Annotated in this window: 79 protein-coding genes, 3 tRNA genes and 1 pseudogene; 23 read left to right on the forward strand and 60 right to left on the reverse strand. The window is 38.2% G+C overall.

The annotated features are described in order from the left end of the window. Positions 1 to 321: 321 nt before the first annotated feature. The gene (locus tag NPX98_RS00005; protein ID WP_329957888.1) at positions 322 to 2,616 is read left to right on the forward strand and encodes an autotransporter outer membrane beta-barrel domain-containing protein; all 2,295 of its coding nucleotides are present in this window, start codon (positions 322 to 324) and stop codon (positions 2,614 to 2,616) included. A 131-nt stretch (positions 2,617 to 2,747) separates the two neighbouring features. Here NPX98_RS00005 and NPX98_RS00010 read toward each other — a convergent pair whose 3' ends face one another. Beyond that, positions 2,748 to 3,149 (reverse strand): flagellar protein FlgN, encoded by a 402-nt coding sequence (locus NPX98_RS00010; protein ID WP_269021897.1) that lies wholly within the window; start codon positions 3,147 to 3,149, stop codon positions 2,748 to 2,750. Positions 3,150 to 5,283: 2,134 nt separating this feature from the next. Here NPX98_RS00010 and NPX98_RS00015 point away from each other — a divergent pair. Further along, complete coding sequence (locus tag NPX98_RS00015; RefSeq protein WP_269021898.1) at positions 5,284 to 5,613, forward strand: TIGR01244 family sulfur transferase; 330 nt, start codon at positions 5,284 to 5,286, stop codon at positions 5,611 to 5,613. 239 nt (positions 5,614 to 5,852) lie between these two features. Here NPX98_RS00015 and NPX98_RS00020 read toward each other — a convergent pair whose 3' ends face one another. Then, positions 5,853 to 6,863 (reverse strand): bifunctional riboflavin kinase/FAD synthetase, encoded by a 1,011-nt coding sequence (locus NPX98_RS00020; protein WP_269021899.1) that lies wholly within the window; start codon positions 6,861 to 6,863, stop codon positions 5,853 to 5,855. Beyond that, positions 6,863 to 7,708 carry a TIGR01459 family HAD-type hydrolase gene (locus NPX98_RS00025; protein WP_269021900.1) on the reverse strand — a complete coding sequence of 282 codons (846 nt, stop codon included), beginning with the start codon at positions 7,706 to 7,708 and terminating at the stop codon, positions 6,863 to 6,865. Before NPX98_RS00025 ends, NPX98_RS00020 begins: the two co-directional genes overlap by 1 nt. A 732-nt stretch (positions 7,709 to 8,440) precedes the next feature. Between NPX98_RS00025 and NPX98_RS00030 the strand changes: the two genes are divergently transcribed. The 5 genes from NPX98_RS00030 (at position 8,441) to NPX98_RS00050 (ending at position 13,007) form a co-directional block, all read left to right on the forward strand. After that, entirely contained in the window at positions 8,441 to 8,632 is a 192-nt protein-coding gene (locus tag NPX98_RS00030; protein ID WP_269021901.1) for a hypothetical protein, read from the forward strand. A gap of 484 nt (positions 8,633 to 9,116) precedes the next feature. Then, complete coding sequence (murJ, locus tag NPX98_RS00035; RefSeq protein ID WP_269021902.1) at positions 9,117 to 10,679, forward strand: murein biosynthesis integral membrane protein MurJ; 1,563 nt, start codon at positions 9,117 to 9,119, stop codon at positions 10,677 to 10,679. 82 nt (positions 10,680 to 10,761) lie between these two features. Beyond that, positions 10,762 to 11,832 carry a tryptophan--tRNA ligase gene (gene trpS, locus NPX98_RS00040; protein WP_269021903.1) on the forward strand — a complete coding sequence of 357 codons (1,071 nt, stop codon included), beginning with the start codon at positions 10,762 to 10,764 and terminating at the stop codon, positions 11,830 to 11,832. Between the two features lie 42 nt (positions 11,833 to 11,874). Further along, positions 11,875 to 12,366, forward strand: a complete 492-nt coding sequence (locus NPX98_RS00045) for a universal stress protein (RefSeq protein ID WP_269021904.1) — start codon at positions 11,875 to 11,877, stop codon at positions 12,364 to 12,366. A 53-nt stretch (positions 12,367 to 12,419) separates the two neighbouring features. Beyond that, positions 12,420 to 13,007, forward strand: a complete 588-nt coding sequence (locus NPX98_RS00050; RefSeq protein WP_269021905.1) for a NifU family protein — start codon at positions 12,420 to 12,422, stop codon at positions 13,005 to 13,007. Positions 13,008 to 13,956: 949 nt separating this feature from the next. Here the strand turns inward: NPX98_RS00050 and NPX98_RS00055 are convergent. The 3 genes from NPX98_RS00055 to groES form a co-directional block, all read right to left on the reverse strand. Further along, on the reverse strand, positions 13,957 to 14,295 hold the full coding sequence (locus NPX98_RS00055) for a zinc ribbon domain-containing protein YjdM (protein ID WP_269021906.1): 339 nt from the start codon (positions 14,293 to 14,295) through the stop codon (positions 13,957 to 13,959). Positions 14,296 to 14,531: 236 nt separating this feature from the next. Next, complete coding sequence (gene groL / locus NPX98_RS00060; RefSeq protein WP_269021907.1) at positions 14,532 to 16,184, reverse strand: chaperonin GroEL; 1,653 nt, start codon at positions 16,182 to 16,184, stop codon at positions 14,532 to 14,534. A 56-nt stretch (positions 16,185 to 16,240) separates the two neighbouring features. Further along, positions 16,241 to 16,537, reverse strand: coding sequence for a co-chaperone GroES (gene groES / locus NPX98_RS00065; protein WP_269021908.1), 297 nt, complete (start codon positions 16,535 to 16,537; stop codon positions 16,241 to 16,243). 211 nt (positions 16,538 to 16,748) lie between these two features. Here groES and fumC point away from each other — a divergent pair, with 211 nt between their 5' ends. After that, positions 16,749 to 18,137 carry a class II fumarate hydratase gene (gene fumC, locus NPX98_RS00070; protein ID WP_269021909.1) on the forward strand — a complete coding sequence of 463 codons (1,389 nt, stop codon included), beginning with the start codon at positions 16,749 to 16,751 and terminating at the stop codon, positions 18,135 to 18,137. Positions 18,138 to 18,171: 34 nt separating this feature from the next. Here the strand turns inward: fumC and NPX98_RS00075 are convergent, their stop codons facing one another. Continuing rightward, positions 18,172 to 19,800: an alpha-D-glucose phosphate-specific phosphoglucomutase gene (locus tag NPX98_RS00075; RefSeq protein ID WP_269021910.1), complete on the reverse strand. Its 1,629-nt coding sequence runs from the start codon at positions 19,798 to 19,800 to the stop codon at positions 18,172 to 18,174. Between the two features lie 173 nt (positions 19,801 to 19,973). On the opposite strand from NPX98_RS00075, the gene NPX98_RS00080 reads away from it, so the two are divergent. Then, entirely contained in the window at positions 19,974 to 20,498 is a 525-nt protein-coding gene (locus NPX98_RS00080; RefSeq protein ID WP_269021911.1) for a peroxiredoxin, read from the forward strand. A gap of 118 nt (positions 20,499 to 20,616) precedes the next feature. Here NPX98_RS00080 and hisS read toward each other — a convergent pair whose 3' ends face one another. The 4 genes from hisS to NPX98_RS00100 form a co-directional block, all read right to left on the reverse strand. Next, on the reverse strand, positions 20,617 to 22,113 hold the full coding sequence (gene hisS, locus NPX98_RS00085; RefSeq protein WP_269021912.1) for a histidine--tRNA ligase: 1,497 nt from the start codon (positions 22,111 to 22,113) through the stop codon (positions 20,617 to 20,619). 785 nt (positions 22,114 to 22,898) lie between these two features. Next, the gene (locus NPX98_RS00090) at positions 22,899 to 24,863 is read right to left on the reverse strand and encodes a DUF1561 family protein (RefSeq protein WP_269021914.1); all 1,965 of its coding nucleotides are present in this window, start codon (positions 24,861 to 24,863) and stop codon (positions 22,899 to 22,901) included. A gap of 915 nt (positions 24,864 to 25,778) precedes the next feature. Further along, positions 25,779 to 27,152: a glutamate--cysteine ligase gene (locus tag NPX98_RS00095; RefSeq protein WP_269021915.1), complete on the reverse strand. Its 1,374-nt coding sequence runs from the start codon at positions 27,150 to 27,152 to the stop codon at positions 25,779 to 25,781. 70 nt (positions 27,153 to 27,222) lie between these two features. Then, positions 27,223 to 27,966, reverse strand: coding sequence for a 16S rRNA (uracil(1498)-N(3))-methyltransferase (locus NPX98_RS00100; protein ID WP_269021916.1), 744 nt, complete (start codon positions 27,964 to 27,966; stop codon positions 27,223 to 27,225). Between the two features lie 235 nt (positions 27,967 to 28,201). Here NPX98_RS00100 and NPX98_RS00105 point away from each other — a divergent pair, with 235 nt between their 5' ends. Further along, entirely contained in the window at positions 28,202 to 28,345 is a 144-nt protein-coding gene (locus tag NPX98_RS00105; RefSeq protein ID WP_269021917.1) for a hypothetical protein, read from the forward strand. Positions 28,346 to 28,426: 81 nt separating this feature from the next. On the opposite strand, the gene NPX98_RS00110 is transcribed toward NPX98_RS00105, so the two are convergent. Then, entirely contained in the window at positions 28,427 to 30,307 is a 1,881-nt protein-coding gene (locus NPX98_RS00110; protein ID WP_269021918.1) for an AsmA family protein, read from the reverse strand. A 321-nt stretch (positions 30,308 to 30,628) separates the two neighbouring features. On the opposite strand from NPX98_RS00110, the gene folD reads away from it, so the two are divergent. Beyond that, positions 30,629 to 31,528 (forward strand): bifunctional methylenetetrahydrofolate dehydrogenase/methenyltetrahydrofolate cyclohydrolase FolD, encoded by a 900-nt coding sequence (gene folD, locus NPX98_RS00115; RefSeq protein ID WP_269021920.1) that lies wholly within the window; start codon positions 30,629 to 30,631, stop codon positions 31,526 to 31,528. A 285-nt stretch (positions 31,529 to 31,813) separates the two neighbouring features. On the opposite strand, the gene NPX98_RS00120 is transcribed toward folD, so the two are convergent. From NPX98_RS00120 to NPX98_RS00135, 4 genes are all read right to left on the reverse strand, one after another. Beyond that, the gene (locus NPX98_RS00120) at positions 31,814 to 33,097 is read right to left on the reverse strand and encodes an NAD(P)/FAD-dependent oxidoreductase (protein ID WP_269021921.1); all 1,284 of its coding nucleotides are present in this window, start codon (positions 33,095 to 33,097) and stop codon (positions 31,814 to 31,816) included. Between the two features lie 11 nt (positions 33,098 to 33,108). Further along, positions 33,109 to 34,536 (reverse strand): glutamine synthetase family protein, encoded by a 1,428-nt coding sequence (locus NPX98_RS00125; RefSeq protein ID WP_269021922.1) that lies wholly within the window; start codon positions 34,534 to 34,536, stop codon positions 33,109 to 33,111. A gap of 174 nt (positions 34,537 to 34,710) precedes the next feature. Continuing rightward, positions 34,711 to 34,787 (reverse strand) — tRNA-His (locus NPX98_RS00130). A 143-nt stretch (positions 34,788 to 34,930) separates the two neighbouring features. Next, positions 34,931 to 36,019, reverse strand: coding sequence for a quinone-dependent dihydroorotate dehydrogenase (locus NPX98_RS00135; protein WP_269021923.1), 1,089 nt, complete (start codon positions 36,017 to 36,019; stop codon positions 34,931 to 34,933). Between the two features lie 326 nt (positions 36,020 to 36,345). Here NPX98_RS00135 and mscL point away from each other — a divergent pair, with 326 nt between their 5' ends. Continuing rightward, positions 36,346 to 36,756, forward strand: a complete 411-nt coding sequence (mscL, locus tag NPX98_RS00140) for a large conductance mechanosensitive channel protein MscL (protein WP_269021924.1) — start codon at positions 36,346 to 36,348, stop codon at positions 36,754 to 36,756. Between the two features lie 12 nt (positions 36,757 to 36,768). Here the strand turns inward: mscL and NPX98_RS00145 are convergent, their stop codons facing one another. Further along, positions 36,769 to 39,033 (reverse strand): sensor histidine kinase, encoded by a 2,265-nt coding sequence (locus NPX98_RS00145; protein WP_269021925.1) that lies wholly within the window; start codon positions 39,031 to 39,033, stop codon positions 36,769 to 36,771. A gap of 177 nt (positions 39,034 to 39,210) precedes the next feature. Then, positions 39,211 to 41,760 carry a DNA translocase FtsK gene (locus NPX98_RS00150; RefSeq protein ID WP_269021926.1) on the reverse strand — a complete coding sequence of 850 codons (2,550 nt, stop codon included), beginning with the start codon at positions 41,758 to 41,760 and terminating at the stop codon, positions 39,211 to 39,213. 496 nt (positions 41,761 to 42,256) lie between these two features. Here NPX98_RS00150 and NPX98_RS00155 point away from each other — a divergent pair, with 496 nt between their 5' ends. The 3 genes from NPX98_RS00155 (at position 42,257) to rpoH (ending at position 45,838) form a co-directional block, all read left to right on the forward strand. Then, positions 42,257 to 43,687: an aldehyde dehydrogenase family protein gene (locus NPX98_RS00155; RefSeq protein WP_269022408.1), complete on the forward strand. Its 1,431-nt coding sequence runs from the start codon at positions 42,257 to 42,259 to the stop codon at positions 43,685 to 43,687. 26 nt (positions 43,688 to 43,713) lie between these two features. Next, on the forward strand, positions 43,714 to 44,715 hold the full coding sequence (locus NPX98_RS00160) for an RluA family pseudouridine synthase (RefSeq protein WP_269021927.1): 1,002 nt from the start codon (positions 43,714 to 43,716) through the stop codon (positions 44,713 to 44,715). A 196-nt stretch (positions 44,716 to 44,911) separates the two neighbouring features. Further along, on the forward strand, positions 44,912 to 45,838 hold the full coding sequence (gene rpoH / locus NPX98_RS00165) for an RNA polymerase sigma factor RpoH (RefSeq protein WP_269021928.1): 927 nt from the start codon (positions 44,912 to 44,914) through the stop codon (positions 45,836 to 45,838). Positions 45,839 to 45,955: 117 nt separating this feature from the next. Here the strand turns inward: rpoH and NPX98_RS00170 are convergent, their stop codons facing one another. From NPX98_RS00170 to NPX98_RS00180, 3 genes are all read right to left on the reverse strand, one after another. Continuing rightward, complete coding sequence (locus tag NPX98_RS00170; RefSeq protein WP_269021929.1) at positions 45,956 to 47,392, reverse strand: hypothetical protein; 1,437 nt, start codon at positions 47,390 to 47,392, stop codon at positions 45,956 to 45,958. A 206-nt stretch (positions 47,393 to 47,598) separates the two neighbouring features. Then, on the reverse strand, positions 47,599 to 48,888 hold the full coding sequence (locus NPX98_RS00175; RefSeq protein WP_269021930.1) for an adenylosuccinate synthase: 1,290 nt from the start codon (positions 48,886 to 48,888) through the stop codon (positions 47,599 to 47,601). Between the two features lie 468 nt (positions 48,889 to 49,356). Continuing rightward, complete coding sequence (locus NPX98_RS00180; RefSeq protein WP_269021931.1) at positions 49,357 to 50,520, reverse strand: phosphoserine transaminase; 1,164 nt, start codon at positions 50,518 to 50,520, stop codon at positions 49,357 to 49,359. A 406-nt stretch (positions 50,521 to 50,926) separates the two neighbouring features. On the opposite strand from NPX98_RS00180, the gene NPX98_RS00185 reads away from it, so the two are divergent. From NPX98_RS00185 to NPX98_RS00195, 3 genes are all read left to right on the forward strand, one after another. After that, positions 50,927 to 51,002 (forward strand) — tRNA-Phe (locus tag NPX98_RS00185). 1,498 nt (positions 51,003 to 52,500) lie between these two features. Then, positions 52,501 to 52,782, forward strand: coding sequence for a type II toxin-antitoxin system RelE/ParE family toxin (locus NPX98_RS00190; protein WP_269021932.1), 282 nt, complete (start codon positions 52,501 to 52,503; stop codon positions 52,780 to 52,782). 20 nt (positions 52,783 to 52,802) lie between these two features. Continuing rightward, positions 52,803 to 53,099 (forward strand): HigA family addiction module antitoxin, encoded by a 297-nt coding sequence (locus tag NPX98_RS00195; protein ID WP_269021933.1) that lies wholly within the window; start codon positions 52,803 to 52,805, stop codon positions 53,097 to 53,099. Positions 53,100 to 53,537: 438 nt separating this feature from the next. Here NPX98_RS00195 and NPX98_RS00200 read toward each other — a convergent pair whose 3' ends face one another. The 6 genes from NPX98_RS00200 to NPX98_RS00225 all read right to left on the reverse strand — a co-directional run bounded on the left by NPX98_RS00200 (position 53,538) and on the right by NPX98_RS00225 (position 64,046). Continuing rightward, positions 53,538 to 58,508: a DEAD/DEAH box helicase gene (locus NPX98_RS00200; RefSeq protein ID WP_269021934.1), complete on the reverse strand. Its 4,971-nt coding sequence runs from the start codon at positions 58,506 to 58,508 to the stop codon at positions 53,538 to 53,540. 515 nt (positions 58,509 to 59,023) lie between these two features. Beyond that, entirely contained in the window at positions 59,024 to 60,562 is a 1,539-nt protein-coding gene (locus tag NPX98_RS00205) for a YfjI family protein (protein ID WP_269021935.1), read from the reverse strand. After that, positions 60,559 to 61,470, reverse strand: a complete 912-nt coding sequence (locus NPX98_RS00210; protein ID WP_269022409.1) for a DUF7146 domain-containing protein — start codon at positions 61,468 to 61,470, stop codon at positions 60,559 to 60,561. The genes NPX98_RS00205 and NPX98_RS00210 overlap by 4 nt, the downstream gene beginning before the upstream one ends. Before the next feature lie 97 nt (positions 61,471 to 61,567). Continuing rightward, on the reverse strand, positions 61,568 to 61,771 hold the full coding sequence (locus NPX98_RS00215; protein ID WP_269021936.1) for a helix-turn-helix transcriptional regulator: 204 nt from the start codon (positions 61,769 to 61,771) through the stop codon (positions 61,568 to 61,570). A gap of 273 nt (positions 61,772 to 62,044) precedes the next feature. Further along, complete coding sequence (locus NPX98_RS00220) at positions 62,045 to 62,851, reverse strand: hypothetical protein (protein WP_269021937.1); 807 nt, start codon at positions 62,849 to 62,851, stop codon at positions 62,045 to 62,047. Continuing rightward, positions 62,841 to 64,046 (reverse strand): tyrosine-type recombinase/integrase, encoded by a 1,206-nt coding sequence (locus tag NPX98_RS00225; RefSeq protein ID WP_269021938.1) that lies wholly within the window; start codon positions 64,044 to 64,046, stop codon positions 62,841 to 62,843. Before NPX98_RS00225 ends, NPX98_RS00220 begins: the two co-directional genes overlap by 11 nt. A 483-nt stretch (positions 64,047 to 64,529) precedes the next feature. On the opposite strand from NPX98_RS00225, the gene NPX98_RS00230 reads away from it, so the two are divergent. After that, entirely contained in the window at positions 64,530 to 66,491 is a 1,962-nt protein-coding gene (locus tag NPX98_RS00230) for a DUF1561 family protein (protein WP_269021939.1), read from the forward strand. A 768-nt stretch (positions 66,492 to 67,259) separates the two neighbouring features. Here NPX98_RS00230 and NPX98_RS00235 read toward each other — a convergent pair. From NPX98_RS00235 to NPX98_RS00260, 5 genes are all read right to left on the reverse strand, one after another. Then, entirely contained in the window at positions 67,260 to 67,814 is a 555-nt protein-coding gene (locus NPX98_RS00235) for a biotin transporter BioY (protein WP_269021940.1), read from the reverse strand. 4 nt (positions 67,815 to 67,818) lie between these two features. Continuing rightward, a complete protein-coding gene (locus NPX98_RS00240; protein WP_269021941.1) occupies positions 67,819 to 68,466 on the reverse strand; it encodes an energy-coupling factor transporter transmembrane component T family protein in 648 nt (215 codons plus the stop codon). After that, on the reverse strand, positions 68,463 to 69,143 hold the full coding sequence (locus NPX98_RS00245) for an energy-coupling factor ABC transporter ATP-binding protein (RefSeq protein ID WP_269021943.1): 681 nt from the start codon (positions 69,141 to 69,143) through the stop codon (positions 68,463 to 68,465). The genes NPX98_RS00240 and NPX98_RS00245 overlap by 4 nt, the downstream gene beginning before the upstream one ends. Positions 69,144 to 69,185: 42 nt before the next feature. Further along, complete coding sequence (locus NPX98_RS00250) at positions 69,186 to 70,613, reverse strand: amino acid permease (RefSeq protein ID WP_269021944.1); 1,428 nt, start codon at positions 70,611 to 70,613, stop codon at positions 69,186 to 69,188. Positions 70,614 to 71,605: 992 nt separating this feature from the next. Next, positions 71,606 to 71,806 (reverse strand): SlyX family protein, encoded by a 201-nt coding sequence (locus NPX98_RS00260; RefSeq protein ID WP_269021946.1) that lies wholly within the window; start codon positions 71,804 to 71,806, stop codon positions 71,606 to 71,608. Positions 71,807 to 72,268: 462 nt separating this feature from the next. On the opposite strand from NPX98_RS00260, the gene NPX98_RS00265 reads away from it, so the two are divergent. Beyond that, positions 72,269 to 72,344: transfer RNA gene (locus NPX98_RS00265), tRNA-Thr, on the forward strand. Between the two features lie 793 nt (positions 72,345 to 73,137). Here NPX98_RS00265 and NPX98_RS00270 read toward each other — a convergent pair. The 6 genes and pseudogenes from NPX98_RS00270 to NPX98_RS00295 form a co-directional block, all read right to left on the reverse strand. Beyond that, positions 73,138 to 76,452 carry a DUF499 domain-containing protein gene (locus tag NPX98_RS00270; RefSeq protein WP_269021947.1) on the reverse strand — a complete coding sequence of 1,105 codons (3,315 nt, stop codon included), beginning with the start codon at positions 76,450 to 76,452 and terminating at the stop codon, positions 73,138 to 73,140. 12 nt (positions 76,453 to 76,464) lie between these two features. Continuing rightward, positions 76,465 to 79,242 (reverse strand): DUF1156 domain-containing protein, encoded by a 2,778-nt coding sequence (locus NPX98_RS00275; protein WP_269021948.1) that lies wholly within the window; start codon positions 79,240 to 79,242, stop codon positions 76,465 to 76,467. A gap of 1,622 nt (positions 79,243 to 80,864) precedes the next feature. Beyond that, on the reverse strand, positions 80,865 to 81,500 hold the full coding sequence (locus NPX98_RS00280; protein ID WP_269021949.1) for a hypothetical protein: 636 nt from the start codon (positions 81,498 to 81,500) through the stop codon (positions 80,865 to 80,867). A 53-nt stretch (positions 81,501 to 81,553) separates the two neighbouring features. Continuing rightward, a pseudogene (locus NPX98_RS00285) lies at positions 81,554 to 82,510 on the reverse strand (tyrosine-type recombinase/integrase); the annotation flags it as partial. A 1,269-nt stretch (positions 82,511 to 83,779) separates the two neighbouring features. Next, positions 83,780 to 84,937: an FMN-dependent L-lactate dehydrogenase LldD gene (gene lldD, locus NPX98_RS00290; protein WP_269021950.1), complete on the reverse strand. Its 1,158-nt coding sequence runs from the start codon at positions 84,935 to 84,937 to the stop codon at positions 83,780 to 83,782. 1,003 nt (positions 84,938 to 85,940) lie between these two features. Further along, positions 85,941 to 87,029 (reverse strand): 2'-deoxycytidine 5'-triphosphate deaminase, encoded by a 1,089-nt coding sequence (locus NPX98_RS00295; protein WP_269021951.1) that lies wholly within the window; start codon positions 87,027 to 87,029, stop codon positions 85,941 to 85,943. Positions 87,030 to 87,351: 322 nt separating this feature from the next. On the opposite strand from NPX98_RS00295, the gene mutL reads away from it, so the two are divergent. Both mutL and NPX98_RS00305 read left to right on the forward strand, forming a co-directional pair. Further along, positions 87,352 to 89,193: a DNA mismatch repair endonuclease MutL gene (gene mutL, locus NPX98_RS00300; RefSeq protein WP_269021952.1), complete on the forward strand. Its 1,842-nt coding sequence runs from the start codon at positions 87,352 to 87,354 to the stop codon at positions 89,191 to 89,193. Positions 89,194 to 89,300: 107 nt separating this feature from the next. Next, positions 89,301 to 89,540 (forward strand): DUF2093 domain-containing protein, encoded by a 240-nt coding sequence (locus NPX98_RS00305; protein WP_269021953.1) that lies wholly within the window; start codon positions 89,301 to 89,303, stop codon positions 89,538 to 89,540. Between the two features lie 277 nt (positions 89,541 to 89,817). Here the strand turns inward: NPX98_RS00305 and NPX98_RS00310 are convergent, their stop codons facing one another. The 5 genes from NPX98_RS00310 to NPX98_RS00330 all read right to left on the reverse strand — a co-directional run bounded on the left by NPX98_RS00310 (position 89,818) and on the right by NPX98_RS00330 (position 94,752). Next, entirely contained in the window at positions 89,818 to 90,063 is a 246-nt protein-coding gene (locus NPX98_RS00310; RefSeq protein ID WP_269021954.1) for a DUF4170 domain-containing protein, read from the reverse strand. Positions 90,064 to 90,108: 45 nt separating this feature from the next. Further along, the gene (locus NPX98_RS00315) at positions 90,109 to 90,912 is read right to left on the reverse strand and encodes a 3'(2'),5'-bisphosphate nucleotidase CysQ (protein ID WP_269021955.1); all 804 of its coding nucleotides are present in this window, start codon (positions 90,910 to 90,912) and stop codon (positions 90,109 to 90,111) included. After that, on the reverse strand, positions 90,899 to 92,230 hold the full coding sequence (locus NPX98_RS00320; protein ID WP_269021956.1) for a TldD/PmbA family protein: 1,332 nt from the start codon (positions 92,228 to 92,230) through the stop codon (positions 90,899 to 90,901). The genes NPX98_RS00315 and NPX98_RS00320 overlap by 14 nt, the downstream gene beginning before the upstream one ends. A gap of 478 nt (positions 92,231 to 92,708) precedes the next feature. Continuing rightward, on the reverse strand, positions 92,709 to 93,266 hold the full coding sequence (gene rsmD / locus NPX98_RS00325; protein WP_269021957.1) for a 16S rRNA (guanine(966)-N(2))-methyltransferase RsmD: 558 nt from the start codon (positions 93,264 to 93,266) through the stop codon (positions 92,709 to 92,711). Beyond that, on the reverse strand, positions 93,247 to 94,752 hold the full coding sequence (locus tag NPX98_RS00330; RefSeq protein ID WP_269021959.1) for a pseudouridine synthase: 1,506 nt from the start codon (positions 94,750 to 94,752) through the stop codon (positions 93,247 to 93,249). Before NPX98_RS00330 ends, rsmD begins: the two co-directional genes overlap by 20 nt. 274 nt (positions 94,753 to 95,026) lie before the next feature. Between NPX98_RS00330 and NPX98_RS00335 the strand changes: the two genes are divergently transcribed. After that, the gene (locus NPX98_RS00335; RefSeq protein ID WP_269021960.1) at positions 95,027 to 95,479 is read left to right on the forward strand and encodes a nucleoside deaminase; all 453 of its coding nucleotides are present in this window, start codon (positions 95,027 to 95,029) and stop codon (positions 95,477 to 95,479) included. Positions 95,480 to 96,100: 621 nt separating this feature from the next. Here the strand turns inward: NPX98_RS00335 and ileS are convergent. From ileS to NPX98_RS00420, 17 genes are all read right to left on the reverse strand, one after another. Next, positions 96,101 to 99,022, reverse strand: a complete 2,922-nt coding sequence (ileS, locus tag NPX98_RS00340) for an isoleucine--tRNA ligase (protein WP_269021961.1) — start codon at positions 99,020 to 99,022, stop codon at positions 96,101 to 96,103. Positions 99,023 to 99,264: 242 nt separating this feature from the next. Continuing rightward, on the reverse strand, positions 99,265 to 100,110 hold the full coding sequence (locus NPX98_RS00345; RefSeq protein WP_269021962.1) for an outer membrane protein: 846 nt from the start codon (positions 100,108 to 100,110) through the stop codon (positions 99,265 to 99,267). A gap of 160 nt (positions 100,111 to 100,270) precedes the next feature. After that, entirely contained in the window at positions 100,271 to 101,191 is a 921-nt protein-coding gene (locus tag NPX98_RS00350) for an outer membrane protein (protein ID WP_269021963.1), read from the reverse strand. A gap of 153 nt (positions 101,192 to 101,344) precedes the next feature. Continuing rightward, positions 101,345 to 102,112: an outer membrane protein gene (locus NPX98_RS00355; protein WP_269021964.1), complete on the reverse strand. Its 768-nt coding sequence runs from the start codon at positions 102,110 to 102,112 to the stop codon at positions 101,345 to 101,347. A gap of 141 nt (positions 102,113 to 102,253) precedes the next feature. Continuing rightward, positions 102,254 to 103,081, reverse strand: coding sequence for an outer membrane protein (locus NPX98_RS00360; protein WP_269021966.1), 828 nt, complete (start codon positions 103,079 to 103,081; stop codon positions 102,254 to 102,256). Between the two features lie 154 nt (positions 103,082 to 103,235). Continuing rightward, positions 103,236 to 104,069, reverse strand: a complete 834-nt coding sequence (locus tag NPX98_RS00365) for an outer membrane protein (RefSeq protein WP_269021968.1) — start codon at positions 104,067 to 104,069, stop codon at positions 103,236 to 103,238. Between the two features lie 143 nt (positions 104,070 to 104,212). Further along, positions 104,213 to 105,040, reverse strand: coding sequence for an outer membrane protein (locus NPX98_RS00370; protein ID WP_269021969.1), 828 nt, complete (start codon positions 105,038 to 105,040; stop codon positions 104,213 to 104,215). Between the two features lie 154 nt (positions 105,041 to 105,194). Beyond that, on the reverse strand, positions 105,195 to 106,022 hold the full coding sequence (locus tag NPX98_RS00375; RefSeq protein WP_269021970.1) for an outer membrane protein: 828 nt from the start codon (positions 106,020 to 106,022) through the stop codon (positions 105,195 to 105,197). 154 nt (positions 106,023 to 106,176) lie between these two features. Further along, positions 106,177 to 107,004: an outer membrane protein gene (locus NPX98_RS00380; RefSeq protein ID WP_269021970.1), complete on the reverse strand. Its 828-nt coding sequence runs from the start codon at positions 107,002 to 107,004 to the stop codon at positions 106,177 to 106,179. A gap of 154 nt (positions 107,005 to 107,158) precedes the next feature. Next, a complete protein-coding gene (locus tag NPX98_RS00385) occupies positions 107,159 to 107,986 on the reverse strand; it encodes an outer membrane protein (RefSeq protein ID WP_269021971.1) in 828 nt (275 codons plus the stop codon). Positions 107,987 to 108,140: 154 nt separating this feature from the next. Beyond that, on the reverse strand, positions 108,141 to 108,965 hold the full coding sequence (locus NPX98_RS00390) for an outer membrane protein (protein ID WP_269021973.1): 825 nt from the start codon (positions 108,963 to 108,965) through the stop codon (positions 108,141 to 108,143). A 156-nt stretch (positions 108,966 to 109,121) separates the two neighbouring features. Then, positions 109,122 to 109,850, reverse strand: coding sequence for an outer membrane protein (locus NPX98_RS00395; protein ID WP_269021975.1), 729 nt, complete (start codon positions 109,848 to 109,850; stop codon positions 109,122 to 109,124). A 184-nt stretch (positions 109,851 to 110,034) separates the two neighbouring features. Then, positions 110,035 to 110,724: an outer membrane protein gene (locus NPX98_RS00400; protein ID WP_269021976.1), complete on the reverse strand. Its 690-nt coding sequence runs from the start codon at positions 110,722 to 110,724 to the stop codon at positions 110,035 to 110,037. A 165-nt stretch (positions 110,725 to 110,889) separates the two neighbouring features. Further along, on the reverse strand, positions 110,890 to 111,807 hold the full coding sequence (locus NPX98_RS00405) for an outer membrane protein (RefSeq protein ID WP_269021978.1): 918 nt from the start codon (positions 111,805 to 111,807) through the stop codon (positions 110,890 to 110,892). A 169-nt stretch (positions 111,808 to 111,976) separates the two neighbouring features. Continuing rightward, positions 111,977 to 113,005: an outer membrane protein gene (locus tag NPX98_RS00410; RefSeq protein WP_269021979.1), complete on the reverse strand. Its 1,029-nt coding sequence runs from the start codon at positions 113,003 to 113,005 to the stop codon at positions 111,977 to 111,979. Between the two features lie 152 nt (positions 113,006 to 113,157). Next, a complete protein-coding gene (locus tag NPX98_RS00415) occupies positions 113,158 to 114,153 on the reverse strand; it encodes an outer membrane protein (protein WP_269021980.1) in 996 nt (331 codons plus the stop codon). Positions 114,154 to 114,316: 163 nt separating this feature from the next. After that, positions 114,317 to 115,162, reverse strand: coding sequence for an outer membrane protein (locus tag NPX98_RS00420; protein WP_269021981.1), 846 nt, complete (start codon positions 115,160 to 115,162; stop codon positions 114,317 to 114,319). Between the last annotated feature and the right edge of the window lie 181 nt (positions 115,163 to 115,343).

Consider the following 115,343-nt stretch of genomic DNA (forward strand, 5'->3'; position numbering starts at 1 on the left):
GCTTCAATCGAAGAAGCGCTCTGTACTAATGCACACCTATCTCAACAAATCATACTTTAACGGTGGCAGTAACTATCGACACAAATTTTAAAATCTAGTGTGTCGAAAAGCAAATTCTCAAATATAAAGTGTAACATTTCACTTTAATACATTATGTTGTATAATTTAAAAATATAAACAAAAAATACATCGTATTTTATATTTACATAAAACACACAATAAATTAAATCATTTTTGGTAATTTTATGGGGAGATGGGGACAATACTAGAGGTGTATTTATGTATAAAAAAAAAATTTTATTATATACAGTTAGTGGAACTTTGTTTTTTTCTTGTCTCAACTTAGCTTATGCACAAAAAGGTTCTATTGCACAACCGAATATTACAGTTAAGGATAGCAATCCTGTAACCATGCATAATGTTAATATTCGAGGTAAAATGAGTGCAGTAAGTGCAGAAGGTCAAAACTCAATGATTACGATTGAGGGAGGGTCAATAGTTGCAAAACTTCTTGCGCTTAATGCTGAGAGAGGTGGGCATATTAATGCTAAAGGAATTATTGCAACAACAACAAGTACTGGCCTGCAAACCGCAAACGGCACAATCAATCTTAAAGACTCAACGATAATTATGAAAGGGGACTATTACACTCGTGGTATTATTCTTCAAAACCTAAATAGGAGTATCGCTGCACCATCTCACCAAGCAGAATCTGATGCTAATGTGGTGACATTGACTAATACAAAAATTCTCGTTGAGGAAGGCATCGGTATTTATGGACCTCTTGGAAAAGACACTATCAATCTCGTAAATTCGGAAATTCGTTCCGATCTTTTGTTAACAAGGGCAACTGATTTTATCATACCCGGTGTTACCATGTCTAAGGGAACTCTGACACTAACAGCAGACAATTCTCTCTTAGAAGGTGGTGCAAGAATCGTACAAGATAACGAAACGATTTTAAATTTGAATAATGATACAAAATGGTTCTTAAAGATCAGTAAAAATGAGCTGGATAGCGATCTAATAAAGTCTCTCGACTATATGCCGATTGATATTAAAAAAAGAGCACACTCTGAAGTTTCTGTTCTTAATATCCACAATAGCAGTATTATTTTTGATGAACCAACACAAAACCATTATCAAACATTACGTGTAAAATCAAGGCAATCCCAAAAAACTGAAACAATGAACACCGCAACGGTTTATACTGCAACAGGTAATGCGAAACTATATGTAAATTCTGAATGGAGTACAGGGATTCCAATAAGTGAGCAGAAAACCGACCGCCTTATAGTCGATGGTGATGTCTCTGGAATAACGACGGTCTATATAAAAACTCCTAATACAAACAAAGAAAGTAAAAAAATCGCTGCCAATTTGACAAAAAGTGATGCTACTGTTCCTGTGAATGAGCGGGGAATTTCAATCATTCAAGTTGCAGGTCAAGCAGATAAAAATTCTTTCAAATTAGAAAATGGCTATATGACAATGGAGGGATTACCCTACAAATATACGCTCAATGCCTATGCACCAGGTAAAACCAGTACTGATCAAAGCTTGTTTAACAATGGTAGAAACAGCAGTAACGGCAATAATTTTTGGGACTTCCGCTTGCAACAAGCCTATCTCGATCCCGATGCAAAGGTAAAAGCTATTGTACCACAAATGGCTAACTATTTGGTCATGCCTAATGCTTTATTTTCTGCAGGCATCTCCGATGTCAGCAACCAAATCGCTCTCTTGGCAAATATACGGCTAGCGCCGTTAGACATAAGTGACGATAATAATAAGGGCATTTTTGCATCCTCCTATGGCGATAGATTAACCTTATCTTCCAAACGTGGTGCTCTTCAATACGGTTATGATACTGATGTTCGCTATGTTGCGGCACAAGCAGGTGCTGTAATATCTACTCTAGAAAATCAAGATATCACAACACACTTTGGTATCTTAGGTAGCTATGGACAGCTATCTTTTACCCCAAAGGATATGGAAAGTGCTTATAAAAGTACGTTAGATAAATGGTTATTTACGGCTTCGGGCGGCATAAATCATCACAATGGTTTGTATGCAGATACCCTTCTTTCCTATGGTTTTCTGAACGGAAATATCGCTAGTACCCTCAGCGGAAATACCGCGAAATTTGAGAATGCAAAGACCGTAAATGCGTCTATTACGGTTGGCCATAAATTGATAACTAGTATTAAAGGCTTGGTATTTGAACCTCAGGCACAGGTTATTTATCAACGTCTAATGTTTGATACTATTTCAGATGCAAGCGACTTTGAGATTGATATGAACAATCCTCGTCAATGGTTGGTTCGTCTCGGTGGCCGTTTAACCCAGACTATTATTCAAGGAGCAGAAGATAACACTGTTTCCATCTATGGAAAATGTAATGTTACCAAAACTTTTAGCAATTCTGGTACGATACAAGCTGGTGACATATTCCATCTTGAGCCTATGGGATCTTCCATTGAAGGAGGATTGGGTATCAACGCGCACATATCTCAAAAGACCCTGCTCAACGGTAACGTTAGCTATCAACACAATCTTCAAAAGGCTGGTATATCAGGAATCAACGTCTCAAGCGGTGTACGTTATCGTTTCTAAACAAAATTAATATGCGCTAAAAAAAGGGAACACATTGTGTTGCCTTTTTTTCATTTGCTAAAAACAGAACCATCACAATTATTTTTCATATATCATTTTTATGATGCCAACATAAAAACTAAACTGTAATTTTAATCTGCTTCTTTAGTGCGGGTAGTAATCTGCAAAACTTGTGAAAGATCTTTAACAGCATCCAAATGAATGTGAAGCAATTCGCTGTTACGGTGCAATTTTGTCTGTAAATCAGATAACAAGCTTTCTACCTCATGTTCAATATCGTGATCCATATAGCGTTTCATGTCGCTCATGGATTTATTAAGATCACGTAAGCCGCGTGTTTTACACAAATTGATCTCTTCATAATCTGGAATGCCACGGCTCTCTAGCATATTGCTTTCATAGTCAACCACTTCTGCCAACCCCTTAACAGCAGCTATAAACTTTGTCATTGCCCAATCACGACCAATGAGATTATTATCAGAAATCTTTGTATTCGATATGACATTTTCATCATCACATTGTGCTGTAGACATTTTTATTCCCCTTTTACAGTATCATTTATTTTATCTTAAATAAAATGGCCGAGCCGACCTTTATTCTATACTGATACACCAGACTCGGTTTATTTTTATAGATCAAATCGTATTCGCAATAGAACAACGATCTCTGACAATTAACACCTGCTATGGTTTCTAACAAATCGTGTAAAACAGTTTCTTTGTCATATACTCAAATCAACATCTGTGCGATACTAACATCACTGGACATTACAAATATTTAGCTATCATAAATTTCCAAATTTTCTCTGCTTGACACTTACTAAAAACTAATAGGATATCTCCTTGCAAATATCTTTTAAACAAAATTGCAGCGTGAAAAACTCAGACTCTCAAAAAACGTTGACTTTATTGCCCTCCACAATCTTTTGCATAAAGTATACCGAATGTATTTTCAGTGCTACAGAACCAACTTGCGTCAATTAGGGAAACAATCCACCTTGCGCATAGAGAATCTGTAATATATTATAGTATTTTGCACTGAACACAATTTGTCAAGAGAAGAACAGTATTGAGATGAATGTGTCATATATGCAACACTCTTAACAATCAAACAAATACCCTGATTGCTTTATTGACAATATAATCTTTTAGCATTCGCAAAATTGTTATTCTGTTGACTTCGTTCTTTATGCTTAATTCTATAACACTTTAAAACAGCTGAAAACTTAATGCATTATCTGTCTTTACACCACAATTTTCATATGAAAATCATTCTTAATTTCAGCTTTACTCTACAAACACTGTATCCAAAAACAGTATACTAATAATCAGAGCCTGACCCATTTTTCATCACGAAAGCAATCGTATGGCTTTTTCTTTCCACAATGTTGACAATAATTATAATGGCAAAAACAAACCATAACCAAATTTCCATCCATCACAAATTGCAAAAATGAACACCCTGTAACTTAATATTCTTAATAACTATAAGCCAAAATCACACAGATAATCAGCAAAACTGTCAGAAAATCTGAAACAGCATATGGTTGCTGGATTACACAACATAAAACGCATAAATCTCTCAATACAAAAAATAATTTAAAGCTTGCTGAATATATTATATCAGCATATATTACAGCCTGTAATGTTATGTGATTTATAGCATTTTATATCATAATAAAATGGGATTCTTATGACAGATATGGTGAAAACTGCTGTACTTTATTCAACATTGATTGTTAGCATCAATGTTGCTATTGTTCTAGCGATCATGGTAGAAATACACTAAAGCATCAAGGATTGTTTTTTAGCAATCCACTCAATCTTGCAAAAATTGCGTAAGGAATAAATTGCTTGAATGCGTTAGTGTGTACAGAAAAATTTGTTAATGGGGTTTGTCTTTACTTTTTTATCTGTTGTTTCTTAGCCTATAAATGCAAACTCTATTGTTATAACCAACATTTCAAACAGAGCTATTTTTGAACCGCATTGCTAAGAACAAAAGCTTATCACAAATATAATATCTTTATAAAAAAGGGTATTTTTTATCATAAAGAACCAACCATTTTAGCCCAAGAATTATGGAACTAAACAACCGTATTTCATACGTACGATAATATTTGTTATCGAATGATAAAAAATAGCAGAATGTGAACAGGCGTAACGACCTTGAAGAGTAATTACGATGCCTTTATATTTTGCACTGTTGGTTATAACCTCTAGACAAGAACAAGCTTTTGCACCTTCCTTAACACCGTACATAACGTTATTTCATGGATTTAAGACGACACCCACGAACGAACCACATATATGCTAACGACTTTGATAAGAAGCCTACCTACACACTGTATGCAAAGAATATTGAATATAATTTTTTTAAAACAAACACTATTTCTATTGTTTCAAGATACTCACAAACAAATTTAACCCTCCCATAAAATGCCATCCCATCATAATTATATAGATAACACCATCATAACCACATAAAAAGAACCATTATAAAGTAGAATAATTCGAACATTTTTTACAATGCATTTCGCTTTTTACACCCTTGTTATCATTAAGAACAGATGGTACATCTTTGTTAAATTTGCACTCAGAAAAACTTCTCTTTATAAGACCTTTCAAGAGAGCACCTATGATGATGCACTAATCAGGACAAGCAAGAATGAATTTGCAACAAATTGGACAGGATATTTTCATCAGTGCCCAAATCAACATCGAAGACATCCAAACACTGGCAAAAACCGGTTTTAAGACGATTATTTGCAACAGACCTGACCGAGAAGACCCTCATCAACTTGATTTTCCTATCATTAAAACAGTAGCACAAAAATATGGAATGAAAGCCTATCACATTCCTATTATTTCCTCGGTTATAGAACCATCAGATATTAGAGCCATGCAAACAATTTTAAAAACGGCACCTTTACCAATTCTTGCCTATTGCCGTTCTGGTACACGTTCAATGCATCTTTATCGCTTAGCACATATTTAATCTTTCGTCTTAACCAATCAGAAAGGAGAAAGCATTAAACTCCTTTGCTGCAACAAAAGCTGTATGGCTATACACGCAAGCAAAGGCGCAAACAATGGTTAAATCAGATCTCCAAACATTTGATTCCCCCACACACAGACGTAAGCTCCATATCTTTCATGATGTTTTAGAGTATATTTTTATAATAATGATCAGTTTAAGCGCGACTTTTTCTGCTCTTTTGTCATTTTTGGATCGTATCAAGATGTATTTTTAAAAGTTAACAGACTATCGAGAAACGACAGCGGTTGTGTTGTTGTCAAAATTTTTCTTGTGGCTTCTTCATCACATCGCATTTGTCTGATTAAAGATTCCAATCCATCAAATTTTTCTTGTCCCCGCAAAAACTGTAAAAAAGAAACCGTGCAGCTTTCGCCGTAGAGATCATCATTAAAATCAAACACATACGTCTCCAGAAGCGGCGCACCATTCACAACAACCGTTGGACGACAACCAAAACTTGCAACCCCATCATGCAAGGAACCATTAGCACGACGTAACCTTACCGCATAAACGCCATGCGCCAAACCTGTTTGATAAGGTAACACCTGATTAGCAGTAGGAAAACCCAAAAGGCGCCCCAGCTTTTCACCATGTATAATATCTGATCGCACCCGGTAATGATACCCCAATAAATGGGCAGCTTTTTCTACTTGTCCTTGCGATAAAAGCTGACGAATAAAGCTAGAGGAAATCGTTAGATCCTGTAAAACTTGTGCAGATTGTGGAATACACAAAGAAGGAATTTGTATCACTTCAAAACCATATTCTTTCCCCCTTTGACAAAGAAAATGTGCGTTTCCACTTTTTTGATAACCAAAGTGAAAATTGCTTCCCGTCACCACAGTTGAAACATCAAATGCTTGTTTTAAAATCACATTGATAAATTCATCAGCGGAGAGAGAAGCGAATAATGCATCGAAAGGTTGTTCAACCACACCATTAAAACCAAGAATTTCAAAGATTTCAGCCTTGCCAGAAGCATCTGTCAAACGATCAACGGGAGTTGAAGGTTGAAAAAAACTTCTCGGATGTGGTTCAAATGTTAAAACAAGAGCGGGCTTATTTTTTATGCGCGCACAATCAAGCGCTTTTTGCAAAACTATCTGATGACCACGATGCACACCATCAAAATTGCCAATAGCCAACACTGCGCCCCGCCAAGCTGAAGGAAGCACATCATAACCTTGAAGACGCAAAAATCCAGACATTATTGAAGCGCCCACATTATCGCCTGTGGCTTACAACCATAACGATCGAATAAAGAATACAACGCTTCTTTATCCATCACACCATTTTGCATATAGTCATGACGATGAATACCACCGGCAATATAAAGCACATCAATCCCAAAATGGACTGCACCTTTGACATCGGTCAACAGACCATCCCCTATAGCTAGAATTTGATTTTTCTCTATTGTCCCGCGAATGTTTTGCAATTTTTCAAAAGCGCACTCATAAATAGGCGCGTGAGGCTTACCAGCAATGCGCACCTCACCTCCCAACTGTTGATAAAGACGCGCTAATGCACCAGCACACCAAAATTCTTGATCTCCACAATGAACAACGATATCAGGATTGGCACAAATAAAAGGCAAATTCCGCGATCGTATACGATGGAACATGCTTTCATAAGCCTGCGGCGTTGCATCAAAATCTTCAAGAAATCCACTACAAACAACAGCTGAAGCTTCCCATTCTTCAACCAATTCACATGCTAATCCTTTAAACAATCCCACATCATGTTGTGGACCAATGAAAAAAATTTTACGCGGAGCAGTATGAATAAGATCACGCGTCACATCACCAGAAGTAACAATTGCATCATAATACTCAGCATCAATGTTCAAACTTTGCAATTGAGCGACAACATCTTCATAAGGCCGTGGAGAATTGGTAATCAAAATGACACTTTTTCCCATTTGTCTCATTTTTTTTAACACTTTCAATGCCATATTAAAGACACGTACACCATCGTGCACAACGCCCCAAACATCGCAAAACACAGCATCATAACAAGCCATAATAGTATCGATATGGATAAGTTCTTTCACATTACACCTATTTCTGTGTTGATTATTGATTGAACTCTCTTCTTGTTTCAAACTCCTTATCGTAAGATAGCCTATCTGTCATCTGCTTTCTTAAAGCGATACTTTCTACCCTACAACTTATTGGGTCTCTGTATAAAATTTTGATTCTTATTTTCTAACTGCGTCCCATCAACACACACATTTTGAAACCTATACTAAAACCATCGAATGTTTCTCTCTATTCGTTAATTTGAAAGTACTAGGTTCGGACGATAAGGTTACTCTCTCACCGTAAGACGATGCGAAGATTAAAGATAATCTGGTACACCTAAAACATAAGTCATCGACAGAATAAAAAGCAAATGACCAGAAAAATATCCTCTAGCTGTCTCATCAACAACAGAAAAAGTTATTCAAAATACATGAAACCGAGCCGACACCGTTTTTAGCTCAATTTCTTGCAATGTTAAGATCCACTATATTCCAAATATTGCCCCTATAAAAAGACAAAATTAACCAAATAAATATTTGAAAAATAATGATTTTATAATCAAATCATGATATAATAACGAACATAACTATTATTTTTAAGGGAGGATGGTAAATTGATGAACTGAACTATATACATCACTATATGATAGCAATCGCTATAACCACTTTTACTTTTTTGGGTGTCTTAGTCTTAATTCTGCAAATGGACAAGACGCACCCATAGATATTCAACTAAAAGACGCCAATGATCATTCAACTGATGTGACAATCGTCTTTTCTATTCAATCTCCGAATATTCATATGACTTTAGTTGATTACGGTCTTTATAGTGGAAAATGGAAATGGAAAGCGCCTCCTATTATTAAACCTAACCAGGCAGGAAAAATGGGGATAAAACCCACTTCCCAGCTTTCAGGAACCGGCGGATGGGTTAAGTATCAGAGTAAAAGATGATGGAACTCTTTTAACATTTCAATGGAACAATCATTCAGATTCTGAAAATAATAGTCACTCTGCGACGTCATCCCTCAAAGATTATTCCTTTAAAATAACCGCTCTGGATTGAATAATTATATATCCATTACCTAGATTGTCGAAAGAAAAACTCCAATCAAGAACCACCTACTATATTCAGATATCAACCGAGATATTTTTCCTTCACCATAGAAACAACCTTTGAGTTCTCTGAAAACCAAATCATCCGCATGAAATAAAATGACATGCGCTACGTTACTTATTCCTGACAAACAATAAAAAGGGCAAAACATACTCTTTACTTAACAAACCCTCACTCAAAAGCAGAGCTGCTCTTTATTGACAGAAGCGCAAACACCATCGTAAAATATTTCGTAAATATTATATATTAATACACTGCGAACATAGCCATGATCTAAAATGGTTTTTGCTTACTTCTGCATTACAAACTCGATATATCTTTATGAGTCTAATTAAAAAATTTACAACTGTTGCTTCTGGAACCTTAACGAGTCGCATTTTTGGCTTTGTGCGTGAAATGCTGATGGCTGCTGCCCTTGGCACAGGTTCTGTTTCCGATGCCTTTAACGCTGCTTTTCGTTTTCCCAACACATTTCGCCGTTTTTTTGCTGAAGGTGCCTTTAATGCAGCTTTTGTGCCCCTTTTTTCAAAAAAAATTACTGAGGATGGAACAGAAAATGCATGCAAATTTGCAGAAGAGGTTTTTGGCGTTCTGTTTTCACTGCTTTTACTCTTAACTATTGCTATGGAATTGAGTATGCCTTTTTTAGTACGAACCCTGATTGCACCGGGATTTGTAGAAGATGCAACAAAATTTAATGCCACGATTCGTTTTACCGCAATCATGTTTCCCTATTTAACATGTATGTCCTTAGCAGCAATGATGGGAGGAATGCTTAACGCATTGCAACGCTATTTTGTTGCAGCTATTGCTCCTGTTTTTTTAAATATTATCCTGATTGGCGTACTTGCCTATGCTTGGATTTATCAACTTGATGCTTGGCATATAGGATTAAATCTTTCCTGGGGCGTCATGGCTGCAGGTCTGCTTCAGCTCATCTTAATTGCAATCGCTTTACGTCAAAGTGGAATGAAAATTTCCTTACGTTTTCCTCATTTCAGCCCCGATATCCGCCGACTTTTAATTTTAGCATTCCCAGCGGCTATTACAGGAGGAATTACGCAAATTAATTTATTAATTAATACCAATATTGCCTCCAGCCAATCTGGAGCTGTATCCTCTCTGGTTTACGCCGATCGTCTTTATCAATTGCCGCTAGGAGTTGTGGGAATCGCCGTTGCTACCGTTCTTTTGCCAGAATTAACAAAGACTCTACGTAATAAAAAACACAAAGAAGCCTCTGACTTACAAAACCGTGCTATTGAGCTGACCTTATTTTTAACCTTACCTGCATCAGTCGCTTTTTTACTTATCTCCAATCCCATTGTCAGTCTGCTTTTTGAGCGCGGCCAATTTACAAGCGAATCAACACACAGTGTTGCACAATTGCTTGGACTTTATGGTTTAGGTCTTCCAGCTTTTGTTTTAATAAAGGTCTTTATTCCCAGTTTTTTTGCTCGTGAAGATACTAAAACACCTATGATTTTTGCAGGCATTTGCGTTTTGATCAATATCAGCTTATCTTTAACATTATTCCCCATTTTATCAGCACGTGGTATTGTCATTGCCGAAATTACCTCGGGATGGATTAACACGTTGTTGCTTTATAGCGTCCTGATCAAACGCGGATATTGGAAATATGATACACAACTAATAAAACGGATTGCTCGCCTGATATTTGCCACTCTCTTGATGGCTGTGATCTTATATTACGCACTTGGCTTTTTGTCTTTTCCTTTATCCTCACAAGCGCCGTTTTTCTTGCGTGCTGGCACTCTAGCAGGAATAATGATAATCATCATGTCGGTTTATTTTATCGTATGTTTTTTGCTTGGCACCAGCTCTTTTTCTATTTTGCGCAAAAATTTGAAACAGCATCTATAATCTTTTATTCTTGCTTTCAAAAGTACGCTTTGCAACAAAATGTAAGTAAATGACATCATTGAGAATTAAGAAAGGCTACCCTATGGATTCTATAAGACCTCTTGTCTTTTCCGGCGTGCAACCAAGTGGTAATCTGCATCTTGGTAATTATCTTGGAGCCATCAAGCATTGGGTTGATCTGCAAAGATCCTATCATTGCCTCTACTGTGTTGTCGATATGCACGCACTAACAGTTAACCCTGATCCACGTACATTAATAGAATCTACTCGTGCAGTTACAGCAGCCTTTCTAGCAGCAGGAATTGATCCTCAAAAACAAATTATTTTCAATCAGTCACAGGTCTTTCAACATGCCGAATTGGCGTGGATCTTGAATTGCATTGCTCGTATTGGCTGGCTCCAGCGTATGACACAATTTAAAGATAAAGCAGGAAAAAACCGCGAGCAAGCATCACTTGGACTATTCGCCTATCCAAGCCTTATGGCGGCCGATATTCTAGTCTATCGAGCCACACATGTTCCCGTAGGCGAAGATCAAAAACAACATATTGAACTGACGCGTGATATTGCGCAAAAATTCAACAATGACTATGCTGATCGTATTGCAGAATTAAATTTTGGTATATCCACTCAGATGGGATTACAAAGCGAGCAAGGCTTTTTTCCAATACCTGAAGCCATCATTGGCGACACAGCTACGCGCGTTATGTCCCTACGTGATGGTACAAAAAAAATGTCAAAATCAGATCCTTCAGATTTTTCGCGTATTAATCTGGTTGATGACGCTGATCTTATTGCACAAAAAATACGTAAAGCCAAAACAGATTCTGCCCCTCTTCCTGACACACTCACTGCTTTAGAAGGGCGTCCAGAAGTCGATAATTTACTTAATATTTACGCTGCATTGGCAAAAATAAACAAAGAAAAAGCTCTTTTAGAATTTTCAGGCCAACAATTTTCGTTTTTTAAGTCAGCCCTTGCCGACCTTGTCGTCCATAAACTTGCACCAATAACGCAAGAATTACGTCGTCTCCATAAAGACAATGCTTATATTGATTCTGTTTTGCGCGATGGCGCAGAACGTGCTAGTATATTGGCAGAAAACAATATGAAACAAATTCGTAAAATCGTTGGATTTTTGCACAATACGTAAAAGAAAAAAGCTTTAACTTTAAAAAAGTAGAACTAAAACCTCATGGTCTCTAAACGAAAAAATTGTGAAACAGATCACAGACGAAAAATTTTGGTCATTATTGATAACACACAGGAATGCCGGCGTGCGGTTTCTTTTGCTGCGCAACATGCTAAAAATACCAATAGAACATTGATGTTACTTTCTGTCATTGACAGTTCAGAATTTCAGCATTTTCTAGGCGTAAATGAAATTATGCGGACTGAAGCAACACAAAATGCCTCCATGATTTTGCAACAAATAGCTGACGAGATGCGCACCACCAAAACCCTCGAAGTAGAAGGAATTGTGCGTGAAGGCAAAAAAATTGATGAAATTCTCAAACTGATTGACGAAGATCGAGATATCGCTATCATTGTTTTAGCTGCTAGTGGAAGTACAGAAGGACCAGGGCCACTTGTCCAATCAATTGCTAATCGGGGCGGAACTTTTTCTATTCCCGTCACCATCATTCCTAGTGGTCTTGCGGATGAAGACATTGAAACCGTTGCTTAATATACTTTTTCATCAATTATCCTCCTAAACCCTGAACAATAAAAGGATACAGTATGTTTATTCAAACTGAAATCACGCCCAACCCTGCAACACTCAAATTTCTACCAGGCCGCGTAATCCTTACCGAAGGCGTATTGGAGTTTCGGGACAGTGAAAAAGCCGCTATAAATTCACCTTTAGCTGCTAAGCTATTTAAAATTCCAAATGTTAGCGGTGTTTTTTTGGGATATGATTTCATTACCGTGACAAAAAATGACGGTGAATGGCAACATCTCAAACCAGCCATTTTAGGCACAATTATGGAACATTTTCTTTCCGATGATCCAGTTGTGACCACAAGTGCAAATACACAAATGCGAACGCATACACTTAATGAAGAATTTTATGATGAAAAAGATGCTGATATTGTTGCAACAATCAAAGATTTGCTAGAAACGCGGGTTCGCCCAGCAGTTGCTAATGATGGTGGAGATATTACTTTCTGTGGTTTTGAAAATGGCACTGTTTACCTCAATATGCGAGGTTCTTGCGCTGGATGCCCATCATCAACGGCTACACTTAAACATGGTATTGAAAATCTGCTACGGCATTTCATTCCAGAAGTTTTGAGTGTTGAAGCCATGCCGCAACAGATCAAATGAAACATTGAAACTGCTCTAACAAATACAAATCAAAAATCTATCTATATTCAATACCAGAAACGGGCACCCAAAATATGCATAATACGGAAGCATTCGAAACAAATAACTGGAGGAAACTATCGTATAATAGATAGTTCACGGACATCCGACTTCATTTTTTTTTGTACTAACAAAGCATATATGATAATTGCACCTTAGCTCCATAAATTATACATCTGAGAAAGTGTTCACATTCTTGGGTATTTTTGCGACCGCGCGTTATATGCGTATGATGTTATTATTTACGATAATAGTTGCTCTGCATCTGCACAATACTAATTTTTTAAGGTTCATAATTCTTATAAAGCATTCTCAGAAGTGCCCCAAATTTCGGAATAGGTGTATACCATTCTGGAAAGTTAAAATATACTGAGAAAAATCAGTGTATCTGTCCGAACGCGTATACAAAAACCAACAAAAGACTTTCACTTGCCTATTAAGTAAATAAACACTTAATAATATTATCCAATAAACCACACAGAAAAACCGTAGAATGGGTGGATAACATCAAATAAAATTTTTCTGCTCTCAAACAAAAAAGGAGAGAGAAACAATTTTCACACCTAGACAAGAAAAAATCACAAAGAAATCGTTCAAATCACAAGAACGTTCTCATCAAAAAAATCTGTTTTTTCTAACATACTGATGAATAATCCTTATGATCTAAGATAAAACCATTTAAAAAACCGATGAGAGACAATAAATCTTAAAACACAAAACAATATCCATGCAACACCTTAAAAAGTAATACCGTAACAGCATATGAAATCAAAGATATTCTTATATTGATCAGAATTACTCAAACCAAACCATTTTATCACGCTGTTTAGTCATACCTAAAGATAACTTAAGAAAGCTTTCGCTGGAGAAATCTCCTAAACCAAATGAGCAAAGTCTGATCAAACGGAAATCAATCACATTTTTTCACAAATTCCGACTTTAAGGCTATTTGACCAATACCGGGCATTTTGCAGTCAATATTATGATCGCTATCTACCAAACGGATATTTTTAACCTTCGTACCACTCTTTAAAACAAATGCGGATCCTTTTACTTTAAGATCTTTAATAACCATAATACTATTACCATTTTCCAAACGACGACCATTGGCATCATAGATAGAATCTAAAATGGAGATATCCTCATTCTTTTGTGGCCATTCATGCGCACACTCAGGACAAATAAAATTGTTACCTTCTTCATACGTATAAAAACCACCACACTGAGGACATTTTGGCAACTGGTTCATATATTCCATCTTTTATTCAAGAAATAATAATTCATCACAAATATAGAACACATAATAAGAATGACTCATTATCCATTGCTAAGATAAAACATCCCTATGTGTAAAATAAATACTCATTAATAAAATAAAATATCTGTTAGAATATTTTTCAATATATTGAGAATATAAAAAAACGGGCGACTGGGCCCGTTTCCTTGTTCATGTTTGCATCAAAGTTCATGTTTGCATCAAAGGGCTTAGAAATCCATTCCGCCCATTCCGCCCATTCCACCCATTCCGCCGCCGGCCATCGGAGGCATCGGAGTATCTTTTTTCGGAACCTCAGCAACCATTGCTTCTGTTGTGATGAGAAGACTAGCAATTGATGCAGCATTCTGCAAAGCAGAGCGTACAACCTTTACTGGATCAACAATTCCTAAAGCGATCAAATCACCAAACTGACCTGTTGCAGTGTTGTAACCAAAGGTATCTGAATTATTTTCAAGCACTTTTCCAACAATAATTGCAGCTTCCTCGCCTGCATTGGTAGCAATTTGGCGTGCTGGTGCCTGCAAAGCACGACGAACAATGTTAATACCAGCTTCTTGATCAGGATTGCTGCCCTTAACAGTCAGCATACTTGCAGCACGCAAAAGTGCAGTTCCACCACCAGCAACAATGCCCTCTTCCACAGCTGCACGCGTTGCATTCAAGGCATCATCAACACGGTCTTTCTTTTCTTTCACTTCAACTTCGGTTGCACCACCAACACGAATTACGGCAACACCACCAGCGAGTTTAGCAAGTCTTTCTTGCAATTTTTCGCGATCATAGTCAGAAGTTGTTTCTTCGATTTGTACTTTAATTTGGTTTACACGAGCATCAATTTCAGCCTTTTGCCCAGCACCATCAATGATCGTCGTGTTTTCTTTCGTAATGTTCACTTTCTTTGCACGCCCCAGCATATCCAAAGTAACATTTTCAAGTTTAATGCCAACATCTTCAGAAATCACCTGACCTGATGTCAAAATCGCAATGTCTTCTAACATAGCTTTACGGCGATCACCAAATCCCGGAGCTTTAACAGCAGCAATTTTCAAACCACCACGCAACTTATTAACCACGAGCGTTGCCAAAGCTTCACCTTCCACATCCTCAGCGATGATAAGAAGTGGCTTTCCAGATTGAACAACTGCTTCAAGTACAGGAAGCAAAGATTGTAAATTAGACAATTTCTTTTCATGAATAAGGATGTAAGGATCATCAAGATCAGCCACCATTTTGTCCGCATTTGTGACAAAATAAGGTGAAAGATATCCACGATCGAACTGCATACCTTCAACAACTTCCAACTCAGTTTCAGCAGTTTTAGCTTCTTCTACAGTGATAACCCCTTCATTACCAACTTTTTCCATGGCATCAGCAATCATTTTGCCGATTTCCGCAGCACCATTAGCAGAAATAGTACCTACTTGTGCAATTTCCGCTGAAGTCTGGATCTTTTTTGCTTTTTTGAAAAGATTTTGAACCACTTCTTCAACAGCAAAATCAATCCCACGTTTAAGATCCATTGGGTTCATACCAGCAGCAACAGCTTTTACGCCTTCCTGTACAATAGCTTGTCCCAAGACAGTTGCTGTCGTTGTTCCATCACCAGCAATATCATTGGTTTTTGAAGCAACTTCGCGCAACATCTGCGCGCCCATATTCTCGAGCTTATCTTCTAGTTCAATTTCTTTTGCTACTGACACACCATCTTTTGTAATGCGAGGAGCACCAAATGATTTATCAATCACCACATTGCGACCTTTAGGGCCGAGCGTTACCTTAACAGCGTTAGCAAGGATATCAACGCCGCGCAACAAGCGTTCACGCGCTTCACGGCCAAATTTGACTTCTTTAGCAGCCATTTAATTTCTCCTTGGAGTTGTCCCAAATAGTACAAAATGAAATATGAGAATCTGGATTATCCCAAAATTCCCATAATATCAGATTCTTTCATGATTAAGAGGTCTTCACCATTAATCTTAACTTCGGTTCCAGACCATTTTCCAAACAAGATGCGATCTCCTGTTTTAACTTCTAGTGGTACACGATTCCCATTATCATCAAGAGCACCATTGCCAACAGCAATGACTTCACCTTCTTGAGGTTTTTCTTTTGCTGTATCGGGGATGATAATCCCACCAGCCGTCTTATTTTCAGATTCAACCCGACGAACAACGACACGATCGTGAAGTGGGCGGAATTGTATGTTAGCCATGTTCTAAATCCTTAAAACTTAATATAACGGAATTAATCTTAAGTTCTTGCTAGCACTCACATTGGAAGAATGCTAACATATTTCGGAATATAAAAACGCCACTCTACAATGTCAAGAATTCTATTATAAAAATTAATTTCCGTATGCTTTGCAATTGTGTCGCTTTCTTTTATTCTAACAGTATTTACATAAACATACAAAGGATTTTACCATGGTTGAAACCCGTCAAGAAAGCGATAGTTTTGGAACCATTTCAGTACGTCAAGATCGTTATTGGGGAGCTCAAACTGAACGTTCCTTACATAATTTTGATATTGGCACAGAAAAGCAACCTCTTGCCTTAATCTATGCTTTAAGTCTCATCAAAAAAGCGGCAGCTCTTGTGAATATGGGAAAAGGTAAACTTCCGCAAAACATAGGGAAAGCGATCATCACTGCTGCCGATGAAGTATTAGCCGGCGCATTTGACACACATTTTCCACTCTCTGTTTGGCAAACAGGTTCTGGTACACAAAGCAATATGAATGTCAACGAGGTCATTGCCAATCGTGCCAGTGTACTTTTAGGGGGAACACTTGGCAATAAAGAACCGGTTCATCCCAACGACCACGTGAATATGAGTCAATCGTCAAACGATTCCTTTCCCACAGCGATTCACATTGCCACAACTCTGCAAACACGCCAACATTTGTTGCCAATCCTGAATACTCTTATCACCGCTCTACAAGAAAAAGAGAAAGAATTTGCAAATATCATCAAAATTGGACGCACACACACCCAAGACGCAACTCCCCTCACTCTGGGACAAGAATTTTCAGGCTACCGAGCCGCACTAGAAGCCAACTACAAACGAATTGAAATGGCTCTTGCCGATGTTCAAATGCTTGCCCAAGGTGGTACAGCCGTTGGAACAGGTCTCAATGCGCCACAAGGCTTTGACACTGCATTTGCCGAAACAATTAGCTCACTCACAGGAGAAACATTCAAAACTGCTAATAATAAATTTGAAGCCCTCGCGCACCATGGAGCTCTTGCACATTTCCATGGAAGCCTAAATGCACTGGCAGCCGATCTCTTCAAAATTGCAAATGACATTCGTTTTCTAGGATCAGGGCCGCGTTCAGGCTTAGGCGAACTAAGCCTACCAGAAAATGAGCCAGGTTCTTCCATCATGCCAGGGAAAGTAAACCCCACGCAATGTGAAGCATTAACCATGGTTGCGTGCCAAGTATTTGGCAACCACACTAGTGTAACTTTTGCTGCTAGCCAAGGTCATTTTGAACTCAACACTTATAAACCACTGATCGGTTATAATGTTTTGCAATCTCTTACTCTCTTGGGTGATGCTATGCGCTCTTTTGACACACATTGCATCAAGGGATTACATGCCAATCAAAACCATATTCAGGAACTTATGGAACGCTCTCTCATGTTGGTAACCGCTCTTACACCAGAAATTGGTTATGAGAAAGCAGCTGAAATTGCCAAAAGAGCCCATAAAAATGGCACAACTTTACGTGCTGAAGCTTTGAAAGCTGGTATTTCTGAAACTGATTATGATCGCCTAGTTGATCCTCAAAAAATGATTCACCCACAATAAACGATGTTTATGGCATAGTCTTATAGCATAATGTCTATGTCATAATATCGGGCCATTCACGACCTAAGTGTTTTTTTATGTTCAATAACTTAAAGGTCGCTCGTTGCAGAGGCTGGAGAGCTTTTTGCGTATCTTGGTTGTGTTTACGCGGATCATCTTCATATTGCTCAAGATAGAGCCGTATGGTTGCTCCTACCGTTCCCGTTCCAGATAAACGTACCACCAGCCGTGCACCATTATCAAAAAAAATGCGCACCCCGTGCCGCGTGCTGATGCTGTTATCAATTGGATCATGATAGACAAAATCATCTGCACTTTCGACCGTCAATCCAGCGATTTTCGTTCCTGCCTGCGGCAATTGTGCATATAATTGTTCCATCATCGCAGAAGCTTTTTGAGCATCAACCTTTTCATAGTCGTAGCGTGAATAATAAAAGCGTCCATAATTGTGCCAATGCTGTTGAGCAATTTGCGCCACAGTTTTCCGTGTTATGGCTAAAAGGTTTAACCAAAACAACACTGCCCACAAACCATCTTTTTCACGCACATGGTTAGATCCCGTTCCAAAACTTTCCTCACCACAAAAGGTCACCTTCCCAGCATCCAAAAGCGTACCAAAAAATTTCCATCCTGTTGGGGTTTCAAAAAAATTCAATCCCTCTTTTTCAGCAACCCGATCAGCAGCACGCCCAGTCGGCATAGAACGGGCAATTCCTACAATTCCCTGACGATAGCCTTTTATCAAATGCGCATTAGCAGTCATAATAGCAAGTGAATCGGAAGGCGTAATAAATTGTTTGCGGCCGATAATGAGATTACGATCACCGTCTCCGTCAGAAGCGGCTCCAAGATCAGGCCCTTGATCAGACATTAACAAGCAATAAAGCTCTTTTGCATGAACCAAATTCGGGTCTGGATGACATCCTCCAAAATCCGGTAAAGGAAGAGCATTAACCACCGTTCCCTGAGGAAAACCTAAGCATTTTTCAAAAATTTCTTGCGCATAAGGACCTGTCACTGCATGCATCGCGTCAAATTGCAAGGTTAAACCTTCTGCAACTGCTTGAGCAATACAATCAAAATCAAAAATCTCTTGCATCAAAGCAACATAATCCGCCACAGGATCGATAATTTCCACCTGCATAGATTCTATAAAGGTTTTTCCTTCTTTTTCTAAATCGATATCTGGAGCCTCAACAATTTTATAAGAAGAAAGACGTTGTGATGTTGCAAAGATAGCATCACACAAAGCATTGGGAGCAGGACCACCATTGGAAATATTATATTTTATACCACAATCACCATTTGGACCACCAGGATTGTGGCTCGCTGATAAAATAATACCGCCATGCGCATGATATTTACGAATAAGATGCGAGACAGCAGGCGTGGATAAAAGGCCACTTCTCCCGACTTTAACGCAACCGACCCCATTACCTGCCGCTATTTTCAAAACAATTTGAATAAGTGTGCGATTAAAATAGCGTCCATCACCACCAAGAATCAACATTCCTCCTTCAAGAGATTCAATGTTATTAAAAATAGATTGAATAAAATTTTCAACATAATGGGGCTGTTGAAAAATCGACACCCTTTTACGCAAACCAGAAGTGCCAGGCTTTTGGTCATCAAAAGCCGTTGTTAAAACCGTGGTGATAGTCATGATGATGCCTTCATATCATTTCACTCGATCTTAGAACAAGCAACTGCAAAATCGATGATTAAATTCTGCTTGACGATAGCATAAAATACTTGCAAACTTATTTACAATTAAAGTGTATACTGACATAAAAAAACTGTAAAAAAAAATGCCCAAAGAAAAACAGGAGCATAATTATGATTGAAAGAAAAGTTCCAGACGTGACATTCCGTACGCGTGTGCGTGATGAGTCAGTAGGTGGAAGTAATCCTTACCGATGGCAAGATGTCAACAGTGATGCTTATTTTAAAGGAAAACGCGTTATTCTTTTTTCTCTTCCTGGAGCATTTACACCTACGTGCTCAACTTTCCAGCTCCCTGACTTTGAAAAACTCTTTGATGAATTTAAACAAATTGGCATTGATGATATTTATTGCATTTCCGTCAATGATGCTTTTGTCATGAATGCTTGGGGGAAACAGCAAAACATTAAAAATGTGAAATTGATTCCCGATGGTTCAGGGGAATTTACACGCAAAATGGGAATGTTGGTTACCAAAGACAATGTTGGCTTTGGGATGCGGTCATGGCGTTATGCTGCTGTTATTAATGATGGTGTCATTGAAAAATGGTTTGAAGAAGAAGGTTTTTCAGATAATTGCGCTCAAGACCCTTATGGTGTATCATCACCGCAAAATATTTTAAAAGCACTTAAAGGCTAATATTTAAACAAAAAAGCTTTTTCAAACGGCACGAACCTTTTTGCAAAAAGAGTTTTGTGCCGTTTGTATTTTATAGATTTCTTTATGGAAAAATGCACAGCTAAAACTCATCACAGTGCTAAAACTTCTGGGTTTTGTATATTGCCAAAATATCGCGTACTGTTTCAACCAATTGATTTTCATCAACGGTTATTTGTGCTGGACGACTTTCGCGCCATGTTTGGTTATCTTTAATCTCATGTGCTAAACGTGCACCTTCAATCAAATCTTTGATCTGAATTTTTCCTTCTTGGCGTTCTTGTGATCCTTGAATCACTACACAAGGTGCATGGCGCCGATCCGCATATTTCATTTGCGCTTTAATCCCCGATGCTCCCAAATATAATTCAGAACGAATGCCTGCATTGCGTAGCTGCATTACCATTTTTTGATAACGCGAAACAGACTCTGGCTCTTTATCCATCATTAACACCACAACCGGCCCACTCGTTTCCCTCACGGGCAGCTTTCCAAGATTTTGTAAAGCCGATATCAAACGCGATATGCCAATTGAAAAACCGGTTGCAGGAACACTTTCACCACGAAAGCGTGCGACCAGTCCATCATAGCGTCCCCCTCCGCCTACAGAGCCAAAGACGACTTTTTGTCCGTCATCGTTAAAAACATTAAAAAGTAATGCAGCCTCAAAAACAGGCCCCGTATAATAATCTAAGCCTCGCACGACCGATGGATCAATTTTGATACGATTCTGATAACCATTTTCAGAAAAAATTGTCTGCATATCCTCAAGTTCATGAATACCTTCAAGCCCCTGATTATTATGGCCAACTACTTTTTTGAGATTATCAAAAGTCTCTTCCGCTGTTTCCGCTCTTACAGCAGTTAACGCAAGGATAGAGTCAATATCTTTATCATTCAGCTCCGCTCCTTTAGTAAAATCACCACTTTCATCTAAACGCCCTGCTCCTAGAAGTAAGCGCACACCTTCCAGCCCAAATTTATCAAGCTTATCAATGGCTCTCAGAACAGTTAAACGTTTTGCAGCTTGTTCTCCTTCACCCAAACCAATGAGTTCCAAAACTCCATCTAGAATTTTCCGATTATTCAAGCGAATGACATAATCATGACGCTGAATCCCCAATTTTTCCAAACTATCCGCTGCCATCATACAGATTTCTGCATCAGCAACCACTGTTGGTGCTCCAACAATATCAGCGTCAAACTGCGTAAACTGTCGAAACCGCCCCGGCCCAGGCTTTTCATTGCGGAAAACAAAGCCAAGACGATAACTACGATAAGGCTTTGGCAAATTTTCAAAATTTTCCGTAAAATAACGGGCAAGAGGCGCTGTGAGATCATAGCGCAAAGACATCCATTGCTCGTCATCATCCTGTAAAGAAAAAACACCCGCATTAGGACGATCTGAATCGGGAAGAAACTTACCAAGCACATCTGTATATTCAAAAATTGGTGTTTCAAGTGCTTCAAAACCGTAAAGCTCATAGACTTCACGAATTTGAGCAATCATTGTTTCAATTCCATATAACTGTTCGCTTGTGCGATCCATAAATCCACGCGGCAAACGGGCTTTAATTTTGTTTTGTTTTGTCGCCATTGCTTTTCTCTAGCAGTAATATCTATCCAAAAATTATCGAATTACTCTTATAGAGAAACAAGTATCTTATAGAAACAAACACCGCAATGACTTTATGAACTGTGTTTACACAACAAGCATCTATTTTTGCCTTACGGAAACATTTGTCTCCACGTTTTCTTCTACACATAAATACTCAGTATTCACTATATATATAATTCCAAAGCTTGATCATATACTAAATTTTATCCATAAAAACCTAAAGAGATTATCAGAAACCCTATACAAAGATCCTATCAGACAAGCATACCCCATACGAAGGAATACATATTTCCCTGCACATATCTTCGAGTGTTTCCTATCGGCTTTATAGGCTCCAAAAAATGAAATAAGTACACGGACAGTGCTCTACAAACCTCTTAATACTGCAAAGCTACATAGTGATTGATCTACACACAACCCATCGAATAACGTGTAAAAAAATTGCAACAGTTAATGCACATAATTTGCAAAAAGATTTGTAAAAATATCCAGAAACAAAACATAAGAGAAAGATTAAAAACAAACGGGTTCTTTCTTAGTCACATGTTTCACCGTTTCTCATGGTGCTCTCATAGAAAAATACCGATAAATCGCAAAAAGCAGCCTGTTCGCAATCTTATATAAGATGAGAACAAGCTGCTTTCTTTATCCAATGAATAAAGAATTCATGTAAATACCGAGCTATAAACCCTGATATCGCGTAACAGAAAAACAACTCATTTTAAATGCCTAGACGTTTAAAGGACACAGGTATTTTAATTTCCTCAAAGTGCACATCTCCCACTGGCACATTGATTCACCGTTGCACTCCTTGGAAACTGTCCACTTCCTCTTCTATCATCCCCTTCTCCAGTACAGTTGTTTTGAGAGATAACAACACTCAAAGGCTCTTGTGCTACACCAATCAGCTGCACTGTTGCAAAAGAAACAACGGTTCCATTTCCTCTTTGAGCAAGCCGTAATAAGACAAGATCAGGATCTGTTGTTTCTGAAACATCGTTAACGAATTGAGAAAAATTCATTCTTGTATTTGTCGGAATAACCTTAAGACCAGCTGAAGTCCGTAAAATTGGCAGTGCATGTCTACCCGTTTCTCCACCTGGAAACGTATAAGCAACAAAACCAATCCACATTGTTCCAGGTTCTGCCGCTAAAAGCTGTTGGATAGCACTGCGAATATCATTGCGATTCGTTGCTAAGTTTGATGCTCTCCACTCAAAACGTGGTAAAAGAGTCTGTGCTGTTGTAGTCACTAATCTGAAAGCAATATCATTATTCGTTTCTCCTGGATGCAAAGGAGTACCTTGATGTCGAGGAAGATCACTCAAGAAATTATACACTGAAGGGTATCTGTGAATTAATGACCGCATTGGATCCCTATTAGGTGCTGTATCAAAGAAATAACCTCCACTGGTAAGAGGATTTCTTGAATGATATTCTTGAAGCTCCGCGATCATCTGCAAAGATTGTAACATGCAAGGACCACACGCACCTGCTGCAAATGTAGTATCTGCTGTAGAAGTAGCAATATCATAAAGCCGTTTGCGCCATGCTTCGTTCAATTTGAAAGTAGAAGGCAAAGATCTCTTCAATCGTTTTGTAGACTGAACGACAGTCTTCTTATGGCCAGGAGCGGGGCAATAAGCAAGAGAATCCCCTAAATTCCCACGCACATAACCATTCCACCGCTGAATATCATAAGACAAAACAAATTCTGATGTTGGAGAGTGGGTTGTATCCCCTTTCAAATAACTAGATTTAGCCGTATAAGGGAACCCCCAATTGGAACCATAGCGGGTCACTCTTAAAAAATTACCCTGATGGTCCAAAATTGGCCCGTCGCGTCCATTCAAAATAGAAATATCCCAATAGCCGATGTCTTTTTGAGGTGAAACAATGTCTTTACAAAATCTCCAATCGACCCAATTCCAATCATTTGAAGAGGATTGCTGGGAAATCATGCAAGAAAGTACTCCAGAGGAAGGAAAATATCTAGCAATGTGTCCATTTTCTGGATTGTAGTAAAGATCATAGACATTTGTTTGAGAACCATTGTCCGAAACATAATACATGTCGAAACCAGAGCTACTTGCTAATTTCCAACCTAAAGACGTTTTGAGACTAATATTACCAGGAGCAGCAATCGTTTTGGTCCAAGTATCCATCGTGGAACTGAGGGTATGATTGTAGTAATCTCCTTCGGTTTTTGAAATATAAGCATACCACTTATAATCCTTCACGCGGAATTTCTCATCAGCCGTATAAAAAGCATTGTTTTTAATGATCCAACGCTGATTTGCATCATTGATGACGCACGGCCTCAATAAAATATAATCCCAATTCTCTGTTGCTTTTCCGTCAATCCCCGTAACAGAACTAGGAGCAGTCATACATAACCAAACATCTTCAATCTTCCAAGCGACCCTCTGAAAAACATCATATCTGGCAAACTGAGCGCTAGAAGAAGAGCAATTGTCAATGTAAACATAGCTTTCACCATCCACAAACGCGGGAGCATAGCAATACTCATATCCGGTATGAACCTTAACACGTATAGACTTATCAATGGGCTTATCAGGAAGCTTTTGAGAAACAGTCTTGCTACGAAACCTAAGATAAATATCATCATTTACAGGTCCCTTCTCAACAACAGAATGGGCAAAAAGAGCATTCACCTGTAATAAAAAGGCACAAAAAAATAAAAACAATTTCAAACTATGTTTTTTCATAAAATTATAATCACTCTGAATTAAAAGATGAAATTTCCTTGTGCATTGACAGCACAAACACAGCTTAGCGCCTAGTCTCAATTTAAGGCTTCTTTAAGGCAAAAGAGGTCTAATCTATCCAAATAAAAATACAAAATTATGACAAACATATTCAAAATAAAAATTAGTCATTTTGTTATTATCAAAAATAAACCAAGATTACATGTATCAACGCGGCTATATCTGCTGGTTTAGCGTAATATATGCACATATCACCAATTGGTTTAATAAACTTACGTGCTATATTGAAAATATAATAAGCCTTCAAAATTGTTTCTTACAAAGAACACAAAATTGACAAAATAGAACATATTCACATATTATTATATTTTATAAATCTGCATCAAGCAAACAGTAATATAACCAAAAACTTTGTAGCTATTGTGACTATTAAGCACGAATACTCATTCTGTTGGTGTCATTTGCATATCAATAACTCTAACTTCATAAAATGTCATATTCATCAAATACATAGATTTTTTAAAAATCATTGGAATACATTGATGTATAAAAACGTAATAGAACTCAAAAAAGCTCTTCTCCCCAAAACTGTAACTTTAAAAAGAAACTTCAAATTATTGATCAAATAAAATGCCTTGCTCTAATGAAGAATGTCAAAATAGTCAAAGCCTGAGATAGCTATTCAATCTAAAAATACCAAGATTGACTCATTCAGAAAATAGCACAATAACCTCTTATATAAATGAAATTTCTAATGTGAGCAGCACTAATTTAAGAATGGATTCGTACTGTAAAAACATAAAAATATAGAAACATATTCTCTGATTGCATTCAACTGATTTACAAATCTCTGTAAATCAAATGCTTACTACCATATCGCAAATCCCTTCTCTTCTAAGTAAGGGTATTTTTTGCTTAAAAAGCATACTCTAAAAACGCGGGCTCCACAGATCCACCCCAAATAGAATGGTAATTGGATACCAATATTTCTGCATCTGTTTGACCCACTGCAATTACTGCTTCCAAAGGATCAAGAAAATGCGTTTCATCACAACCATCAGCATCATACTGCTTACGATTTTTTAAACCCTTACGTGAAATAGCAACAGCCTGACGTGCTAATTCTAAAATGATAGTCTGACGAAAAGGTGCTTTTAGCCCCTCTTTAGGGACACGTTCACGCATATCCAAAACTTCTTCAAAACACCAATCTTTTGTCAAAGCCTCCGCCTCATTCAATGCTTCACTATCATAAAGGAGGCCAACCCAAAAAGCAGATAACGCACAGATATGCCGACAAGAACCACCATCAGCACCTCTCATTTCCAAAAAACGCTTTAAGCGTACTTCGGGAAACAAAGTCGACAAATGATTAATCCAATCTCCTAAAGTTGGCGTCGCATCTGCAATCTGCCCTTTTAGCGCTCCATTCATAAATTGACGAAAAGTCACATGTGTACAATCATGATAATGCCCTTCACGCACAACGAAATACATCGGAACATCTAGTGCCCATTCAACGTAATCCGAAAAACCAAATCGCTCAGAAAATACAAAAGGGAGTATCCCTGTCCTCTGATTATCAGTATCCCGCCAAATGTTAGAACGCCACGACAAAAAACCATTTGGATACCCTTCCGTAAAAGGAGAGCGGGCGAAGAGTGCTGTCGCTATAGACTGCAACTTCATGGATACCTGCATTTTTCGCCGCATATCACTTTCAGATGAAAAATCAAGATTAACTTGGATAGTTGCTGTCCGATACATCATATTCAGACCATCATAGCCAACTTGCGGCATATAATTCGTCATAATCCGATAACGCGACTTGGGCATTCGCGGCGTTTCAGCTAAAGTCCATTTTGGGCTAGCACCAATGCCTAGAAAACCAATCCCCAATGGCTCTGAAATTTTTTTAAGGAGAGTCAAATGCTCCATGACCTCACAATACGTATGGCCTATTGTTTTCAACGGAGCACCAGATAATTCAAACTGCCCTCCAGGTTCCAAAGAGATTGCACCTTGACCAACTGATCCTACAAGCCCAATAATATTTCCTTCATCTATAATAGCCTTCCATCCTAGAGCTTCTTGCATCCCTTCTAAAAGCGCACGAATACCTTTTTCCCCTTCATATGGAACAGGACGGAGACCATTTACATAAAATGGAAATTTCTCATGTTCTGTACCGATACGCCAATCGTTTTCTACTTTACAGCCCCCTTGAAAATAGCTAACCAAAGAATCTAAGTTGTGAATTTTACGTTCATCAGTCAAATCAAGCGCCATAACTTATTGTATCCTATCATTATAATTCCATTACTTTAAATGAAACGTTTTGAATGATATTACAAGATTCTTAATTAATTGACTTGTTTTCTATCGTAGCATTAATAAGAGCCAATGCAGCAACGGCTGCAGTATCAGCGCGTAAAATACGTGAACCTAACGACATAGAAATAACAAAAGGGTGCTTCTTTAAAAATATACGTTCTTCTTCACTAAACCCACCTTCGGGCCCAATAAGAACGCCAAGCGGGGTCGTTCCGTGCTTTTTCAAAAGAGAAAGCGAATTATATGTTTCGTGTGACTCATCACAAAAAAACAAAGAGCATGTTTCATCCCAATGCGCTAAAAGCGTTTTTAATGATATAGCAACTTTACATTCCGGCAAAGATAAAATTCCGCATTGTTCAGCAGCCTCAATGATATTAGCCTCTACGCGCGCTACATTGATACGCGTAACTTGAGTATGATGCGTTATCACAGGCTGCAAAACAGATATTCCCATTTCTACAGCCTTTTGTATCATGTAATCTAAACGCGCATGTTTGAGTGGAGCAAAACAATAAATAAGACCTGAAGAGCCTGTTTGCAATCTTTCCTGTTGAATAATCTGCATAACCACAATTTTTTTCTGAATGCTAATAAGCTTGGCAAGCCACTCACCGTCTTGCCCATTAAAAAGCAAAATTTCAGCTCCCTCCTTCATACGCAAAACATGTACGAGATAAGAAACTTGTGAACCCTCTAACACTATTTCTTCATTTAATGCGAGTGGTTGTCGAATGAACAACCTTTGAAGTTTATAATTTGCGCGCATAAAAAATCGTGCCAAAGCCAACTGCAATCGTCAAGAAAACAAGGAGAAAAGCACAATCAAAATAAAAAATCAAACGCATAGAGCAAAATATATTGAAAAAATAATAGAATTTTTCGCCTTTATTAAATAAATAATGGAACAAATAAAATGTTAAATGATTCTTCTTTCATGAAAATTTATAACAAAATACATTCATCATTGCCCCTAATGGCTTACCTTGTAATTGGAGAAAAATATGTCTGCAAAAAAAGCTACAGCTATTACTATTTCTACAGTTTTAACCTTTATTCTGATCACTGTAGGAATTGGCTCAGTTGGAGCAGATGAAAATGTGACAATCTCCGAAGATGGCTACGGCATCTCTTCTCAGTTTCAGTAGACACATACCTATATGTCCTGATAATTTTATACCAAAATAATATTCTAGTTATTTTCTAAAATGACTGTGGGTCATGAGGGTTCAATTGTTATTAGGATTTATCTTAACCAAAAAATTTCCGAAAGTCTGCCCTGTGGGATTAAGTGCAAAAACAAAGGGATACGCAAGACTATTAGCAAGACACTGAACATCTTTGCATAAAGTCTCTGAGCGATTGTTTTTTTGCAATCGAGCCTGTAATGTCAATTCATCTAGCTTATTTGTAGCATTAGAAGCTGCAATTCTTTTCTGAAGAGATAAATTCCAATCCGCCGTATGCATTAATAATTCTGTTACCGTCATCATACCATCTGAAAAACTTGCTTTAATATTCAAACGATCAAAGGACGTTGAAAGCAGATTGTCGTGTGTCAAAAGAAACTGCTCATTTTCTAAAAGTTTATGCTGCAAATCATCTAAATCATATCCCAATAATCGTCCAGAAGCCATATCCAATGTTAATTGACCCTGCATCTGCACAAGGCTTTTTGACCAACCATGCGCAAGCATTTGCATCGTCACAATCAAATTGGTTTTAGCCTGCACGAATGGAGACAATCCTAAAGCTCTTGAGACAGCCTGAGCATCAACAGAAATACCCGAAACACGACCTTCAACGCGTATTTTTTTACCATCTGGCACAATTTGAATATTGCTCTGTACAGATCCACCAAAAACATGAGCATTTCCAAGATCAAAAATACCTTGTCCATTTCTAATCTGTATTGCAGCTGCTAAATTAGTAAGAGTAATGTCCTCTACTGTTGCTTGCGGTGCTGAAAGTCGCACATCTAACCCTATGCGATCGAAAAATGTCATATCAAAAAATTTATTCTCTTCTTCAACTGAAGAGAATATCGTTTTCAATATATTAATGTCCAGATTATCAAAGCCCAAAGATCCGCTTATAACAGGCACATAGTTTTGAATATCGAGCTCTAACGCTCCACGCGCACTTGCTGCGCCCATTGAAAATACAACATTATTCAATTGGATACGCGTTGGCTGCGCTAAAAAACGCGATTCCCACACAATAGGTATTTTTAATCTATGATCCCAAAGCTGATGCTTACCAATCCAAGCCAATGTCTGATCTAAGCCCGGAGAACGCATTGATATCTTTCCATCAAAAATATAATATTCAGATAATCTCGCTTTCCCTGTAAACGTTATACCTCCACGCAAAGAATTAAAACTCGCTCTAAGCTGGCTTTCCCCTCCCGCCAAAAGCAATAAAGCCTGATCAGCATTAATCAATAATTCCGTCAACTCTCCATGCCAACGAGCACTTGCATGAAACCGCGCAGACTGTGTCGATTCAGGCCAGTCTATAGCAGCATTTAATCCTGTTATTTTTTCCGACACACCAGAAAGATTATTACGATATACAAGCGAACCATTTTCAATCACAATACGCCCAAAAGGTTGGTTTAAAAGACGCGTTACATCTGGATGATCAGGATTGCGCTCAACAATTTCACGAGCATTACGTATCGCTAAACCTAATGTCCCTTGAGACCGTGAAAGCGTATCAAAAAAACCAGTCACTGTTTTAACAGGCTTTTCCATAACAAATTGTGGACGTACAATTCGCGTCTCTGAAAAAGAAACACGCCCCCAAAGGAGATCAACAAGAGAAAGATCAACTTCTATCGATTCAGCATCCATCAAAGGTATAACATCATCAATGTCGGGAGTTAAAGTAACACCTGAAAGAAATGCTTTCGGATAGGGGAAAAGATTCAACCGTGGAGGATTACGCAATTGCACATTATGACCAGTCCATGCACTCAAATCCTGCGCTAAACGGATACGAATTGCATCTGTTGATACGACATAAGGCAACACAAGAACAGCAGCTCCAAATAACAAAATGACTGCAATAAAAATTCCGATTAAAAATTTTATTATCCCAACGTACACAATTTTCCTCTATACTTTCATTTCTATCATAAATATACATCAGATAATAATGACAACTAAAAAAGATCTTTATAATTCTAAAATCCGTTATATCTATTTAATAGGCCAATTATTCTCCTTCTTATTCAAACTTTGTTGGAACAGCAACGTTACTGCTTCTTCAGAAGATATTATTTTAAATATTTTTACAAAGTTAAAAAATACACAAAAATCATTCATCTATCTTTCTCGCTATAAATTAAATATTGCTATAAAACTTTATGTTTATTATCAGAAAGTGCTTTACAGAATACCAAATACTCCTATCGAAAGGATCACCTTATGAACAATATTATTGACGGAAAAAAACTTGCTGAAGACATTCTTGTTAAAGTGAAGAATGAAACACAAAAACTCCGCAATAAATACGAAATACAGCCTGGTATCGCTGTTATTATTGTTGGAGATGATCCTGCAAGCCAAATATATGTCACATCAAAAAGTAAAAAAGCTGAAGAATGCGGTTTTTTTTCAGTTAAGCATATGGTTTCCAAAGAAATACAAGAAGAAAAGCTTCTTCAGCTCATCGAAACACTCAATGCTGATCCTAAAATCCATGGTATTTTAGTACAGCTTCCCCTACCTGCCCATATTAATACAAACAAGGTCACACAAGCCATTGCCGTTCAGAAAGATATTGATGGTTTTCACTATATCAATATAGGAAAACTTGCAGCTGGTGTATTTGAAGATACAACCATTCCCTGCACACCAGCAGGTGCTATGATGATGATTGAACAACTATGCGGACGAGATTTGTCTGGTCTTGATGCTGTAATCGTTGGGCGCTCAAACATTGTCGGAAAGCCTATGGCAGCCCTTTTAACAGCAGCCAATGCTACTGTGACCATCGCTCACAGTCGAACCCGTGACCTTGATGAAGTATGCCGCAGTGCTGATATTTTAGTGGCTGCTGTTGGCCGTCCACAATTGATAAAAAAAGAATGGGTCAAAGACGGTGCTATTGTCATTGATGTTGGCATTAATCGAATTGAAGCGCCAGAAAAAGGCAAAAACAAAACACGTATTGTCGGTGATGTCGATTTCGAAGAAATAAAAACGAAAGCTTCAGCTATCACTCCTGTTCCGGGTGGAGTTGGTCCTATGACTATTGCTATGCTCATGGTTAATACACTTAAAGCTACTACTCGAGCCCATAATTTATCCCTACCACAAATCTAACAATTTTAGAAATCTCGCTGCTTCGCAAATAATGCAAAGCCTCCGTGAAGGTTTCAATGACAGATGTTGGTGCTTGCACTTTTGCCTTACGTAATCTCAACGATAAAAAGAAAAAATAAATTTATGTTTCCTTCAATCCCTATTGCCATAAAAATAAGATACTGGAATAACTTTACAGATCATGAACTTATTTATTTTTCCACTCTACTAATAAAGAAACCTTCACTATTCATGTAAACAGATCCCAACAGAACATTAATTCTCTTTGTTTTGCATAATAATCAATTAAAAACGATCCATAAGAGAAAACCAATTCATTGCTAAAAATACAAGCGGAAAACGCAAAATTTTTCCACCTGGAAAGGATGAAATCTTTAAATCTTGAAAATATTTAAAACGCTCATGCTTCCCAGATAGCCACTCAGCATATAATTTTCCCATAAAGGGAGCAAGCGTAACTCCATGCCCAGAATATCCACCACAATAAGTGATCCCCGGTTTAAGTTGGCGCACATAGGGCATACGCTCAACTGTAATTGCCACCGTAGCTCCCCAATAATGAGTCAAATTTATAGACTGCAACTGTGGATAAACTTCAATAATCTGTCGACCTATACGTGCACCTAAATTAACCGGATGTTGATTATCATAACTTTCTACCCCACCAAATAATAGGCAATTATCAATACTCTTCCGAAAATATCGAACCATAAAACGGGAATCATCCACCGCTTCCCCCCTCGGAAGAATAGAGCTATGCTTTGGTAATGGTTCAGTTGCTCCAATATAAGAGCGAATAGAAACAATATTTTTTTCAACAAAATGCTGCAATCCCAAATTATATGCATTGGTTGCCAATAAAATATTCTCCGCTGTAATGTTCCCTCGTTTTGTCGTCACTATGCATTTTCCATTATTCTGCTCTACCGCTGTTGCCTGCGTCTTCTCATAAAGTTTAGCACCAGCCTTTTTTGCTTTTTGAGCCAACCAAATAATCAGTTTTAAAGGATTGATATGACCAGTATCTGCATCATAGATACCCCCCTGATAAAAAGAGGATCCTAGCCGTTCATCAACTTCAGCCTTATCCATAGAAGTAAGACCATGATAACCATAACGCTGCAATGTCTCGACATGCTGTTGGTAAGCCCTTATCTCACGTTTTTTATGTGTAACGGATAGCTGGCCTACCATAAAGTCAATATTACAATCGGGCATAGCACACCAAGATAAAATATCTCTTTTGGCCTCTTCAGCTAAATCAAACAGCGCTTTGCTTCGTTCAAAACCGTATTTTTTCTCCAGCGTTTCCACCCATTGTCTTTGACCTGTTCCCAATTGTCCACCATTCCGCCCAGAAGCACCATCACCAAAACGGGATGCTTCACATAAGACAACGCTCATTCCCTCCTTAGCTAAATGATAAGCAGCTGAAAGCCCTGTAAAACCACCTCCAATAATCGCAACATCACACTGTATGTGTTCGCTAATAACCGGATAAGATGGACGTTCTTCTAAAGCATCTTCATACCAAGAAGTTCCTGGAGAAATCGGATTATAATCAATCATAGTAATAAGACTTAAACATTAAGCAAGAGATATTCACGCTCCCATGGACTAATAACTTCCATAAAAGTTTCAAATTCCTGTCGTTTAATAGCAGCATAAGTGCTTACAAACGCATCCCCTAAAATAGCACGCAATGTTTGATCTTGTTCAAACAAGTTGACAGCCTCAATCAACCCACGTGGTAATTCAATGTTATCAGCATTTACAGTTTTTGCCGCCGGCTCATCTGGTTCAATCTTTTGCTGCAAACCGACGAGACCACAAGCCAAAGAAGCAGCAAGTGCTAAATAAGGATTAGCATCTGATGAAGGAAGCCTATTCTCAACACGCCGTCCCTGCGGAACAGAACGTGGCACACGAAAAGCTGTGGTACGATTATCATATCCCCATCGCAAATTAACCGGAGCCGATCCACCGGGCATGAGACGCCGATAAGAATTAACATAAGGAGCAAGCATAACAAGTACTCCAGCCATATGCCTTTGCAATCCACCAATAAAGTAGCGAAAATATATACTTTCCCTACCATCCTGCTCCGTAAAAATATTAGTACCAGTTTTTTGATCTATAACGGATTGGTGAATATGCATAGCAGATCCTGGCTGTCCCTGGATAGGCTTTGCCATAAAAGTTGCATACATATTATGTTTAAGTGCCGCTTCACGAATAGTTCTCTTAAACATAAAAACTTGATCCGCTAATTTCATAGGATGGCCATGACGTAAATTAATTTCAAACTGACCTGCCCCTTCCTCATGAATAAGGGTATCAATTTCCAACCCTTGTTCTTCAGAAAAATGATAAATATCATCAATTAGCTCATCAAATTCATTAACCCCAGCTATGGAATACCCCTGTCCGCCACCAATCGAGCGCCCAGAACGACCAACTGGAGGCTCTAAAGGATAATCAGGATCAGGATTTTTTTGCACCAAATAAAACTCAATTTCTGGTGCGACGACCGGTTTCAAACCCATTTGAGTATAAGAATCAATCACTTTTCGCAAAACATTGCGCGGTGTATAATCAACCGCTTGTCCATTTTGATATACAAGATCGCAAATCACTTGTGCTGTAGGAGCATCTTCCCATGGCACAATGCTCAATGTAGAAAGATCAGGCTCAAGACGCCAATCACCATCCGTTTTGGGATATTCGAAACCATTGCCATCTTCAGGATAATCTCCTGAAATGGTTGCCATAAAAACTGCTGAAGGCAAGGCCAATGATGTATCTGATATAAATTTTTTAGAAAGCATCATTTTACCACGAGCGACCCCCGCCTGATCTGGCGTGATACACTCAATATCCTCCACATTTCGGAATGCAAGCCATTGTGAAACTTGCTCCCAATTGTTAACACCACATAGATTTGTTAAAAAATCGGGAACAGAATTACAATCCTTGCTTTTCATTTTCTCATTATCTCTTACAGCCATAACATATTACCCTTAACAATCCATCAAGTCTGTCTTGTTATGGCATCATTTCATACATAAACGCCGCGCAAAACTTCATTCCCTTGATTGTTTAAGTATGCCATAAACTTTATCAAGATAAAACACGCCGCCCGCTCTTTTGAAGCTGCTTATATATCAAAGTTAACGAGAAAATGGTACGGTTGGTGGGATTTGAACCTACGACCTCTGGTGCCACAAACCAGCGCTCTAACCAGCTGAGCTACAACCGCATAAATAAATAGCAAACATATCACAACCATTTGCTATGGAGATCAATACCTACTTTCTTCTTGTGTCAAATACGTAAGATCAGAAGAGTTTGCAAGCCCCTTTGAAAAAATCCTGCTGTTTTTATTAAAAAATAACAGTTTTATCACACGGGAAGCGTACGTTTTGCCCAATTATCAACACTCTGATCACGATAAGCTTGTATGGAATCGGCACCATCTTTTAGCATAATCTGTAAAATGTCTTTCATAATGGTTACAGCAAGATCAGGCCCTTCATAAACCATTCCACTATATAATTGGATTAAGTCTGCCCCAGCCTTAATTTTTTCCAAAGCTGTCTGTGCATCCCGTACACCACCAACACCAATAATTGCAATATTCTTGCCTAATTTTTGGCGCATTTTTGCAAGTACGATGGTAGAACGCTCAAACAGTGGACGCCCTGAAAGCCCCCCCTGCTCACCAATTAAGGCACTATTCCGAAGACCTTGACGCGAAAGAGTGGTATTGGAAACAATCAAACCCTCAAAATCAGAAAGTTTTATTTCTTCAGCAATATCGTCTAATTCTTTCTCTGTTAAATCCGGAGCAATTTTCAAAAAAATCGGAATAGAGAACCCGTACTGTTTCTTTTGTTCACCACGCACTTGTGAAATCGCATTAATCAAAAGACGCAAACTAGCCCGCGCCTGTAAATCTCGTAAACCCGGTGTATTAGGTGAAGAAATATTTACTGTAAAATAATCAGCAACATTATAAAAACGAGCAATACCAGCAGTATAATCGTCAATCTTTTCAACTGTATCTTTATTAGCACCAATATTGATCCCAACAATCCCAGCAAAGTTATATGCGTTAAGCCTGTCGTAAACAATTTGATGACCATCATTATTGAAGCCCATTCTATTTATAATTGCTTCATCTTCTATCAAACGAAAAAGTCGTGGTTTTGGATTTCCGACCTGCGGTCTTGGCGTAACTGTACCGATTTCAGTGAAACCAAATCCTAAACGTAAAACAGCATCGACAACCTCTGCATTTTTATCAAAACCTGCAGCCAGACCGACAAAATTTTCAAACTCAAGACCTGCAACAGTTACCCTCAAACGCGTATCAACAATCTTCTGACAACTGTTTAATCCACTTTTTAACCCAGCAATTGCTAAACGATGCGCACGCTCTGGATCCAACATAAATAAAGCAGAACGACCAATACAACGAAAGAAACTCATCAATCTTTCTCCACACAATAAAAACTATCTTTTACATTTCATTTAAATGCTTTAGCATCACAAATCGCTATAAAGGAAACAGCATCCAAATGAAGGATAAATCACCACTGCAAAAAAGCTAAATTAATCTAAACTTTATCAAATGCTGTAGTATTAAGCCAGACAAAGCATTCTGTTAGCGCTCTTAACATATCCTATAGGGAAATATTGTTGATGTCTGCCATAACAATATAATCCTTCAGAAAAATAAAGACCTCTCTTTCCTTTTTCATCAAAAGCGATAGTTTTAAAATATCGTATCTTGTATACATAGACAGGGAGACGTCATGCTTAAAGAATTCAAAGAATTTGCCTTAAAAGGCAATATGGTTGATCTAGCCATCGGTGTGATTATAGGAAGCGCTTTTGGCGGTTTGGTCAATTCACTTGTTAATGATATTTTTATGCCAATCATTGGCTTTATCACAGGTGGTATTGACTTTTCTAATATGTTTATTCAGCTCGCTGGCGAAAAACAAGCAACATTAAGCGCGGCAAAAGAAGCGGGAGCGACTATTAGCTATGGAAACTTTATAACACTGCTCATCAATTTTCTCATTATCGCTTGGATCCTTTTTCTATTTGTCAAAGGTATGAATAAAATGCGTCAACAACAAAAAGCAGAAACATCCAAAGCCATGTCTCTTGAAGAACAACTTCTAACAGAAATTAGAGATCTATTGATTCAAAAAAAATAGATTTATCTCACTTCATTCACGGAACACAGGAAAAAACATTTCCACAGTTGTTCCGAGATTGGGTTTTGAAAATAAGAAAAATTGACCACCATTCTCTTCTATCACTGTCTTACACAGTGGTAATCCTAGGTCAGTTTCAACAAATACGCCGTCACCACACCAACCATCTTTGTGCTCTATCTGATCATAAGGTTGCAGAGCCTTTACAACTTCTTTATCATTCATTCCTATACCATTATCGCTAATTGAAATTTTTACACGCTCTTTTCCCCCATCAGAAACATGAATCACAATCTGCCCCCCTGAAGGTGTAAAACGGATAGCATTAGAAAGAAGATTCCATATAATCTGCCGAAATATTTGTTGCGATATACGAATAAATGGTACATGCACCGGTGCAACAATACGCATAATAATACCATTACAATTCGCTTGCGTTTCAAGAAACGCTATAGTAGCACGCAAATAAGATGTCACATCAAATGCTTGAACTCTCAAGGACGTATCATTTCGATTCTTTGTATTACAATGATTTTCCTTCGAACTCGCTAGTAATTGATTGATCAGTGATAAAATATATTGTCCTAAGGAAACAATATCGCATAAATATTTACGATAACACTTATTTTCTATTAAACCAAAACGGCCATCTTTCATAATTTCCGCAAACCCAATGAGAGCATTCAAAGGTGTCTGCATTTCATGCACGACTTCAATCATTTGATTGTCTTCTGCTTTGTGAGCTGGAGGTAGTGTCATATCTGTCATATTACGCAGTATAACAGCATAATAATCTTGTTTTGTTAAAGGTACAATCATCATAGAAACCGTTATATTCTCATGATTTTTTGTCACCAAATCAGCCATCTCTCCCCAATTTAAAACCTGATTTGTTCTCTTTGCACGCATTAACTCAAAATATTTTTCAACCAAAGCTCGACTTTGCAAGGTAAATAATGATGTTAATGGCTGCGCCAATAATTCATCTATTTTACAATCAATTAATGCCAGAATAGTATCACTAGCTGATTGAATAAAACCCTGTTCGTCAAGCCACAAAATACCATCCATTACCGTATCTAATAACGATAAAACCACTTCTGGTTCTTCCATTAGCACCTGTGCTATCATATTTTCAGGCAATGTCTGTTCACGTGGCAACTGCACGGCCAATTCATCAGCAAAATTCTCCTTCCCAACAGGCAAAAACAATTCGCCACGCAATCGTTGTGCAATTTCTTGAAAAGCTAAACGCTCTATCTCTGAGAGATTTGATGGCACTGTATGCAGCTTCTTATCTTTTCCATTTGATATTTTTTCTTGCAGTTTCAAAATACCAAAACCCCGAAATCCCTTGAGCCGATTCTTGGTATCAAAAACTGGTAAAGCAGATAATTCAACATCAAGCCGTTCCAAACAATCATCAACAGGCCATTGAACTTTCTGTTCGCTCCAAGGGGTCGCTGCTTTAATAAAGTCACCTAATTCCCGATATCGTTCATCACTAAATTGATGAGCAAGTCTATGAAAATCAGCTCCTAAAATACGAGAAGATATAGGTCCAACAGTTTCCGTCAATTCTTTTGAAACCTCGCAAAACCGACCATCTGCATCCATTTTCCAAATAAACCGCCGCGGCAAAAGACTTGGTGTAAAGCTAAAAGGCTTTTGGCTGCTATCCGAATCATCTGCATCTAATTGTGCACATAAAACCAGAAAACTTGCCGGTCTTACTCTCAAACGGATAACACCAACATGTACGTTGATACCTGCTATAGGTAGAACTGTTTTCACAGAAATTTCATCATTAATTGTTTGTAATAGAATTTTAAGCGTTGCATCAACAAAACAAAAATGGGAAGAAGCTTCCTGCACAATTGCATGTTCATCAATGATAGCAACAGACCATGTTGCATCATCTAAACCAGCGATAAGAGAGACATCTTCTTTTCGCAAAGCTTCAAGCAAAAATGCTTGACCTATACCCGAAATATCAACAGAGATTACAGAGAATTCCGCATAATCCTTCACACCTCTCAATACGACAGAGCTTGCACATTGAGCACTATGCAATATTCGATGACGCACCACTTGGTTTAAAAAAGGCGGTTGTGTAACCACATCCGCAACAGAAGAAAAGCCAAAAAAATACGCTGCAGCACCATTAGACCAAAGAATATTTCCACCATCAAACGAAATCACAAAAGCCTTTTGCCCACGGATAAAGGCTTGTCTAATTTCTGTACATTCTAGATAATCTAAAAATGCCAAAGCCATTTCCCCAACCTCTCTCTTGAATGTTCACCTATATTGACACAATTAACGTATAGAATAGCATTCCTGCTCTGTCGCTCTCCCTATTAAACCTTTTTAATAATTTACGGTAAAAAAAAATAAGAGCGAAACAATGCCGCTCTTGTTAAATAAAAACTGGAATTTTTAAAACTGTTGTTTTTATACGCTTTTTAGATCACCTTGATTATTGCATCCACTGAGCAAAATTTCACGTTTTCCCACATGATTAGCAGCCCCGACAATGCCTTCTTCTTCCATCCGCTCAACAAGGGAAGCTGCCTTATTATAACCGATTGCAAGCCTGCGTTGTATATAAGATGTTGAACATTTTTTATCACGAACTACAAGCTTAACAGCTTGCACATAAAGCTCTTCACTATCCCCATTAGAGCTTCCTGCCGCAACAATTTCAGCAACTGCATCAGAATCCGCTGTTCCGTCATTATCGTCTTCACTATCTGTAACCGTTGCTAAATATTCAGGTTTTCCTTGTATTTTAAGATGTTCAACCACAGCTTCCACTTCTTGATCAGAAACAAAAGGTCCATGAACACGCACAATGCGTCCACCGCCAACCATATGCAACATATCCCCCTGACCTAAAAGCGTTTCAGCACCTTGTTCTCCCAAGATTGTACGACTATCAATTTTCGATGTTACCTGAAAAGAAATTCGCGTCGGGAAATTCGCCTTAATCGTGCCTGTGATCACATCAACAGAAGGGCGTTGCGTTGCCATGATCAGATGAATACCCGCAGCACGTGCCATTTGTGCTAAGCGCTGAATAGCACTCTCTATTTCTTTACCAGCGACCATCATGAGATCAGCCATTTCATCAACAATGACAACAATATAAGGTAGCTGCGTCAGGTCCATTGCTTCTTCATGATAAAGCATTTCTCCACTTTCTTTATCAAAACCGGACTGTACAGTGCACATAATTGTTTCACCTTTTTCCCTTGCAAGCGCGACCCGTGCATTAAAACCGTCAATATTACGCACACCTAATTTAGCCATTTTGCGGTAACGATCTTCCATTTCGCGCACGGCCCATTTTAAAGCTGTCACAGCTTTCTTTGGATCCGTCACAACAGGTGTCAACAGATGTGGAATGCCATCATAAATGGAAAGCTCTAACATTTTAGGATCAACCATAATCAAACGACACTGTTCTGGCGTCATTCGATAAAGAATTGATAAGATCATTGTATTGATAGCAACAGACTTTCCAGATCCTGTTGTTCCTGAAACCAACAGATGAGGCATTTTTGCCAATTCTGCAATGACAGCTTCACCATTAATCCCCTTCCCCAAAGCTAAGGCTAGTTTAAATTGACTGTCACGAAAAGTTCTCGATTGGATTAACTCACGTAAATAAACAGTTTCACGAACTGCATTTGGCAATTCAATCCCAATAACATTACGTCCAGGAATCACAGCAACACGCGCAGAAATCGCAGACATAGAACGAGCAATATCATCAGAAAGACCAATAACTCGTGATGATTTCACCCCAGCAGCAGGCTCAAATTCATACATTGTCACCACTGGACCTGGGCGAACATGAATAATTTCACCCTTAATTCCAAAATCTTCTAGAACGCTTTCTAAAAGCCCTGCACTGCGCTCTAATGTTTCCTGCGAAATAATGGTATCATCATGAAAGACAGGCTCCTGTAAAAGATTAACTGGAGGGAATTCATAAGTATCATAGGCAACAGATCGAAAACTTGGCATAGAAACAAAATCACTGCTACGGAATGGCGTATTAACAGCTTTCTGTGTATTTTCTTTTGTTTTTATCACTGGAAGATCAGCAACATTGTTATCATTGACCACAATACCCTTCATATCGCTTTCTTCCTGAACTGAAACTTCAATGACAGGGAACTTTTGGGCTTGTTCAACTTTTTTCTTACTTTCAAAAACAGCATGAGTGCTATGCACCTGCATTTCTCTAATATTTTTGCTTTCTGTAGAGTTCAAATTAGAAATTTCCTCAGAACTCTTATTGGAATCTTCTGAAACAGCTGAATCACAGAACTGAGGTAAACGACATTCAAGCACACGGTAACAGGCAATAATTTCTTCATCAAAAACAGAGAAATTTTCCGAAGCAACTTCATTATTTGTGACATCAATATTTGTGCTATCCATTACTGTTTTTTCTTTTTGTGACATCCCTATACTGATTTGTTCCAAGATAAAAGGCGCGCATTCAAAAAATGCATTATCAGACAGATAAACAACAGGTTTTACTTTTTGCACGACACTTTCTACTGGTAAGATATGCTTCCCTGTATTTTTTTCGATCGGCGTGCTAACAACCTGTTGAATAGATTTTCCAATAACTGTTGAACAATACAGCGACTCTTTATTTGCAATGGATTGAGAGTTTATCTCATCTGTCAATTGGGATTTCATTGCCTCCTTAGTCGTTTTTGTAATGCCTGTGTATTTTTGCTTTTCTTGCAAAGCTTTAAACCGTTTTGCAAAAATTGGATCTGTTTCTATGCGACGGCGTAAAATTTCAACTTCTGGCGTCCGCGTGAAACGCACATTTTGCCCAAGTGTAAATGCTTGTTTCCATACATCCGGATAAGAAAATATATCCGAAATGCTTGAAGATGATTTTTTTTCTGATGCACCTTCTGCATTCTTATCAGCAACACAAGATGTAGAAATAGATTTTGTTTTCAAATTACGCATGATACCCAACAAAATTATAGCAATGAGACCGATTACTTTGTTTAAGAGAATGCGTAGATATTATAGTATGAAGGTTAATAACTTTTTGCTAACGATTAATTTTTAACAAAAAAAATCCTCCCTCTAAACTCTGTTTATAAACAATTCAAATGAATCAAATACTTTCGGTATCCTCATTCCATAGGAAAGCTTTAATCCTGATATCCAGCTTGATTTTTAACAAGAGCTCATTAATCAACTAGGCCTTTTATATATATCCAATCTCTTCGCTCCTCTTAACATTGTTCTCACTCCGCGTTTGCTGCAAAAATTACAAATTATTGTCTTTCCTCCAATTTGGTATAAATTTCACCATTTCCAAATTCTCCATTATACTTCGTAATAAAATCAGTTGCCCCTGTACCCCATTAAAACCTGTACCCCATTTTAAAAAGGGGTATTGTTACAAAAGCACCTCGTAGGATACAATTTAGAAGCAGCAAAAGAGGAAATAGAGATGTTAAATAAGAGAAAATTTTATATCAACGGTCTATGGGATGACCCAAATACTACGAATGACTTTCACATCCTTGATCCCTCAACAGAAGAAGCCTGTGCTGTTATTAGCCTTGGCAGTACTAAAGATGCAGATAAAGCTATCGCCGCTGCTAAAAGAGCTTTTCAACATTGGAAAACAGTCACACCGAGTAAACGTCTTACTTTTGTTGAAAAAATTTTTGAGATCTATGAAAAACGCTCTGAAGATATGGCCAAAGCCATCTCAATGGAAATGGGTGCACCTATTGATATGGCGCGTAACGCTCAAACCACCGCCGGTAGCCACCACATTCGCAATTTTATCAGCACTTTCAAAGACTTTCTTTTTCAAAAAGCTTTAATAGAGGGAAATGACCAAGCCATCCTTCAATACGACCCTATTGGTGTCGTCGGATTGATTACTCCTTGGAACTGGCCCATGAACCAAATAACCTTGAAAGTTATTCCTGCATTATTGGCCGGCTGCACTATGGTTTTAAAACCCTCTGAAATTGCTCCTCTTTCTGCCATGCTCTTTGCTGAAATTTTAGATGAAGCTGCTCTACCTGCCGGCGTTTTTAATTTAATTAACGGTGATGGCTCCAATATAGGTTCTTATCTATCCGCACACCCAGATTTGGAAATGATTAGCTTTACTGGCTCAACCAGAGCAGGAAAAGCTATTTCTAAAAACGCCAGCGATACATTAAAACGTGTCTGCTTGGAACTTGGAGGCAAAGGAGCCAATATCATCTTTGCTGATGCCGATGCAAATGCTATTCAACGTGGCGTGCACCACTGTTTTTATAATAGTGGGCAAAGTTGTAATGCACCAACACGTATGCTTGTAGAACATTCAATCTATGACAAAGCCATCATAACAGCAAAACAGATTGCCGAAAAAACAGTAGTGGGACCGAACCATCAAGCAGGAGATCACATTGGTCCCGTTGTATCAAAACAACAATATGATAAAATTCAAGACCTTATCCAATCTGGAATTGATGAAGGAGCATCCCTTATCGCAGGCGGAACTGGTTTGCCCATGGGGATGACACGTGGTTATTATGTACGTCCAACTGTTTTTGCTGATGTTAAACCTGATATGCGTATTTTTCGAGAAGAAATCTTTGGTCCTGTTCTTTCAATGATTCCCTTTAAAACAGAAGAAGAAGCTATAGCGTTAGCGAATGACACCGACTATGGCCTCACCAACTATATACAATCACTAGACCGAAACAAATGTCGGCGTGTTGCTATGCAATTACGGTCTGGCATGGTAGAAGTTAACGGACATGATTTACCTGATAGTAGTTATTTTGGAGGGGTCAAATTTTCTGGTCGTGCCCGTGAAGGCGGACGATGGGGAATTGAAGAATTTTTGGATACTAAAGCAATTTCATATTGGTAAAAGAAGCTCAAAAATAGGATTGCGCAGTGATAGAACAAATAACGGATGAATGCGCTCTTGGACAGCGAATCGATCAATGGCTTGCCAAACAATACCAACATGAGCTATCGCGTTCACGTTTACAGACCTTGATCCGTGAAGGAAATCTTAAAGTTGATGGCCAAGTCATTACGGAACCAAAAACAAAATTGAAACCCAATCAACGGATTGAATTAACAATACCTGCTCTCAATGATGCACAACCTAAAGGTGAAGCCATTGCACTCAATATCCTATTTGAAGATGACTATATTATTGTTATCAATAAATCAGCTGGTCTTGTTGTTCATCCTGGTAATGGGAATTGGACCGGGACATTAGTTAATGCTCTTATTTATCATTGTGGCGATAGTTTATCTGGTATCGGTGGTATTAAGCGCCCAGGCATTGTTCACCGTCTAGACAAGAATACAAGCGGAGTTATGGTTATTGCCAAAAATGATCTTGCTCATAAAAGCCTCAGCGCTCAGTTTGCTGATCACGGACGGACGAATGCGTTAGATCGGTGTTATCACGCCTTGATTTGGGGTGCTCCTAGTCGCAATATTGCAACAATCGACGCACCTCTTGGACGCTCTCCCTATGACCGAACAAAACGAGCTGTCGTCCATCAACAAAATGCTGATGCTCGTTACGCCATTACACACTTTTCTGTTCTTGAAAAATATGGAACCTGTGCAGACGGAACATCTTGTGCTAGTCTTCTGGAGTGCCATTTAGAAACCGGACGCACGCACCAAATTCGTGTTCATATGGCTTACATTGGACATCCGCTTATAGGCGATACGGTCTATGGAAACGCTTTCAAAACAAAACCAAACGCACTTAATCCTACAATTAAGGCTGCAATTGACCAATGCAACCGACAAGCACTTCACGCAACCAAACTCACCTTTGAGCATCCCGTTACAGGTGAAATCATGCCTTTCTCTTCACCACTTCCCCAAGATATGACAACACTCATCAATCATCTGAAAAAACTTCCTTGAAACTTTTAATGATCTTGTGATTTTATAATAAAATATCCATTTTTATTTTATGATACAAAATCTACTTTTGAACACAATTGAAAATTATGATAACATTGGATGAGATAAAAGATATTCATGTAGAAAGAGATATCTATATAATATCTACAAATGGAATTCGCCTTATACGGGAGTTCATTCAAAAGGAGGGTGCTATATGGCCCATATAAATTTACCATCTATGGTTTTTGATGACGGTGGTCTTAATCGTTATTTAGAAGAAATTCGCCGTTTTCCAATGCTAAGGCCAAAAGAAGAGTACATGTTGGCTAAGCGTTATCATCAGCATAATGATTTAAAAGCCGCGCATAAATTGGTAACAAGTCATCTACGTCTTGTCGCTAAAATTGCGATGGGATATCGGGGATACGGTTTACCCATTGGAGAAGTCATTTCAGAAGGGAATATTGGCCTCATGCAAGCTGTTAAGCGCTTCGAACCAGAGCGCGGATTTCGGCTGGCGACCTATGCGATGTGGTGGATTAAAGCATCGATCCAAGAGTATGTTTTACGATCTTGGAGTTTGGTGAAAATAGGAACAACTGCTAATCAAAAGCGTTTGTTCTTCAATCTTCGTAAATTAAAAAGTAAGCTTCAAACGTTTGATAATAATGATCTAAAGGCAGAGCAAGTTAAAGAAATTGCAACCCAGTTAAATGTCACAGAAGATGAAGTGGTATCGATGAACCATCGACTGAGTGGTGATACTTCGCTCAGCGCACCTCTTTGCACAAATGAAGGGCAAAGTCGTGAATGGCAAGATTGGTTAATCGATGATTCAAGCAGCCAAGAACAAGTTTTGATTGAGCAAGATGAACTCGAAAATCGTCGTTCTATGTTAATGCATGCCATGGATAATCTTAATGAACGTGAAAAACGTATATTTAAAGCACGCCGTTTAAGCGACAATCCGTTAACGTTAGAAGAGCTTTCAAACGAGTTCAATATTAGTCGGGAGCGTGTGAGACAGATTGAAATGCGTGCATTTGAAAAAGTGCAACATTTCATAAAAGCTTCTATTTTATCCCAACAACAAACTCAAAACCAACTATGTTCGCGTATTTCTGAAGTTAGCTTAGGTTAAGCTTTTATATAAGTCCATAGAGTGCCTTCTACAGTCCATTAAGATCAGCTCTTAACGGACTGGAGGGGTGATTAATGCAAATTGACGGTTTCTTCACGCATATTAGCGTTTTTTTTACTAATAAAGAACTGCTTGTTTATCTGTTTGTGCCTGCCATTGTCCAATGACCTCATTAAAAATGGCCTGCCCTCTTGGTCCTTTTGCAAAGGTTAATTCATTCACACGGCCATTTTTATCAGTCATTACTAAACGTATCCAATCCAATTTGCGCATTAATTGTAAATTTCGATCAAGGAATGGATGATTACCACTCAGTGCAAAAAGAAAAAAATTATCATCAATCTTAGCTGCAACAGTCCTTGTTAAAGCATGTCCAATTGATTGTTCACTCGCCTTAAAGGTTAATGTCTTAATATTGCTTATCGATTGACCTGAAAATTTATCAGAAAGAATAAAAATAAGATCTATAATGTAAGCAGCAGGAAGAGACACGTCAGTATTACGTTGCAAAGTTAACCGTAAAGACAATCCCTCATCTGGAATCGTTATATCACCCCGTACAACTAATTCTTCTAACCCACCTTTAGCAGAAGACTCTCTTACGAGCGACCATTGTACATTACCCGTTGCAACTTTTTCTGTGTCATAATCCGTGCGCATTTTGTAAAGAATAGCTTCCCCCAACCGCTCAACTGGTTTCACGTTGTTTATGGCAACACCATTTGACACCTCCTCCTCTTTCGGCACTTTCACTTCTTCAGATGGACCGACATCAATTTCACTCCCATCCTCCAATAAGCGTTTTGTCAACTTTCGGTTAGCCACAACTGCTTTTGGTACCGCGCCAACAACTTGAACTTCTTCTCCTTGCTGCTGATTATTGTTTAATACAGATATATATTCCCCAACAAAAAAAATGCCACTGAAAAACAGAATACAACTGACAAAAACCGCAAAACCTATCATAATACGTTTTTGCATGGATGGTCGAGGAGCACGCTGTACTGTCTGAGAAAAAATACGTGCAACAATATGAGAACCATCCGTTTGCAAAGCAGAAGCTAAAGCCTCGCTCTCAGATTTATTTTTTTGAATAGCCTGATGTGCATCAGCACCACTAGAAACATCCATATTGACAGGCTCAGCATTTGGCACTCTTGAGTATATAGAAGACTTGTTAACGATCTCATTGTCTATCAAACTTGTACCAGACGATTCCTGCTCTTTTTCTCTAACTAAAACTGAAACACCGTTATCTTGTGACAATGTAAAGCTCTGTTTATTTTCATCACCATTTTCTACGCATGATTGCTTCCACCCTACCAATGAAAAAAGCCGCCCCTTTTCAACAATCTCATACTCTTCTTCAACAGTTATAATAGCACGTTTTAAAGCCTGTCTTTGAGCATTTGCCACCGCTTTTGAAATTTCGGCTTCTACTAATTTATGTTCTAGTGTTTCAACGGCACGTTCATAGATCTGTTCTCGTGATTGTGACGTAGAATTATTTTTCGCATTAATTGCTTTTTTTAATATTTTAACGAAATCTACCATATTTTATTATAGTCTTTCTCAAACGTACGAGAAAAATTTTTTAACATATAGAGAGCTTTAAGCACTCTTAATCTATTATTTGATCTCCCTAAATTATCATAACAATTTAGTTATTTTATACTTTTCTTGTTATAGAGTTCTGAAATTTACTTTTGACTAATAACCAGAGAAAATATACTCTAGAGACTAAAATCTAAGAATAACGATTAATCTGCAAAGGGATCTGTAATAAGGATTGTATCTTCACGCTCAGGGCTGGTTGACAATAAAGCGACTGGCACACCAATGAATTTTTCAATATAGCGCACATATCGGACAGCTTGTTCCGGTAATTCTTCCCAGTTGCGTATATGTGCAGTTGTTTCCTTCCATCCATCTAAGGTCTCATAAATTGGCTTCACACGAGCCTGTGCTTTCCCAGAAGCCGGCAAATAATCAATTTTTTTACCATCAAGTTCATAGCCAATACAAATTTTAATTTTATCCAAACCATCGAGAACATCAAGCTTTGTCAGTGCAATTCCATGAACCCCACAAATAACAGTCATCTGCCGAACTAAAACAGCATCAAACCAACCGCATCGACGTTTACGACCTGTCACAACGCCAAATTCTTTTCCATTCGTTCCTAAAAATTCTCCAATATCATTGATCTGCTCTGTTGGAAATGGCCCTTCTCCCACACGTGTTGTATAAGCCTTTGCAATACCCAAAACATAGTGAATTGAACCAAGCCCCATACCCGAACCCGTCAAAGCCTGCCCCGACACTGTATTGGATGATGTCACATAAGGATAAGTTCCAAAATCATTATCTAGCAATGCACCTTGCGCACCTTCAAAAAGAATGCGTTTTCCCTTCCGATAGCCCTCATCTAAAAGACGCCAAGTACAATCCATAAAAGGAAGAATCTCATCCGCTACTTGCATCAACTCATCATAAATCTTTTGTGGTGTAACTTCTACTGCTCCCATACCACGACGCAAAGAATTATGGTGCTCTAAAAGCCGTTCTACCTTAGTCATAAGTGTATCAGCTTCTGCTAAATCCATCATACGAATAGAACGGCGGCCTACCTTATCTTCATAAGCAGGGCCAATACCGCGCTGAGTTGTGCCGATTGTTAAACTCGAAATGCTATTCTCCCGAGCAGCATCAAGATCACGATGTACAGAAAGAATCAAAGATGCATTTTCAGCAACACGCAAAATTTCTGGTGTAATCTCTACCCCCTGAGAGCGCAATTTTTTTAATTCCGCAACAAAATGATGGGGATCGACCACAACACCATTACCGATAATTGATAACTTCCCACGCACCAGACCAGATGGCAGAAGCGATAATTTATAACCAATCCCGTCAATAACCAATGTGTGACCTGCATTGTGACCACCTTGATATCTAACCACAATATCTGCCCGCTCAGACAGCCAATCTACGATTTTACCTTTACCTTCATCACCCCATTGTGTACCGACAACTATCACATTGGCCATAATTTTCTCCGTTGTATTTGGTAAAATAATATCAGCATTCACAAATAAGCGGTTCTTTATAGCGAAACCTTATAAAGAGTGCGACTCTTCATTTCAACTTTTTTCCAATCTTCATAATTATTCAGCACTAATTACCTATAATCAAAACAAACAACGCTCAGATAAAAACGCATTTTCATTATAAGTTTGCAGTTTTTTTGTTAAATATAATAAACAAAGATCCTATACCTCTCATGCAATGCTGCCTGAATATACTTCAAATGCCCAAGAGCAATATCTATGTGCTGAATCAATGAAAAATCTATATAGACTCTCATGATTTTAACCCATTGCACACCACAATCTTTTAAAATCGCTATAGAGGTTTAAAATGATTGATCTGATGGAATTATACAAGATGCTATATGAGTTCTTTCATCTTATTTTCTGAGCAAAATATAGCATTATAAACACAAACAAAAAGATTATTTACAAATTCGCTTTTTCAATCTGAAAGGCCCATTCAAGCCATTCCGTTAACAATTCAAGATCAGAAGCTTCAATCGTTGCACCTGTCCAAATTCGAAACCCTGGAGGAGCATCTCGATACGAACCAATATCATAAGCAACACCTGTGTTATCGAGACGATCCACAATGGCTTGCACAAAAAGCGCCTGCATTTTAACATCCAAAACCGTAATAATCGGATCTACAATCATCAAACAAACAGACGTATTAGAACGTATTTGAGGTATTTTTGCTAAATGCTCTATCCAAGGCGTTCTACGAACAAAAGCATCAAGTACAGCAAAGTTTTTATCAGCTCGCGCTATTAATGCTTGTAAACCACCCAGAGATTTTGCCCACTGTAATGCATCAATATAATCTTCAACACACAGGAGGGAAGGAGTATTAATCGTCTCTCCTTTGAAAATATTTTCGTTTAATTTTCCATCTTTTGTCATGCGGAAAATTTTAGGTAAAGGCCAAGCAGGACTATAATTCTCAAGCCTCTCAACAGCACGAGGACTCAAAATTAACATACCATGCGCCGCTTCCCCCCCCAATACTTTTTGCCAAGAAAATGTAACAACATCTAATTTTGTAAAATCAAGATTTTGCGCAAAAATTGCTGATGTAGCGTCACAAATTGTCAATCCCTCGCGCTTATCTGGAATAAAATACGCATTAGGGACACGCACGCCAGAAGTTGTTCCATTCCATGTAAAAACGACATCACGATCAAAGTTAAGTTGTGTCAAATCAGGTAATTCACCATAAGGTGCTTCTAATCGATGGACATCAGAAAGTTTTAATTGCTTGACGACATCAGTGATCCAACCTGAACCAAAGCTTTCCCATGCTACCATATCGATACCCCGTTCACCCAATAAAGACCATAGAGCCATCTCAACAGCCCCTGTATCCGAAGCAGGAACGATACCAATACGATAATCAGAAGGGACCTCAAGAACATCACGGGTTAAATCAATTGCTTCAGCTAGTTTTGATTTTCCGATTCTAGCACGATGCGAACGCCCAACTAGTGCATTTTTAAGAACGTCAATAGTCCAACCAGGTCTCTTGCTACAAGGACCTGAAGAAAAGTTAGGATTATTCGGGCGGCAGCTTGGTTTCTTTGGCATCATCATTATTCTATCCTCTCAGATAGTTTGCTTTCCTTAAAGAAAACAGCTTACATAAAAAGCTATACCTACACCTAAATACCTATGCTAACCCCAAAAATGTTTTCTATTTATTTCTTAAAATGATAATAGATTGAGTTTTTGTAAACAAAATTTCAATCAATCACACCCTAAATTCGATTTTTAAAAATTAAGAGCTCACCTATTCTCACCATACAAAAATAATATTCTGTTCACAATGCACTAAGTGTATCACACAATTCTTATTCAATTCATTTCACAAGAAAATTATTATAAAGTTCCGAATATTAAAAGATACCTTTATAAAAAATTGATTATTTTTACTTTGATAACTAGACAGAAAGAATTTTAATGTTATAACCGCAAACGTTTCATATTTTTATTGGAACGTGCCCAGATAGCTCAGTAGGTAGAGCAGCGGACTGAAAATCCGCGTGTCCGTGGTTCGAATCCGCGTCTGGGCACCACTTTATTTTAAAAAATCAAATAAAATCAGTGAATTATATATTTTAATCATTTTTCAATCCACTCACCAGTCCACCTTTTGTCGTGTGATTGAATTGGCTGTGTATCACCTAAAAAGCCGTGGATTATAAAAGATATCCCACCATTTACGTTGAATGAATAGCCCTATTTTATTTATCTGCTCTATAGACTTTATTATAAATGATTCATTCTGCTCTTGGCTTCAAATCCTTAACTTAAAAAACTGCTTGCAGATTTACCTTCTTATTTTGCAAATCTGCCTTCTTATAAACCCCAAGAAAAAATCTCATCTCCACTATTTTACGCGCTTTCAAAACACTCAAAACCCTTATTATGAGATCTGCTGAGACTTTTGAAAGTTTTGAAGGTTCTCAGTTAGGCTGTTTTCATAATTTTTATGAGAAAAATTCTGTATTAGACGATCAGCAAAACAAATACATGCAATACATTGTACAGAACACAATCATTATTATGGAAAGCACAATCAAAAAAATCTCATTCTAGCTTTTGTTTCTAAATCATAAAAACCTAATTTTGAAAGCTACTGAGATTTTTGAAGGTTTTGAGAGTTCTCATTTCAGCCTATTTGACAATTTTTTAGTGAACGTCTCTATCATATCGTTAACATACGCGAAAAAATAAAACAGAAAATCACACTACTTTACCATTCAATAAAACAAATTTTTATGAGGTTAATTCTGTTCTAAATATCCAGAAATTTATATCGCTCAATAATACTATTAGAGCTTTCTTTGAAACACTCTCTGGCTCAAATATCTTATCTGCTCGTGAATGACGGTTTGTATAGGAACTACAGATTATAACTTTCTATGTATTAGCTTTGGTTGAAAGCTTTACGTTGATCATCATGAGATTTTCCCTCATAAGCTACCATATTATGTAAGCTATCACTATATTATAATAAGTGATATAATCTCAGAGAATATGCTCATATAAAAACGTTGCAATTGTCTTTGTAGCAAGACTTTTTTAAAAAATTTTTATATATTTTATGCAAAATTTTTACGTTTTTACTAAAATTTCTATTGCATTCCCTTTATAAGAAAATACCGAAAAACTATAAGCTTTAGGCTGTAAAAAGACATATCAGAAAGAAGTTTTCCACTCTCTATACATATTAGCAATAAAAGACAAATATACCCATCTTTTCAACGGCTCTATAAGCAAGGTTTGCGCACCACATAGATTATAAAAAGCATTGAATTTATAGGTATAATTGGCGTGGTTGCTTTTCATTAAAACCAATTCTTACCCTAAACGTGCTAACCCTTTAATGATGATCTTTGACGTGGATATCGTCTTTTCAATCTCATCGAGATTGTGTGCAATTATAACTTAATAATTCATAATTTCATGAAGATGATGAGTAGTTTGTTGTTGAACATTTTGTGATATCTATCCTTCCCTTTAAGAGAGTATCGTGTTACGATACGTAAAACAGTGAATAAAGGTCGTTAAGTGATCAAATCCTTTGCTGATAAGCGATGTAAAGATCTTTTGGAAGGTAATCCACCCAAAGGCTTTCCCATGAACTTGGTGCGGACAGCCCAAAGAAAATTATTTATACTAGATAAAGCGGTTGATCTCAAAGATTTACGCAGTCTTCCTGGTAATCGTTTAGAAGCATTGAAAGGTGATCGCCAAGGCCAATATTCTATCCGCATTAATGACCAATTTCGTATTTGTTTTGAATGGCGTTCTAATAATGCCTATAAAGTTGAAATTGTAGATTACCATTGATCTGTGTATAGGAGCTTGCGATGAAAAATTATAGTGCAATTCATCCGGGAGAGATTTTACGAGAAGAATATTTAAAAGAATATGCACTCTCTGCTTATGCGCTTGCCAAAGCGTTAAATGTTCCACGTACGCGCATAGAACGTATTGTCGCTGAAAATAGTCCTATAACCCCTGATACAGCTCTAAGATTGGCTTATTTTTTTGATACGACAGCTGAATTTTGGCTTAACATGCAAGCTGCTTATGATGTTAATGTATTACAAGCGGAAAAAGCAGAAGAATTCGCAAAAATAAACAAATTTAAGCACACAGCTTAAAAAACATCTGATACAGAAATTTTTGTTATCACTTTTAACGAATTGCATTGTGATGTTCATCAAGATGCTGTGTTAAAAGAATATTATCTTATTCGTAAATAGTGTAAGAATTCATTATGATAGAGCGCAACAGAAAAGAAAGCGGGTAAATAAATTCATCCGAATATCCGCTCATATACTTTGTTTGTTATGCTTTATCCTCCATATAGTTGCCCAATATCAGCAAGCGCAAAGCTGTTGATATGCAGAAACCGACTTTCTCATTTTGACCATTCAGATCGTTTAACAGTGATGTTACCCCCCCCCCGAATCGACTGGTCAATTGCTTAAAGTGCATTACAACCATTTCGATAGAAAATGTATAGACTGTTATTCTACAATAAATGTTTTTGATAATGCACTTGAATATTGGCTATTCCTTTGATTCACTGCACTTTCTTAGATGTCTAACTTTGGAAGGTTACGCACGATTTTCATTGTCTCCAAGCTGACAGTGATAACACGTTGGAACAATTTCAACGGATAGGCTGGATCACCAACAGTCTCGATAGCGTAGCGGTTGGCATCACTCACAATGCCACTTGCTTTATCTGTCTTAACACATTGGCGCTCCATCACCCATTCAAGGGCAGGTTTGCCTCCAACGACATAATCATATGCCTCTATTGGAATATTTTGCATCGTAATATTGTGGTTATAGATAACAACGGTTTTATCTTTCTCTTTGCCACCACCGAATTTCATTTTTTCAACACGAAAGAATTTTTCAGGGTCGGAAATGTTAGAAAGACGCAGATCGCCCTGTTTGTAGGTAACTGGGTAAGGCTCAACATTTTCATAGTCAGCGTGTAGATCACCAAGTTTTCGACCAGCCTCTACAAATGCCCAAAAATCTGAGACTTTCTTAACTGCCGGAATGCGAGGGAGCTGTTTAGACAGATTATTCGCATAGCGATCACGATAATCCTCAGAATGCAATAAACCATAAACATAGTAAAATAGATCATCCTTTGTGATGGTTTCACCGGGATAGATGGCCTTGAAATGAGCAAGCCCTTCATCAGTAATTGCATCACGACGCGGTCGTTCCCCCGTGGTTTCTTTCTTTACAAGAAAATCCGTTTGGCCGTTATCCCCTCCGGTTGCTAAAGCTTTATCGTAAAGATAACGCGGAAAACATTGGCCTGTATCAATAGTATGGAAATTTGGCAAAACTGTACTCATCAATACAGAGAAGCTAGCATTTGCTCCTACACCTGAAACGCAAATCACTCTATTTTCTGCCATCGTATCTTGCATCGGAAAAATACGTGGCATCTGGTAAACCATCTCATTAAAAGTGCGATTGTAATAAAGCCACTGACGCGTAAAAGGACGATAAAGGCTTTGAGTCAGGCAATCCTCAGAAAATGTAAAAGACTTTCTTTTTGCCAACTCTTGTTTAATATGACGAGACCAGCTAATTTTACGCTCATCTGTATTAATAAACTTGCTCACCATTTCTTTTTGCATTTTTCGGTCAGAATTTGGGTATACAGCATTAAAGCGTTCCAGTTCACTATTATAAAAATCAATCATGTTTTCCATATTGTTTGATAGATTTTTACGACTTGGATTATATGCCCAAGCATCCCGACTGGTCACAACACCAGCTGAAAAATTCTCAAATAGCTTTATGCCAATACCCTTCTTATCTCCTATAGCAAGAAAAGTATCAAAACTGTTATCTCGTTGATTGATCCAATCACCATGTTCATCCGGTGTAATTGATTGCCAACCTTTTTCACGCGTAATACCATCAATACTACCCAAACAAGTAACAGCAGAAAGCTTAGTATCTGTGGTTAAGTTATCCCCGATATCATGATAATAGATTTTGCAAGGTTTGAGCATTTTCGGATTCTTGATAAACAACGTTATGGCAATACCTGTTTTACTGCCAATACCAAAAACATTACCACCTTCTTGAGCATCTTTATTTTTCATATTTTTATTAATATCACCCCGCAAATTGAATGCATATATACTCGAAAATTCTGCAACAAGGCTTTTTCTAAAACCATCCATTGTATTCTTGTCAATATAGCCAGAACCCGAAACAAAACCGACAACGCCAGCATTGCCAATACGATCACTTGCCCATCGAATTGCTCGGATATAATTGTCATATAGCCCTTTCACAAGTGTTGCTGTGGATTGGGCTGCATAAGTCTCCCGAATACGACCATCTAATTTAGGATAGCGGATATTACCCGCATTATCGTTTTCGCTCTTCTGTCCTACAGAATAAGGTGGATTGCCAATGATAACGCGAATATCAAGCTCTTTCTGACGTGATCGACGCGTGCTGTTATCCTCCATCAAAGGACTGATAAGATCTTTTTCCTGCTCATATAGCTGAAACGTATCGGTCAGACAAATGCCTTCGAATGGAATATAATCACCGCCCATGATGTTATGATACACCGCTTCGATATTGATTGCAGCAATATAATATGCCAATAAAACAATCTCATTGGCGTGGATCTCATGTCGGAATTTATGCTCCATTTCCTCTGGTGTAATTAAGCCGGATTGCAGTAAGCGTGTTATAAATGTGCCGGTTCCCGTGAATGGATCTATGATATGGACGCCTTTGGATCCAAGTGTTTGCCCAAACTCTTTTTGAAGAACTTCATTCACTGAATGAATAATAAAATCTACAATCTCAACTGGAGTATAAACGATACCCAATTTTTGGGTCGTTAGTGGAAAAGCATTACGGAAAAACTTATCATAAAGCTCAACAATGAGATTCTGTTTTGCTTTTAATTCAGTAATGCCTGATGCACGTGCTTTTACACTCTCATAGAATTTTTTGAGGTCTTTGGATTCCTTTTCTAGATTGTCTTTTTGTAGAACATCCAACACACGTTGCATAGCGCGAGAAACAGGATTATCACGGGTAAAATGATGCCCTTCAAACAACACCTCGAAGACTGGACGTGTGATGATGTGCTGTGCCAACATTTCGATAGCATCATCCTCGGTGATACTATCGTTCAGATCGCTCTTCAGCGCCTTATGAAATTCATTAAACACACGGCGAGATTCTGTATCAGGATCAGAAAGAATTCCCCTTAACCGAGTTATGTGATTTTTAGCAATTTCAGCAATATTGGTTGCCCAATCCTCCCAATAATGCCGAGTACCGCATTTCTTGACAAGCTGTGCCCTGATAGCACAAGAAACATCATCTATAGAAAAGGCAAGCTCGCCCTGCAATCCGCCTGGGACAACAAAATCATGTGCAGATATTATACTACGTTCCGGTGTGCCAATACCTGATCTTTCGGGTTGTGACCGAACAGGCAGATTTTCTACAACAGCCGTCGTCGCTTTCAACTCAGCGGCGCTATGGGAAACGCCAATAATCTCAATCTTATTGCTAACATCCTGTCCAAGTTCTATCTTATTAATGGTTGCATCAAGACTATCATCATGTGAGCGTAAAGCGTTAAGAACTTGCCATATAACACGATATTTCTCATTTTGATTCAAAGCTTTTTCTGGTGAAACACCCACAGGGAAACCTATAGGCAAGATGACATAGCCCATCTTTTTCCCCTCAGCACGCCGCATAACACGCCCTACGGCCTGGATAACATCAATCGGGCTTTTGCGCGGATGCAAAAACAGGATAGCATCGAGTGCAGGAACATCCACTCCTTCAGATAAACAGCGCGCATTTGTTAAGACACGGCAATTATCCTCTCCTACATCTTCTTTTAGCCAATCAAGCAATTCACTACGGGACTTCGCATTGAATGTGCCATCGACATGCTCAATATCACACCTTAGAGATGGCCTATCTCCAGTGTCATTTTTATGAGTGTCTTTTTTACTGATATAGTCGAGATATTCTTTAATCACCTTACTGAACTCGTCGCGAAACAGCTTGGAACTGCGAATATCTTTGCAGAAAGCCAACGCACGACGCATAGGATACGGATCAGTTGCAATATCCTCTGTTATATCGGCTTTGGTCAGTGCTCTATAGCAACCCACAATCTTTGTTGCATCATCAAGGACAAGTTCTGAACTACTATCGCCAAGACGTTGCTGTACAGCAGCACTAACAAGCCCTTCATCCATTGCCAACACAATGACTTTATAATCGGTCAGAAGATTGTTTTGCACTGCCCATGAAAAACTACAATGGAAAAGTGTCTTACCAAACTTTTCCTCATCATCCATCGAAGTGAGAACAGCATCGAGTTCATTGGCGCGGCTCTTCACATTCTCACCGAAAATACGTTGTGTGGCCGTCATATAAAGGCGCTTCTTGCCACGAATAACATCATTATCATGCACTTTAACGAAATTGGATTCGTCTTTAATGGATTTGTCCTCGTTAACCAAGGTTACGCCTGTTGTGCGATGTGCTTCATCACAAATGATGAAATCAAATTCCGGTAAACCATGTTTCTTCTGTGCATCGGAAATAACATGTATCGATTGATAGGTCGCAAAGACAACGGTCATTTTATCTGCTACAAGTTTACCTACGCCTTCTGCCAGTTTGGCAGCATCCGTTGTAGCTGGAAAAGCTAGATCGAATGCATCAATTTCAGCAATATCATCCTTACTTTTACGTCGTTTTCCAACCTGTATATCGGAACACACAGAAAAAGAACGAATCGGTGTTTCCGTATCCACAGTCCATTCACGCACTGTTTGTGACATCAAAGCTAGAGAAGGAACGAGAAACAAAACACTCCCACCCTTACCTACAAGAGTTTCCGCAATTTTGAGACTGGTAAAGGTTTTGCCCGTTCCACAAGCCATGATAAGCTTACCGCGATCTGCTTCAGCAAGTCCAGCACACACTGCTTGCAATGCATTTTGTTGGTGCTCACGGATCTTCTTTTTATCAGTCAAAATGACCTCATTTTTGGCTGCAAAGATCTCCCATTGGATCGGACTTTTTTCCATATCAGAAAGGCTAATCCGTAAGACAGGAATTATCTGCCCCTGAATCATTGTTTCAGCATGTTCACTCCAAGCTTTTTTCGTCGTGTCAATAACAACACGCCGCTTAAATGGATCTTTTCCTGACGCTGAAATAAAACTGTCAATATCCTTTTTTTGGATTCGGTAGGCAGAATCATAAAATTTGCACTGGATTGCCGCAAAACCATCTTCATCGCGAAGCTTTGCTACAAGATCAATTCCGGTGTCACGGGTATCCCAACCATTTGCTTTTGCCCAATCCGTATACATTTGAACTTGTTCATATTGCTCAATTTGAACGGGATCATGAGTAAAATATGCTCTGGCAAAACGCTCGAAATAAGTGCCCTTATCTCTTTTTGTCCGCGCTTCATCATGATAAGTCTGCAAAAGTGATTGTAATGTTTGTCCCGCCATTTTCCCCATCTCTATCAAAGCTATCTATTATTGCAGCGGATCAATATCGAACTCGATAACACAAACACCCAAACTCATTATGCATAGCTACAAAACCTCTATGAACGCCTATAGAATCTCTTCCGATAAGCGGTGCAATTTCAGTTTGCTGTAAAATTTCTGTGATAAGTTGTTCCGCTATTTCCTACCTTTTTATACATGGAATCCCGCAAATGCAAGTCGTCCATTTAGGTACGGCATCTGAGTTATGATGATAATTTGGCAACATTATGTATACGCTTTATGAGCGTTGTTTGTCATGCATATCGGAAAAGCGTGTTTTTTATGCGTATGCATTACGATTTGGCAGCTGAATGCATAAAAAAATATGGAAATATGCTTAAATGAGAACCCTCAAAACCTTCAAAACTCTCAGTAGATCTCACAATAGAAAGTCTAAGGGCTTTGAAGGTTTATAAACAGAGTCAAAACAAGACTGTTTTGGTTTTACGCTCTTGTGAAAAAGGCAAATGGATTCATTGTTTTTCACCACTCTTATTCAATGCCGGGTTCCATTCATAACGTGCGCTTGGTCGCCTACCCGTATAGCTATTGGCTATCGAGATTTCACGAATGCGGTTTGTATCGCATAAAAGCTTTATAGCCTGCCAAACTGCTTCATGCTCTGTTAAGTTTGCCCAGCCTCGTTGATGAATATCACGTAAAGTAAAAATAGGCGGTAAATCTGCTCGCCGTTTTACAATCAGTTTTGCCCCCTCTTCTGCCAATATATAACCCGCTGCATAAAGCCGCTTCGCATGGCTTAACAGATATTCTGACCATCCCAGCGCCATTATGAGCGTATCCTTATTAATCTCAGAACGTCCACCTGTCACCAATTCACAAATCAATGCAAGAGTTGCAACGGTTTTCGGCATTTTCAAAATATAGGATTCTAGAGAAGTGGAATTTTTGCCATTTCTTATTTCTCGATGAATCTTTTCCATCCATTCGCAAAACAATTCCTGTGCCTCTGCTGAAAAACGCATGATCAATGGATGTTCAGATGAACCAAAAGGATTATCATGAAAGGAACGGAAAATAGTTTCATAGGCTATGCGTGCTTCCTGATTAGGGTGTCTATCAACCCATTGCCAATCTTTGGGTTCATCTGGCCAAACAATCATTTGAAAGCGCTGGATCAAACCATCATCACTTTTACCAGACAAAGCACTTTGAATGAGAGGAATAATCCGTGAAGGTTGAATACCTCCAATTATAGATAAAGTTGAGTTCTTGATATGAATGGTACCACGACCTATACGATCATAAATAAATGGCTTATCACCATCAAAAGCTTCCAGATAAAAAGCACGATCTGATTGATATTCGTCTCTCTCCATTTTTGATAAAAAGCCCGACAATTCATCACGAATGAGCAATAATCCACGCGGATTTTCATTGAATAATTCACCAAGCTTTTCAACAGTCGCATCATTCACAATCAAACGCGGTATTGAGGCTTCATGTTGATCACCATGATCTATATCTGCCAGAATTCTTCGAGCATCTTCACGATTACCATCCTTAAACGCTTTACTAGCCTCTTTTTGTCTTTTCTTTCTGTCCATATCGCTAAGAACCGCATCAATCTCATCCTGCTCTTTCTGTTGTTCCCAATTTTTATACTGATCATTTTGAAGTGTATAAATAGGCTCAAGTGCAGAGTTCATAGCAGGAGACTTCATTGCAGAAGGGCGCCCAATAATGGCTCCCCAAAGATTGGGTACAATCGTCCAATCATCCTGTTGTTTTGGTGCTACCCGCACAGTATTGCCAATGATGGCAGCCACACCACATAAAGCGGAAACAGCTACAAAATCAACAGGTGATTGCTGGCGTTCTGAAATGTCATAAACACAATCGCATAATACAGGTGGTAACATTTCAGGGCAAAAAGCTTGCACAGGCAACAGTCTCATTTTGATCGGTTGAATCTTCCCCCAACCATTTGCTTGAAGAGCTTCTTCATAAGGTATAGCCTTTAAACAACTATTGTTATCATTCTGGCTCATGCAGCACCCCTTTGAGATAATAACACGTCATTAAAATCTTGCCCTTGTGGAGCTTCCATCATAAACACCGAAAAGCCCTGCTGATGCGCACGTGCTGCCAGAGTAAAGCCTGCCTTGCGTCCTGCTGTGTCACCATCCATAGCGATGGTAAGGCGTGCTTGTGTATCTGGTAAATTCAACTTCATCATCCCACTGGTGGAAAGAGCTGCCCATAGATCAATGGGTTCTTCTGGTAACAAACCAGAAATGAGCGAAAGGCCGGTTTCTATGCCCTCACAAATCACATAATGCTGTTTGTTGCCTTGGCTTAAATGCACCGCACCACCCATCACAGATCCTAGCATTGCTTTTACAGGTGTTATATCGGCTTTAGCACCATCACCCCGTAAATAGGTTCTGTGAATGGCAAAAAAATTACCCCCCTCGACAAGTGCTACTAGCGCGGGGTGGCAATCCCTTGAGGGGTGGGGACATGCTTCATGAAAACGTAAACTCGTTGGTAAAACACAACGAATACCACGCATACGCAAATAGGTTTCTGCAAGGCTATTCTTGATTGGCTTGGCTTGTTTCCAGATAGCTTTTGCTTTATCTGCATTCTTCTTTGCCTTAGAACATGAAAGCTGTTTAAAGTTCTTCTCTATAAAAAAGCATTCTTGATTGTAATCTGCATTATCAAAAAATGCATGTTTTGTGATGTGTCCCATTGCTTCTAATGCATTTACGATCTCTGCAAATTCACAACCAGCATGACAATACAGCAATAAACGCCCATCATATCCATAGCTAATTGATAAGCTGGGGCGTTGGTCATCGTGCGCTGGACAACAGGCAAGGCCAGTATGGCCATTCCATGTGCCACGCAATGTATAGGTTATCCTTTGAGCATTGTTATAATAATATGACATTTTATCTCCATGACGTTGCGTCACAGGACGGATTTTGCTATGCTCTGATTGTAAAACTTGAGAAAGCCTTGTCCGTCCATGCGTGACAGGGTTTTTCTTATAGAGTCTCAGACGCATGGCGTTGGGCTTTGGCTTTTTCAATAACAGCGATGATTTCAGATCTTGGCCAGCGTGATAATGCGCCAATTTTTAAGGGTCTAGGCACTGTTCCATCAGCAACACGTCGCCAAAATGTTGGGACACTAATCTGAAGGATCTGCGCACTTTCACGAAAAGTTAAAAGAGGATCATGAATAATCATGTTTTTTCCTTTCTACATGATATTATTAAAATTTCTCTGATTAAGAGATCATGAGCAATCATGTTTTGCTCTTACATCTCTGTTGAGAACAATTAAAAGATGATGGAAAAAAACAGGAAATAATAGAGAGGGAAGTTCAAAAAACTTCCGCTTATCCCTTCTCATTTTTATGCCTAAATGACCACAACGAAACAAAGTGATAACTGCATGAAAAAATATTTTTATTGAAAAAACAATAGCTTAAAATATGGGGTAGGTTATATGTTTCCTCCCTTAGAATAGTATATCATCGTCCCCAAAATTATTTGAAACAGTAGAATTGTAACTCTCTTTTTTGTCCTCTAAAATGAAATTTTGGTTCTCGTCTTTTTGAGAGGAGGAATTTCCAGTAAAATGAGATAAATCTCCGGGAGTTTTGGGGGTATTTCCAGGAGTTGGAGCAGCACCTCCCTTAGGATTCCAATTGGCAACACTTGCTAATTCCCCGATTGCCTTTGTTTTGGGCTTACCATTCTTATCTAAGAGATCATATTGAGCAGCATTACGAGTCAACCAGCTTTCGAGTGTTTTTTTAACGGTCTTACCTCTTTCAGCCTCAATTACTGCTTCCCATGCAGCAACAACCGCGGCTAACTTTGGAGCATAACGCAGATGATTTGGATCTAGAAACGCATATCCTTGATCTTTAGTTTCACGAACATCAAGCTCTGAGAAGAAAAATTGAGATGATATATCATTCCAGCGAAGCCAACCTTCTAAATCGCGAACACCAACAGATGAATCAGATAATTTGTGAACATATTGCTGATAATCCCAGTCATCTTTTTTCCATTCCCATTTCACTGTTAATATATTTTCTTTTCCTGCATTAACTATAGAATTGTACATTGCCCGAAATTGACCTATTTTCGATAATGATAACTGAACACCATCCATATCACAGATAAGACTATTTGCTGGATTTTCTAACTCAGAAAACTGATATCTTGCTGGATTTATTCCAACTACCAACGCAGCTGCCTGCCATAATGTAAAGAAAGGAGAAGCCCTCCACCATTCCATATCCTCATCAATCTCCATGCACATTTCCTTTCTTTATTTGTAAAATTTGACTATTGGCACCGGTAACATGCAGTGCCCATCTCTCCATTAAAACACGACGCTGTTCGATAAAATCTGTGCGACGATAAGCACGTTCAACCTTACCACCAACAACATGCCCTAGAATGGTTTCTGCTACGTCATAAGGAGCATCTGTTGCTTCTGCTAACCAATCACGTAAACTAGAACGGAATCCATGGGGGCGTGCTTCAAGTTCAGCGCATTCCATATGTTTTGACATGGACATATCGGAAATAACTCCACGTCTAACACTTGGAAACAAAAAACCATTACGAGAAAGAGAACGAGCTTGTTCAATAACTTTCATGGCTTCGCCAGATAACGGCACGCGAAAATCTGCCGTAGCATCACGCCTGCCTTTCATAGATTCGCTAGAGATTGTCCAAATATGACCATCAATTTGATCTTCATGAATATGACGCAAAGGATTAGAACGAACACCTGTTAAAATAAGAAGGCGTAAAGCCAAATGCGTTATTGTTGTTTCTTCGAGTGTTGCGTAAAAAGCTGGAACATCACGCCAATCCATTGCCGGTATGTTTTGAGCTTTATGACGCTGTTTCCCAAGTAAAGCACGTGCTTTATCCGGTGCTTGTAGATCAACATCCAATCCAAGTGCAGCGGCATGTTTCAAGCAAATATTCAAGCGGTTCATAGCCTTACGAGCTGTATCAGCTTTTGTATGCCAAATTGGGGCTAATGTATCGCGTATATCTGTTTGATTAATCTCTGAAACAGGAACTTTGCCTAGCTTAGGTAAAATATGCAATTGCAAAGCTGTAAACCAACGCCCTGCTTTACCCTCGCCCTTTAATTCAGCTTTACGGCTTTCAAAGGCATCGAAAGCAATATCTTTCAATAAATGAAGATTACGCGCAGCCTCACATTTGAGCTTTTCGCGTTCTTTAATGGGATCACGACCTTCTCTGATAACAGCACGCCATTGTTCAACTAATCCACGTACTTGCTTCAAGGATACATCTTTGCAGGCGCCCAATCCCATTTCTCTGCACCGTCCATGAATGGTATAACGCAAGATCCATTGCGCACCGCCATCCTCACGCTTGTAAAGCCACAAGCCAGCTCCGTCATTATATTTACCAACTTCAAGCGTTGCTACGGCTCTTGCACTTAAAAGCTCCATCGTTTGCATGCCCAATCCACACTAAAAACGCTACTGTTTAATCCCCTCTTCCAATCCACCTTTTGGCGTGCGATTGAGTGATTTTTGATGATTTGCAGTAGTAATGCATGAAATGATAAAATCATGCAATATCAAATCGTTTGATACAGCATGAAAATTTACGATTTACACTGAAAAATCAATAAGTTATCTTTTAATTGTGCCGATATACGACTTATGCAAAAAATAGTGAAAAGCATTTTGATCTATACGACCATAGAGAATGCATAGAAACATTATGAATAGGCGGATCAATTCATCGAGTTTGAAACACGCTTATAAATACACAAGAATATATGAAGAAACATTAAAGTATGACGCACTGCATCCCAAAATCAGAGACACTATGACTGTGCATTTTTGCTTAATATATTTTATTATTTTGCCTTAAATATGACTCAATTCGCCTTACATGTGACCTGAATTTGTTCATAATTATTAGGTGTTGAGCTAATGTGTATTGAATGCGAAATGAAACCCCTCTTTGATGAGGATGGTTATCATTCTGTAAAAAAATATAGTTTGAAATTATTTTTATTCTTGTTCATCCTTTTAATCCAAACCAAAATTCTTTATGCGGATCCTGTTTCTCCAAAGCTTCCTGATACACCCATTGATAAGTCTGTACGTGTTAAGGTTCATACCGGATATGAGTATTGCTACGCTCCCGCATTTGTAGATGGTGAAAGCTATATTTACATTGACAATTGCTCTTCTCCCAACGTTTTAGCCGCCAGATATGATGTTTTTCAGAGGGTCGCTTGGAAACGTGATGGTGTTTGGTTATGTATGACTGCTCCTAATTCTGTTACGGGGATTGACGGAAAAGCAACAGAGAATTGGGATTATATTTTACTAAGGCCGTGCGTCATCAATGATGCAAATCAGCGTTGGATCATTAAAAACAGTGCTTTTTATACAGCTGATGGGAAATTCCGCGTGAAGGATTATAAGTGGTATGCTTATATTTCAAAAACCGAAGGAGATTACTACAATCATACCCTCAGTTCCGCAATGGATGCTTGGAGTAAAACGATTGCTGCTCCTGGTACTATTAGTCTCAAAACGTCTTTAGGCTGGAAGTTCGCAAGTCGCTTTAAGTTCGATATGTATTATATTGCGGACATGGAACCTCAATCAGATGTTATTGATCTTTACTACAATCCAGAAAATGGACATATTGCTAGATATACTGCCGCCGCTGGATTTTTGCATTGCATGGTTTCCCAACAATCCTCTTCAGATAATTGGAATTGGGTAAAATGGGACTATTGTGAAGACACTGTTGCCAACAAAAAGGATAACTATTACTGGGATATCTCTGCTTTAAATGGGCGAGATGGACCAATTTTGGATCATCAAGGTAATTTTTTAAGAGTAACCCGTTATGGTGCTAATTGGGGAGCTCCCTATACAGCCAAACCTAATTTTCTGAAAGAAGATAACAACCTTTCTCCGACATCAGAATTTGTGTTATCTTATGACATTCAACGGTGGAATCGTTATGTCTATAGAAATTTAGAGAACTCGCTTGCTTATTGTCCAGCTCCCGGCAACAAAAAAACTATCGTTACTCAGCCTAAAAGAAGAGCAAAGCGAACTTTGCCACCTGCTTTTGTGTTGGATGAAGAGTGGTTTAGACGGCTTCATAACATTGCTATCTCCGTAGATGATCCCTTAGCTTTCACAGGAATATGCGGTGTCTGCCTTTTGCATACTTATCAGATGATTGCTGAGCTGCAGCAATATCATTCCGTAGGCCCTCTTACACGTGGAGGATATTTCTTTAATACAGCGCCTAATACGAATCCAATGCTTTCATTTCGTGCAAGATACCCTGCACTTTACGATTTTATACAAAATGTTCCTCGAGTGCAAGGGTTTCGTTTACATCCAAGAGAAACGGATAATGAGGTTCAATTTAGAGTAGTGTCATCAATGACACAATTTATTCTATCGCGTTATAATTGGAGAGCATCAAATATAGCCATGGGTCTTAGGGGCGCAGCAGAATCCGTCAGACAACTTTTAACTGCACCTCCCGGAAGCATGTGGATTGCTTTTGTGATGTATGGTCACCCAGATGGGACTAGGACAGGACATGCAATGCCCATGATTCGAGGTCAGAATGGAATCATGGTTATACCAACAAATGTTGGTAGAATAAGTTATTCTGATTTTGTCACGCGAGCTTCAGAAAATACAATACTCGGAGCTATTATGAATCAAATTGCTCGGCGTAATACCATTATTTTCTTTGCAACATTGCAGCTAATAGGTGAAGAGCAAAATCCTCTTAATGTTGCCATGTCACAAAGCAACTGTACTGGAGATGGAGACGATAGAAGAGGAAACAGACAATGGCCAAGAAGTGCTACAGTGAATCAGTGTGCAAGCGGGCGATGTTCTTTTTAAAGAAATGGAAAGATCTATATATTTTTAAAATAGGTTTTTATATATAAAATCACTTTTCCAATATGTTTTGCAATATTTTCGTATTCGCTATAGTGGTTCAGCATTTGATATATTTTTATCACACTTAAAAAGTATAGGGAGACGAAAGATAAAAAAAGCAATTTTGTTCATAGTTTTATGAATTAGGACAAGCTAGCTCGCTTTTTTAAAAGGATACGATAAAAAATTGTTGCTCAAATTAAATCTTAATAACGAAGAGCAATGGTCTGATTATTTGTACACTCAGGACATGAGAGAAACAAAGCCCACGTGGCTGGGCAATTCTTAAAGAGAACAGAACTGTACACCAACCACCGTTGCTAACTTATGTGCCTGCCCAATGAGATGTTTGCAAATAATCCGCGCACTATGTTATCTTGAAACATTGATATTTTCTATTGTGTATTTGTTAAAATGAAAATTAATCCAGCAGCAATCAACAAGGGCAAGATAAATGATATAAAAAGCCGTTGTTAATTGAAAGAGACGATCACAACGCAGTTCACGCATTTTATCATCATTAACGTCTCTTAATGCTTTAATCAAAAAATTTTTACGATTCTGCAACCTCTCTCTTTGAGATGATACTATAAAATACGATAAGCTGTTTTTTCTGCGTCTTTTTTCCCAATTTAGACGCAGAACAACGCAAGCAAAATACCGTTATATATCATCTTTTTCCCTTTTTAATCATTAAATATACACTATTTACAGTTCGTAGAGTACCAATCACATTTCCTTTGAATGAATGAGAGGAGCAGATTTTTTAATCGTGATTGCTATAAAGGACGCAATCAGAATTTTCAAAGAATCGCCAATCATAAAACCTAATGAAGCGGTTAAAGCCGTTAGTAAAGGAATCTGAGCAATATAAGACATCCACGGTATTCCAAAAAGATATACAATCCCAATACCACCCACAGCATTAACGACAATAAACATCATAAAATTGATCTGACGCCAAAACATCTCAACCATAAAGCCAATAAAAAATGCAGCAAAAGGAAAACCAATTAAATAACCACCACCAGCTCCTAAAAAAACACCTATGCCTCCACGCCCACCAGCCAATAAAGGCAACCCAATAGCAACAAGCAAAAGAAAAAGTACAGATGCTAAAGCCCCTCTTTTTGCTCCAACGATAGATCCTGCTAACATAGGCCCCATAGACTGAGCGGTAATCGGAACTCCTAGAAAAAAAGGAAGAGAAATAGGAGGGAACACCCCTAAAACCGCATAAAGAGCAGCAAATAAAGCAATATAAACCAAATCTTTTGTATTCATAAAATCATTCCTTCAAAACGGCTTTATTATCATCGTGCAATGTTTCATCAGCAGCATCTGTGTCATAGGAGCGTGCATCTAATGCCTCAGCGATCTCTGAAGCCATCCCTATCATTCGTATAATTAAGGGTACTGCAAGAGCTGCAATGTTCGTATCAAAACCGCGTGCTCGTTGTGCTTCACGCACTTCATTAAATTTTTCACTGACAACAGGAATAAATCTAATCGCCATAGATAAAACGATACTCAATTTTGATGAGTTTATCCCAAAGCGCCAAAAAGGTCGAAATCCCGCTTCAATTGAAGCTACCATATCTGAAACCTTTGTTGTTAATGAAATAAGGGATGCGAGTAAAACAAGAATGATAAAACGCAATACGACTAAAAAGCCTGTAATATAACTATCACAAACAGCTTGAACGACAAATATAAATATTAAAAATAACCCCATCCCTTTAAGCTGTCGCAGGATAGTTTTAAAAGGAACCTTAGCTATCTCGTACAATAAAGCCACTAATAATGAAAATAGCAGAAGAATAAGTATCGATTGAACCATAAAAATAATGGTTCCAAATACAATAAGAATGAACAGCTTAATTCCGGGTCTAAGCTTATGAATAAGCGTATCCTGAGGGAAATATAAGCCAATCATAACATTCTGCTGACATATTCCTTAATCGCAACCGATGGCACATCATCAACAACTATTTCCCCCCTATCAAAAACCAGCACCCTATCAAACTCTTTTAGAAATTCCAAGTCATGTGATACAATAATCACAGTTTGTGGTAATTCTTCTATAGCTTCTGTAATCCGGCGTTTATTTCGCAAATCAAGCAAAGTTGTCGGCTCATCAAAAATAATGTAATCTGGCCTCATTGCTACCACGCCAGAAATTGCAATCAACTGTTTCTGTCCACCGCTTAATAAATGAACTGCATGATTTCTAAAGGCCTGTAGATCATAACGCTGTAAAATTTCATCCACACGTTCCTTGATTTCCTCCTTACTCAATTTTAAGTTTTTGAGACCAAAAGATAAATCTTCTTCCACCAATGGTAATACAATTTGATTATCAGGATTTTGAAAAACAAAGCCAACTTTACGCTTTACTGCTTTTGCATCACGCTTTGTGTCAAGCCCATCAACGCTCACAAAACCACTTGATGGAAGTTGTAGCCCATTGATAAGACGAACAAATGTGCTTTTTCCAGATCCATTCGCACCAATAACTGCAATCCGTCTTTCAGTTATTTGTATAGTAATATCTCTTAAAACACATAAATCACCAAAAACTTGTGTTACCCTGTCAAATTTTATTCCTCTCAAAATTCTGCCCAACTAACCTCTTTATTGTCTGACTTCTCAAAGCTATTTCTTAAGCCTATACCCCAAAAACAAAAGCAGACACCATATAGGAATAATAACAACTGCTAAACTCATATCAGGCATCTGCGCAGGAATGTACGATCCAATTGAAGTCATGTCAATTCCTATCATATCAAACATCTGAACCATTAATCCATTTTGTCCAAAACCACTGATAAACATAATACAAAACAATAATGCAAGAAAGAATAAGCAAATATAATTCGCATAAGGATATAAACCGAATGCATAAATAAACGAACCTTCTTTGTTTTTATATGCTTTTCTAAACTTCAAATGAACCACAATAATAATAGCCCAAGTAATCGTTGCTGCTACAGTCGCAAGAGACATGATACGCATAAAACTATGGTCTGGGATAAGAACATTAATAACGATAATAGACGCGGTACATACCGATGAAAAAAGAACCGCAATATAAGGAATACGGGCAGAATTAAGTTTGCTAAAAATATGTGGTGCATTTTTTTGTATAGCTAAATTATAAAGCATCCGACCATTAGAATAAATGCCACTATTGTAAACTGAAATAGCAGCCATAATCACTACAAAATTCAAAATGTGGCCAGCTGCAGGAATTCCTATAGTTTCAAAAATAGTAACAAAAGGGCTACCATCTTTTCCAATCATATCCCACGGACTTATCATCATAATAACGCTGATAGATCCAATATAAAAAATGACCAGTCTCCACATTATTTTACGAATTGCAGTCGGAATTGCTTGTTGTGGATTAGATGCTTCTCCAGCAGTAATACTAATAAGCTCTGTTCCACCAAAAGAAAACATCAAAATAGCAGTAGCAAAAACAACTCCCACTGCTCCATAAGGGAAAAAACCACCATGATTCCAAAGATGGGAAATGCTTGCTTGGCTACCATTCACCCCAGTTACAATGAGAAAAATCCCAAAAACAATCATACCCACGATAGCAACTACTTTGATCAAAGACAAACAAAATTCAAATTCTCCAAAAAAACGTACATCAATCAGATTAACCCCTGTAATCAACAAAAGAACAACTAAGGATGACTTCCAATGATCAATAAGAATCCAATGATCAAGGTAGAATCCAATCACTGTAAGCTCTGCCATACTCACAAGAATATAAAGAAACCAATAATTCCAACCCGTTATAAAACCAGCCAAACGTCCCCAATATTTATAAGCAAAGAAACTAAAAGAGCCTGAAGTCGGTTCTTCTGCTGACATTTCACCAAGCATTCGCATAATAAAATATGTAATAATTCCTCCGAAAAAATACGCTAGAATAGTTGAAGGGCCAGCTAATCGAATGGCCTCTGCTGAGCCATAAAAAAGACCCGTTCCAATAACGCCTCCCAAAGCGATCATTTGAACATGACGATCTTGAAGACTGCGCTTCAAATCATTGTGTTTTATCTCAGGCATTATTCCTCGCTACTCTTGCTTACTCAACTTCAGTCTTTTTAAAAAACAATCATGATGTTTAGACTCTGTTTTGCAAAAAAACAGAAAATGCATGTTAATTTATTTTTTCCACCATAATGGAACCATCTGTTCTTTGTATATGTTACATAAATACTCTGTAAAAATAATAAGAAGACAATATGCTCCATGCTCCGTCCTGTATTTAAATTAATGACATTTGTTTCAGTTACGCTGACATTTATGACATCAGTTATTGACGGTGCGCGCTCTATCGTTGCATCATATTTGATTGTAACACCCTTAAATCAAATATTAGCAAATATCTTTCAGTCAGATATCTATAGCATCAATCATTTTATACACAATCTGGTGCCATCTTTCCTGTCCTCAATTTGCATTACTCTCGCTTATTTACCAGCGTGGTCTATCTTTGGTGCTTTAGCAGTAGCATTTTACACTTTAAGTTATGAACAAAAAAAACCCTTTCATAAGATCTCGTATCAAGAAGAACAATACGTTTGATATTGAAGTGTTTTTTCTGAAATTTACTCTGTATCTATATATCCAACTATACTCCTTAAAAGGCTTTAGATAAAATCTATTTTAAAAATAAAAGTGCCTTTTTGAATACATGCACCACCCTCATGATCCCTATAGACTTTTATGATAATACGAAACCTATTCTAAACGATTTAAATAGGATTGACCTTCCAATCCTACTTACTGAAACAATCTCTACAGAAAAAACAGAATAGGCTGAAATGGCAAAATTGTTTACGTTGCCCAACCGTTTTTAAAAATTCCTTCTGTCTTTATTGAACACCACGATTAGAAAACGCACTAAAAACACAACATTAATATCTATATAAAATTGAAATTTTATAAAACAATGATTACGATATAAACATTAAAATAATGAGTAAAATACCTTTCAAATCGTATTAAACAAACACAACTAAATTGTGGTAAAAAACATCAAATATCTTTATTAGCTAAAGTGAAGGTGCAACTGAATTGTCAGAGAAACTTCGCTCTTCCAAATCCGCAAAGCGCTTCATCAGAACATTAAATTTTTGAGACAGCGCATCGAAACCTTTCCATTGATCAGTTACCACACAAGAGAGTTCTTCAAGAAGCTTTTCTTGATGAGCTAACTTCATTTCTAATTCTGTCAGCCGACTTTCATCCACCATGACTCTTACTCCATTTTAAATAGAAAAACGCGTTCAATTTCATAAAAAACTCTCCGTATCTCTCATTTTTCTATAGGAAATAAGAGACACTCTTCCATCAAATGATGATCATTATAGACTCACCTTTATGTATAAAGGCTGAATTTATTTTTTTCATTCCCAAAATGACTTGTCAAATAAATTTCTCTTCCTTTCTTAGAAATTGTAGCTGTTTTTAAAAGTGCACTTTCCTTACACGCTTTTAAAATCGGAGTGAATATAAATTGATGAAGAATTTTGCTAGCATTTTATAACATCAAAATAAAAAATATTGGTTTTCTTTTAATCTCCATCATAATCCATTATCCTATCTCAATAACCAATGAATCTTATGAATTATTAAAAAATTGCATACTTGCTTTTACATATACTTTTGGCTATTACCCTCAAGCGAACTTTTGTTTGATTAATATATAAATCTGTGCCGCATTAGCTCAGTTGGTAGAGCACATCATTCGTAATGATGGGGTCGCTGGTTCGAATCCGGCATGCGGCACCATGAAATCTTAAAATAAAGTGTAATCAGTAGTTTGTGTATTTTGATTATTTTAAAATCTATCTGCCAATTTACTTTTTGTAGGATGATGAAAACAGCTATATATGTCATAATGCCGCAAGAATATACCGTCATTTGTTCGGATAAATTGTTTTATTTCATCACATCTATTTTGGAGATTCTGTTGCTAACAATTTCTTATGCTTCTTTTCTGCAAAAGCTATTTACAAGCCCAAAGCATAAAAATCTTGTTTTGTCTCTTTAGTTATGAACCTTTACCCCCCTCAGAGCTCCTAATTGTAAGAGCTTTTGAGAGTTTTAATGTTGAAGATTATTATTTCAGATTTTTGCGAAATAACTTCATTCATAATATCTCGTTGAATCAAGAATATCACGTTTCAATGGCTCATCTATCCATCAGTCTATTTTTCATTTTGATATAAACTTACTCATAGATACTACAATATACGTCTCGTTCCAGATAGTTATCTGACTTTCTGAACCACAACGTTAAAATCTTTACCGATATTGTTATGGATGTTACAGGCTGTATTTTTGATGAAAAATACAATTTATTATAATTGCCTCCGCAGATAATTTCTTAAATAGCATGGTATTAGAACACATGAATAGAATTTATAGCTTCAAACCTCTATAAACTGTACTCAAGAATGGCTCAATTGTTTAGCACTAAGTTTATTCATTTTATAATAAGATCTTTAGAAGCTATCTTCTTAAATTAATTCTGATATTTTTTTTATAAATTCAAATTTTATATTGTATTCATTTTTCTTTGTCAGAAAATCTTTTTTTCCTGAAACCCTAGAGTGTTCGCATTTTCAATTAAATTGCGCTCCGTACTACGGTCAATACCATCAGGCACATTTGCATGAACTTCGAGCCTAATTGTTATATCTGCGCTCGATTTATATCTTAAAACGTCTATAATTCCTTCACTTATTTTGTAAACATCACGCACTAAGAAAGCAGAAGAAATAAAAACTGTGCCAGAAAAATTTGTAGGCAAAACATCTTCTTCTATCTTTATTGAAACATCATTTTCTGGAATTGTCTCACCTAGAAACGTCATCGCAGACTTAATGCGGCCATTGGTTGCTGATAGATCATATCGTTCCTGAGGAGAGAACATCGCTTTGAAGTGTTTTTCTGCAATGTCTTTTCGAACTAAGACACTACTCTTATCAAGCGTAATGGCAACGTTACTTGTGTTTTCAAACAATAAGCCATGATATTGACCCGTTGTTTCATCAAAATAATCAGCATAGGCAAACGATCCAGAAACCTTTTGTGATAGAGCATCTCTGACAGTTTCTATCAAAACCTCATCGCTACTTAATCGCGGCAAATAGGGATAACGATTTAAATACTGCCATAAATCTTTTAAGAGAATATGCTGTTTCTTATCCCAAATGTAGCGTTCAAGAAAACGGTTAAGTCTGTTGCCCACGAGCTTAGAATATAACCCTTCATCAGCCACAAGCTTTTTTCCTGCTGCTTCAAAGAGATTGTTTTGAACTGCAATACGATTGATACTTAACTCAATTGCTGCTTCAGGATTTTTTTGAAATGGATTAATGAGATAGCACCATGCCTCTCTAATTGAGGCTTTAACTCTATCCGTCGCTTCATTCACTCTACTCTTTGCTAATGTTTCAGCACTCTGTTTTAAATCAAGCCTATCTTTATCGCGTATTATTCCTTGCCATGCTAACATAAAACGTATAGCGTTTTTAATAGACTGCAACCCTTTGTAATCCGCGGCTAAAAATACTAATGTATTCTTATATTTGCGTGGTATAGCACCATGCATTTCTAGCATAGAATATGCTTCACGCTTCGCTTCTGACTGGGTGCTATTCATGCGATGTGCATGAGACGGTCCTAAAACAACCATGCGCACACCACCTAAATCATCAGGAATTTCAGCAGAATGATTGGGAGCAATTTGAACAGATCGAAAATTAAAACAATTGGGAATGCTTTTAATATAGACTATAAGCTCTGTATTAAGGTGAGAAATAACAAGAGCTTCTTCGATTTGCTCTGCTCTCTCTGCTGCCATATGGTTCAAACTGGGATCCGTTGAATACCAATAACGCCCGTTATCACCATGCATATATTTCGCTTGATTAACAAGACGACGTAATGCATCTTTAAAAAGATTGAGATTTTCACCAGGTTGAATGACACCAAGATTAATTTGTTTATCATCTAAACCGTGATTTTGATATCCCGTGCTTGGGGCTGTTGCCATAAATACAGCATGTGCAATACGCTGTGTAGCAGAATATTTATAGAGATTAGGCGCCTGTTGATCGATTTTAAAAGGTGTAGAATCTGCGCCATATACATCAGTTGCAATGATCGATTGCCAGTTTACGTCGAGATAACGACACAGTTCAGATTCAACACGCAGCGATCCAACCGCAATATTTCCAGGCATAATCATTGCTGAGCAATCACCACTCGTCCATAATTCATGAATAATTTGCGCCATAAGGCGCAAAACACCACGGATACGCTGAAATCTTTCCGATGCCACCCAGCTTGTGTACAGCTGATTAAAAAGCTCTGGATGGATTGGATAGGCTTTAGCCAGTTTTCGCCTATAATCCACTCTTTCAACTTCCTGAGGAAAATTATTCTTATTGCTCTGATAAAATTGAACAAATTGTTTGATTGTATTCTCTTTATGATGTGCTTTATTGCTTGAAATATCTTGAAACAGACGGTTACGAACAATCTCATAGTCTTCTTCTTGAGTTGCAGGTCGCCAACATGTCTCAATTCGTGAAAATGTTTGTTTTAGGCAACGCAATGCTTCTTGCCCACCTTCACCACCCACCTCAATTTCTGCAACAGGCAAAGAAGCAACAAGCACCGTTCGTGAACAGTTTTTAACAGCTTCAGTTAAGGATTGAACGAAGGTTAGATTTGCGTCAAAATTACCTGAAAGTAAATTATTTATTTTATAAATTTGACGCAGATAAGCGATCCATTCATCAATAAGAATAAGTGCTGGTGAATGGCGGTTAAATAAATCCGTAAGCAAATCGGAACCTGGAGCAATACCGGTTTTTTCATTGTCTGCAACCATGGCAAAAGCTTCTTCACCACCAAGTTGCCAAGCTATTTCTCCCCAAGTGGTATATATGTTAACGCCATTTTTGGGTGAAAACGGATTTTGCGGCGCACGTTTTGTTCCCACAATAATTGCGCGATTTATCTTTGAGGGCAACTCTATGTTATTCTGTTGTAAAAGCTGATATAAATTAGCCAATCTGCTGGCAAGTTCAGAACTAGCCATATGATAAAGTGCCAGCATGGAATGCGTTTTTCCACCACCAAAATTGGTCTGTAATTCAACAACTGGATCACCTCCAATGCCAGAAAGCCTTTTCGCTGCATTAAGAAGGAGTGTTTTCAGCCCTTCTGTTAAATATGTACGACTGAAAAAATCAATAGGATTACAATATTCAGATGAAGCAGTTCCATTATGAACAGCAGATAAATCAGCTGCAAATTCTGCTTGTTGAAATTCACCTGTAGCCACATCACTATAAGGCTCTACAACTTCACGCCAAGGCAAAAGGCCAGCTGGCATTTCTATATTGAGTTCAAGTTTTTGAGTTTTGTGTCGCTCTTCATTGCGAACTAATTCTGTTTGTTTTATGCGCACAATTTCATTGCGTGCCTTAAGAATCTGAACTGCTTCATCACCTGCTGAAATTACATCCATCAAGCAAAACATACTATCAAGCACGCACTCGGCATCATCATAACTAAACGCTTCATCACGAGCTACTTTATTGCAGACAACAATAAGCTCATGGATAATAGAGCGATGTTCTTTTCCTAAAACTGTTTTAAAAACATCGCCCCAAAAACGATCCATAACTTGTAAGAGAGACTGGTTATCCCAATTTATCTTGCCATTTAAACCTCGTTGCACATTAGGCATTTTTTCCAAAACTTTAAGTGGCCAATCGGTTTTAAAAGCACTTCTCAATCTTTTTTCTATAAAAGGTTTTAAAGTATTGAGCGAAATTTCCAGTACCTCCAAGACCGTCCCACGCACACTTTTGGACACGATTCTTATCCCTTATAAAAAGTTCAACTGTTGTATATTTTGTGAAGAATCAGCCTGGGTTGCCAATCTTGTTAATTCAGACCAATCAGCAATCAGTGCATTATAGGGTAATGCTTCTTTGGCGTCCTGTCTTGTGTTTGCTGCTATATCATAAAGGCAATAAGCCAAATCACGAACAGCTTCAACATACCGACTAATTCTCTGAAGTATGTAAGCGGTTTTGTCATTGATGCCATTTTTTTCATGGAAGAAAATTAAATATTGACAACATTCCCAAATGGTTAAATGTTGATCTCGCTCAGGGCTCCAATCAATAGCCAACTCACAGCGTTTTAAAAGGCGCACTTTTCCTGCAACGCTCTCAATAATACCGGCATGTTTGACCTGCTCAACTGAAATACCTCTTGCTTGCGCCAACGAATTAGCAGCACCGAAATCCCCCTTATTCATACCAAATTGTGTAAACCACGTTATCGCAAAACGAGTTTCATCATCAAAATCACCTTGAAGATCATCATTATGTTGATCCAATTTTTGATTGATAATTTGTAAAGCGGTGTTTACGCTCATGGCAGTATCATCAGTTTCTAAAACAGCCTTATAGCGTGAAAATATCGCCATACCAGGGCCAATTGCCGATTGGCGTAGATCGGTTGCAGAAATATTAGAAGATTTCAGCTTTTCTACAGCATCTGGAAATTCAGAATCAAGCGCACGAATAAATTCGCCGCGGAAGATAGTTTCAGCTGTTTTACTGCGTTTACGACACACCAAAACAACTGAATTAGCCAACACATTTGCATTCAATGCAGTCATACGACCGGCTCTTTCCGTACGCATTGGCCATGTTCCCGTAATGCTGTATCCAGCATCCATCATCGCCTGTAAAAAAGTAGCCCACCCTCTTGAGCTAACCCCTTCTTTTGATGCTTCGCTTTGTTTAAAAGCATAATAAATGGTTGCAGGATGATCTGGAGATGCTTGATTTGCCATGTTGTAGATAGCTTTACGCATACCTTTAAGAAAGAAATTTTCAGCTTTACCACGTCCACCATGGCGATAAGAATCTGCAACTAATTCATCCTGTTTTGGTGTTGCTAAAACACCAAAAATATCAGGATAAATATTTTTTAAATTACGCCGCAACCAAACATAAAAAAAATCAGATAAATCAGCGTAACCAATATTATCATAATAGGGAGGATCTGTAGAGATAACCGTGTTTGGCGGATATTTAACCGTTTGCGCATCTCGCTGGTATTCCCTTGCAACGCCGCAAGCCGGTAATTTAGAAATAACTTTATAAATCCCTTCAATACACGATTTGAAATTACCAGTTGAATCAGAAAAAGGATTTGCTTCCGCAAAATCCCATATCATTGGTAATGCTTGGCGTCCAAATGTATTTCGTAAAGCTTGAGGTGTTGCATTCCAACTACAATTTGCACTACTGCGATCAGCTAATTTACTAACACTGAAAGAAAGATAAACACTCACTGCTTCAGCATAGGCTTTAGCACCAGTACCACCATCGCGTAAGGATATTTTATCATTTGGTAATCCTGCTTCTATTGCATCTTGCTCTATCTGCTCTCGCGTTTCATCAACCAAATCAGTAAAAGTATTTAACACAACCAATTGGCGACTGGTAAAAAGGTCACCGAAAGTTTTCAAACCGTACTTACCAATTGAACAATATTGAGGATTATTTGGTAATTCAGTCTCGGGTTTTTCTTTAGCAACACACGAGATAGCAATTTTTTCTTGTTTTGAATCAGGCTCTATATAATGACGTCTCCTCTTACCTTCTACCACGATCGCAATTAATGTCCTTTGCATATTTCTATTTCTTCCAGCTTCTTTAATGTAAGCTGGTGTGATAGCAGCATTGGATAGTAAGCAAACAAAATTACCACGACCAACACTTGTTCCTGTCTTGGCTCGAACAAGTTGCTCTTTTGTACCACCATAATGAATTTTATATTGAATGGTTCTTTTTTTTCTATCTACAACAGGCTCAACCCAAACTTCCTTTCCGACTTTAGAGCTTAAGAGAAAAGATGTTGTCAAAGGGACATGAACATCAGAAAAAGCAGGATCAGGACTGGGAACAGTACGTACCCAAAGCCAAGCAATAACCGTTGCTTTACCACCACCCAAATGAGAAGGGAGATCCACCTGCGGATAGAGGTAACCGGTACGCTCAAAAGCTTTCTTACGCATCCATTCACCATAATATCTCATATCTTCAGCCAATCCCTCGGCATGACGATAATGATTTTGTTCATGGCCACCAGGGTGAACAGGGTGCATATCCTTAAACTTCGTAGGAATTTCAATCATGGCCTTGCCTATCATAACGGCAACAGGATTAAGATCAGAACCATATACGGAGAGACCGAGACGTTGAGCTTCAAGCGGAATAGATCCACCTCCTGAAAATGGATCATAAATTACTGGTAATTCGCTACAGTTTTTTACAATTTCTGCACAAGCCTTTTTAAGGATTACGCTATTTGTTGAGTTTTCCCACTTTATGAGATCTTCAATAATGGCAAATAAGCGGCTGCGCTCTTGTTCTTGTGCTTCTTCTGTAGGAAAAATCTCTGGATGACTTGAAGGATCATCAACAAGCTGAGCAAAGAGAATAGCACGGCATGTAGCAAGTGGCTTACGCGACCACCATAAATGTAAAGCAGAAGGATGGCCATGCCGTATCGATTTTTCTCTAACAGATGCAGCATTAATTGCTTCAAGGGGGAGTGCAACTTCAATTAATTTTTTAGCCATTGTTTATCCAACCAAGATCAATCTGACATAATTCCCGCATTTCCTGTTCGATGATCTCCGTTTGTTTGGCTATAAAATCATTATCACTATTTAAAACAAATTGTTTCCAATTTTAAAACAAATTGTACATAATTGTGCATAATAAAGAATATTATGGTTTTCAAGCTGTTTTTTTCAGCTTCTCTTTATCGACACAAATATTCATGAAATGTTCTGCAAAATATGTTTCAAGCTGCTTAGCCCTGATATTGTGGTTGATATGCTAAGCAATCAATGTGCAATTATATGTTTTTCAATAGAGCTACCGAAAAAAGGTAATAACACTCTCTTTGATATAGTAAAGCGTACTTTTATATCTGATCATCAGTTGAACTGCATCATCCTACTGCTAGAAAGAGCAATCTATAGATCAATGGAGTTTCCAGTAACAAACCGGATCAATGCAAAGCCAGTCTCTATATCTTTACAAATGACATATCACTTTGTCTACTGCCATAACTCTTAGATGCACTGCAACCTCTCTTATAGATCTCAACATCGCTTGTGAAGGCAATTATACCAGCTTTAGCACTATTACTTCGCAAAATTAGTTCTGTGAACAGCAAAAGATTCTTCCCCTTCTATAAGAGAAATGTTGCAGCAACCATAGTAGGAAAACAACATTCAACGAATGAAAACTTGCTTCATAAAAGCACATTCTAATCAGTACAACATGGGAAAATATCACAGATTGATTTCCATGAGACTATTCTTGATAGTTTAGATTTTTTCCGGATTTCTTGCACTCTGTCAGCCTCCTTCTCTACTTCAGAAAATGAAATCTGTTCAAAGTTTTTCTTTGATAGAAAGCGATATTGATTGTGATCTGCATTTTCATAGTAAATGACATTTGTCTTCATGAGATTGCGCCACAGAACAGATTGTCTACGTTCTAGATGCAACTTAAGAAAGCCTGCTCGTGCATTCGTGACAGGGTCTTTTACAGAATCTCAAACGCATGGCGTTGGACTTTAACTTTTTCAATAGCAGCGATAATTTCAAATTTTGGCCAACGTGATAATGCGTAACGCGCCAATTTTTAAGGATTTCGGAACAGTTCTATCAGTAACAAATCACCAGAATGTTTGCACGCTAATTTGAAAAATCTGTGCACTCTCATGAAAGGTTAAAAAAGAATCATGAAGTATCATGTTTTGTCTCTAATTGTTGTTAAACATGATTGCAATATAACAAAACAGGAAATAATAGAGACTGATGTTAAGAGAACTTACATCTAAACTCCTCTATTTTTATGTCCAAGTCGTCACCGTTTTAAAAACAATGTGATGAGCACACAAAAAAGATTTTTCATTGAAAAACAAAAAGTTAAAAATAAGGGAGGCTTTACGACTTCTCCCCCTAAAATGTAGGCCATCATTTCATAAATTACTCAATGAAGCAAAATTTGGACTATCTTTTTTATTTTTCCAAATAGTGTTCTTGTCTTTTGCAAAAGAAAACCTCCGAGAGTTCAAGACACTCATCCGGTAGCTTCTCAATGGAAACACTTGTTAAATTCCTTGATTGCTTCTGTTTTTGGCTGATTATTTTATTTAATAACCCATACTGAACAACATTCTGTTTCAGTCAGTCTGGCTCAGATACCACACGATAGTAGCAATAACCCCAACGACAGTAGCAACAGCTGAAGCGATCTGACAAACAGTATAAATATCCTTTAGAGTATAACGCGGGTGCTGTGAGTTTTGAAATACATTTTGTTGATGTTTAAATTCACGGATATCAATCTTCGGTTTAATACAGTTTATAAGCGTCTGTTTAACGGTTTTATTTTTTCTAACCTCAGTCAGTGGTTTCCATGAATCTAAATCAGGCTTGGATGAAAAAAATTTAGGTTGTATATTTTTTATTGTAAACCATTCTTTCATATATGACGATGAAAGCCATTCTTGTAAATCTTTAACATCGACACGCGAAATAAATGCATCATGAACACATTTATTATCTTTCATTGTCCACTTCCATTCCACTTGTAATCGATTTTCTTCCGCTTCTTGAACTATACAACGGTAAATTTCTCGAAATTCATCTGTTGATACAGGATTTGAACCATTGTAATAAATTTCGCTATTTTCCAGATCGCATATCTTAGAAAACGTGCATTTATCTGGATTCATGCCCGCGATCAATAAAGCTGCATGAAGTAATATAAGCTTCTTTCTATCTCGCCAAACTTCTATATCTTTATCAATTTCCATGCACTGTTCCTTTTTTTATCTGCAAAATCTGACCATTGGCACCTTTAACATCCAGCACATTCCATATGCTTTGACATGGACATATCGGAAATAACTCCACGCCTAACACCTGGAAACAAAAAACCATGACGAGCAAAAAAACGAGCTCGTTCAATAACCTTCATGACTTCACCAGATAATGGCACGCGAAAATCTGCCGTAGCATCGCGTCTGCCTTTCATAGATTCGCCAAGGATTGTCCAAATATGACCATCAATTTGATCTTCATGAATATGACGCAAAGGACCAAAGCGAACACCTGTTAAAATAAGAAGGCGTAAAGCCAAATGCGTTATTGTTGTTTTATTAAGTGTTGCGTAAAAATCTGGAACATCACGCCAATCCATTGCCGGTATGTTTTGAGCTTTATGACGCTGTTTTCCAAGTAAGGCACGTGCTTTATCTGCTGCCTGTAAATCAACATCCAATCCAAGTGCAGCGGCATGTTTCAAGCAAATATTCAAGCGGTTCATGGCCTTACGAGCTGTATCAGCTTTTGTATGCCAAATTGGAGCTAATGTATCGCGTATATCTGTTTGATTAATCTCTGAAACAGGCTCTTTACCCAGTTTAGATAAAATATGCAGTTGTAAAGGTGTAAACCAACGCCCTGCTTTATCCTCTCCCTTTAATTCAGCTTTACGGCTTTCAAAGGCATCTAAAGCAATATCTTTCAATAAATGAAGATTACGCGCAGCCTCACATTTGAGCTTTTCACGTTCTTTAATGGGATCACGCCCTTCTCTGATAACAGCACGCCATTGTTCAACTAATCCACGTACTTGCTTCAAAGATACATCTTTGCAGGCGCCCAATCTCATTTCTCTGCGTCGTTCATGAATGATATAGTGCAAGATCCATTGGACACCGCTATCTTCACGCTTGTAAAGCCACAAACCAGCTCCATCATTATATTTACCGACACCAAGCGTTGCTACGGCTCTTGCGCTTAAAAGCTCCATCGTTTGCATGCCCAATCCACACTAAAAACGCTACTGTTTAATCCCCTCTTCCAATCCACCTTTTGGCATATGATTGAATAATTTTTGATTGTTTGTGGCAATAATGCACGAAATGATTAAATCTTGCAATATCAAATGGTTTAATAAAGCATAAAAAAATTACTATTTATATTGAAAAATCAACTGCTTACTAATATTGTACAACAAAATTTTTTATACAATCTATAAGTTTTATTTTGAATGCATAGTTTTTATGAAATATTCGCAAATGTATCATTATATCCCTATAATATACAATAATAATTAATACAATTAGTAATTAAAATATTATTATACTTTCTAAGAATAATAAAATACAAATATTGCCTTAAATTGTTTTATAGAGCTTGCGTTTTTATTCATTGTCGAAATTATCTATCATAAATTATAAATTATAAAAAACCGAACAAAATACATTATAGATAACCCGATGATTGTTATTACTCTCTTGATCTACAGAGATATCAAAACCATTACTCTCTACTTAAATTCAAGGATCATTGAAGTCTTTACTGCGATTTTATGGCTGCATCGCATCTCAACATTAAATTAAAACAGATAGCTCTTTAAAAACGAGCAGAATGCATTAGACGCGTAAAAATAACTGCGATAATATCATGTACAAATGACATACTCTTAAAAATAGACCTATGCACCCTCTCTATTTGCTAGCCGCAGAAAAATATTAAAACAGCATTTATAATCTATAAATATAGTGGAATAATAAATAACTTTTTGTATTTATTATATTTTAAATCATCCCTAACGATAAGAATACCATTTAGATCCTAATACGTATTTAATTTTTTTAAATAAGGATATTATAACAAATTGAAAATTATAGTAACAAATCTATTTCTGTTACGCATATCAAAATCCTTCATCCTTATAGGATTTAACATCAACAAACAGTGCAATATTTTGAATAACTATTCGAAATAGATCTCTAATAGAATTGATCAATTGTGGTTACGACCAAGAATATTTCGACAATCGTTACAAAGTCACCTCATCATTGAACATGATAAACCTAAATTATGCTTCGTAAAAATAAAAAGCCTCTTCACGATCTAAAGTTGATTTATGAAATAGTCTATTTGAAAACATTTATAAAAAGACACGAGAAATTATTGAAGACACTAAAAAAACGATAAAGCATATAAAGCACACTAAATTACGATTTCCCTGCATTCAATAACCAACTTTTTTCTAAAAGGATAATACAGCACACACTTTTTACTAATCAGTATTCTTTCTAGATATCTCATAAACAAGGCTCTCACGTGTGATTTCTCGAATTGAACGCGCACCAGTCAATGTCATAGCTACCTGCATTTCTTTAGCAAAAAGATCAAGGAGATGAGAAACACCTTTTTCACCTGCAGCAGCAAGAGCATAGGCAAAAGCGCGACCAATCATAACGGCATCCGCACCTTGTGCCACCATGCGTACAACATCAAGACCAGAGCGAATACCAGAATCAGCTAAAATAGTTAAATCACCTTTTACAGCCTCTGCAATTGTTGGCAATGCCCGTGCAGTTGACAACACGCCATCAAGCTGACGCCCCCCATGATTGGAAACAACAATACCATCAGCACCAAATTGTACTGCTTCACGTGCATCTCGCGGATCAAGAATCCCTTTTATAACCATTTTCCCTTTCCAAAAATCTCGAATCCATTGCAAGTCACGCCACCCAATTGATGGATCAAAATTTTGACCAAGCCAACCAATATAATCTTCTAATGAAATCTTTTTTTTACGATAAGTGGAAACATTTCCAAGATCATGCGGATGCCCCATAACACCAACATTCCAAGCCCAATGCGGATGAGTAAAAGCCTGTAAAATACGGCGTAAACCAGCATAAGGTCCAGACATCCCCGAATGAGCATCACGATAACGAGCACCAGGAACCGGCATATCAACCGTAAAAACCAATGTACGCACACCAGCGGCCCAAGACCGCTCCAACACATCACGCATAAAGCCACGATCTTTGAGAACATAAAGTTGAAACCAAAACGCGCTTCCAACTGCAGCATGTACTTCTGCAATAGGGCAAACTGAAACTGAAGATAAAGTAAATGGTATACCCTTCGCAACTGCCGCACGCGCAGCCTGCACCTCACCACGACGAGCATACATACCAGTTAGCCCAACAGGTGCAAGCACAACCGGCATATCAAGTGCCTGATCGAAGATATTCGTTGAAAGATCAACCTCTCCAACCTCCTTAAGAATCCGTTGACGCAACGCAAGTGCATGAAGATCTGTACAATTACGCCGTAACGTTTCCTCAGCATACGCCCCCCCATCAATATAATGAAATAAAAAAGGAGGTAACCGACGCCTTGCCGCTTCGCGGTAATCTAATGTTGAGGAAATAATCATAATAATATAATTGCTCCATAAATGAAAAGCCAAGTACTTTAAAAACTAGTCAATCCAACCCAAATGCCTCATATTAACGTCCCAATAGCACACTACATCAAGGTAGTTTTAGGGAATATAATTGCAATCCCAAAACCCAATAAATAAAGCAGAGCCTTGATTTTTATTTTTCACATCAGGCATTTGATAATGTTTGACTTTAATACACAACACAAAAATTAATATGATCTAATATATTTAAGCACCAACATTCAATATTTTTTGTTATTTACAATATATATTTTTTGAAATTAATTAGATTTTTTTAATACATCATTTTGGTACTTTATATTAAGATAGAATAATTCTAAATTGCGTCTGAATAGCGCATCTTTAATCACTGCGTACATATATAGAATGCATTTATAAAAATAAAAAAGCAATCAATATAGTTGAATGAAGTTGTTAATACATTCATCAACACTCCAACATCAAAAAATCTTGCGATTTTTCACCCGAATTAATAGCCTGTTCGTAACAAAAAATCATTTAAATATGCATTCATGCCTTGTGTAGAATATTCAAAGGTTTTCAAATATCAGAATATCTAAGAAAAAAATCTTCAATTATTTAGACAGTTTTTAATAGTTTATAGAAATTAATATTACTTATAATGAATATTTTAATCATAATATTAAAATTACAGATCGATCTGATATTAGATTAAGAAACTTATTAACAGAACTCAGCCAGAATATTTTCGGCTTTTGCAAAAAATATTCCTGCGTTATGATTGAAGAATATTGAGACTCCTTCTCGCATTTGCCGTTTTCTTCTACTTTAAATATGTAAAAATATATAAAAACTGTTATTTGTAGCTTTGTTTCTGAAGCGTAACATAAAAATCGAATTCGCATTTTTAATTTTGGAAATAAACACAATCACATCACCACTATGAAAATGAAGTTTTTCCTGAAAAAACGAGATGTTTAATATATTTTTATCACAATCTGTAATTTCAAAATCATTTAAAATGCTTAGATAATTTTAATCCCTGCGCTTGATAATGTGAACCAACATCATGCCCATAAAGTGCACATGGCCGATTAAGCATATGCTCATACATCAAACGACCAATAATTTGGCCATGCTCCAAGATAAATGGAACCTTATAGCTGCGCACTTCCAAAACAGCTCGTGCCCCTTTTCCACCTGCCTCCATATGTCCAAATCCTGGATCAAAAAAACCTGCATAATGTACTCTAAATTCACCCACTAAGGGATCAAAAGGAGTCATTTCAGCGGCATAAAGAGGAGGAACACGAACTGCTTCTCGCGAAACTAAGATATAAAACTCTTCAGGATCAAGAATCAGTGTCTTGTCATCATGAGCATAAATAGGTTCCCAAAAATCCAAAACATTAGCAACAGCGCGTTTATCAACATCAATGACACTCGTATGGTGTTTACCCCGATAACCGACAAGCCTGTTTTCATTCCCTTGCAAATCAATGGAAAGTCCAATACCACCATCATCAATATTAGGAAAATCTTCCGATACAAGCATTTCAGATTTATGTAAATCATGCAAATCAACTTCATTTAGATAGCTTTTCCCTTGACGAAATCGAAGTTGTGATAAACGCGAGCCTGTACGCACTAAAATCGGAAATGTGCGTGGACTAATTTCAAGATAAAGCGGACCATGATAGCCAATACAAATTTTATCAAACTCTTGAGCATTATCCGTAATCACACGTGTAAAAATATCTAACCGCCCCGTAGAGCTTTTTGGATTGGCAACAGCAGACAAAGTTCGTGGCAAAGCCAAATTTTCCAAAAGAGGAACAAGATAAACACAGCCCGTTTCTAAAACCGCCCCATCCTGCAAATCAAATTCATGCAACTTTAACCGTTCAAGCTTATCAGAAACTTTTGTGTTAGATCCTGGCATAAAGGAAGCACGTATACGATACGCTTTATTCCCTAAACGTAAATCGAGACTTGCAGGTTGTATTTGATCCGCATCAAATGCACAAATGGCTTTAAGAATATCATGATCAATTAAGGCTTGTATATCACGATCTGCAAGGATACCATTTGTACGCACCATATATTTTTCCTTCCTCTTTATACCTGCCTCTTTTTGACCTAGATCATTGATTGGCGCAAGCTATTTTAAGAACAAACACTTACTCTTTACCGATTTTTCCAATTGATTTGGCAACTAAAATCAATCATATAAACTATAAATAATAGAGCAAACAAAGCATTATCTAAGAGGAGAAAACTGAATATTGGAATTGTATATGAATTTTCCATTGAAAATAATCTGTTCTTCCCAAAATAATAGCTTCAGCCTTCTTTTATTCTTAAATTTTGAGAAAATTTCGTTAGTACGATCCACAGTTTCTACACAACAACACAATTGAACTATGACCATACGACATCTTAGCGAAACTATTATTAATCAAATTGCCGCCGGTGAAGTTATTGAACGACCAGCCAATGTTGTCAAAGAGCTTGTTGAAAATGCTATTGATGCAGGAGCGTCTCGTATCGAAATTGTCACAGCAAACGGTGGAAAAAACTTTATCAGGGTGAGTGACAATGGCTGCGGTATTCCTGAAAATCAATTAACTTTGGCAATTTCTCGCCACTGCACATCCAAAATTGTCGATGACGTGCATAATATCTGCTTTCTTGGTTTTCGGGGGGAAGCTTTACCCTCCATTGGTTCCATTGCAAAACTTAAACTCACATCACGAACGCAGAACACTAATAGCGCTGCCGAAATTATCGTGACAGCAGGAAAAATCGTAGGACCAAAACCAGCTGCATCCAATCCTGGAACTATCGTAGAAGTTCGTGATCTTTTTTTTATTACTCCAGCACGCCTCAAATTTATGAAAACTGATCGCGCTGAAGCAAATGCCATCACGGATATGATTAAACGAATTGCTATTGCATTTCCACATATCCGCTTTTCTCTTTCTGGTACAGATCGCACACCTCTAGAATTACCTGCTTTGGAAAACAATACCCAAGGGCGATTGCAGCGTATTACACAAATTATGGGAAAAGAATTTGCTTCTAACAGTATCGTGCTTAACGCTGAACGCGAAGCGGTTCGTTTAACAGGTTTTACCGGCGTACCATCTTTCAATCGCAGCAATAGCCTTCATCAATTTGCTTATATTAATGGACGCCCAGTCCGTGATAAACTGTTATGGAGTGCAATCCGTGGAGCTTATGCTGATGTCATTGCTCGAGATCGTCATGCTGTCTCTATCCTCTTTATTGATTTACCTCCTACTGATGTCGATGTTAATGTTCATCCAGCAAAAGCTGACGTACGATTCCGCGATCCGGGTTTAATTCGTGGCTTAATCATTGGAGCAATCCGTGAAGCATTGCATCAATCGGGTATTCGCCCGACTTCAACGCGCTCTGATGCAATGCTATCTGCATTTCAAACGCAACCATTGGAAACTTTCAAGAACGCACACCAATCTTTTTCTTCTCATCCACAATCATATCATCCCGCATCATCAACCGTATCAATGGTTCATAAACCGTTAGATATTGACAATTCTGTCAGCTATCAAGAAGATATTACCCCTGTAATAAAAAGCTTAAACGTGCCAAGTGGTGATACACGTGCTACAAACACTATCTCTACACCGGAAAAGTTAGATTATCCATTAGGTGCTGCAAAAGCACAAATTCATAAAAATTATATTGTCGCTCAAACACAAGACAGTCTCGTCATTGTAGATCAGCATGCTGCGCATGAAAGACTGGTTTATGAAGCGCTCAAAAACGCACTTTATTCTAAACCACTGCCTTCACAATTATTGCTCATTCCTGAAATTGTAGAACTCTCTGAAGAAGATGCGATATGCCTTTTAACACACAAGGATACTTTACAAAAATTTGGCTTAAACATTGAACCATTTGGACCCGGTGCAATCGCTGTGCGCGAAACTCCTGCAATGCTAGGAGAAATAGATGCACAATCCCTAATCAAAGCCCTTGCGGATGAAGCAGCTGAATATGATACAACAGACAATTTAAAAGCAACCCTTGATTATGTTGCAGCAACGATGGCCTGCCATAGCTCAATACGTTCAGGGCGTCTTTTGCGTCCTGAAGAGATGAATGCACTTTTACGACAAATAGAAGAAACACCTAATTCAGGAACATGTAATCACGGCCGCCCTACTTATATTGAACTCAAGCTCGCAGATATAGAACGTCTTTTTGGCAGAAAATAAAGTCTCATTAACTATTCTATCTGGAAAGAAATATTTTTTAACTTTATACAGCATCTTATAATGTTTTAATGTTATCTCTGCATAAAAATGGAAAGGGTCTATAGAGAATGTTTGCTAATAACGAATGCGAAGCAACTATTCATTATTCTAGTAATGGATATAAACTTATAAAATATGGAACCTATACTCTTTGTGCTGTCAGCGGACAAAAAATTCCTCTAGATGAACTCAAATATTGGAATCATCATCGCCAAGAAGCATACGCCAGTTGTGAGCTTTCTTACCAGCGCGAACTTGAGTGCAATCCTCATCTCAGCCAATTGTTACAAAACACAGAAAATAGCTGACTCGCAACTGATAAAACAATTGCTCTTGCTTTTAAAATCACAAATTAAAAGGGATGTTTTCGTTTATTAAAATGAACCATCACTTTTCCAACAACATATGGCAAAAATCTGTAAAAACCAAATTTGAATCAGTAAACGACGATTTTTTATCAAAACCGCCTTAAAACGCTCTCCTTCTTTTTTTGATTTCTTTCACTCATCTTGATATCAAACCTCGCAAATTCACTCTTTCTACATCAGCATAATTCAGAAAATAGAGTGGAAGAATGTTTAAACTTTACGATGCATCACTTGTTTCAGGGTCAAGAAACCGATGCAAATTCACGATATAATAACGTTGTAATGCGTTATCTACACTGCTTTGCGCTTTCGCTCGCCATGCTTCTTGTGCTGATTGATAATCTGGAAAGATACCAACTACATCCAAAGCGTTAAGATCCTTAAATTGGTTACCATTAAGATTTTTTAATTCTCCTCCAAACACAAGATGCAATAATTGTTTTTTCTCGTTGGCTTCAATCATTTTTGCCTCCGTATCATCACGAAATTTTAAAATATTTGTATGTGATTAGACTAACTTTGCTTGACGAACAATATCTATCATCTTTTGACAGCAATTATTTTCACCAGCAATTAAAAGCCCATATCGATAGGGTTTAATCCCATAAAAAATAGATGGTGCGTCAATCGGCGAAAAACAGCCACCACACTCCTGCAGAATGAGATCAGAAGCAGCAATATCCCAATCGTGACAATTCGGCCGAACAAACACAATATCAATCTCACCTCGAGCAGCAAGAACAATACGATATGCTAGAGAAGGAATGTAACGATAAAAACTAATTTGATTGCAAAAATCATATGGCAATTTTTGAGCTATCGATGCATCAAATGAGACTCTATATTTTCGATTAGCTTGAAACGTTAAACGAGGCAGCCCTACACCATTTAATGTTGCCCCTTCACCAGTAATAGCTGCATAAACGGCACTTTTAGCAGGACACTGCACAATACCAACAACAGGACGCTTATTCTCAATAATAGCAACAGAAATACACCAATAAGCACTGCCAGAAAGAAAACCACGTGTTCCATCAATGGGATCAACGACAAAATAGCGCTCATAAGTCTGTTGTTCCCTATCATCTACCGTCTCCTCCGAAATCCAACCATAATTCGGTCGCGCTCTAAGAAGTTTTTCCTTTAAAAAGTGATCAACTGCAATATCTGCTTCACTAACTGGAGAATTGCCATTTTTAAACCAGACACCCAAATCACTTCCAAAATACTTCATTGCTAAATCTCCTGCTTCCCAACAAACATCAAGCAAAAGATTAAGGTCAGAATAATAATGTACGTTATTTTCCTGCAAGTGTCATTCCTTCAATTAATAATGTCGGAGCAGCGGTACCATAACGCCGATCAATATCACTCGCAGGTGTTAAATGCGCCAACATATGAAGCAAATCAGAACCTAGCGTTACTTCACTCACTGGATAGGCAATTTCGCCATTTTCAATCCAAAAACCAGCAGCACCGCGACTATATTGGCCTGTCACAAAATCAATGCCATGCCCAAATAATTCTGTAACGTAAAAACCATTCTGCACATCTTTTACCATATCGTGAGGTGATACCAAACCCGGTTCAATAGCAAAATTTGTACTTGATGGCTGAACCAACGATGCCGAACGCACACCACGTCCATTGGTTTCAAGCCCCAGTTCCCGCGCGGATGATGAGGAAAGAAGCCAATTTTGCAAAACGCCATTCTCAATAATATTCAGTGCTTGTCCTTCTACCCCCTCACCATCAAAAGGTCGAGAAGCATTCCCACGCAATTTCAAGGGTTGATCCGTCACATTGACATCAGGTTTCATCACCCTTTTCCCCCTTAAATTTTGTAAAAGGCTCGTTTTGCGAGCAACCAATGCTCCATTGACCATACTTGCAATATGCCCAGCAATTCCGCGAGCCATACGCGGATCAAAAATAACATTAACAACCCCAGTAGCAGCACGAACTGCCCCCAACCGTCGAACCGCACCTAATCCCGCATTTCTTCCTATAGTTTCTGCAGCCTCCAAATCGGAAAAATGTAAAGAAGTGGTATAATCATAATCTCGCTCCATTGCTGTACCTTCACCCGCAAGTGCGCTACAAGAACGTGAAAAACAACTGGAACGGTAAGACCCGCAAAAACCATCGCTGGTTACAAGAACAAGTCCACCACTGCCATAAGTTGTTGCAGCTCCACCAGAATTGCTGACTCCCTTAACATCAAGAGCTGCTGCTTCCATTTTCAAAGCATCTTCTGTTAAAAAATGACTTTGTGGAACAAAATCATCAAAAAGATCAAGCTCTTTAGGACACGTAACCAAACGTTCTTTATCGGCCAACCCCTCAAATAAACTATCAGGTGAAGCCTTAGCCATCGCAACAGCACGTTCTGCCAAATCCTGCGGATAAGCAGACAAATTCGCAGAAACACTTGCGACTTTTTTTCCAACAAAAACCCTTAATGTAAAATCATCACTCTCTGAAGCTTCTGTCGTTTCGACTTTACCAAGACGAACCGATACACGAACAGAATGCGAGCGGATAATAACAGCATCAGCAGCATCAGCTCCAGAACGCTTTGCTGCCTCCACTAATGAAGCCGCCTTATCAATCTGGTTTTCATCAGTCATTATAGACTCCTTAAAATATTGATGATTCACATTAGTGAATAATCTGGCAATTTCATCAAAAAAATAATTTTTACATGCCATTCGTCTAAAATTATAGGCAATTCATGCATTATTTTTCTTTTAACCAATCGAAAAGTTTTCCTTTTCGCTTCTCCACAGAAAAACATGACTTATTGTGTCTGTGCTTTCGTTTTCAAAAATTTAAAATTTGTATCTTCATCTATTGAACAACTAAAGTATAATAATCTGCAATTTTGACCCTTTTTACCCACGAATTTTGATAAAGACTGCAACATCTCTCTCTTGTTTCATTACAGGCGAAGCTTATTTTCTTTAGCGTGAGAGGCCACAAATAGCTGAAAGAAAATTATACAGTCGCAAAACAACGTATCCGTAGAATAAAATGCAGTGAAAGAACTGTACCAAATAATTTTTTTAACTCTATCAAACAAAAATAAGCTATTTTTCACGTTTAAAATTACGATTTAAGTTTATAAAGGCGTATGGCTGTCTCACCATAAAAACGCTCATCATCTAAGTAAAATATATCAGGTAAATCAATAATCGCTTCTTTTTTTTCTTCAAGTATAAAAAGTGTTTTGTCTTTTGCCCATCCTCCTTTAAAAGCCGACATAAAAGCCTGTTCACCTAAGCCATAGCCATAAGGAGGATCTGCAAAAATAACATCAAACGGCAATATTGTCCCAACAACACCAAGTTTTGTTGCATCACGACGTAAGATTCGTCCAACTCCTTGCAAACCAAAAGATTCAATGTTTTTGTGAATTAAGCCACGCCCCTCAACGGAATTTTCAACAAAAATAGCAGCTTTTGCACCACGCGAAAGCGCTTCAATTCCCAAAGCACCAGTGCCAGCAAAAAGGTCAAGAATACGCTTATTTGTCCAAAAGTGTTCTTCTCGACTAGCAAGAATATTAAAAAGGCTTTCACGCGTACGGTCACTGGTCGGGCGAATAGATTGACCGATAGGCACCGATAAAACACGCCCTGCAAACTTACCGCCGATAACCCGCACGCGTTTCTCCCAATGACTTAGATGTTCTTGCACGATGACTAGATGGCTTAGATTTTTTTACATTCCCGTCAAACGGCTTAACCTTTTTTTTCTTTCTCTCCAAAAAATGTTCATCATAATCACCTTTGAAAACCTTCTCTGCTCTTTTAGAAAATGTAGCTTTCTTAGAAAACTTGTCTTTTTTGCCAATAACACGAGCTTCACTCTCAAACGTTTTGCCACGTTTTTGATCAAAACCACCATACCTATCTTTTCGTAACTGACCTTCCTGTCTCTCTTTGCGTAACGAACCTTCTTGCTGCTTCCCACGTAATGGACTTTCTTGCCAGTCTCGGCGTAATGAAACTGCTTTTGGTCTTTCCTTCTCTCGATCAAATGATCTCTGACCAGAAAAATCACTTCTATTCTCATAATGATTATCGTCATTATAGTAAAATTTTTTACGCACACTTTGCGGACGTGCACCAGGAGCCATCCACACGTTAGAACGACGCGAACGCAAAAGAAAACGCTCTGCCTTCCCATCCGCATTCTTATCCTTACGCATAAATTTCTCATCAAGTTTCGTACTTAACCGTTCCCGACCACGTTCAGCAACGCTGCCTTTCTTTCTACGCTGTGCAATACTTTCACTCGAAAAAATCCAGCCATTATCCTTTAAAATAGGCTTTTTACTGCTTTGTTTTTCCGCAACAACTATAGAATTTGAAAATGGCTTAAGAATAGGAGCATCAAAATCTGCATTGGCTTGTGCAATCAAGCGTTCACCCAATTGATCACGCAACATTCGACCTTTTAACTCGCGAACCGCCCCTACTTCCAAATCAGATAGATGAAATGGACCATAAGATACACGAATCAAGCGATTAACTGATAACCCTAACGCCCCCAACACATTCTTTATTTCACGATTTTTTCCTTCACGCAAAGCTACAGAAAGCCAAATATTCGACCCCTGCTCACGTTCAATGGATGCTTCAATTGAACCATAGAAAATACCATCAATTGCAATGCCATTTTTCAGACTATCAAGCTCACTTTGTTTAATTTTTCCATGAGCACGAACCCGATATTTGCGAACCCATCCTGTTATAGGTAGCTCTAATACACGCGCTAAACCACCATCATTTGTTAACAGTAAAAGCCCTTCCGTATTAATATCAAGCCTACCCACTGAAAGAACACGAGGCATCCCCTCCGGCACATTGTCAAACACTGTCGGTCTTCCTTCAGGATCTCGATTGGTCGTAACCAATCCTGCCGGCTTATGATAAAGCCATAACCGCGTACGTTCTATAGGAGGCAAGAGCTTTCCATCAACTGTAATGACATCAGAGCGCGTCACATTAAAAGCAGGTGTAGTCACAACCGTACCATTAACAACAATACGGCCCGCAACGATCATCATTTCTGCATCGCGACGCGACGCTACACCAGCACGCGCTAACCTTTTAGCAATCCGTTCGCTCTCATTATTTTCATTCATTTTCTTTTCATCCCAGCCTCTTTTCGGCCATTTGATAAATTCATCATATTTCCTATCACGTTTATTCTAAAAAGGAAGAGTGGTGCAACAGCTCATCTTTTTCCAGACTCTGTAATCATAATGGTACCCATTTACCTTCAAATAAACTCTAGGCACGTATAAAAACTTATGGCAACAGCTTTCATCATAAAACTAATCATAATAAGCTCACTCACTTCATAACAAGCCTTTATATAAACTTTTGGTTATTAGCACTCTAAACAGAAAGCATAATATGATACTTACTCCTATGGAAATAGCTCTTTTAAAAGCACAAGAAGCAGCAAAACAAGATGAAATTCCCGTGGGTGCGGTTATCACGCATGGAAAAACGATCATTGCACGTGCCGGTAATTTCATAAGAAAACCACATGATCCTACAGGACATGCAGAAATGCGTGTTATTCGTATGGCTTGTCAAATATTTCAAAATGAAAGGCTTCCTGATTGCGATCTTTATGTAACACTTGAACCTTGTGCTATGTGTGCTGCTGCCATTTCATTCACACGAATACGGCGCCTTTATTATGCCACAAGCGATCCCAAGGGAGGAGCTATCGAACACGGCCCACGCTTTTATCAACAGCCAACCTGTCATCATATCCCTGAAGTTTATTCTGGGTTTAAGGAAAGAGACGCAGCTCAATTGCTCAAAGATTTTTTTGCACAAAAACGATATCAGAAATAAATTTCGTCCTTCTTTCCCCAAATACCGACCACTTAAACAAACGACAACACTTTTTCTTTGAAGACCCCAAATACTTTCTATCAAACCTCACTTTTAAAGCACTTTTCTTCATTTATATTGTTTTTCTTTCACTCATTTGGTCAACAGTCGCTGTTTTTACCAACTGACGATAAATTACAACAAAAACCAATCTATATACGATCTGCTTAAAACATAAGTCACATTGCACGCACATTCGATTGAAGTTTCTAACTCCATTTGCAACGAGCTAACTCTTCTTTCTTATTATTTTAACGAGGAAAGAAGAGCAATATAATGAAAAATTACGGTAAATCTGCCTTATCGGCACCATAAGTAGAAAATGACATCCCATTTAAAAAAGCAGCGATAAAATTACTCACAAAAATATTCTTACTCTACATTTCTCTATTGCTTTCATTGTCTTTAAAGAAACAGCCCTCTTACGCAACTGTGGCCTACTTGGAACTGTTCCCCATGTAAACGCGCCTCTTCATGAACCAAAGAATGCATTTCACTGCCAATATAAAAGGTTATTTTCAGCAATAATCAACCTAAAACGATAACCATCTATTGAACACCGTCCCTCTGATCCAAAACCTCTTAAATTTTACCAAGCGCCTTCAATTCTCGCAAAGCAGCTGCATCACGAGCTGACACATCTGGATAAGCTGGATCACTCCCAACATCCTGTGTGTAACGCCACGATCGTGCACATTTTACACCCAATGCCTTTTCCACACACACTCCAACACCTTCAACATCATTTAACATAAAAGCATCTGAAGGCGGTACATCTTGAAGTATTGTTATAGCACTGGTGATACAAATTTCTGCCATATCCAAATCGTTCAGCGATTCCAATAAAACCGGATTAGAAATAAGAACTACAGGTGCAGCTTCCAAAGAAGACCCAATACGCTTATCTGCACGTTCTAGCTCTAAAGCACCTGTAACAACTTTACGAACTTTCCGAATATTTTTCCAACGTTCCGCTAAAAGTTCATTCTTCCATTCCTCTAGCACTGGACGAAATTGTTCCAAATGCACTGAGCGGCTCTCCGGATAACACTCCAACCAAGCTTCCTCCATTGTAAAAGGTAACATAGGAGCAAGCCACGTGACCATTCGATCAAAAATCTCACGGACCACTTGCAAAGAAGCCTTACGTTTTTTTGATGAAGGTGCATCACAGTAAAGAGAATCCTTGCGGATATCAAAATAAAATGCAGATAATTCAATAATCGAAAAATCCAATAACGCACGCATAATCCTTTTAAAATCAAATGCATCATAGGATCGATTAATCAACTGATCGAGTTCATAAAGACGATGCAATATAAATTTTTCAAGATCTGGTAGCTCACAATAAGGTACTTCATCACCTTCATCATGGACCAAAGTTCCAAGCATCCAACGAATTGCATTACGCAATTTACGATAAGAATCTACATTTGTCTGAAGAATCTTTGCGCCCAAACGCTGATCTTCCCAATAATCTGTCGTCATCACCCAAAGACGGAAAATATCGGCTCCAGACGTTTTAATAACATCTTGTGGAACAACCGTATTCCCCAAAGACTTAGACATTTTCTTGCCTTTTTCGTCCAAAGTAAAGCCGTGTGTAATCACCGCCTTATAAGGCGCACAAGCGCGTGTACCACAACTTTCTAAAAGAGAAGACTGAAACCAGCCACGATGTTGATCAGAGCCTTCAAAATAAACATCAGCAGGCCACTGCAAATCAGCACGATCTTCTAAAACGAAACTGTGACTTGCCCCAGAATCAAACCACACATCAAGAATATCACGTACCTGATACCAAGACTCATGCGCACGCTCACCTAAAAAACGTTCACGCGCTCCTTCTGCAAACCACGCATCCGCTCCTTCAGCTTCAAAAGCCTGCAAAATACGCTCATTCACCTCTTCATCTTTAAGAATAACGCCGTCTTCATTAGCAAAAATACAAATCGGAACACCCCAAGCACGCTGACGAGAAAGAACCCAATCGGGACGATCTTCTATCATGGAAGCCAAACGGTTTTGACCAGAAGAAGGAACAAAACGCGTTTCCATAACCGCTTGTAAAGCTCGACTGCGCAAAGTTGAACCATCCCCTAGGTCTTTGTCCATTGAAATAAACCATTGCGGTGTATTGCGAAAAATGACCGGTTTTTTCGAACGCCAACTATGAGGATATGAATGTTTCAAACGACCACGTGCAAATAATCGATCTGCTGCAATTAAAGCGTTAATAACCTCTCTATTAGCATTCCCCATTTTTCCATTATCGTCAATAACGCGAGCTGATCCTTCTTCACGATCTGGCCCAAAACCTGGAGCATCTTTTGTATAAAAACCAGCATCATCAACGGGAAAAGGTATCATCGTATCAATACCAGCCTGTTCTAATGTAGACTTATAACTATTCCAAATTTCAAAATCTTCGCGTCCATGGCTAGGCGCTGTATGGACAAAACCTGTACCAGCATTATCCGTCACATGGGCTCCATCGAGCATCGCAATCTTATAGTGATAACCTCCAGCAAAACCTTTCAATGGATGAGCAAGAACAAGAACTTTAAGCTCATCAGAAGAAACAACGCGTAAACGCTTTAAAACAAGTTTTGCTTTCTCTGCACAACTCTCTGCTAAGGCATCAGCAAAAAGAAGTTTTTCCCCAATTTGAGGACCAAAATCATTTTCCGCGCTTTCAACCTCATAAACACTATAAACAATCTGCGAAGAATAACTGACTGCACGGTTACCAGGAATTGTCCATGGTGTTGTTGTCCAAATCACAACACAAGCATCATATAAATCATCGGATTTTGTTTCAGAAACAGGAAATTTAACCCATATAACTTCCGATTCATGATCGTGATATTCAATCTCTGCCTCAGCTAAAGCTGTGCGTTCAACAACAGACCACATAACAGGCTTTGAGCCACAATAAATCTGATCTGACATAGCAAACTTCATCAATTCACCAGCAATACGTGCTTCCGCATGAAAAGCCATTGTCGTGTAAGGATTTTTAAAATCCCCAACGATGCCAAGACGCTTAAACTCTTCACTCTGAACGGCTATCCAATGTTGTGCAAATTCACGACATTCTTGACGAAATTCATTAAGAGGCACATCATCCTTATTCTTACCCTGTGCCCGATATTTTTCTTCAATTTTCCATTCAATCGGAAGTCCATGACAATCCCAACCAGGGACATAATTTGCATTAAAACCGCGCATTTGAAATGAACGAACAACCACATCCTTTAAAACTTTATTTAAAGCGTGCCCAATATGAATATTACCATTCGCATAAGGCGGACCATCGTGGAGAACATAAAGTGGACGGTCTTTTGATTGTTGACGCAATTGGGCATAAAGATCCAGATTTTCCCACCGCGCCACGAGCTCAAGCTCTTTTTGCGGCAACCCTGCGCGCATAGGAAAAGCTGTTTGTGGTAAATAAAGAGTCTTTGAGTAATCTATTGTTTCTATTTCATTTTTCACAGACATTGTGAAATGTTCCTGTCTACTTTTATGATTTTATCTTTGCATAATATCTCTCAATCCAGGTTATTTAATCTACAGGAAAAGGTGAGCTAGTAGCTCATATTAAGCAGAGATCAATAAAATATATTATTATGTCAAAGCTTTAACATGAAATCGTCAAAAAAAGAAACCCCAAAATGAACATACGAAAAAATTAAAGGCTCTGCCAAAGACAGAGCCTCCCCAAAATAACTCTTTAAAATAAATTAAAACTTGTAAGCTACACCAACGCGGAAATCATTCGTTTTGTAATCAAGCTCAACTTTATCCTTTGCGAATTTCTTCTTACCAAAATCCGAATAACGATATTCTGCACGCATGATAATATTGTCGGTCATCGCTAAATTAACGCCAGCACCAAGTGTATAACCAATCAATGTTTTAGTTTCATCTGCTTCAGAAGAACTTTCTCTTTTACTATCTTCCATCTCTGAAATAGCGTTTTGAATCTGTGCATAAGCAACACCACCGTCAGCATAGGGCATAAAGCGATCAACAGCAAAACCAACACGTAACCGTGTTGCACCAGACCATTTTTGCTTTAAAGTATAACTTGGTTCTGAGTTTTCTGCATCGTTAGCTTTAACAGAAGAAGCACTAAAAGTGCTTGCACCATAACTGCTTCTATTGGCAGTTGTATCATTCTTCTCCAAAGCGATTGTTTTTATATCCTTTTGCCCAGACCAAACAATATCTGTATCAACACCTAGAACAAAACCATCACCGAAATCAACATTGTAACCTGTGTAAATTCCACCTAAAAAATCAGAAAATTTTAGCAATGAATCTTCATTATCCGAAGCCGAAGCCGTTGAGCTTCCTTCAAGAACATCTGCCTTAGCCTTATTCGTAATACCACCAGCTTGAACACCAAAATAAAAACCAGACCAAGAAAAATTAGGAGACACAACAACTTGTGGAACAACTGAAACTTGTGGAACAACTGATCCTGATGATCCTGATCTTTGAGAAACTATAACATCCGCTGCATGAGCCGCTGAAGCTGAAACAAAAGCAAAAATAGAGGCCGTCATTAAACATTTCATATTCATAAATTTATCTCCAAATATCTGAAATGTAATTATATAAGAATCAGAAACGAACCCTATATAAGATATTCTATTTCAAATATCTGTAGTAAAAATAACACAATTTAAAAAAAACTAGGATCCTATAAAATAGGATCCGTTAGAAATTTAATCTAGAAAAACTCTAAAATTTATAAGCTAAACCAAGGCGGAAGTCATTTGTCTTGTAGCTAAGGTCAAGTTTATCCTTTGCGAATTTCTTTTTACCAAAATCCGAATAACGATATTCTGCACGCATGATAATATTGTCGGTCATCGCTAAATTAACGCCAGCACCAAGTGTATAACCAATCAATGTTTTGGTCTCATCCAACGAATGAGGAGAACTTTCTTCCTTTCCTTCTCGACTCTCTGAGAGAATATCTCGAAGCCGCGTATAAGCAACACCACCAGCAACATACGGCATAATGCGATCCACAGTAAAACCAATACGCATACGTGTTGCACCAGACCATTTTTGTTTTAAAGTATGCTTAGCAACTCTAAACTTATCTTCCTGATTACCCCCTACCCCTGGAACATCAACTCTTGCTACGCCTTCTGCTGGAATAGGCCATCCTGTCAATTCTGGAATACCATATCCAGGCAAGACTACCCTTGCAGCACCAACTCCCGGCACACCTGCTCCCGGAACACCAACTCCAGGAATACCAACTCCCGCTCCATCTTCAATGTTGTAAGTTACAGTTTTTGTGTTTTTTCGTCCAACCCAAACCATATCCGTATCAACACCGAGAATAAGGCCACTACCAACATCAACATTAGAACCGGCATAAAGGCCACCTGTAAAACCTGAAAGCTTAGGAACCAAATCTTTACCAACCGGAATGCTGAGCTCCTCACCAACAACATTCATTTTACTCTTACTCGAAAAGCCACCGATCTGGCCCCCAAAATAAAAACCCGACCAAGAAAAACCAGGATCAACAATGACTTGAGGAATAAATAGTTCTGACTGTTGAGGGGTAATAATATCTGCCGCCCATACCGCTGAAGTTGAAACCAAAGCGAAAATAGAGGCTGTTATTAAACATTTCATATTCATAAATTTATCTCCAAATATACAAAATGTATTTTATAAAAGATATTATTGCAAATATCTGTAGTAAAAATGATACAGAAGAGAAAAAAGTAAAGACCCCATCAAAGATGGAGCTACTAAGCAATTGAATCTTGTAATAAATTAGAAAGCAATAAATTAGAATTTATAAGCGACACCAATACGGAAATCATTAGTCTTGTAACCAAGTTTCTCTGCGTTCTTTACAAATTTCTTTTTACCAAAATCCGCATAACGATATTCCGCACGCGCAATAAAATTGTCGGTCATAACAAAATCAACCCCTGCAGCAAGCGTATAACCAACCATTGCTTTTGTTGAATCTACCACGTTCTTAGGAAGAACTGTTTCTTTAATCGATGTTGAAATGATATTTTGAAGCCGCGTATAGGCAATACCAGCAGAGACATAAGGCATCATACGATTAATAGCAAAACCAACACGCATCCGCGTAGCACCAGTCCACTTTTGTTTTAAAGTATGATTACGATGGATAACATCGCCTTTCTGAGCGTTGTCATCACCAATTTTTTCAATAAAAACAGTTTTTGTATCCTCTCGTTCAACCCAATTAATATCCGTATCAATACCCAGAATTAAGCCATTCCCAACATCAACATTAGAACCGGCATAAACACCACTTATTAAACCGGACGGTTGTGGCACTGCATTTTTACGCATTAAGGCCAATGCATTAGCATCCCCAAGAAGACTTAAAGAAGGCCGACTTGAAAAATCACCAAACTGACCTCCAAGATAAAACCCTGTCCAAGAAAAAATAGGCGCTTCAACAATCGATGAAACAACCGGTATTACTTTATGAGAGATCTTCACATCTGCTGCCTGCGCGGCCGAAGATAAAATAAAAGCGGAAATAGAGACCGTAATAAAACATTTTGTATTCATAAATTTACTCCGTAAGTATCCGAATACATAGCCTATATAAATCTCGAACCTCAAATATCTGTAGCAAAAATGAAACAGCTATAGAAAAAATAAAACCCCCATCAAAGACAGAGCTTCCTAGCAATTTCATTGTTCAATCAATTAGAATTTGAAAGCAACACCAGCACGGAAATCATTGGTTTTATAACTTCCCTTTTTCATTCTATCTGGATAAGCTGCGTCATATACGAATGGAATTTCACCAAAATCCGTATAACGATATTCTGCACGCACAGCAATATTGTCAGTCACTGCAACATCAAGACCACCACCAAGCGTATAACCAATCTTCATCTGTGACTTAGCAGGCCAACGAACACCAGTACCGATTACTTCCCCACCCACAACTTTACCTTCTGGGTCAAATGGGATACTGAATCCTTCTTGTGTAACTTGATAAAGTCCTGCCTGCTGCATCTCCACATAAGCAACACCACCAGCAACATAAGGCATCATACGACCAAGAGAAAAGCCAGCACACACCCGCGTCGCACCAGTAAAATCGACTTGAGTCGATAATACTGTATCGACAGCACTATCCTTTCCCAATTTTGCACCCTCTACCAACGTGATCCCCAGTTGCTTTAAGAAATCTTCTCCTACCCTCACCATCTCGCCTGTGGACTCATGTTTTTTGCTTGACAAAAGCACATCTGTATCAATACCGAGAACAAAATAATTGCTAAAATTCATATTGTAACCAGCATATACGCCAGCTGCTAAACCTGACAAATCCTTACTAGCTCTAATGTAATAAGGAAACGGGTCTTTTAAGTCAGTGGAAACATACCCCTGCTGAGCACCAACATAAAAACCCGACCAAGAAAAATTTGAGTCTGCTCTTTTAGAAGTAGTAGAAACCTGCGCCTGTGCTGCAGACAATGAAACAACCGCAGCAATAAATGCCACTCCCCAATCTTTCATATTCATAAATTTGCTCCATAGATGATATTCGAGATGTAATACGCAAATCTAAAATTTAGTATTACACAAACACGCTCAAATATCTGCAATAAAAATGTCACAAAAATAGAAAAAGCTCCATCAAAGACAGAGCTTCCTAGCAATTTCATTGTTCAATCAATTAGAATTTGAAAGCAACACCAGCACGGAAATCATTGGTTTTATAACTTACCTTTTTCATTCTGTCTGGATAAGCTGCGTCATATGCGGGTGTAATTTTACCAAAATCTGAATAGCGATATTCTGCACGCACAGCAATATTGTCAATCACTGCAACATCAAGACCACCACCAAGAGTATAACCAATCTGCATCTGTGACTGAGTAGGCCAATAAACAGCAGTACCGATTACTTCCCCACCCACAACTTTACCTTCTAGGTTAGCTGGGCGGATGTATCCTTCTTGTGTAACTTGATAAACTCCTGTCTGCTGCAGCCCCACATAAGCAACACCGCCAGCAACATAAGGCATCATACGACCAAAAGAAAAGCCAGCACGCACCCGCGTCGCACCAGTAAAATTGACTTGAGTCGATAATGCTTCATAGAGAGCACTATTCTTTCCCAATTGTGCACCCTCTACCAACGTGATCCCCAGTTGCTTTATGACCTCTTCTGTTGCCTGCGACCTCAATCTGGTGGACTCATGTTTTTTGCTTAACAAAAGCACATCTGTATCAATACCGAGAACAAAGGAATTGCTAAAATTCACATTGTAACCAGCATATACGCCAGATGCTAAACCTGACAAATCCTCACTAACACTAAGACCATAAGGAAACTGGTATTTTAGATCAGTGGCAACATACCCCCCCTGAGCACCAACATAAAAACCCGACCAAGCAAAATTTGATTTTGATTCTGCTCTTTTATAGGTCGCAGAAACCTGCGCCTGTGCTGCTGACAATGAAAGCACAGCAACAACAGATGCCGCTATCCAAGATTTCATATTCATAAATTTGCTCCATAGATGATATTTGAGATGTAATAAATTTAGTATTACACAAACACGCTCAAATATCTGCAATAAAAATGTCACAAAAATAAAAAAAGCCCCATCAAAGATAGAGCTTCCTAGCAATTTCATTGTTCAATCAATTAGAATTTGAAAGCAATACCAACGCGGAAATCATTGATTTTATAACTTATCTCCTTCGTTTTGTCTGGAAAATATATGTCATATACGAGTGCAAATTTACCAAAATCCGTATAACGATATTCTGCACGCATAGCAATATGGTCAGTCACTGCAACATCAAGACCACCACTAAGAATATAACCAATCTTTATCTGTATCTCGGTAGGCCAAACAATACCAGTACCGATTACTTTCCCACCCACAACTTTACCCTCTGGGTCAAATGGGCCTCTGTGTCCTTCTTGTGTAACTTGATAAAATCCTGTCTGCTGCACCCCCGTATAAGCAACACCGCCAGCAACATAAAGCATAAGATGGCCAAGAGAAAAACCAGCACGCACCCGCGTCGCACCAGTAAAATTGACTTGAGTCGATAATACGTGATGGACAGCACTATCGTCTCCCAATTTTGCACCCTCTACCAACGTGATCCCCAGTTGCTTTATGACCTCTTCTTTTGCCTGCGTCTTCAATCTGGTGTACTCATGTTTTTTGCTTAACAAAAGCACATCTGTATCAATACCGAGAACAAAGTAATCGCTAAAATTCATATTTTTACCAGCATATACGCCAGCTGCTAAACCTGACAAATCCTTACTAGATCTATTAAAAATAGAATGCAGGCCTTTTAGGTCAGAGAAAACATCCCCCCCCTGAGCACCAACATACAAACCCGACCAAGAAAAATTCGATTCTGCTCTTTTAGAGGTCGTAGAAACCTGCGCCTGTGCTGCAGACAATGAAACAACCGCAGCAATAAATGCCACTCCCCAATATTTCATATTCATAAATTTGCTCCATAGATGATATTCGAGATGTAATACGCAAATCTAAAATTTAGTATTACACAAACACGCTCAAAAATCTGTAATAAAAATATCACAAAAATAGAAAAAGCCCCGTCAAAGACAGAGCCCTTTAGAGACTAAATTATTCAACAAATTAGAATTTGAAAGCAACACCAGCATGGAAATCATTGATTTTATAATCTAGCTCCTTCGTGTTGTCTGGAAAATATACATCATATACGAGTGTAACTTTACCAAAATCCGTATAACGATATTCTGCACGCACAGCAATATGGTCAGTCACTGCAACATCAAGACCACCACCAAGCGTATAACCAATCTTCATCTGAGACTTAGTAGGCCAAACAACAGCAGTACCGATTACTTCCCCACCCACAACTTTACCTTCTGGGTCAAATGGGCCTCTGTATCCTTCTTGTGTAACTTGATAAACCCCTGTCTGCGGCACCCCCGCATAAGCAACACCGCCAGCAACATAAGGCATAAGATGACCAAGAGAAAAACCAGCACGCACCCGCGTCGCACCGGTAAAATTGACTTGAGTCGATAATACTTGATGGACAGCACTATCGTCTCCCAATTTTGCACCCTCTACCAACGTGATCCCCAGTTGCTTTATGACCTCTTCTTTTGCCTGCGTCTTCAATCTGGTGTACTCATGTTTTTTGCTTAACAAAAGCACATCTGTATCAATACCGAGAACAAAGTAATCGCTAAAATTCATATTTTTACCAGCATATACGCCAGCTGCTAAACCTGACAAATCCTTACTAGATCTATTAAAAATAGAATGCAGGCCTTTTAGGTCAGAGAAAACATCCCCCCCCTGAGCACCAACATACAAACCCGACCAAGAAAAATTCGATTCTGCTCTTTTAGAGGTCGTAGAAACCTGCGCCTGTGCTGCAGACAATGAAACAACCGCAGCAATAAATGCCACTCCCCAATATTTCATATTCATAAATTTGCTCCATAGATGATATTCGAGATGTAATACGCAAATCTAAAATTTAGTATTACACAAACACGCTCAAAAATCTGTAATAAAAATATCACAAAAATAGAAAAAGCCCCGTCAAAGACAGAGCCCTTTAGAGACTAAATTATTCAACAAATTAGAATTTGAAAGCAACACCAGCATGGAAATCATTGATTTTATAATCTAGCTCCTTCGTGTTGTCTGGAAAATATACATCATATACGAGTGTAACTTTACCAAAATCCGTATAACGATATTCTGCACGCACAGCAATATGGTCAGTCACTGCAACATCAAGACCACCACCAAGCGTATAACCAATCTTCATCTGAGACTTAGTAGGCCAAACAACAGCAGTACCGATTACTTCCCCACCCACAACTTTACCTTCTGGGTCAAATGGGCCTCTGTATCCTTCTTGTGTAACTTGATAAACCCCTGTCTGCGGCACCCCCGCATAAGCAACACCGCCAGCAACATAAGGCATAAGATGACCAAGAGAAAAACCAGCACGCACCCGCGTCGCACCGGTAAAATTGACTTGAGTCGATAATACTTGATGGACAGCACTATCGTCTCCCAATTTTGCACCCTCTACCAACGTGATCCCCAGTTGCTTTATGACCTCTTCTTTTGCCTGCGTCTTCAATCTGGTGTACTCATGTTTTTTGCTTAACAAAAGCACATCTGTATCAATACCGAGAACAAAGTAATCGCTAAAATTCATATTTTTACCAGCATATACGCCAGCTGCTAAACCTGACAAATCCTTACTAGATCTATTAAAAATAGAATGCAGGCCTTTTAGGTCAGAGAAAACATCCCCCCCCTGAGCACCAACATACAAACCCGACCAAGAAAAATTCGATTCTGCTCTTTTAGAGGTCGTAGAAACCTGCGCCTGTGCTGCAGACAATGAAACAACCGCAGCAATAAATGCCACTCCCCAATATTTCATATTCATAAATTTGCTCCATAGATGATATTCGAGATGTAATACGCAAATCTAAAATTTAGTATTACACAAACACGCTCAAAAATCTGTAATAAAAATATCACAAAAATAGAAAAAGCCCCGTCAAAGACAGAGCCCTTTAGAGACTAAATTATTCAACAAATTAGAATTTGAAAGCAACACCAGCATGGAAATCATTGATTTTATAATCTAGCTCCTTCGTGTTGTCTGGAAAATATACATCATATACGAGTGTAACTTTACCAAAATCCGTATAACGATATTCTGCACGCACAGCAATATGGTCAGTCACTGCAACATCAAGACCACCACCAAGCGTATAACCAATCTTCATCTGAGACTTAGTAGGCCAAACAACAGCAGTACCGATTACTTCCCCACCCACAACTTTACCTTCTGGGTCAAATGGGCCTCTGTATCCTTCTTGTGTAACTTGATAAACCCCTGTCTGCGGCACCCCCGCATAAGCAACACCGCCAGCAACATAAGGCATAAGATGACCAAGAGAAAAACCAGCACGCACCCGCGTCGCACCGGTAAAATTGACTTGAGTCGATAATACTTGATGGACAGCACTATCGTCTCCCAATTTTGCACCCTCTACCAACGTGATCCCCAGTTGCTTTATGACCTCTTCTTTTGCCTGCGTCTTCAATCTGGTGTACTCATGTTTTTTGCTTGACAAAAGCACATCTGTATCAATACCGAGAACAAAGGAATTGCTAAAATTCACATTGTAACCAGCATATACGCCAGCTGCTAAACCTGACAAATCCTTACTAGCTCTACTGAAATTAAGAATCGGGCTTTTTAGGTCAGTGGCAACATACCCCCCCTGAGCACCAACATAAAAACCCAACCAAGAAAAATTTGATTCTGCTCTTTTAGAGGTCGTAGAAACCTGCGCCTGTGCTGCAGACAATGAAACAACCGCAGCAATAAATGCCACTCCCCAACATTTCATATTCATAAATTTGCTCCATAGATGATATTTGAGATGTAATACGCAAATCTAAAATTTAGTATTACACAAACACGCTCAAAAATCTGTAATAAAAATATCACAAAAATAGAAAAAGCCCCGTCAAAGACAGAGCTTCCTAGCAATTTCATTGTTCAATCAATTAGAATTTGAAAGCAATACCAGCACGGAAATCGTTGGTTTTATAAGAATGTTCAGCTATATTATCTAAGACGAATACATCCCCGTGCAATTTTCTTTTACCAAAATCTGAATAGCGATATTCTGCCCGCACAACAATATTGTGAATCACTGCAAAAGCAATACCCCCACCAAGAGTATAGCCCACCATTGTTTCTGTCTTATCCGATGTGTTAGTAGAAACAAGTGGTTTAACTTGCTCCTTTTCTTCAATTAATTTCGGTGCTGTATTTTGAAGCTGTGCATAAGCAACACCGCCAGCAACATAAGGCATAAGACGACCAAAAGAAAAACCAACACGCACCCGCGTCGCACCAGTAAAATTGACTTGAGTCGATGTCGCACCAGTAAAATTGACTTGAGTCGATAATATTGGATGAACAGCATTATTCCCTCCCAATTTTGCACCCTCTACCGACGTGATCCCCAGTTTCTTTGTGACCTCTTCTCTTGTCTTCGTCTTCCTTTGGATGTACTCATGTTTTTTGCTTAACAAAAGCACATCTGTATCAATACCGAGAACAAAGGAATTGTTAAAATTCGTATTGTAACCAGCATATAAGCCAACTGCTAAACCGGACAAATCCTCATTAGCTCCATCAAAAATAGGAAGTGGGCCTTTTAGGTCAGAGGAAACATCCCCCCCCTGAGCACCAACATAAAAACCCGACCAAGAAAAATTCGATTTTGTTTCTGCTCTTTTAGAGATAGTAAAAACCTGCGCCTGTGCTGCAGACAATGAAACAACTGCAGCAACAGATGCCACACCCCAATATTTCATATTCATAAATTTGCTCCATAGATGATATTCGAGATGTCCTATTATCGTACATCTATCGTTTAATGCTATACACTAAATACTCAAAAATCTGTAAAAAATGCCACAAAAATAGCAAAAGCTCTGTCAAAGACAGAGCCCTTTAGAGACTTAATATTCAACAAATTAGAATTTAAAAGCAACACCAACGCGGAAATCATTGGTTTTATAAGAAGTTTCATATAGATTGCTGAGATCTGTTAAATTATTTAAGTCTGGTTTTAGTTTGACTTTACCAAAAGCCGAATGACGATATTCCCCACGTACAATAACACCATCAGTCACTGCAAAATCAAAACCTCCACCAAGAGTATAACCAACCTTCACCTGATCACTCTTTACCAGATCATCACTATCCTTATCCTCTTCTGCCACTTGAAGCTGCGTATAGGTAATACCAGCAGCAGCATAAGGCATCATACGACCAAGAGAAAAACCAGCACGAAACCGTGTCGCACCAGACCAGTTTTCAGTTAAGATTTTTATTATATTGTCTACATCATCATATTTTATACCTTTTTTGCTCAACACAGACACATCCGTATCAAGACCGAAGACAATACCACCACTGCCAAAATCCATATTGTAACCAGCATATATACCACCTCCCAAATTTGAAAACAGAGATGCAAACAGAGATGAATCGTTCGAATCTGATTCCATCTGTGTTTTTTTCGTTTCCCCCAACTTCGAATCTTTCACAATCTTAGAGCTTCCCACCTGAGAACCAATATAAATACCTGTCCATGAAAAAGCTGCTGCTTTTCCTGTAGAAAGCATAAAGCCTTGTGCCTGCGCTACAGACATGGAAACCACAGCAGCAAAAGATGCCGCTACTAAATATTTTATCTTCATAAATTTACTCCATAGATAATATCTGAGATGCATCATCACCGCACACCTATACCGAATGTTATACATTAACATTCTAAAAATATTCTAAAAATATTCTAAAAAACGTGATAAAAATGCCACAATCATAAAAAAATAAAAGTCCCATCAAAGACAGGACCTTTTAATAATTGAAGTATTCAATCAATTAGAATTTGAAAGCAACACCAACGCGGAAATCATTAGTTGTATAGGAAGCTTTATATAGCTCGCTCATAGACGTTGTTAATTTGAAATCACCAAAGCCAGAATGACGATATTCTCCACGCACAATAACATTGTCAATAGCTGCAAACTCAAGACCACCACCAAGAGTATAACCCATTTTAATCTTATCGCCAGCATCTGCCAAATCGTTATCCTCTGCAGCGGCTTTAAGCTGTGCATAAACAATACCACCAGCCGCATAAGGCATCATACGACCAAAAGAAAAACCTACACGTGCACGTGTTGCCCCAGACCAGTTTTCTTGCATTTTTCTGTCTGTACCATTTTTACCCTTTGTAAAAGCGCTACCAGACAACACTGCATCCGTATCAACACCTAGGATGAGGTTACCACCCAAATCAAAATTGTAACCAGCATATATACCACCTACTACATTTGACAACAGATCTGACTTTTTTGTTTCATCGCCTAGTTTCTTATCTGGGACACTCGATGCTTCAGAATCAGCCGGCTTAGAAAACGAAGAATGACCACCCTGAACACCAATATAAAGACCTGCCCATGAAAAAGCTGCTGCTTTTCCTGTAGAGATCGTAAAGCTTTGTGCCTGTGCTACAGACACAGAAACTACAGCGGCAACAGATGCCGCTACTAAATATCTCATATTCATAAATTCACTCCATAGATAATATTTGAGATGTACAATTATCGCACATCTTTCGTTTAATGCTATACATTAATACTCAAAAAATCTGTAGTAAAAATGCCACAGAAATAAAAAACTTAAAAGCCCCATCAAAGATAGGACTTTTTCAACGATTGATTGGGCAAAAGACTAAAATTTGAAAGCAACTCCAACGCGAAAATCATTAGTTTTATAAGAATATTCAGATTGTTTTTCTACATCTAATGCATTTGTTACGAATTTACTTTTACCAAAATCGGTATAGCGATATTCCGCAAGCGCAACAAGATTGTCCGTCACAGCATAAGCAACACCACCACCAAGCGTATAACCAAACAGTGTATCCGTCTTATCCAACGTGTCACCAGAAACAATTGTTTCAGCTGTTGATTCAGATCTACCCTCTCTTTCAACGAATATCGATGCCATATCTTGTATCTGCGCATAAGCAACACCACCAGAAACATAAGGCATCATACGATCGAGAGCATAACCAATACGCACGCGTGTAGCACCTGACCACTTTTCTTTTAAAGTGAGACTCTCCGTTACTTTATCACCATCTTTAAATGTTATCTCGTTGCTAAAAGAGACTTTCGTTTCCTCTAATTTGTACTTAAAATGAGGCGCATTTGCTGTAGTCAAAGTATATGGCTCTTCTTCTTTTGTATCTTTCTTGCCTGACAAAACTATATCCGTATCAGCACCCAGGATAAGATTTCCGCCAAGCTCAATATCGTAACCCGCGTATACCCCGCCTATGAAACCTGAAAGTGTACGTGAGTTAAGATTTGAATTGTTTTGCTGCTCATCACCAGACTTATTTTCTAATTCTTTTGCATCACCGAGAGACCAACCTATCTGACCACCAATATAAAAACCTGTCCACGAAAAAGCAGGAGCGATAGTATTCACTGGCTCTACTCCTGACACCACTTCTGATGATGTTACTCCTGACACTACTTCTTCTGATGTTACTTCTTGAGGAATTATAACATCTGCTGCCTGTACTGTAGATGTCGAAACCACAGCAACAACAAAAGCCACTACTAAATGTTTCATATTCATAAATCTACTCCATAGCCAATGTTTGAGATGTATAATATCGCATACCCAATGTTTAATACTACACATCTACACTTACACTCAAAAAATCTGTAGTAAAATAACACAGCCATAAAAAAAACAAAAGCCCCATCAAATATAGGGCTTTTTAGCGATTTAATTCTTCAAGCAATTAGAATTTGTAAGCAACTCCAACGCGGAGAACGTGATTCGTATAAGAATTTTCAGATTTACTTTTTATATCTAACACGGATGTCTCATGTTCCAATTTACCTGATACATCTTTTCCGAGTTTAAGCTTACCAAAACCCGTATAATCCGTGTAACGATATTCCACACGCGCGACAATATCGTTAGTCACTGCATAAGCAACACCACCACCAACAGTATAACCGACTAGTGTATCTACATCATCCCATGCAATAGCAGAATCTTTTTTTGAGGGAACAGGTGCTTCATCTTTTCCTGGATTCTTTTTCTCCAAAGACATCGATACCAATGCCTTATCTTGAATCTGCCCATAAGCAATACCACCAGCAACATAAGGCATCATACGATCAAGAGCATAACCAACAACCAATCGTGTCGCCCCACCCCAATTTTCTTTCACAGTACTACTACCACCCAAGGTTATTTTATCACCTTCTTCCAATGTTTCCCCTTTAACATCGAGTTTCAGCTCATCTAATTTTTCCTTGATGGCAGGTGCCAAAGCTAAAGAATCAACCGTTTTGGCCTCTGGTTTCCACTTTTTTGAATCTAAATCGGCAGAAAAAGTAATATCCGTATCAACACCCAAGACGAGGCTTTCGCTAAGATCAAAATTATAACCCGCATATAAACCGCTTATTAAACCTGAAATTGAATCCGAACTTTTTTTCAGCTCACCAGCAGACTTATTTTCTACCTCTTTTATATCACTGAAAGCCCAACCAATCTGACCACCAACATAAACACCTGTCCAAGAAAAATCAGGAGCAGCAAGAACCGGCTGTTCTACGGTAGCAACAACCGATCCTACTACTGATGATAGTGCCTCTGATGGTACTTCTCGTGAGGATAGCACCTCTGATGGTACTCCTTCCTGTGAGGATAGCGCCTCTGATGGTACTCCTTCTCGAAGGATAGTATCTGCCGCCTGTGCAGCAGATACCGAAATCACAGCAGCAACAGAGACCGCCATTAAATATTTCATATTCATAAATTTGCTCCATAGTAATATTTGAGATGTATAATTACCGCACACCTCCGTTCGTTTTTATGTGACACATAAAAATCTGTGGCAAAATAACAGCTATAAGCAAAACAAAAGCCCTATCAAAGATAGGACTTTTAACGCTTTAATTGCAAAAATTAGAATTTGTAAGCAACACCAACGCGGAAATCATTGGTTTTGTAAGAATATTCTTCTTCAGTTTTATTTAATATATCCTTTTGGAATTTACCTTTACCAAAACTCGAATAATCCGTGTAACGATATTCCACACGCGCAACAATATTGTCAGTCACTGCATAAGCAACACCCGCACCAAGCGTGAAACCCGCCAGTGTATTCGTCTTATCCCATGGCTTAGAAGAAGAACCGAGATCATACTCACCTTTCTCAGGTTCTGCTCCTTGCTCAGCGTCTTCTCCATCTTTCTCTAACTTTTTCTCTGCTGCCCGCACTTGCGCTGCTGCTTGCCCTGAACTTTCAATCTGCCCATAAGCAACACCCCCAGCAACATAAGGCATCATACGATCAAGAGCATAACCAACAACCACCCGTGTTGCACCAGCCCACTTTTCTTTTAGAGAGACACTGTTTTTTAGTTCTACTGAACTGCCTTCCTCAAATTTTGCGTTTCCAATTTTCTCTTTGGAGAATCCTAATTCCTCTAATTGTGCCTTTACCTCTTCTGTCTTACCAGTCTCTATCTCTTTCCTCTCTGGCGTCTCTGGGAAAGATGAACTCTTTTTGCCAGACAAAATTACATCTGTATCAACACCCAGCACAAAGTTTCTACCAAGATCAACATTGTAACCTGCATACGCCCCACCGATCAAACCTGAAAGATCCTGTGTACGATTCAAACCTGAAAGATCCTGTGTACGATCCGCACTGTTTTCCTGCTTTTCAGACTTATCTTTGACCACCTTAGCATCACCAAAAGCCCAACCAATTTGACCACCAAAATACACACCTGTCCAAGAAAAATCAGGGGCGACAACTATTGATTCTACCTCTGATGGTACTTCTGATGGTACCTTTGATGCTACTTCTTGAGGGATCATAGTGTCCGCAGCTTGTGCGACAGACATTGAGATTATAGCAGCAACAGATGCCGCTACTAAATATTTCATATTCATAAATTGCTCCATAGTTAATAGTTGAGATATACAATTATCTCATACTCATTGTTTGATACTACACATCTACGTTCAAAAAATCTGTAGTAAAAATGTCACACATATAAAAAAATAAAAGCCCTATCAGAGATAGGGCCTCTTAACGATTTAATTATGCAACCAATTAGAATTTGTAAGCAACACCAACGCGGAAATTGTTAGTCTTGTAACCCAATTCAAAGTTGTCCTTTATAAGTTTCTTTTTGCCAAAGTCTGAGTAACGATACTCCGCACGCGCAACAATATTGTCAGTCATTGCAAAAGCAACACCAGCACCAAGTGTATAACCAATCATTGTTTTTGTCTCATCAGACAAATCTCCCTGAGCAATTACATTACCTGTATCCTTATCTTGTATTGATATCGATGCAACATCTTTAAGCTGCGCATAGGCAACACCGCCAGCAATATAAGGCATAATACGATTAATACCAAAACCAATACGTGCACGCGTAGCACCAGCCCAATTTTCTTCTAAAGACAAACTATCAACTCCTTTATCACCCGCTTTAAGTTCTACATTGCCTTCAATTTTGATTCCTGCGTCTTGCAAGATTTTCTTAGCAACAGCTAAATCAGCTGGACCAAGAGTATACTTCTCTACTACTGTTGTGTCTTTCTTATCAGACCAGACCCAATCTGTATCAAACCCTAGAATAAGACCATTACCGAGATCAACATCGTAACCCGCATAAAGCCCCCCTACAAAACCTGAAAGTTTAGGCAATGAACTTTTGCGTATTGTGTCGATTAGCTTCTCACCTTCTAGGCTAGTCTTACTCGAAAAACCACCAATCTGACCACCAAAATACACACCTGTCCAAGAAAAAGTAGGTGCAACAACAACGGATGGAACAACGGATGAAATAATTGGTTCTGGTTGATGATGAACCATAATATCAGCTGCCTGTGCAGCAGAAGCTGAAACCAAAGCAAAAATAGAGGCCGTCATTAAACATTTCATATTCATAAATTTCTCCATAACATTTAAACATATTTGCCCATATAGTGCCCTTCCAATAAACATCTGTAGCAAAAATAACACAGTTACAAAAAAAATAACGGCTTCCTTCAAAGAGGAAGCCTCTTAGAGATTTACTTAACAATTTAATTGTGCAATAATGTGTCGGTTTGAGCGTTTTGCGAAATGT

The sequence above is a fragment of the Bartonella sp. A05 genome (assembly GCF_026930145.1).
Classification (GTDB): Bacteria; Pseudomonadota; Alphaproteobacteria; order Rhizobiales; family Rhizobiaceae; genus Bartonella.

Excerpts from the sequence above, each read along its gene's own strand:
- NPX98_RS00295 (WP_269021951.1), bottom strand. The coding sequence starts at position 87,029 with ATGGTGCGTACAAATGGTATCCTTGCAGATCGTGATATACAAGCCTTA.
- NPX98_RS00200 (WP_269021934.1), bottom strand. The coding sequence starts at position 58,508 with ATGGCGGGACAAACATTACAATCACTTTTGCAGACTTATCATGATGAA.
- NPX98_RS00015 (WP_269021898.1), top strand. The coding sequence starts at position 5,284 with ATGAATTTGCAACAAATTGGACAGGATATTTTCATCAGTGCCCAAATC.
- NPX98_RS00055 (WP_269021906.1), bottom strand. The coding sequence starts at position 14,295 with ATGAACCAGTTGCCAAAATGTCCTCAGTGTGGTGGTTTTTATACGTAT.
- NPX98_RS00240 (WP_269021941.1), bottom strand. The coding sequence starts at position 68,466 with ATGATTGGCTTATATTTCCCTCAGGATACGCTTATTCATAAGCTTAGA.
- NPX98_RS00205 (WP_269021935.1), bottom strand. The coding sequence starts at position 60,562 with ATGAGCCAGAATGATAACAATAGTTGTTTAAAGGCTATACCTTATGAA.
- NPX98_RS00410 (WP_269021979.1), bottom strand. The coding sequence starts at position 113,005 with ATGAATATGAAATATTTAATGGCGGTCTCTGTTGCTGCTGTGATTTCG.
- NPX98_RS00310 (WP_269021954.1), bottom strand. The coding sequence starts at position 90,063 with ATGATTGAAGCCAACGAGAAAAAACAATTATTGCATCTTGTGTTTGGA.
- groES (WP_269021908.1), bottom strand. The coding sequence starts at position 16,537 with ATGGCTAACATACAATTCCGCCCACTTCACGATCGTGTCGTTGTTCGT.
- NPX98_RS00045 (WP_269021904.1), top strand. The coding sequence starts at position 11,875 with ATGGTCTCTAAACGAAAAAATTGTGAAACAGATCACAGACGAAAAATT.
- NPX98_RS00105 (WP_269021917.1), top strand. The coding sequence starts at position 28,202 with ATGTCTGCAAAAAAAGCTACAGCTATTACTATTTCTACAGTTTTAACC.
- NPX98_RS00390 (WP_269021973.1), bottom strand. The coding sequence starts at position 108,965 with ATGAATATGAAATATTGGGGTGTGGCATCTGTTGCTGCAGTTGTTTCA.
- NPX98_RS00235 (WP_269021940.1), bottom strand. The coding sequence starts at position 67,814 with ATGAATACAAAAGATTTGGTTTATATTGCTTTATTTGCTGCTCTTTAT.
- NPX98_RS00225 (WP_269021938.1), bottom strand. The coding sequence starts at position 64,046 with ATGCAAACGATGGAGCTTTTAAGTGCAAGAGCCGTAGCAACGCTTGAA.
- fumC (WP_269021909.1), top strand. The coding sequence starts at position 16,749 with ATGGTTGAAACCCGTCAAGAAAGCGATAGTTTTGGAACCATTTCAGTA.
- rpoH (WP_269021928.1), top strand. The coding sequence starts at position 44,912 with ATGGCCCATATAAATTTACCATCTATGGTTTTTGATGACGGTGGTCTT.
- NPX98_RS00405 (WP_269021978.1), bottom strand. The coding sequence starts at position 111,807 with ATGAATATGAAACATTTAGTAGTGGCTTTTGTTGTTGCTGTGGTTTCG.
- NPX98_RS00350 (WP_269021963.1), bottom strand. The coding sequence starts at position 101,191 with ATGAATATGAAATGTTTAATAACAGCCTCTATTTTCGCTTTGGTTTCA.
- NPX98_RS00215 (WP_269021936.1), bottom strand. The coding sequence starts at position 61,771 with ATGATTATTCATGATCCTCTTTTAACTTTTCGTGAAAGTGCGCAGATC.
- NPX98_RS00260 (WP_269021946.1), bottom strand. The coding sequence starts at position 71,806 with ATGGTGGATGAAAGTCGGCTGACAGAATTAGAAATGAAGTTAGCTCAT.
- NPX98_RS00010 (WP_269021897.1), bottom strand. The coding sequence starts at position 3,149 with ATGTCTACAGCACAATGTGATGATGAAAATGTCATATCGAATACAAAG.
- hisS (WP_269021912.1), bottom strand. The coding sequence starts at position 22,113 with ATGGCGACAAAACAAAACAAAATTAAAGCCCGTTTGCCGCGTGGATTT.
- NPX98_RS00355 (WP_269021964.1), bottom strand. The coding sequence starts at position 102,112 with ATGAATACAAAATGTTTTATTACGGTCTCTATTTCCGCTTTTATTTTA.
- NPX98_RS00335 (WP_269021960.1), top strand. The coding sequence starts at position 95,027 with ATGATACTTACTCCTATGGAAATAGCTCTTTTAAAAGCACAAGAAGCA.
- NPX98_RS00370 (WP_269021969.1), bottom strand. The coding sequence starts at position 105,040 with ATGAATATGAAATATTGGGGAGTGGCATTTATTGCTGCGGTTGTTTCA.
- folD (WP_269021920.1), top strand. The coding sequence starts at position 30,629 with ATGAACAATATTATTGACGGAAAAAAACTTGCTGAAGACATTCTTGTT.
- NPX98_RS00230 (WP_269021939.1), top strand. The coding sequence starts at position 64,530 with ATGTGTATTGAATGCGAAATGAAACCCCTCTTTGATGAGGATGGTTAT.
- mutL (WP_269021952.1), top strand. The coding sequence starts at position 87,352 with ATGACCATACGACATCTTAGCGAAACTATTATTAATCAAATTGCCGCC.
- NPX98_RS00170 (WP_269021929.1), bottom strand. The coding sequence starts at position 47,392 with ATGGTAGATTTCGTTAAAATATTAAAAAAAGCAATTAATGCGAAAAAT.
- NPX98_RS00275 (WP_269021948.1), bottom strand. The coding sequence starts at position 79,242 with ATGGCTAAAAAATTAATTGAAGTTGCACTCCCCCTTGAAGCAATTAAT.
- NPX98_RS00020 (WP_269021899.1), bottom strand. The coding sequence starts at position 6,863 with ATGTCTGGATTTTTGCGTCTTCAAGGTTATGATGTGCTTCCTTCAGCT.
- NPX98_RS00250 (WP_269021944.1), bottom strand. The coding sequence starts at position 70,613 with ATGCCTGAGATAAAACACAATGATTTGAAGCGCAGTCTTCAAGATCGT.
- NPX98_RS00305 (WP_269021953.1), top strand. The coding sequence starts at position 89,301 with ATGTTTGCTAATAACGAATGCGAAGCAACTATTCATTATTCTAGTAAT.
- groL (WP_269021907.1), bottom strand. The coding sequence starts at position 16,184 with ATGGCTGCTAAAGAAGTCAAATTTGGCCGTGAAGCGCGTGAACGCTTG.
- NPX98_RS00395 (WP_269021975.1), bottom strand. The coding sequence starts at position 109,850 with ATGAAGATAAAATATTTAGTAGCGGCATCTTTTGCTGCTGTGGTTTCC.
- NPX98_RS00095 (WP_269021915.1), bottom strand. The coding sequence starts at position 27,152 with ATGGCGCTTGATTTGACTGATGAACGTAAAATTCACAACTTAGATTCT.
- murJ (WP_269021902.1), top strand. The coding sequence starts at position 9,117 with ATGAGTCTAATTAAAAAATTTACAACTGTTGCTTCTGGAACCTTAACG.
- NPX98_RS00210 (WP_269022409.1), bottom strand. The coding sequence starts at position 61,470 with ATGTCATATTATTATAACAATGCTCAAAGGATAACCTATACATTGCGT.
- NPX98_RS00360 (WP_269021966.1), bottom strand. The coding sequence starts at position 103,081 with ATGAATATGAAAGATTGGGGAGTGGCATTTATTGCTGCGGTTGTTTCA.
- mscL (WP_269021924.1), top strand. The coding sequence starts at position 36,346 with ATGCTTAAAGAATTCAAAGAATTTGCCTTAAAAGGCAATATGGTTGAT.
- trpS (WP_269021903.1), top strand. The coding sequence starts at position 10,762 with ATGGATTCTATAAGACCTCTTGTCTTTTCCGGCGTGCAACCAAGTGGT.
- NPX98_RS00375 (WP_269021970.1), bottom strand. The coding sequence starts at position 106,022 with ATGAATATGAAATATTGGGGAGTGGCATTTATTGCTGCGGTTGTTTCA.
- NPX98_RS00330 (WP_269021959.1), bottom strand. The coding sequence starts at position 94,752 with ATGAATGAAAATAATGAGAGCGAACGGATTGCTAAAAGGTTAGCGCGT.
- NPX98_RS00320 (WP_269021956.1), bottom strand. The coding sequence starts at position 92,230 with ATGACTGATGAAAACCAGATTGATAAGGCGGCTTCATTAGTGGAGGCA.
- NPX98_RS00050 (WP_269021905.1), top strand. The coding sequence starts at position 12,420 with ATGTTTATTCAAACTGAAATCACGCCCAACCCTGCAACACTCAAATTT.
- NPX98_RS00150 (WP_269021926.1), bottom strand. The coding sequence starts at position 41,760 with ATGCGTAATTTGAAAACAAAATCTATTTCTACATCTTGTGTTGCTGAT.
- NPX98_RS00080 (WP_269021911.1), top strand. The coding sequence starts at position 19,974 with ATGATTGAAAGAAAAGTTCCAGACGTGACATTCCGTACGCGTGTGCGT.
- NPX98_RS00365 (WP_269021968.1), bottom strand. The coding sequence starts at position 104,069 with ATGAATATGAAATCTTGGATAGCGGCATCTGTTGTTGCTGTGCTTTCA.
- NPX98_RS00220 (WP_269021937.1), bottom strand. The coding sequence starts at position 62,851 with ATGGAGATTGATGAGGATATGGAATGGTGGAGGGCTTCTCCTTTCTTT.
- NPX98_RS00145 (WP_269021925.1), bottom strand. The coding sequence starts at position 39,033 with ATGGCTTTGGCATTTTTAGATTATCTAGAATGTACAGAAATTAGACAA.
- NPX98_RS00100 (WP_269021916.1), bottom strand. The coding sequence starts at position 27,966 with ATGCGCGCAAATTATAAACTTCAAAGGTTGTTCATTCGACAACCACTC.
- NPX98_RS00175 (WP_269021930.1), bottom strand. The coding sequence starts at position 48,888 with ATGGCCAATGTGATAGTTGTCGGTACACAATGGGGTGATGAAGGTAAA.
- NPX98_RS00195 (WP_269021933.1), top strand. The coding sequence starts at position 52,803 with ATGAAAAATTATAGTGCAATTCATCCGGGAGAGATTTTACGAGAAGAA.
- NPX98_RS00280 (WP_269021949.1), bottom strand. The coding sequence starts at position 81,500 with ATGGAAATTGATAAAGATATAGAAGTTTGGCGAGATAGAAAGAAGCTT.
- NPX98_RS00400 (WP_269021976.1), bottom strand. The coding sequence starts at position 110,724 with ATGAATATGAGATATTTAGTAGCGGCATCTGTTGCCGCTGTAGTTTCT.
- NPX98_RS00125 (WP_269021922.1), bottom strand. The coding sequence starts at position 34,536 with ATGGCTGTAAGAGATAATGAGAAAATGAAAAGCAAGGATTGTAATTCT.
- NPX98_RS00420 (WP_269021981.1), bottom strand. The coding sequence starts at position 115,162 with ATGAATATGAAATGTTTAATGACGGCCTCTATTTTTGCTTTGGTTTCA.
- lldD (WP_269021950.1), bottom strand. The coding sequence starts at position 84,937 with ATGATTATTTCCTCAACATTAGATTACCGCGAAGCGGCAAGGCGTCGG.
- ileS (WP_269021961.1), bottom strand. The coding sequence starts at position 99,022 with ATGTCTGTGAAAAATGAAATAGAAACAATAGATTACTCAAAGACTCTT.
- NPX98_RS00120 (WP_269021921.1), bottom strand. The coding sequence starts at position 33,097 with ATGATTGATTATAATCCGATTTCTCCAGGAACTTCTTGGTATGAAGAT.
- NPX98_RS00155 (WP_269022408.1), top strand. The coding sequence starts at position 42,257 with ATGTTAAATAAGAGAAAATTTTATATCAACGGTCTATGGGATGACCCA.
- NPX98_RS00075 (WP_269021910.1), bottom strand. The coding sequence starts at position 19,800 with ATGACTATCACCACGGTTTTAACAACGGCTTTTGATGACCAAAAGCCT.
- NPX98_RS00135 (WP_269021923.1), bottom strand. The coding sequence starts at position 36,019 with ATGAGTTTCTTTCGTTGTATTGGTCGTTCTGCTTTATTTATGTTGGAT.
- NPX98_RS00345 (WP_269021962.1), bottom strand. The coding sequence starts at position 100,110 with ATGAATATGAAATGTTTAATGACGGCCTCTATTTTTGCTTTTGTTTCA.
- NPX98_RS00090 (WP_269021914.1), bottom strand. The coding sequence starts at position 24,863 with ATGAAAAAACATAGTTTGAAATTGTTTTTATTTTTTTGTGCCTTTTTA.
- NPX98_RS00415 (WP_269021980.1), bottom strand. The coding sequence starts at position 114,153 with ATGAATATGAAATATTTAGTAGCGGCATCTGTTGCTGCTATAATCTCA.
- NPX98_RS00180 (WP_269021931.1), bottom strand. The coding sequence starts at position 50,520 with ATGATGATGCCAAAGAAACCAAGCTGCCGCCCGAATAATCCTAACTTT.
- NPX98_RS00385 (WP_269021971.1), bottom strand. The coding sequence starts at position 107,986 with ATGAATATGAAATGTTGGGGAGTGGCATTTATTGCTGCGGTTGTTTCA.
- NPX98_RS00380 (WP_269021970.1), bottom strand. The coding sequence starts at position 107,004 with ATGAATATGAAATATTGGGGAGTGGCATTTATTGCTGCGGTTGTTTCA.